Origin of the sequence: Paenibacillus sp. Marseille-P2973 (genome assembly GCF_018101095.1) — a bacterium.
Lineage (GTDB): Bacteria > Bacillota > Bacilli > Paenibacillales > Paenibacillaceae > Fontibacillus > Fontibacillus vini.
Genome location: NZ_JAGQEH010000016.1, coordinates 1 through 83,767 on the forward strand (window position 1 = coordinate 1; position 83,767 = coordinate 83,767).

General features: G+C 49.0%; 80 protein-coding genes, 1 pseudogene, 1 riboswitch and 1 other annotated feature. Of the genes and pseudogenes, 11 read left to right on the plus strand and 70 right to left on the minus strand.

What is annotated here, in order from left to right; translation table 11 throughout:
• Positions 1–150: 150 nt before the first annotated feature.
• On the minus strand, positions 151–1,065 hold the full coding sequence (gene hprK / locus KB559_RS21390; RefSeq protein ID WP_211024925.1) for an HPr(Ser) kinase/phosphatase: 915 nt from the start codon (positions 1,063–1,065) through the stop codon (positions 151–153).
• Between the two features lie 66 nt (positions 1,066–1,131).
• Positions 1,132–1,806 (minus strand): HAD family hydrolase, encoded by a 675-nt coding sequence (locus KB559_RS21395; RefSeq protein ID WP_211024928.1) that lies wholly within the window; start codon positions 1,804–1,806, stop codon positions 1,132–1,134.
• A gap of 241 nt (positions 1,807–2,047) precedes the next feature.
• Between KB559_RS21395 and KB559_RS21400 the strand changes: the two genes are divergently transcribed.
• Genes KB559_RS21400 through KB559_RS21415 form a run of 4 tightly spaced genes read left to right on the plus strand, consistent with a single transcriptional unit; the run spans position 2,048 to position 6,012 of the window.
• Entirely contained in the window at positions 2,048–3,142 is a 1,095-nt protein-coding gene (locus KB559_RS21400; protein ID WP_211024930.1) for an iron-siderophore ABC transporter substrate-binding protein, read from the plus strand.
• Positions 3,135–4,151, plus strand: a complete 1,017-nt coding sequence (locus KB559_RS21405; RefSeq protein ID WP_211024932.1) for a FecCD family ABC transporter permease — start codon at positions 3,135–3,137, stop codon at positions 4,149–4,151. Before KB559_RS21400 ends, KB559_RS21405 begins: the two co-directional genes overlap by 8 nt.
• Complete coding sequence (locus tag KB559_RS21410) at positions 4,148–5,179, plus strand: FecCD family ABC transporter permease (protein ID WP_211024934.1); 1,032 nt, start codon at positions 4,148–4,150, stop codon at positions 5,177–5,179. Before KB559_RS21405 ends, KB559_RS21410 begins: the two co-directional genes overlap by 4 nt.
• The gene (locus tag KB559_RS21415; RefSeq protein ID WP_211024936.1) at positions 5,179–6,012 is read left to right on the plus strand and encodes an ABC transporter ATP-binding protein; all 834 of its coding nucleotides are present in this window, start codon (positions 5,179–5,181) and stop codon (positions 6,010–6,012) included. The genes KB559_RS21410 and KB559_RS21415 overlap by 1 nt, the downstream gene beginning before the upstream one ends.
• A 50-nt stretch (positions 6,013–6,062) precedes the next feature.
• On the opposite strand, the gene KB559_RS21420 is transcribed toward KB559_RS21415, so the two are convergent.
• The gene (locus KB559_RS21420) at positions 6,063–6,212 is read right to left on the minus strand and encodes a hypothetical protein (protein WP_211024938.1); all 150 of its coding nucleotides are present in this window, start codon (positions 6,210–6,212) and stop codon (positions 6,063–6,065) included.
• Positions 6,213–6,310: 98 nt separating this feature from the next.
• Between KB559_RS21420 and KB559_RS21425 the strand changes: the two genes are divergently transcribed.
• From KB559_RS21425 to KB559_RS21435, 3 genes are all read left to right on the plus strand, one after another.
• A complete protein-coding gene (locus tag KB559_RS21425) occupies positions 6,311–8,266 on the plus strand; it encodes a serine hydrolase (protein ID WP_247682020.1) in 1,956 nt (651 codons plus the stop codon).
• An 81-nt stretch (positions 8,267–8,347) separates the two neighbouring features.
• Positions 8,348–10,651, plus strand: coding sequence for an ATP-binding protein (locus KB559_RS21430; protein ID WP_211024943.1), 2,304 nt, complete (start codon positions 8,348–8,350; stop codon positions 10,649–10,651).
• 4 nt (positions 10,652–10,655) lie between these two features.
• Positions 10,656–11,282 carry a response regulator transcription factor gene (locus KB559_RS21435; RefSeq protein ID WP_211024945.1) on the plus strand — a complete coding sequence of 209 codons (627 nt, stop codon included), beginning with the start codon at positions 10,656–10,658 and terminating at the stop codon, positions 11,280–11,282.
• A 24-nt stretch (positions 11,283–11,306) separates the two neighbouring features.
• Here the strand turns inward: KB559_RS21435 and KB559_RS21440 are convergent, their stop codons facing one another.
• The 13 genes from KB559_RS21440 to KB559_RS21500 form a co-directional block, all read right to left on the minus strand.
• Positions 11,307–12,692 (minus strand): MATE family efflux transporter, encoded by a 1,386-nt coding sequence (locus KB559_RS21440; RefSeq protein WP_247682018.1) that lies wholly within the window; start codon positions 12,690–12,692, stop codon positions 11,307–11,309.
• Between the two features lie 149 nt (positions 12,693–12,841).
• The gene (locus KB559_RS21445) at positions 12,842–13,225 is read right to left on the minus strand and encodes a RidA family protein (RefSeq protein WP_211024947.1); all 384 of its coding nucleotides are present in this window, start codon (positions 13,223–13,225) and stop codon (positions 12,842–12,844) included.
• Positions 13,226–13,272: 47 nt separating this feature from the next.
• The gene (nhaC, locus tag KB559_RS21450; protein ID WP_211024949.1) at positions 13,273–14,763 is read right to left on the minus strand and encodes a Na+/H+ antiporter NhaC; all 1,491 of its coding nucleotides are present in this window, start codon (positions 14,761–14,763) and stop codon (positions 13,273–13,275) included.
• 33 nt (positions 14,764–14,796) lie between these two features.
• On the minus strand, positions 14,797–15,975 hold the full coding sequence (locus tag KB559_RS21455; protein WP_211024951.1) for a MalY/PatB family protein: 1,179 nt from the start codon (positions 15,973–15,975) through the stop codon (positions 14,797–14,799).
• A gap of 35 nt (positions 15,976–16,010) precedes the next feature.
• Positions 16,011–16,688, minus strand: a complete 678-nt coding sequence (locus KB559_RS21460) for a helix-turn-helix transcriptional regulator (protein ID WP_211024953.1) — start codon at positions 16,686–16,688, stop codon at positions 16,011–16,013.
• 245 nt (positions 16,689–16,933) lie between these two features.
• Positions 16,934–18,610: a 2-isopropylmalate synthase gene (locus KB559_RS21465; RefSeq protein WP_211024955.1), complete on the minus strand. Its 1,677-nt coding sequence runs from the start codon at positions 18,608–18,610 to the stop codon at positions 16,934–16,936.
• A gap of 64 nt (positions 18,611–18,674) precedes the next feature.
• Positions 18,675–18,940: a binding site (T-box leader), on the minus strand.
• Between the two features lie 290 nt (positions 18,941–19,230).
• Positions 19,231–19,950, minus strand: a complete 720-nt coding sequence (locus KB559_RS21470) for a Crp/Fnr family transcriptional regulator (RefSeq protein ID WP_211024957.1) — start codon at positions 19,948–19,950, stop codon at positions 19,231–19,233.
• A 222-nt stretch (positions 19,951–20,172) separates the two neighbouring features.
• A complete protein-coding gene (rd, locus tag KB559_RS21475; protein WP_211025080.1) occupies positions 20,173–20,340 on the minus strand; it encodes a rubredoxin in 168 nt (55 codons plus the stop codon).
• Positions 20,341–20,372: 32 nt separating this feature from the next.
• Positions 20,373–21,605 carry an NAD(P)/FAD-dependent oxidoreductase gene (locus KB559_RS21480; RefSeq protein WP_211024960.1) on the minus strand — a complete coding sequence of 411 codons (1,233 nt, stop codon included), beginning with the start codon at positions 21,603–21,605 and terminating at the stop codon, positions 20,373–20,375.
• A 16-nt stretch (positions 21,606–21,621) separates the two neighbouring features.
• Positions 21,622–22,854, minus strand: a complete 1,233-nt coding sequence (locus KB559_RS21485; protein WP_211024962.1) for an FprA family A-type flavoprotein — start codon at positions 22,852–22,854, stop codon at positions 21,622–21,624.
• A gap of 190 nt (positions 22,855–23,044) precedes the next feature.
• Positions 23,045–24,424: an amino acid permease gene (locus tag KB559_RS21490; protein ID WP_211024964.1), complete on the minus strand. Its 1,380-nt coding sequence runs from the start codon at positions 24,422–24,424 to the stop codon at positions 23,045–23,047.
• 144 nt (positions 24,425–24,568) lie between these two features.
• Positions 24,569–24,649: riboswitch (glycine riboswitch) on the minus strand.
• Between the two features lie 144 nt (positions 24,650–24,793).
• Positions 24,794–25,291, minus strand: a complete 498-nt coding sequence (locus KB559_RS21495) for a DinB family protein (protein ID WP_211024966.1) — start codon at positions 25,289–25,291, stop codon at positions 24,794–24,796.
• A gap of 82 nt (positions 25,292–25,373) precedes the next feature.
• Positions 25,374–25,928, minus strand: a complete 555-nt coding sequence (locus KB559_RS21500) for a TetR/AcrR family transcriptional regulator (protein ID WP_211024968.1) — start codon at positions 25,926–25,928, stop codon at positions 25,374–25,376.
• Between KB559_RS21500 and KB559_RS21505 the strand changes: the two genes are divergently transcribed.
• Positions 25,856–27,550 (plus strand): DHA2 family efflux MFS transporter permease subunit, encoded by a 1,695-nt coding sequence (locus tag KB559_RS21505; RefSeq protein WP_481856475.1) that lies wholly within the window; start codon positions 25,856–25,858, stop codon positions 27,548–27,550. The genes KB559_RS21500 and KB559_RS21505 overlap by 73 nt on opposite strands.
• 52 nt (positions 27,551–27,602) lie before the next feature.
• On the opposite strand, the gene KB559_RS21510 is transcribed toward KB559_RS21505, so the two are convergent.
• From KB559_RS21510 to KB559_RS21575, 14 genes are all read right to left on the minus strand, one after another.
• On the minus strand, positions 27,603–27,968 hold the full coding sequence (locus tag KB559_RS21510; protein ID WP_211024972.1) for a GntR family transcriptional regulator: 366 nt from the start codon (positions 27,966–27,968) through the stop codon (positions 27,603–27,605).
• 1 nt (position 27,969) lies between these two features.
• Entirely contained in the window at positions 27,970–28,626 is a 657-nt protein-coding gene (locus KB559_RS21515; RefSeq protein ID WP_211024974.1) for an ABC-2 transporter permease, read from the minus strand.
• Positions 28,619–29,473: an ABC transporter ATP-binding protein gene (locus tag KB559_RS21520; protein WP_211024977.1), complete on the minus strand. Its 855-nt coding sequence runs from the start codon at positions 29,471–29,473 to the stop codon at positions 28,619–28,621. Before KB559_RS21520 ends, KB559_RS21515 begins: the two co-directional genes overlap by 8 nt.
• A gap of 167 nt (positions 29,474–29,640) precedes the next feature.
• Positions 29,641–30,573 (minus strand): alpha/beta hydrolase fold domain-containing protein, encoded by a 933-nt coding sequence (locus tag KB559_RS21525; RefSeq protein ID WP_211024978.1) that lies wholly within the window; start codon positions 30,571–30,573, stop codon positions 29,641–29,643.
• 179 nt (positions 30,574–30,752) lie between these two features.
• Entirely contained in the window at positions 30,753–31,718 is a 966-nt protein-coding gene (locus KB559_RS21530; RefSeq protein WP_211024980.1) for a carbohydrate kinase family protein, read from the minus strand.
• 45 nt (positions 31,719–31,763) lie between these two features.
• Positions 31,764–33,251 carry a glycoside hydrolase family 32 protein gene (locus tag KB559_RS21535; protein ID WP_211024982.1) on the minus strand — a complete coding sequence of 496 codons (1,488 nt, stop codon included), beginning with the start codon at positions 33,249–33,251 and terminating at the stop codon, positions 31,764–31,766.
• Between the two features lie 19 nt (positions 33,252–33,270).
• Positions 33,271–34,113 (minus strand): carbohydrate ABC transporter permease, encoded by an 843-nt coding sequence (locus KB559_RS21540; RefSeq protein WP_435530085.1) that lies wholly within the window; start codon positions 34,111–34,113, stop codon positions 33,271–33,273.
• Complete coding sequence (locus KB559_RS21545; protein ID WP_211024984.1) at positions 34,113–34,997, minus strand: carbohydrate ABC transporter permease; 885 nt, start codon at positions 34,995–34,997, stop codon at positions 34,113–34,115. The genes KB559_RS21540 and KB559_RS21545 overlap by 1 nt, the downstream gene beginning before the upstream one ends.
• A 104-nt stretch (positions 34,998–35,101) precedes the next feature.
• Positions 35,102–36,412 carry an ABC transporter substrate-binding protein gene (locus KB559_RS21550; protein ID WP_211024986.1) on the minus strand — a complete coding sequence of 437 codons (1,311 nt, stop codon included), beginning with the start codon at positions 36,410–36,412 and terminating at the stop codon, positions 35,102–35,104.
• A gap of 114 nt (positions 36,413–36,526) precedes the next feature.
• Entirely contained in the window at positions 36,527–37,501 is a 975-nt protein-coding gene (locus KB559_RS21555) for a LacI family DNA-binding transcriptional regulator (RefSeq protein WP_211024988.1), read from the minus strand.
• 175 nt (positions 37,502–37,676) lie between these two features.
• The gene (locus tag KB559_RS21560; RefSeq protein ID WP_211024990.1) at positions 37,677–39,146 is read right to left on the minus strand and encodes an MFS transporter; all 1,470 of its coding nucleotides are present in this window, start codon (positions 39,144–39,146) and stop codon (positions 37,677–37,679) included.
• 144 nt (positions 39,147–39,290) lie between these two features.
• The gene (locus KB559_RS21565; RefSeq protein ID WP_211024992.1) at positions 39,291–39,830 is read right to left on the minus strand and encodes a TetR/AcrR family transcriptional regulator; all 540 of its coding nucleotides are present in this window, start codon (positions 39,828–39,830) and stop codon (positions 39,291–39,293) included.
• Positions 39,831–39,952: 122 nt separating this feature from the next.
• Entirely contained in the window at positions 39,953–40,747 is a 795-nt protein-coding gene (locus KB559_RS21570) for an SDR family NAD(P)-dependent oxidoreductase (RefSeq protein WP_211024994.1), read from the minus strand.
• Between the two features lie 131 nt (positions 40,748–40,878).
• On the minus strand, positions 40,879–41,682 hold the full coding sequence (locus KB559_RS21575) for a hypothetical protein (RefSeq protein ID WP_211024996.1): 804 nt from the start codon (positions 41,680–41,682) through the stop codon (positions 40,879–40,881).
• 275 nt (positions 41,683–41,957) lie between these two features.
• Here KB559_RS21575 and KB559_RS21580 point away from each other — a divergent pair, with 275 nt between their 5' ends.
• On the plus strand, positions 41,958–43,451 hold the full coding sequence (locus KB559_RS21580; protein ID WP_211024998.1) for a peptide MFS transporter: 1,494 nt from the start codon (positions 41,958–41,960) through the stop codon (positions 43,449–43,451).
• A 140-nt stretch (positions 43,452–43,591) separates the two neighbouring features.
• On the opposite strand, the gene KB559_RS21585 is transcribed toward KB559_RS21580, so the two are convergent.
• The gene (locus KB559_RS21585; protein WP_211025000.1) at positions 43,592–44,440 is read right to left on the minus strand and encodes an AraC family transcriptional regulator; all 849 of its coding nucleotides are present in this window, start codon (positions 44,438–44,440) and stop codon (positions 43,592–43,594) included.
• A gap of 97 nt (positions 44,441–44,537) precedes the next feature.
• Positions 44,538–45,224 carry a TetR/AcrR family transcriptional regulator gene (locus tag KB559_RS21590; protein ID WP_211025002.1) on the minus strand — a complete coding sequence of 229 codons (687 nt, stop codon included), beginning with the start codon at positions 45,222–45,224 and terminating at the stop codon, positions 44,538–44,540.
• A 137-nt stretch (positions 45,225–45,361) separates the two neighbouring features.
• Between KB559_RS21590 and KB559_RS21595 the strand changes: the two genes are divergently transcribed.
• Positions 45,362–46,714 carry an MATE family efflux transporter gene (locus KB559_RS21595; protein WP_211025004.1) on the plus strand — a complete coding sequence of 451 codons (1,353 nt, stop codon included), beginning with the start codon at positions 45,362–45,364 and terminating at the stop codon, positions 46,712–46,714.
• Positions 46,715–46,818: 104 nt separating this feature from the next.
• On the opposite strand, the gene trpB is transcribed toward KB559_RS21595, so the two are convergent.
• From trpB to KB559_RS21650, 12 genes are all read right to left on the minus strand, one after another.
• A complete protein-coding gene (gene trpB / locus KB559_RS21600; RefSeq protein ID WP_211025006.1) occupies positions 46,819–47,979 on the minus strand; it encodes a tryptophan synthase subunit beta in 1,161 nt (386 codons plus the stop codon).
• A gap of 188 nt (positions 47,980–48,167) precedes the next feature.
• On the minus strand, positions 48,168–49,082 hold the full coding sequence (gene sigJ, locus KB559_RS21605) for an RNA polymerase sigma factor SigJ (protein ID WP_211025008.1): 915 nt from the start codon (positions 49,080–49,082) through the stop codon (positions 48,168–48,170).
• Positions 49,051–50,400 (minus strand): phytoene desaturase family protein, encoded by a 1,350-nt coding sequence (locus KB559_RS21610; RefSeq protein ID WP_211025010.1) that lies wholly within the window; start codon positions 50,398–50,400, stop codon positions 49,051–49,053. Before KB559_RS21610 ends, sigJ begins: the two co-directional genes overlap by 32 nt.
• A 134-nt stretch (positions 50,401–50,534) precedes the next feature.
• Positions 50,535–50,993: an OsmC family protein gene (locus KB559_RS21615; protein WP_211025012.1), complete on the minus strand. Its 459-nt coding sequence runs from the start codon at positions 50,991–50,993 to the stop codon at positions 50,535–50,537.
• 101 nt (positions 50,994–51,094) lie between these two features.
• Positions 51,095–51,436: an antibiotic biosynthesis monooxygenase family protein gene (locus KB559_RS21620; RefSeq protein WP_211025014.1), complete on the minus strand. Its 342-nt coding sequence runs from the start codon at positions 51,434–51,436 to the stop codon at positions 51,095–51,097.
• Between the two features lie 128 nt (positions 51,437–51,564).
• Positions 51,565–52,059: a DUF3995 domain-containing protein gene (locus tag KB559_RS21625; protein ID WP_211025016.1), complete on the minus strand. Its 495-nt coding sequence runs from the start codon at positions 52,057–52,059 to the stop codon at positions 51,565–51,567.
• A gap of 75 nt (positions 52,060–52,134) precedes the next feature.
• Positions 52,135–53,211 carry an ankyrin repeat domain-containing protein gene (locus KB559_RS21630; RefSeq protein WP_211025019.1) on the minus strand — a complete coding sequence of 359 codons (1,077 nt, stop codon included), beginning with the start codon at positions 53,209–53,211 and terminating at the stop codon, positions 52,135–52,137.
• Between the two features lie 215 nt (positions 53,212–53,426).
• Complete coding sequence (locus KB559_RS21635; RefSeq protein ID WP_211025021.1) at positions 53,427–54,167, minus strand: hypothetical protein; 741 nt, start codon at positions 54,165–54,167, stop codon at positions 53,427–53,429.
• 30 nt (positions 54,168–54,197) lie between these two features.
• Positions 54,198–55,412, minus strand: coding sequence for a hypothetical protein (locus KB559_RS21640; protein ID WP_211025023.1), 1,215 nt, complete (start codon positions 55,410–55,412; stop codon positions 54,198–54,200).
• Positions 55,413–55,440: 28 nt separating this feature from the next.
• Entirely contained in the window at positions 55,441–55,569 is a 129-nt protein-coding gene (locus tag KB559_RS25405; protein ID WP_280520347.1) for a hypothetical protein, read from the minus strand.
• A 231-nt stretch (positions 55,570–55,800) separates the two neighbouring features.
• On the minus strand, positions 55,801–56,244 hold the full coding sequence (locus KB559_RS21645; protein ID WP_211025025.1) for a DoxX family protein: 444 nt from the start codon (positions 56,242–56,244) through the stop codon (positions 55,801–55,803).
• A gap of 17 nt (positions 56,245–56,261) precedes the next feature.
• Entirely contained in the window at positions 56,262–56,747 is a 486-nt protein-coding gene (locus KB559_RS21650; protein ID WP_211025027.1) for a DUF6022 family protein, read from the minus strand.
• 154 nt (positions 56,748–56,901) lie between these two features.
• Between KB559_RS21650 and KB559_RS21655 the strand changes: the two genes are divergently transcribed.
• On the plus strand, positions 56,902–57,606 hold the full coding sequence (locus KB559_RS21655) for a MerR family transcriptional regulator (protein WP_211025029.1): 705 nt from the start codon (positions 56,902–56,904) through the stop codon (positions 57,604–57,606).
• Here KB559_RS21655 and KB559_RS21660 read toward each other — a convergent pair.
• The 26 genes and pseudogenes from KB559_RS21660 to KB559_RS21780 form a co-directional block, all read right to left on the minus strand.
• Entirely contained in the window at positions 57,585–57,920 is a 336-nt protein-coding gene (locus KB559_RS21660) for a thioredoxin family protein (protein WP_211025031.1), read from the minus strand. The genes KB559_RS21655 and KB559_RS21660 overlap by 22 nt on opposite strands.
• A 76-nt stretch (positions 57,921–57,996) precedes the next feature.
• Positions 57,997–58,413, minus strand: coding sequence for a VOC family protein (locus KB559_RS21665; protein WP_211025033.1), 417 nt, complete (start codon positions 58,411–58,413; stop codon positions 57,997–57,999).
• Positions 58,414–58,433: 20 nt separating this feature from the next.
• Positions 58,434–58,859 carry an SRPBCC family protein gene (locus KB559_RS21670; RefSeq protein ID WP_211025035.1) on the minus strand — a complete coding sequence of 142 codons (426 nt, stop codon included), beginning with the start codon at positions 58,857–58,859 and terminating at the stop codon, positions 58,434–58,436.
• A 71-nt stretch (positions 58,860–58,930) separates the two neighbouring features.
• Positions 58,931–59,935 carry a sigma-70 family RNA polymerase sigma factor gene (locus KB559_RS21675; RefSeq protein ID WP_211025036.1) on the minus strand — a complete coding sequence of 335 codons (1,005 nt, stop codon included), beginning with the start codon at positions 59,933–59,935 and terminating at the stop codon, positions 58,931–58,933.
• Positions 59,936–60,003: 68 nt separating this feature from the next.
• Entirely contained in the window at positions 60,004–61,623 is a 1,620-nt protein-coding gene (locus tag KB559_RS21680; protein WP_211025038.1) for a xylulokinase, read from the minus strand.
• A 97-nt stretch (positions 61,624–61,720) separates the two neighbouring features.
• A complete protein-coding gene (locus KB559_RS21685) occupies positions 61,721–62,914 on the minus strand; it encodes a sugar ABC transporter permease (RefSeq protein WP_211025040.1) in 1,194 nt (397 codons plus the stop codon).
• A 1-nt stretch (position 62,915) separates the two neighbouring features.
• Positions 62,916–64,427: a xylose ABC transporter ATP-binding protein gene (locus KB559_RS21690; protein ID WP_282103193.1), complete on the minus strand. Its 1,512-nt coding sequence runs from the start codon at positions 64,425–64,427 to the stop codon at positions 62,916–62,918.
• 71 nt (positions 64,428–64,498) lie between these two features.
• A complete protein-coding gene (gene xylF, locus KB559_RS21695; protein WP_211025044.1) occupies positions 64,499–65,602 on the minus strand; it encodes a D-xylose ABC transporter substrate-binding protein in 1,104 nt (367 codons plus the stop codon).
• 185 nt (positions 65,603–65,787) lie between these two features.
• Positions 65,788–67,368: a response regulator gene (locus KB559_RS21700; protein WP_211025046.1), complete on the minus strand. Its 1,581-nt coding sequence runs from the start codon at positions 67,366–67,368 to the stop codon at positions 65,788–65,790.
• Between the two features lie 19 nt (positions 67,369–67,387).
• On the minus strand, positions 67,388–68,824 hold the full coding sequence (locus KB559_RS21705; protein WP_211025048.1) for a sensor histidine kinase: 1,437 nt from the start codon (positions 68,822–68,824) through the stop codon (positions 67,388–67,390).
• A complete protein-coding gene (locus tag KB559_RS21710; RefSeq protein WP_247682019.1) occupies positions 68,821–69,717 on the minus strand; it encodes a sugar-binding protein in 897 nt (298 codons plus the stop codon). The genes KB559_RS21705 and KB559_RS21710 overlap by 4 nt, the downstream gene beginning before the upstream one ends.
• Positions 69,718–70,202: 485 nt before the next feature.
• Positions 70,203–71,180, minus strand: coding sequence for an NAD(P)H-dependent flavin oxidoreductase (locus tag KB559_RS21715; protein ID WP_211025051.1), 978 nt, complete (start codon positions 71,178–71,180; stop codon positions 70,203–70,205).
• A 31-nt stretch (positions 71,181–71,211) separates the two neighbouring features.
• Positions 71,212–72,012 carry an energy-coupling factor transporter transmembrane component T family protein gene (locus KB559_RS21720; RefSeq protein ID WP_211025053.1) on the minus strand — a complete coding sequence of 267 codons (801 nt, stop codon included), beginning with the start codon at positions 72,010–72,012 and terminating at the stop codon, positions 71,212–71,214.
• Complete coding sequence (locus KB559_RS21725) at positions 72,002–72,862, minus strand: ATP-binding cassette domain-containing protein (protein ID WP_211025055.1); 861 nt, start codon at positions 72,860–72,862, stop codon at positions 72,002–72,004. Before KB559_RS21725 ends, KB559_RS21720 begins: the two co-directional genes overlap by 11 nt.
• On the minus strand, positions 72,847–73,647 hold the full coding sequence (locus KB559_RS21730) for an energy-coupling factor transporter ATPase (protein ID WP_211025057.1): 801 nt from the start codon (positions 73,645–73,647) through the stop codon (positions 72,847–72,849). Before KB559_RS21730 ends, KB559_RS21725 begins: the two co-directional genes overlap by 16 nt.
• Positions 73,648–74,469: an SDR family NAD(P)-dependent oxidoreductase gene (locus tag KB559_RS21735; protein WP_211025059.1), complete on the minus strand. Its 822-nt coding sequence runs from the start codon at positions 74,467–74,469 to the stop codon at positions 73,648–73,650.
• Positions 74,466–74,825 carry a MaoC family dehydratase gene (locus KB559_RS21740; RefSeq protein ID WP_211025061.1) on the minus strand — a complete coding sequence of 120 codons (360 nt, stop codon included), beginning with the start codon at positions 74,823–74,825 and terminating at the stop codon, positions 74,466–74,468. The genes KB559_RS21735 and KB559_RS21740 overlap by 4 nt, the downstream gene beginning before the upstream one ends.
• A complete protein-coding gene (locus tag KB559_RS21745; protein WP_211025063.1) occupies positions 74,822–75,199 on the minus strand; it encodes an FAS1-like dehydratase domain-containing protein in 378 nt (125 codons plus the stop codon). Before KB559_RS21745 ends, KB559_RS21740 begins: the two co-directional genes overlap by 4 nt.
• Positions 75,196–76,347 (minus strand): thiolase family protein, encoded by a 1,152-nt coding sequence (locus KB559_RS21750; protein ID WP_211025065.1) that lies wholly within the window; start codon positions 76,345–76,347, stop codon positions 75,196–75,198. Before KB559_RS21750 ends, KB559_RS21745 begins: the two co-directional genes overlap by 4 nt.
• Entirely contained in the window at positions 76,344–77,834 is a 1,491-nt protein-coding gene (locus KB559_RS21755) for a class I adenylate-forming enzyme family protein (protein WP_211025067.1), read from the minus strand. Before KB559_RS21755 ends, KB559_RS21750 begins: the two co-directional genes overlap by 4 nt.
• A gap of 37 nt (positions 77,835–77,871) precedes the next feature.
• Complete coding sequence (locus tag KB559_RS21760) at positions 77,872–78,420, minus strand: biotin transporter BioY (RefSeq protein WP_211025069.1); 549 nt, start codon at positions 78,418–78,420, stop codon at positions 77,872–77,874.
• Positions 78,421–78,623: 203 nt separating this feature from the next.
• Positions 78,624–81,527, minus strand: a complete 2,904-nt coding sequence (locus KB559_RS21765; RefSeq protein WP_211025071.1) for a glycosyl hydrolase 115 family protein — start codon at positions 81,525–81,527, stop codon at positions 78,624–78,626.
• A gap of 274 nt (positions 81,528–81,801) precedes the next feature.
• The gene (locus KB559_RS21770) at positions 81,802–82,176 is read right to left on the minus strand and encodes a collagen-like protein (protein ID WP_211025073.1); all 375 of its coding nucleotides are present in this window, start codon (positions 82,174–82,176) and stop codon (positions 81,802–81,804) included.
• Positions 82,177–82,341: 165 nt separating this feature from the next.
• Positions 82,342–83,061, minus strand: coding sequence for a hypothetical protein (locus KB559_RS21775; protein WP_211025075.1), 720 nt, complete (start codon positions 83,059–83,061; stop codon positions 82,342–82,344).
• 51 nt (positions 83,062–83,112) lie between these two features.
• A pseudogene (locus KB559_RS25615) lies at positions 83,113–83,292 on the minus strand (SDR family oxidoreductase); the annotation flags it as partial.
• Positions 83,250–83,564 (minus strand): Rossmann-fold NAD(P)-binding domain-containing protein, encoded by a 315-nt coding sequence (locus KB559_RS21780; RefSeq protein ID WP_435530083.1) that lies wholly within the window; start codon positions 83,562–83,564, stop codon positions 83,250–83,252. The pseudogene KB559_RS25615 and the gene KB559_RS21780, both read right to left, overlap by 43 nt.
• Between the last annotated feature and the right edge of the window lie 203 nt (positions 83,565–83,767).

The window sequence follows — 83,767 nt, forward strand, 5'->3', positions numbered from 1 at the left end:
CGGTCCTCTTCGGTAAATCTCTTCTTGCTCATGCAATCCCCCCCCGATGCTTATTCCAGTATACAAAAAGGTACCCACAGCCTGAACACCTTTTTTCAAAGTGTCCAAACTATGGGTACCAGTTTATCCCGCCGGCTCCTTCTTTATTTCCTACTGCATCTCATTCTCGATCCGCTGCATGAACTCTTCGGCCGCGCTGTAACCCAATTGCTTGAGATACCAATTGTTAGCCGCTGCCTCGATCAAACCGGCTACATCGCGTCCAGGCTGAAGCTGGACTTCGATATGCGGGATTTGAACTCCGAGGTATTCGGTGAACTGAGGCACTACCTCCAGCTCGTTATTTAAGGAATTTTCCTGCCACGGAGCAAGCTCAATATCGAGCACGATTCGCGTTTCGTCCTGAAACGCCCTGCGCCCGTATTGGCGTACAACGTTGATCAGCCCAATGCTTCGAAGCGCAAGGAACTCGCGTGTCGTCTCGTTATGCGTGCCCAGAAGTGTCGCCGGGCCGAGCTTTTTGAGCACCACAATATCGTCGGCCACGAACCGGTGGCCTCGGCGGATGAGCGTGTGGGCCGTCTCGCTTTTGCCGATTCCTGACTTGCCTCTGAGCAGAATGCCTATGCCCGATACGTTCACGCATACCCCGTGAATGGATATTTCGGGAGCCATCGCCTTCACCAGATACCTGTCCAGCTTGGCGATAAATTCGGTGGTCGTCTCCGGTGTCCGCAGCAGCGGAATGCCCTCCTGATCGCAGAACAGCTTCAGATAGGGAATCTCCTGCTGTCCCGACGTCACAATAAAGCACGGCGGATGGTATTTGACGATATTCCCGATATGCAGCTTGCGTTCCTCTATACTCAGCGTAAGTAAATAAGTAATTTCCTTGCGGCCGAGCACCTGCACCCGCTCCATAGGAAAGAAATCGAAATACCCGACAAACTCCAGTCCAGGCCTATGCGTCCGCGGACGGGTAATCGTCCGGTCCATTCGGCTGGCCCCCGCAAGCACTTCCAATTGGAACGTTTCCGTAAGACTTTGAACGGTGATCGACTTCATATTGTTCTCCTCCTGCAACTAGGGCGTACCCGGAATGCGCCTGGTCATCTTACATTTATTTCAGTTCTACTCTCTGGAAAGCGAATCCTGCAATCGGGGTAGAATCGTTCTTAATTCTAGCAAATCATCAATGACGATGTCAGCCTGGGAGAGCTCGCTTGCTTGCGCAAAGTCAAAATTACAACCTATGGCTACTAAACCATTATCATTGGCTGCCTTTATATCCGAAAGCCGATCTCCAACTACCGCTGCATTCGTTATACCATATTTTTTTATAATATACCGGACTAAGTCTGACTTATTCAAGGATTCGATATGCTGGATACTGAATGTTTCGGTCACCCAGTGGTCCAAATCGTAATAATTCACAATGGCATTTAAATAGTCCGCCAACCCATTACTGGCTATGTAGATCGAGCAATTATTCTCTTTTGCAAAAGTGAAAACTTCCTTCACGTTAGGATAAAGAGCACCCTTTCCCCTTTTGATATTCTCAATTAACCTCTCCAGAAAATAAGCATCGGTCTTCTTCCGCACTTCATTGGAATGATGAGGTAACAAGGTTTCCCATACCTTCGGAAGGGGTACGCCCATAATTTGACGGTATTGATCGAGCGGGGTTGCCCGATCCCATTTATTTAGCGCACGCAAATGGTTAAACGTATCCTCCAGGGACCATTCCAGGATTTTATCGGTTTGAAATAACGTGCCATCCATATCGAAAATTAGTGATTGCAGCATGGTTCCTCCCTATTCGTAATCTAATCCTTTGGCGATTTGCGCCGTCATTCCAATTATAGTAAACGATAAAATCTCTTTCTATATGAGTAATCAACGATATCAATGCACAATACCAAGAGTTAATGCCGCTTCCAAATTTTCCATTGACAATTAACTCAAGCGATTATATATTTAGTGACATTGATAATCATTATCAAGTGGACAATAGAAACTAAATCTTATATAAGGAAGGGTACAATTCATGAAGCTGAAACAAGGGTTCCCGTTAAAAACATTATTATTTTCGTTTGCGTTTATACTCGTTCTTGCCGGTTGTTCCGGAGAGAAAACAAGCACTAATTCTACACCATCCGCAGCTGCGAACAATTCGGCGAATAGTTCAACAAACACCGAACCGCCGGCCTCTCAAGATGAAGCTTCCGGATATCCGATCGTGATCAAGCACGCTTTTGGCGAAACTGTTATTAAGAGCAAGCCTGAGCGCATCGCCACCATTCAATGGGCGAACCATGATGTCGCCCTTGCCCTTGGAGTTGTACCCGTAGGTTTCTCGGCGGCGAATTACGGCGTCCAGGATGACAGCGGACTTTTGCCATGGACAGCCAAAAAGCTGGAGGAACTTGGCGTAAAGGACCCTAATGTATTTCAAGATACGGACGGCCTTGATTTCGAAGCGATTTCGGACTCAAATCCGGATGTAATTCTTGCAGCTTACTCCGGCATTACGCAGGAAGACTACGATATTCTTACTCAAATTGCCCCGGTGGTGGCCTATCCGACTACGCCTTGGCTGACTACATGGCGTGAGCAGGTCCTGTTGAATGCAACCGGTATGGGTATGAAAGCGGAAGGCGAACAGCTCATTAAAGACACCGAGAACTTAATTAAGGAAAAATCAAGCGCTCATCCTGATATGCAGGGCAAAAAAGTGGTTTGGGTGAACTTCTCGGCTAAGGATATGTCCAAGTTACATATTTATACCCCTGCGGATCCACGCGGCTCATTCCTGCTTGAGTTAGGCATGGTTTACCCTGAAAGTGTTACGAAACAGATTACGGACCCTACCAGCTATTCCATGAATTTAAGCGCTGAAAATGCCGACGTTCTGAACGATGCCGATATCTTGATCGGATATGGCGGCGAGGACTTGTATCAAGCGGTTAAAGCGGATCCTCTGCTTGGCAAAATCCCGGCGATTCAACGCGGTTCCGTAGTGTTCATTGGTGACGGTACCCCTCTGGCGGCTTCCGGGAATCCGAACCCGCTTTCGATTTCTTATACTATCGATGAATATTTAGGTTTAATTGACGGAGCTATAAGCAAGATCCATGAATAGTTCTAACTCTCTTATTCCGCGGAATTTTACGAAGGTGCTTATCATTTGTTTAGTCTTGCTGGGCATATGCGTGCTCGCCTCTCTGGTCCTGGGCTCCCGGCTGGTGAGAATTCCCGAACTGATCGACGGTCTATTTCACCCTGATGTCGACTCCTACGGGGCGAGCGTGGTCCGCAAGAGGATTTCCCGAACGGTATTCAGTTTGTTCTGCGGTGCGGCACTCGGGGTTTCCGGAGCGCTTATGCAGGCGGTAACTCGTAACCCGCTCGCGGACCCGAGTATCCTAGGGGTAAACACGGGCGCTTCATTATTTGTAGTTTGCGGAATTGCATTCTTAAACATAAGTACCGCTAATCAATATATATGGCTGGCTTTAGCCGGGGCTGCGATTACTGCAGTGTTCGTATTCGGAATTGGCTCAATGGGGCGTGGAGGTGCCACGCCCATTAAGCTTATTCTGGCGGGCGCCGCTACAAGCGCTGCCCTTTCTTCCTTGGTTACGGCCATCATGATTCCGCGTTCTTATGTCATGGATCAATTCCGGTTTTGGCAAGTGGGAAGCGTAGGTTCGGCAACCTGGAGCGGGATTGCCACGTTTATCCCGTTTTTGGTCATCGGGGTATTGATCGCGATCCTTACCGCTCCTGCTCTGAATGCACTGGCACTGGGGGATGAGGTGGCGGCCGGACAAGGCGTTCGAACCGGAACGCTGAGACTGGTTGCGGCTCTGGCCGGTGTCCTCTTATGCGGTGCTACCACTGCGCTTGCAGGGCCAATTGGTTTTATCGGGCTTTTATCCACCCATGTCATACGGCTGATTCTTGGCCCCGACCTGCGTTTCGTTATACCCATGTCAGCTATTTCGGGAGCGATCATTTTGACGATATCCGATGTATGCGGCCGGCTCATCGGCAGCCCCGGAGAACTGGAAGTCGGCGTTGTTACGGCGTTTATCGGTGCTCCCATCCTAATCCTATTAGCCATAAAATCGAAAGTGCGTTCATTATGAATAATCAATCCATTCAATTTATTGTTACGGGACGGCGGCAAAGACGCCGCAGATGGATCCTTGTTACCGGCATCCTTGCTATTCTTGCAGTTGGTCTATGCTGCGCCATGCTTTTATTGGGGAACACGATCTATCCGGTTAAAGACGTACTCCGAGCCCTTACGGGAGAGCAGCTTAAAGGCGTGTCTTTTGCGGTGAATACGATTCGTCTGCCGAGAATGCTGGCGGGTCTGTTTGCCGGATTTGCCTTTGGCGTTGCCGGGTACACCTTCCAGACCATGCTGCGTAATCCGCTTGCCAACCCGAATGTCCTCGGGATTACCTCCGGTTCGAGTGCGGCGGCTGTTTTTTGCATCATCATCCTGCATACGAGCGGAGCGGTAGTTTCTGTTGCTTCGGTGATTGCCGGTCTGGCTACGGTGATCGTCATTTATCTATTGTCCAGAGGAACGTCCTTCTCCATCGGGCGATTAATCCTTGTCGGGATCGGTATACAGGCCATGCTTGACGCCTTAATCTCCTATCTGCTGCTGGTTAGTGCGGAACAGGATGTTCCCGCAGCGATCAGATGGCTTTCGGGCAGCCTCAATGGCTCTCAAATGCATCAGTTGCCTCCCCTTGTCATAACGGTTCTTGTTTTGGCCCCTGTCGTGATCCTGCTGGGAAGACATCTCGATATTTTGGAGCTTGGTGAACAATCGGCGTCTTCTCTAGGGGTTGCTACAGACAAGACTAGAATTGTGCTCATTCTGGGTTCCGTCTTCATGATTGCTATGGCTACCGCCACCACGGGTCCCATAGCCTTCGTCTCCTTCCTTTCGGGACCGATCGCGAAAAGACTGGCGGGAGTTGGCTTCTCCAACGTCATTCCGGCAGGTCTTGTAGGCGTTAATTTGGTTTTGGCGGCAGATCTAATCGGACAATTTGCTTTTGAGTACAGATTTCCTGTGGGCATCATTACCGGATTACTCGGAGCACCGTATCTGATTTTCTTGCTGATCCAAATGAATCGAAAGGGAGAGTTATAATGAAGCCGACACATCTTTTTCAAGCCGAACAGCTCGTAGCGGGCTATGAGAATAAAACGGTGATCCAAGACGTAAGCCTGGTCATACCCAGCCATAAAATAAGCGTTATTATCGGGGCCAACGGTTGCGGTAAATCAACGCTTCTCAAAACACTGGCAAGGCTGATAAAGCCCACTTCCGGAGCCATTACGCTCGACGGAAAGCCGCTGGGCAAGCTCCCGTCCAAGCCATTGGCCCGGGTAATAGGCATGCTGCCTCAATCCCCTATCGTGCCGGAAGGAATCTCTGTAGCGGATCTGGTTGGACGGGGAAGGTTTCCGCATCAGTCCTTGTTCGGCGGATGGACTAAAAAGGATAATGAGGCCGTGGCCGAAGCCATGAGAATTATGGATATCATGGAGTTTGCCAACCATCCGATCGACGAGCTGTCCGGCGGGCAGCGCCAGCGCGTCTGGATTGCCATGGCTCTCGCGCAGGAAACCGACATTTTATTTCTCGATGAACCGACGACCTTTTTGGATATCACCTATCAAGTCGAGATTTTGGACCTGCTCACCGATCTGAACCGGAAACACGGAACCACGATTGTCATGGTGCTCCATGACATCAACTTGTCCGCGCGTTATGCCGACCATATTTTTGCGCTTCATCAGGGAAAGCTTGTCGCTGAGGGTGAGCCGTCAGAGGTCATTACAAGCACCTTGGTTAAGGACATTTTCGGACTGGATTGCACCGTGATCGAAGATCCGATTTCGGGCTCTCCATTGGTGGTGCCTAGAGGAAGGTATCATGTGAATCCAGACATTTCTGCCGAGTTTCTTCCGCCCGTATAACTCCTGGTAAAACGTTCATATATAAAAACGAGAAACAGCATCTTCCGCGCTTATCGGATTGGTGCTGTTTCTCGTTTCTTATTGCGGCTTGGATCGCCGGTTTTTCCGTTTACGTCGGTCAAAGACAGGTCGGCTACCGGTTTAGCGCAATAGGCCATATTTAGCATCGGATTGCGGAATCGCGCAAAAATGATTCGCAAACACGTCCTCTCCCGCACTCTTCTACGGATTTCAAGTCGAGACTCGGGTGGTACCATAGGGATACCGAATATGGAAAGGGGAGAGAATCTTGAAGAAAATGATGGGCTTCTTGCTCGCGGCCGTTCTATTACTGCCGTCCTCCGTGATCGCCGCCGCGGAACCGCAACAAAATCCTTCCTCAATAAAATTAGAAAAGAGCGATGTCACTGCCTTCGCGAATGATTTCTTTCGGCAACGGGAAATAAAGGACCAATTGGCGGGCGCCATACTCGTCATCGTCAAAGACGGAGAAATTCTGCTGAACAAAGGGTACGGCTATGCCGATATCGCCGATAAGAAACCCGTCGACCCCGAGCATACCCTGTTCCGCATAGCCTCCGTATCCAAACTGTTTACCGCAGTTGGCATCATGCAATTGAAAGAGGCTGGTAAGGTCGATCTGGATAAAGACATCCAGGCTTATTTGCCAGACTTGCCCATTCCTAATCAAACCGGCTCCCCCCTCACGATAAAACATCTAATGACCCATACCAGCGGCTTTGATCTTACGGACAATACCATCAACCCGGGAACTTCTTACTCCCTGGAACGCTTTGTCAAAGACACGGTCCCGACAGTGGTCCAAAAACCCGGCAAAGTATTCCGCTACGACAATTATGCGTTTTCTTTACAAGGTTATATCATTCAGGAAATATCCGGCCAGCCCTTCCAGGATTACATGTCCCGGAATGTGTTCGAGCCGCTGGCGATGAACAGCAGCACCTTTATGTATGGCGAGAAGGTCAAACTAGCCCTCGCTACGTCATACGACAACACATTTGGCGAGATTGAGCCTTACGGCAATGTTCCCGACAGCGCTCCGGAAGGCGGTATGTTCACCACGGGAGCGGACATGGCCCGTTTTCTTCTGGCTATGACGAGCGGAGGGAAATGGGGCAATGCCCGCATTCTGAACGAATCTTCCATCCAAGAGATGGAGAACAAGAGCGTCGCCATTCACCCGGACATGCCCGGAGTCGGATATGCCTTTGAATTCAATTATCCGCAATTTTATAACGGCCATACGGTCGTAGAAAAAGGCGGCGATCTGGCCGGGTTCCATTCCAATTTGTCGCTTCTCCCCGATCAGAACACCGGAATATTTCTGGCGCTCAATAGTGACAAAGGCAATTTACGGGCTGCCTTTTTGGAGCAGTTCATGGACCGTTACTTCCCTCAAACAGGTAATGACGCGGCTTTCGTTACCCCGGCACCAACCAAAGAGGAACTGAAGCGCTTTGAAGGATTGTACCGTCATTTACGCACACCCGCCTTGCGATCATCCGTCACAGCCATGGACGGAGCTCTAAGGGTAGAGGATACTTACGGCACCCATACGTTACGTCAAACTGGTGACCTGTTATTTCAGGACGAAGCAGGAATGCCTGCGGGATTCCAACTGGATGACAACGGAAACGTGCTCTATTTCTCCTATAATTTTACCGACAGTTGGTCAGAGAAGCTGCAGCCGCCCAAGGAATTTAAAGATGTTCCCGTAGGTCACCCCTATGCCGAGTACATCTATCCGTTAGTTCAAATGGGGGCCATTCCGGAAGGGACGAACTTCGAACCGGACAAACCCGTTACCCGTGCCCAATTCATTGGCTGGCTATTCCCGCTTACCGGGTTCCAACTGTCCGGCCAGCCCGCTTCTTTTACAGATGTGAGGGAAAGCCCCTATGCGGCAGAAATTCAAACGGCCTATGAATTCGGCATTATTCGAGGGTACCCGGACAGAACATTCCATCCCGGCGAGCCTTTAACCCGTGAAGAAGCAGCCTCGATCATTTGGCAGACGGCCAAATTGGGTTTAGGTGCTGCCCCGGTTCAGGCTGACCTGAAGACGCCCGCTTCCTCTTGGGCCTCCGAAGGCGTTCAATATGTGATCGGAAAACAATTGTACGGCCTCGAAGTCCAACCTTCCAACGGACCTGTGGAATACAGGCCCCGTGATAAAATGTTGAATCAAGAAGCGGCGGCCTTGATATACCGGCTCCTGCAAAACCTGCTTTAATAAGCAAAAAAAGCAAGCGTTGACGACAAAACGCTTGCTTTTCTTTATAATAATAAAAAGTTCTTTGGAGGATCATGAACCATGCGGAGCCGCCTCAACCATTCCCGTTGGAATCGCCTTTTCATTTATAGCTGTCTGGTCTTTTTTATAGGGACGGCTTCCTATATTCAATACCGCTCTTTGACGACTCCCTATACCGGAATTAGCTTCAAGCAAAGCGCCCCCTCGGAATGGGTCATTTCCGGTGTCCAGACGAACTCCCTCGCCTCTTCCTCCGGCCTTGTGCCTGGCGATCGCATCCTCTCCTTTGACGAAAAACCGGGTCCCCGCCTCTTCTCCATAGGCGGAAATGACTTGTTGATCCATACCAAGAAAATCGAAATACTCGATAAGACAGGGCACCAGCGGACTATCGAGTTCAACCCGACCCGTACGGATTATATGGAAAACGGCTTTGCCTTCCTGGTCGAAGTGTTCCTCCTGGGGGTGGGATTGTATGCCGTCCGCAAAAGACCGGAGTCTCGCCTTTTTCGACGCTTTTTTCTCATGAATTTGATGATGGCGTTCAGTATCGTATACCTGTTTTCGGATGAGATCCCGCTGAGCAACTATTTATTCCCTTTTGTCGCCGTGTGGCTACTTTATGTTATGCTATCCTTTTATCTGCTGTTTGGTTTTCGAGCCACGTTCTCTAAGTTCAGAACACTTCTTCTCATTTACCGGGTGTATGCCATCCTCTTTTCCCTATTCGTTGCCTTCATTTTTATTCGGAAAACATGGTTTCCCATTTGGGTGACGGATTTGCTCAACTTCTCCCTGATCTTCACCCTCGTCCTTATGGTCGGCATTACGGCCTTTCACTGGACTGGATTTGACAGAATTGAAAAGAACCAGCTGTTTATCTTATTGATCGGCGCATCCCTAAGTCTGATGCCCTACATCCTGCTCTTTGCTCTTCCCTATCTTTTATGGAAATTCAGCTTTGTACCGGAGGAGTATACCTTAGTCGGACTTGTTCCCCTTTCCGGCACTTTTACCTATTTGTTAGTTCGACGTCAGATGCTCGATCTGAAAGGATTTCTCTCCAAGCTTGCGTTGCGGACTCTTTATTGCTGCTTCACGCTCAGCTTGTTGGTGCTGGCGGCCGTTTGGGGCAATCCAGCCTATGCCGTCGGTCTCTGGATCCTATTCACCGTCGCGACGTGGGGTTATCGGCAGCTTTTTCCCTACATAAGGCGCCAAGGGGATCATACACGGAATTGGTTGAAGAATCAAAAGCTTAGCTTGTCACTGCAGCTCCATGAAACGAATCATATCCGTGACATGTTGAAACTCATTGCCGACCTCGTCCACGATCGGATTGAATTGCAAGGTCTCGTCATCGTCTATCAAGGCAACGAGGGGTATCCCCTCATCTACGGCTCCGGCATCTACAAAGACAAGTGGACTTTCGGGGTAGCCGATCAGCCGGATAACGACGATTGGATCCGCAAAGCGAATTTCCACCGGGTAATGGAATTATCCGAGAATCCCGGCAGCCGGAGATTCGGCTATTTATGCCTCGGTCCGAAAGCGGACCAAACGCCATTCTCCTCAAGCGAGCAGGACATCATCGAGAAAATCCGCGGCCAAGCGACCGAGTTGCTGGCAAATATCCAACAAATTATTCAACTTCAACACGAGTACAAGCGGAAAAAGGATGAGGTCGGCCGCGGCGATCGCCGCGACTTACGAACCTACGACCAAGCGGCGATAGAAGCCAGGGAGGCCGAAAAAATCCGGATTTCCTATTTTCTTCACGACGATCTGCTGCAAAACCTGATTTTCCTCTCCCGGGATCTGGAGGAGTTGATTGATACAGGCCGATACGAGGCGGAACGGGCAGCCACCTGGCTAAAATGTTTATACGATTCGCAACGTAGCATTCGGTCACTCAGCGATCTTCTTTATCCGCATATTCTGGACAAGGGAGACCTGCAGGAAGCGCTTCGCTGGCTGCTTCGGGACTTGAACCGCGAGGAAGAAATCGTGGTTTCCCTGCACTATGAGGCTCCCTCGCCAGAACCGTTTCCAGCCTACATTAAAGCCAATCTGTTCCGCGCCGTCCGCGAGCTCATCGTCAACGTATTCAAGCATGCTCAAGCGACGGAAATGCAAGTCCGGCTCTGGATGAGCCGCGAACACGTCTTTTGCAGTGTTACCGATAATGGCATAGGTTTTTTGGACCCTACCTCCCTGGAGAGATCTAAGTCCGGCGACGCCCGCTTCGGATTGCTGTCCGTGTGCGACCAGGTTGAGCAGTTAGGGGGGATTACCGGTATCAATTCCGTCCCCGGCCAAGGGACCTCGATTACTCTGAAGCTACCTCTTTTTAAGGAGACCTGATTTTATGAATACGAGCATTCGCGTATATTTACTGGACGACCATCCCCTCTTGCTTGAAGGGCTCAAAAACCGGCTCGAGGCTGAACCCGGTATTGAAGTGCCGCATGCGTTCACCGATCCTTATGAATTTACCGTCCAAATTGAACGGAGCTGTCCCGATGTCGTGCTGATGGATATCTCGCTGCCCCATACCGACGGATTTCAACTGGCGCTTCAACTGAAGGAGCGCTATGGAAATGCCCTGAAAATCATCTTGCTGTCCGGTTATACCTATGAGGAGTTCTACTTTAAAGCTTTTAAGATCGGCGTTCATGCCTACCTGTCAAAACAAGCATCCTATGCGAAAATCATTAATGCCATCAAGCAAAGCATGCTTGGCCATATTCTCGTTCCTGAAAATATAGGAGCAGCCCATAGTTCAACCGACGCTCTGACTCCAGCCGAACGGGAAGTGCTCCGGATGCTGGCGCAAGAAAAAACGAACAAAGAAATTGCGTCAGAACTGGCGATCAGTCAACGGACCGTTGAATATCACCTTGCTTCGATCAACCAGAAGCTTGGAGCAAAAACCCGAATTGGTGCAGTCGTGAAGGCGTTTGAACTTGGGCTGCTTCATAATTTCCATATTTAACTCGGCAAATGTACCTCTATATCGCTACGCTGCCTCCGAAATGTTTTCCGGCTTAACGAGCGCCTTCTTCTCCCAGGCCCGGCTTCTCCAACGAAGCAGCATGATGAGCCCGCGCAGCCACTCGTCAACCGTAAAGGCGATCCATACGCCAATCAGCCCGAACCCGAGATGTACGCCCAGGAAGTAGGCAAGCGGTACCGAGACTCCCCACATCGAGAGTACGCCCATCATAACGGGAAAACGCGCATCCCCGGCGGCGCGCAAGGAATTGATAATGACGATGTTGAAAGTCCGGCCCGGTTCAATGATGAGGGAGAGCAGGAAAATACTCGCTCCTGCCGCTATAATGGCAGGGTCCTCCGTAAACATCCCAATCAGTCCATGCCGGAAGATGACGGCGACGCCTACGACGGCGAAGGTTAATATGAAGCTGATTCTCACGCTCTTCATCAGTCTCCGGTACGCTTCTTTCATTTCTCCCGCACCGACCATCTGCCCGACGATAATTTCCGTACCCGCCCCGATCGCCAAAGCCAGAGCCATGAAGTAGTTGGATACGTTCATTACATATACATGAGTGTTCAGCGCCGTGATGCCAATCATATTAACAAAGCTCATAATCATCAGGTACTGCGACTGCCAAGCGAGATGCTCGCCCGCAGCAGGCAGGCCCACGCTAAGAACCTGCTTCGCATAGGATCTTTTCCAAGTCACATAATCCTTCAAACGAATCGGCGCGGGAATGCGGCGGTATAAAATCACGAGGAGAACTATGATTCCCAGAAAACGGCTGACGACCGTCGAAATAGCCGCTCCTGTTACGCCCATCTCCGGAAAGCCCAGGTTACCGAAAATCAGTAAATAGTTTCCTGTCACATGCAATAAGTTGACGCCCAGCGTCACATACATCACGCTCTTCGTATGTCCGCTGGCACGGATGACGGAGGAAACCGCATAAGAGAGTGCCTCAATCCAGATAAACCCGCCGATGATCCTTAGATAATGGCTGGCGATTCCGATTTGTTCGGGATCCAGTTTCAACAAGTGCAGAAGGGTCTCTCCGAAAAACAAGAGGGTCATACTGACGAGGATGCCGAAGATCAGGTTCATCGTAATGGCCATCGCCGAGATGCGGCTTGCTTCTTTTTCACGCCCGGCACCGATATACTGGGAGACCGCAACGCTCGTGCCGATACCGACAAACCCGAACATCAAAATGCAGAAGTATATAATTTCATTGGCCAGACCTACCGCACCTGTGGCCTTGTCGGAAATGCGGCTTAACATAAACACGTCAACCGTGCCCAGCATCATCCGCAGTACGGAATCGACGAGGATGGGCCAGGTCACGGCAAAGAGACTTAGTTTTTTCCAAGATGGAATTCGATCGGTTACAGTCACGTTGTACATGCTCCTAATTGTTTTTTTGCTTTCGACTTTCCTAGTTTAGCGTTCATTGCGGAAATCGTCTATGGGTCGCAAAAAAAGTCTTCCATCTCCGTTAGGAGACGAAAGACTTTATCTTATTTGGTACTCAGATTAATGCGCTTAGCATCTGATTATTTTACGGCGATGACTTCGATTTCAACAAGACCGTCCTTCGGCAGCTTGGCTACTTCAACGGCACTGCGTGCAGGGTAAGGTTCGGAGAAAAAGGTAGCATACACCTCGTTCACTGAGGCAAAATCGGTCATATCCTGCAGGTACACGGTCGTTTTGACGATCTGTTCCATACCAAAGCCCGCCGCTTCCAGAATGGCTTTCACATTGCTTAGCGATTGCTTCGCTTGCTCCTCCACCGTCGGCGGAAATTCTCCGGCGGAGTTCATGCCGAGCTGGCCTGAGGTAAATATCATGTTTCCAAATTGAACGGCTTGAGAATAAGGACCGATCGCTCCGGGAGCCTCATTGGTTGCAATTGCTTTTCTTTCGGGTTGTGTCATGAAAGTTCTCTCCTTTGATAGGCGCCAATTAAGGGACGCCATTTTATTTATTTTTCACTTGCCAAAACGGTTTCTCCACTGTACTCCTTCAACATTTCCCGCTGCTGGTCCGGGGTGAGCTTGGTAATCCCAAAGCCGGTAAATCCCCAAATGATTGCAAAGATGATGCCTGTCCAGCATAGCACAGCCCATGGCAAGTAGGACAGCGTGGCTACACCCAGCGTGCCGGCCATATAAGCACCCGCAGCCGTCCATGGCAGAATAGGTTCAATGATTGTCGCCGAATCTTCGACTGTCCGTCCCAGATTCTTCGGATGCAATCCCCGCCGGATATAAGCCTCCCGCAGCATTTCGCCCGGCATTAGAATCGATACCTGACCGTTGCTGGTAACCCCGATCATCGTAAGGCCGGTAGCAATCGTTGCAAGAATAAGGGAGCCCGTGGAGCGCACATGCTTGAGGATCTTGTTTACAATCAATTCAAGCGATTTCGTAAGCGAAATCGTACCGGCGAACGTAATAGCACTGAAACAGATCAACAAGGTGCCCATCATGGAGTTCATACCCCCGCGGTTCAGAAGTCTCGGAATATCCGGGATCACCGCTGCAGCATCAAAGCCTTGAACATGAACCATCGCAATGTCAAAACCGTTCACGACGGAGGTAACGACATCATGCAGGGTAAATCCCTGGAAGATCAGGGCATTCGCCATCGCGACCGCAGAGGAGATCAGCATGACGGGAACCGTGGGTTTCTTCCGGACCGATCCATAGAGAACGATCAGAATCGGAAGCACTAACAACAGATTCCAATGGAATACCGTGCTTAACGTATTCATAATTTCAGTAACCTTTTCAGGAATAGCCGTTCCCGCGCCGTGCGTATTCAAACCGGTGACTACAAATACCACACTGGCCACAATGAAGGAAGGAACCGTAGTGTAAAGCAAATGGCCGATATGCTCATAGAGATTAACTCCGGTAGCCAGCGCCGCCAAATTGGTCGTATCCGACAGAGGCGACAACTTGTCCCCAAAATAAGCTCCGGCAACCACCGCACCGGCCACAGCCGCAAGGTTGGCATCCAGTCCGGCACCTACGCCCATAAAAGCGATCCCGATGGTCCCGGCCGATCCCCAAGAGGTTCCGGTACACAGGGATACCACCGATGTTACAAGAAACGCAGTTATGAGCAAAAACTGAGGATTAATGATTTTAAGTCCATAGAATATCATCATTGGAATCGTGCCTCCGACCATCCAGGCACCGATCATAAACCCGACGGTGATCAAAATCAGAATGGCCGGCATCGTCTTGCCTATTTTTTGAGCAATCGAGCCCATGATATCGTCGTAGCTGTACCCCAATTTAATGGCGATGATCCCGGCTACGATGGTGGATGCAATAATGAGCGGCTCCGGCGGCAACTCAAATAATACATAACCCAATGAGAGCAGTAAAACCATGGTGATGATCGGTACTAAAGCCAAGAACAGAGTAGGCTGCTTAATGACTTTCTCTTTAATCGGCTTGGCCATGATAAGTTCCCCCTTATGATGTAAAAGAATAATTTATTGGTTATGACGTAACGGGTAATGTCTCGACATCCGTTCATACGCTTCCTTAAGAAGAGCCCGGGGCGCTCCGGCATTGAGACGGATATACCCCTCTCCGACCTCCCCGAACGAGGTGCCGAAGCTGACGCTTACCCGGCTTTTTTGCTGGATCCACTCCACTAAATCGCTTTCATTTGTGCTGCATGCCGAGCAATCTACCCACAGCAGATAAGTACCCTCCGGCTTAATAATCTTTAGCTCCGGCATATGCTCCGCAAAATATTTCTCGGTATAAGCGATATTGTCCGCAATATAGGAGCGAAGCTCGTCCAGCCAATCATCGCATTGCGTGTAGGCCGTTTCCAGCGCCGGTACCGCAAAAAAGGTGGGATTATGAATGCCGGCCTGTTTAAGCCCGAGCTGAAATTTTTCTCTTAACTGCTGATTCGGTATGACGATATTGGCGATCTCCAAGCTAGCCAGGTTAAACGTTTTGCCCGGCGAGGTGCAAATAATAGAGCGGTTCGCCACCTCTTCAGACAACTTGGCAATCACCGTATGCTCATGCCCTTCGTGGATAAAATCGGCATGAATATCGTCTGAGACAATCAATGCATCATAACGGCAACATAAGTCGGCCATGCGCTGCAGCTCATTCTCGGTCCATACCCGGCCTGTCGGATTATGGGGCGAGATAAGAAGAACCATCTTCACGCCTTCCTTCATCTGACGCTCCATGTCTTCGAAGTCGATCTCATATCGGCCGTGGATGAGCCGGAGGGGGCTCTCCGCCAATTGTCTTCCATTCAGCTTGACGGCATTGGCGATCGGCTGATATGCCGGCGTATGAATCAAGATCCGCTCACCCTTCTCTGTGAACCGGTCGATAAGAATAGAGACCGCCTGAATGATCCGGGGACTGAACACGATCCATTCCGCGGGGACCTGCCAGTCATAAGCCTTGTCCAGCCAATGACGAACGCTTTCATAATAAGGTGAATAGAGATCCGTATACCCGTATATCCCGTGCCGGGCCGCTTCCGCCACTCTATCAACTACCGCAGGCGGAGCTTGCAGATCCATATCCGCCACGGAGAGAACCAGCATGTCGTCTCCCAACTGCTGAGTGGTTCCGTCCCATTTTGCGCTATTCGTTCCCAGTCTGGAAATGACCTCGTCAAAGTTGTATTTCATGATGTCACCATCCTTAATATGTTGCCACGTAATTGTTATTTAAGCTTCTGTAAGTAACGATATACCGTCGGCTCCGAAATGGATAAGGCAGCCGCAGCCTCGGAAACGCCGCCCTTCAATAAGAAGACGCCAAGATCATTGAGCTCACGAACAATGTCGATCTTCTCCTGGGACGATAGCCGATCCGGCGGTATGGCCAGCTTGCCGATCACCGAACCGATCATATGCTGCAGCAAGTCGTCGGGATTACCTTGGAGGTATTCGGCTGACGGCTTTTCTTGCTGGTGCGGGGGAGCTTCCGGTGAGGCCAGGAAGGACGGCGAGCCGCCCTGTAAAATATGCTGCACCCATTCAGCCGCTACCTCCATGTGAGTTACGTCTATGTTCAAACACATGAGTCCGACCAACTCTTGATCGTCATTTTTGATGAAATAAGTAGAGGATCTGAAGTTCTGTCCAAATTTCCCGGTAGCCTTATAGTTGGCAATAAACGGTTCTTCCCGGTAAGCTTCGGTTTTTAGGATTTTCAATACCAGGTCGGTAGATCCGTCGCCTACTTTCCGACCGCTGATGAATCCGTTTTCAATGAAAATAATCGATCTCTCCGGATCGCTGATATCATGCACCACTACCTCACATTTGGGCCCGACAATCGCGGCGATAAAAGAAGCAACCGGAAAAAACTTCTCCAGATAATAGCGGTTGTTGTTCATTTAATGTTTACACTCTCCTTTCCGAATAACCTTTATCTCTTTTATCGATATAATAATTTATTATCTTGATAAAAATATATTACAACGAGGATGAAACGTTTTCAAGAGTTAATTTTTTGAAAAAAATTCTTTTTTTAAAGTTAGTTACTATGGGGAAATTACAATAAAACAAAAAAGGCGGGGCCTTTGCTTTTATAAGCAAAGCCCCGCCCTTTATGAAATCCTGCAACCGTGCCCTATAGAGATTAATGGTTCCCGTTAATACTCCGGCTCATTTGATTTACCGCACTGAATAAAGCTTTGATCGACGAGGTCATAATATCCACATCTATGCCGCAGCCCCAGTATACCTGGCCATTCGAAGCTTTAATGCCGATGTAAGAGACCGCTTGCGACTTAGAACCGATTTCCAAAGCATGTTCCGTATAAACCAGGTCGCTATATTCCAATCCCAGATAGGTTTGCAGGGCATTGCTGACCGAATCCAGTCTTCCGTTCCCTGCACCTTTAATCTCCTTATCCCCGTCGCCCGTCCGTACAACAACGACTGTCTCAAAGTCTTCATCGCCGTTGATACGATATTTAACCAACTCGATAGGCGCTTTAAGATTTACATATTCCTTTAAGAAAATGTCGTAAATTTCATTCGGCATCAGCTCTTTTTGCTGGTGGTCCGATACGTTCTTAACGCAATATCCGAAGTGCTCGCGCATCTTCTGAGGAAGATCTAGCCCATACTTCTGCTGCAGCACGTAACCGATTCCGCCTTTGCCGGACTGGCTGTTGATCCGGATAATATCTCCCTCGTATTGTCTGCCGATATCCTTCGGATCGATCAACAGATAAGGAACCGACCAATACTGCGGATTCTTTTCTTCGCGCCATTTCATGCCCTTGGCAATCGCATCCTGATGCGAACCGGAGAACGCCGTAAATACGAGCTCGCCGCCGTAAGGATGTCTTTCGCTCACTCTCATCTTGGTCAATCGTTCATAAACGGCAAGAATTTCAGGAAGCGTTTCGAAATTCAGCCTCGGATCAACCCCGTGCGAGTACATGTTCAGAGCCAGCGTCACAATGTCTACGTTTCCTGTACGCTCCCCGTTTCCGAACAGGGTGCCCTCCACGCGCTGAGCTCCAGCCAGCATCGCCAACTCGGCGTCCGCTACCCCCGTTCCACGGTCATTATGCGGATGAACCGACAAAATGACATGTTCCCGATAATTCAAGCGTTCGCCTACATACTCAATCTGGCTGGCGTAAACGTGCGGCATCGACATGGATACCGTTGCGGGCAGGTTAATGATCACCGGATTTTCCGCAGTCGGCTGCCATTCGTCGAGAACTCGATTACAGATCTCCAGAGCAAACTCAATCTCCGTACCCGTGAAGCTTTCCGGCGAATACTGGAATTGGAAGTTCCCCTCCGTTTCCAATGCACATTCCTTCAACAGCTTGGCGCCGCTCACGGCGATGTCGATGATTTCCTCTTTCGATTTGCGGAAGACTTGTTCCCGCTGCGCCAAGGAAGTCGAGTTATACAAATGCACGACGGCCTTTTTCGCGCCCTTCAGCGACTCGAACGTTTTGCGGATAATATGCTCCCTCGATTGGGTAAGCACTTGAATCGTTACATCGTCCGGGATCAGATCCTGCTCGATCAAAGTACGCAAGAAGGTGAATTCCGTTTCCGATGCTGCGGGGAACCCGACTTCGATTTCCTTGAACCCGATCTCCAGCAGCATTTTGAAGTATTCCAGCTTTTCCTCCAAATTCATCGGAACGATCAATGCCTGATTTCCATCGCGCAGGTCAACGCTGCACCAAATCGGGGCTTCCGTAATATATTCTTTGGTAGTCCATTTCAAGCTCGTTACCGGCGGTGCAAAGTATCCTCTAGCGTATTTTTCAACGTTTTTCATGGGTATCCAACCTTCCGTCATTTTTTGATTTAACACAAAAAAGCCTTCCATCTCCATTACAGATAACAGAGACGAAAGACTGTGACATCTTACGCGGTACCACTCCGAATTCACGCCATACACGGCATGCACTCTACGGATACGGTTTCCCGATGAACCGGTCAACTCATATCCTCCTGAAGATAACGGTCAGGACTCCGGCTCCGCCTACTTCACTGGTTCAGCGGGCAACTCCAAGGTGAGTTCAGTAATTCCTCGCGGCTGTTTCACACCAACCAACAGCTCTCTGATCGCTTAGAAAAGCTTACTATTCCTTTTCAACGTATTAGATATTATTGTCATGCTATAACGTCTAAGCCGCTTTGTCAATTGCCTTTTGTAATTTTTTATATATAAGATGAACTACTGAAATTGATGGTAGGGCAAGTACGTAAAATGATCCTGCGATCGCTGTTGTTTCCAGATTTCTTGATTTTGTAGGATCAAATAAGGTAGAAATCCGGAAACAAAGGCGACCACAGCTTATGCTTTCGATGCAGCTTTCTTTCAGAAAGCTTTTAGTTTCTTCGGATTCATTTTACTCCCTTGCCTGCATCATATTCCTTTGTCCATCTTATCTATTACTGAATATATTCGAGCAAAGCTTCTTGGTTCTTAACAAGCAGTTGTTTATTGCCCAGCAAGGATATGAACCCTAATTTCTCGAATTTGCTGAACTTTCGGCTAATCGTCTCCCGAGTAACCCCGACATAACTAGCTACTTCCTCACGCGACAACGGTAACTCAATCAGAACTCCCTCGCTGCGCTTACTGCCGAACTTTCGGCAAAACTCCAGAATCGTATAAGCCACGCGAACTTCCGAATTTTTCGTTGCGAGATTTTGCGCCAGGTTCTCGGTATGAGCCAGTCTTTGGGTCACAGCCGTTAATAGCTTAAGTGAAATTTCGGGGTTATCCGCCATGATCCGGTCCATAGATTCTTTGGTCAACAAGCATATTTCCGTATCTTCAATCGCATAGACACTGAAGTTATGGGTTTCATCCGGGTTAAATAAATGCAGCTCCCCGAAAAATTCCCCGCTAGTCAGCAGGTATAGTATTTGCTCCTTGCCATCCAGCGTAAATTTCGACACCTTAACTTGCCCATAGTTGACGATAAATAATTTATCCGAGTTCTCACCTTCATTTAAAAGCATCTGCCCTTTACTATACCGGATATGTCTGGTCATTTGAGCAATCTTCATGATCTCCTCATCGGACAAAGCTTGAAAGATCGGAACCTTCTTGGGACAAGGCACTTTTCGCCCTTTTGGATCATGGTTACAGGAATGTTCTTTCATAAGTGCATCCACCACCCTAATTCAAATAGTTTACGTTCTATATCTATCTTCATGGTATTTGATGATAATGAGTATCAATGAGAACAGTATACTCTAGGAATTGGGGTAGGCTTGTGCTCTCAAGCACAAACTACGCAGAAGCACCTCCCGGAATTGTTGTCCTACAATTCGATGGGAGGTGTCTGCGTTAAGGGGAATGTGCCCTATCCGGATAGATCCTTCCTATTCTTCGGGAACTTCTTCGAATTTATCTTGGTCTTCCCCGCATACAGGGCAGACCCAATCTTCGGGCAAATCCTCAAACGCAGTGCCCGGCTCAACATCCTCATCCGGATCTCCTACAGCAGGATCATAGATGTATCCGCAGGGGATACAGATGTACTTTTTCATCGATTCCATGTTGATCGTCTCCTTTATATTCGTTACGCAGTTATTGGTGTTGCAAGCCGTTCTTTGATAGCGGTCATAACCTCTTGAATCGACAACGCCTCCAGGTCCAGCCCAGCCAAGGATACTCGGCTCTCAATCGCTGTTTTATACGGCGCAGCCGCAATGACACTTTCAAATGAGATGACACCCACGATAGCTTGATTCGCAATAAACAATCTCGTATATTTTCCGGCAGCATCTTCTTCAACCAAGGTGGTATCACATTGCGACTCATCGACAAGCCCCATAGAGAATAAGGCAAGATCAAAGGCGTTAAATACCGTCATAGGAATCGTCTTCCGATAGACTTCCGTTCCTTGGGAGGCCATATTCTTGCCCGCTACTTTCCCTTGATCCATCGCACGGTCCCATAGACCTTCTACCGCGCCGTTCCACTCGGCAACATCTCCTGCCGCATATACATCAGGAACATTCGTCTCCATATAGTCATTGACGATAATCCCCTGCCGGGTAGTCACGGGCGTGTCCGCCACAAGGTCCAAGTTCGGAATGACGCCGATGGAGTAGATCACACTGTCACAAGGTATGGTTGCATCGTTGACTTGAATCCCTGCTACAGCTTCTTCCCCTGTAACCTGCTGAACTGCAGCCTGCAACCGGACATCAACTCCTGCTGCCTCAATCTTCTGTTGTAGCATGCAGCTTGCTTTTTCATCTAATTGTCTGGCCATCAGGCGCGGAGCGGCTTCCAGGATAGTTACTCTTTTGCCGGCCTTCACGATCGACCATGCGGTCTCCAAACCTTGAATGCCTCCGCCAATATTCACAATGCTTGATTTGTCTTCAATAAATTCCTTGAACGCCTCGGCCTCATGCAGTTCGCGGATCGTATACACCCCGCGCTTGTCAAAACCGGGAAGCGGCAGCTTTCGGTTCTTCGCACCTGTACAAATTAACAATTTATCATAGGAAATACGCTCACCTGAAGAAGTCATTAGTACATGGCTTTCTACATCGATTTGAGCAATAGCCGTGTTTGGAAGCGTCTGAATTTGTTGCTTCTGATACCACGCCTCTTTCTTGATCAGCACCTTCTCACTACGCAAATCGGCGAACAAATCCTTTGACAGCTTAATGCGGTTATAAGGCAACGAATCCTCAGATCCAAACAAGCGGATATTCCCTTCCGGATCTTGATCCCGAATGGCTTTTGCCGCGTTGACCGCAGCGACACCCGTGCCAATGATACAATAGTTCTTCGTCATAATTTCACCTCATCCCTTAGATCGCGCTTTGCAGCAAATCGGCAACAAAAGCGGCGGCGTGCTCAATTTTTTTCGACTGTTCATTTTTAGGGGAAAATCGGATCCGAACCGGAAACTCAACATGCGTCATTCCCGTTGATTTGATGACTTGGGAAGTGGTCTGTACATTCATATTCGTCTGTAAAAGATAGTCCTGGATGACCTCAATCGCTTCCCCGCTCCATCCGTAAGAACCAAATGCGGCGGCAATCTTGCCTTCTAAATTCATTTCCTTCAGATCCGTCAACAACTCTTCCAGGTTCCCGATGATATCCGCGTATTTGGTCGAGCTTCCGATCCATACGGCATCAGCGGCTTGAATGCTGGCGATGATTTCCGCTTTATCTGCTTTATCCGAATTAAATACCGTCGCCTGAATTTGGTTTTCTTCAAAGAATTGCTTGAGTTGCTCGGCTATTTTCTTTGTATTGTTCTTAATGGTTGTATAGACGATCGTTACTCGCTTGTTTTCTACGGCATTGGCGCTTAAAGTGGCATAGATGTCGATGTATTTCTGAATATCCGTGCGCAAAATATAGCCGTGCGAAGGGGCGATCATTTGAACATCCAGATCCTCCAGCGCCTGAATCAAGGTGCGCACGTATCTGCGGTGCGGGTGAATAATGGCATTATAGTAACCGATGAAATCATCCGTAATATCATAGCCGGCTTCATCTGCGAAGAGCGATTCTGTCGCGGCCACATGGGTACTAAAAATATCGCAAGGGAACAAAACCTTATCCTCGATACAATACGTTATCATCGTTTCTTCAGTATGCAGGTAAGGCGTTTCCTTGAATTTCAATGTTTTGCCGCCGATATCCAGCGTGTCGCCATCCTTTACAACCAGGAAGTTTCTCGAATGGAGCTTATACATTTCTTTCAACTCGCCAACCGCTAATTCCGTACACACAATCGTTGCGTTAGGCGCTCTGCCCGCGAGTGCTGCCAAACCGCCGGAATGATCAGGCTCCGTATGATTAATAACGATGTATTGGATGTCATTCGGATCAATAAATTCACTCAAATACTCCACAAACTCACGCCCGAATTCCATATCTACGGTATCGATAACGGTTGGTTTGGCTGTTTTGAGCAAATAAGCATTGTACGTTGTCCCTTTAGCAAGAATCAAACGGTGGAACGGCACCTCACGATCATCAATCTTTCCTACCCAGTATGTGTCCTTGGCTATCTCGATTTTGTTCATCTCTATGTCTCGCCCTCCTATTGGCTCGTTGTGTTTAACTGACTGACCCCATCCTATCCCACTTTCAAAAAATGAATCAGGATTTGAATCACAAAATGAGAAATTTATCACAGACTCATCTAACTGTTAAAAAAAGCAGGATCCCCCTTTCCAAATGGAAAAGAGTATCCTGCTTTAATCTTGCTCGTCCTTACTGCTTATGGATCATGTTCTGATCCTGACTGCTTCTTCCCTTCCTGCTTCCGATCGAATACAAGATGAACAACAGAACAAACCATAGCGGCGTAAACAATAAAGCCGGTCGTGTTTCCGCAGCGATTAGCATAATGATGAGAATTCCGGCGAACAGCGTTAAGACGGCATAGTTCACGGCCGGTGTGAATGGGGCCTTGAACTTCGATTTAGCCTGTAATTCAGGCCGGGTTTTCTTATATTTGATATGACATACGAGCACGACGCCCCACACCCAGATGAAACAAATGGCACTTATGGTCGTCACAATTCCGAATGCCTGCTCCGGAACGAGCTTGCTCAAAAGAGCCCCCGCGGAGATGACCAGCGTAGAAATGAATAGCGAATTCCCCGGCACATGATTTTTATTCAACTTTCCGAAGTGCGGCGACGCCTGCCGGTTCTTGCTCAAATTATAGAGAATCCGGCTTGTCGAGAACATCCCGCTGTTGCAGGCCGAAGCGGCCGAAGTCAATACAACAAAGTTAATAATGCCTGCGGCAAGCGGAATTCCTACCAAACTAAAGGTTTTTACAAAAGGACTTTCCGACGCCGTGAGCTGAGTCCACGGGTTGATGCACAGCAGAACGAAAAGAGCGCCAACGTAGAAGAACAAAATCCGCAGCGGTATTTTATTGATTGCCGATGGGATGTTTTTTTCCGGATTGGACGTTTCGGCTGCCGATACGCCTACCAATTCCACGCCAACATAAGCGAAGACCACCATTTGAAAGGAAAATAAAAAGCCTGTGACACCGTTCGGAAATACTCCTCCATGTTTCCAGAGGTTCGTGATCGTGACCGATCCGGCATCCGTTTTGAATCCCATAATCAGCAAAATGATCCCGATGCCGATCAAAGCGAGAATTGTGATGACCTTGATTAACGCAAACCAAAACTCCAGTTCTCCAAAGTTTTTGACGGTTAACAGATTGAGCCCCAATAAAATGATCAGGCAGATGACGGCCGGTATCCACTGCGGGATATCAAACCAATATTGCACGTATACGCCCACAGCGATAACGTCGGCCATCGCTGTCATGATCCAGCAAAACCAATAAGTCCAGCCAGTGATAAATGCGGCTCGCGGTCCGAGATAATCTTCGGCAATGTCCGTAAACGATTGATAACCCGCTTTGGATAACAGCAGTTCTCCCAGCGCTCTCATTACGAAAAATACGGCGATGCCCACGAGCAGATACGTAATCATGATGGACGGACCCGCCTGTTGAATCGCTTTGCCCGAACCCAAAAACAATCCCGTACCGATGGTGCCGCCAATGGCGATGAGTTGAACATGCCGATTGGCCAGCTCTCTCTTTAATTCCGGTTGTGCCATACCAAGTTCCCCCTTAATGTTTGCATTACTTTGGTAAAAAACAAAAAAGAGATTGGATGTCATCCAATCTCCCGGTTCATAAAGAATATGAAATAGTATCTGCCCTGCTAATAGCATTAGCCATCAGCATGACAAATAAATATTCAGTACTCTTCTGTCCTTTTGCCTGAGATTGTGAACCCTTCGGCGCCGCGGAAATCCCGCAGTCTCTCCAGAAGCTGCTCCTGCTATAGTGTGATCCATAGCAATCATAGCTTGCGAATTATGAAATTAATGAAATTTTGTTGCCGTTCTGATATTTTACCATAATACTTGCGATGTGATGATTTAATCAGTGATAAAAGTCGCTATGCCGGTGAATCACGAGCCTCAACGCGGAGGAGTAATCCCCATGAGAGCCCAACCTTCCTTCGAGGGGCCATATACAGCAGGTATCGGCAATCCCGCTTGGCGCATCAGTACTGTAACTTGACCTCGGTGATGTGCGATATGCTTGATCAATCCCATGAAGATGGTTGCGTTAGACTCTTCTCTTCCGAAGGCATTCTGGGTTTTCTTCAACGTACTATTACTCCACTGCTCTTGAAGCGCGTCCACCACATGGGAGCTAACTGTCTTAAATGTTTCCGCCATCTTCTTTGCATTTGGTACTTCATCCTGATTCGATACTTTCTCAATCGAGACTCCAAACTCCGTTAAATAGTCCGGAATATTCGTAACGAAGTGCCACGCAATCCTCCCTAACGTGCGGCCATCGGAGTACACCGGCTGCGAGAGCGATTCATCGGTCAAGACGTCCAGCACCTTCTGGGTTAATTCCGCTTCGTTCTTCCATTCGACGATAAGGTCTCCAACTGTGCTATACATCATTTCATCTCCTTATTTCGATAAATTCGAGTTTATGTTTCAAATCTATCTTAACCGCTAATAGTGACAGACCTTGTCACTGTTACAAATATCTCCTTTTGTACATCAAGGTAATCTGATCCGCGATGTATTCAGCGCTATATTCAGTATCCTCCTTAATCCACCAAATAATAATCCCCAGCAGCGATGCGGCAACAATATCGACGGAAGCCACCCTCCCCGTGGAACTTATGTTTCTTTCTCCTCTGCGTTTTTCTATGGTGCTTTTCAATAAGTTGGTCAAGTGGGTTTTGAAGCCCGGGTGTTCAACCAATACGGCAAAAATGCTCCGGTATTCATAAAAGTAATTTAAAAATGTAACCAGCTGCTGCTGTTCGTCGTTGCTTGTCACCTGTAACAACGGCTCGACTTTCATGGATAAATCATCAAAGATCTCATGTACAATCTGGCGCAGCAAGTCATTAATATCCTCATAATGCAAATAAAACGTTGCCCGGTTTAGTTCTGCACGGTTGGCAATTTTTTGGACGGTCAATTGGGAAATTTCCATATGTTCGGTCAGTAATGAAAACACGGCATTTTTCAGCATTTTTCTTGAGCGAATGGCCCTGGGGTCGATTCTTTTTTGTTCAGGCATTTCATCCCTCGATTATCGTTTATTTGTCACTTCATCAACCAATCCGCTTCTTCTGTCGATTAGTCGACATTTTCAGGAAAATTGCAAATAGGAATGATTCTAAAATATTGATAAGATATATTTTATTGACACTGTGTCGAAAAAGCAACGAGGAGAGGACAACAACAATGCAAGAAGGCATAAAGAAAATCAACAAAGGAATTTTGCTCACCATTTTAATCTTTGGCTGTTTCTTATCCACACTTAACCAGACATTATTAAATGTCGCCTTAAGTAATCTGATGGATGTATTTGATGTCACGGCAACGACCGTACAATGGATTTCTACGGGATTCATGCTGGTCAACGGAATATTGATTCCGGTTACGGCCTACTTAATGAAACGCTTCTCGACGCGTCAGTTATTTATTAGCGCCATGGCGTTCTTATTAATCGGTTCCATCATTTGTGCGGCTGCGCCAAGCTTTATGGTGCTATTGTTGGGTCGAATGATCCAAGCTGCCGGTGCGGGAATCGTCATGCCGCTCATGATGAGTGTCGTGCTGGCGATTTTCCCCGTTGAAAAAAGAGGCAGCGCTATGGGGCTGCTTGGTCTGGCCATGATTTTCGCACCTGCGATTGGTCCGACTCTCTCAGGATTTATAGTCGAGTATCACTCTTGGCGCTGGTTATTCATCGGTCTCATCCCGCTTGTCCTTATTGTCATAGCGTTAGCCTTCAAGTATTTAGTCAATGTATCCGAAACGTCTAAGTCGAAGCTTGATGTCATAAGCGTTCTTTTATCCACCGTCGGATTCGGTTTGATGTTATACGGATTCAGCAGTGCGGGCAGTAAAGGCTGGGACGATCTAATCGTCATCCTGTCCTTAAGCATCGGCATCGTCATAACCGCCCTATTCTGTATTCGGCAAGTCAAGTCCGGCGATCCACTGCTAAACCTGTCTGTCTTCAAAAATAAAGTCTTCACGGTAACCTCTATCATTAACGTATTAGTTACGATGATGATGTACGCAGACATGATCTTGCTGCCTATTTATCTGCAGAACGGCCGCGGATTCACGGCATTTGACGCAGGGCTGCTCTTATTGCCGGGTGCGCTTGTAAATGCGTTTATGTCCCCTGTCACCGGCCGATTATACGACCGTTACGGCGCGAAGCCGCTGTTCATCATTGGTTTACTGTTCATTATTCCTTCGATGTGGGCGGTGACCGACCTGTCTCAATCCACAACGTATATGTATCTAATGATTCGTACGATTACCCTGCGGATTGGATTAAGCTTCATCACGATGCCGTTGAATACGGCCGGGTTAAATGCACTTCCGAGACAACTCGGTACGCATGGTACGGCAGTGAATAATACCGTTCGCCAGATCGCCGGTGCCATTGGTACGGCTGTCGTGATTACGATTTATACAGCGCAGGCAACAAGCCATGCAGCGACAGTGATGCAGAACAACCCTTCTACCACTACTGAGCTCCTTAAATCCCTTTCGTCCATTTTTGGGGCAAGCGACGCCTATTACTTCATGATGATTCTGGCTGTTGTCGCACTCGTCATAACCCTATTTATGCCGCTGAAAAACAAGATCACGGTCGAAGAAAAAAGCCACCCCGCCTAAGGAGTGGCTTTTCTTAAATTTACGTTCATCCGTTTTCGTCTCAGACAGACTCTTAATAAATTTTCCTCAACAGGTCGACAACCTCGTCTAACGTGAGGCCAAAAGATTTGTAATAGGAGATGTCGTTTACCATTTGCTTCAAGATCATTTCGTTGCGGGTTTGCAGCATCTCTTCGGACGAGAAATCGGCTACAAAACAACCCTTTCCTGTGACGGTATTGATCAATCCGCTTCGTTCAAGTTCTTCCCAAGCCTTCTTTACGGTGATGACGCTAACGCGAAGCTCTTGGGCCGCCTGCCGAATCGGCGGTAAACAATACCCGCTTTCGAGTTCCCCCTTCAGGATTTGGGCGCTGATCTGCTCGAAAAGCTGCTGATAAATCGGTTTTTCCGATGTATTCGAAATCGATACGTTCATTTCATAAAATCTCCACTTTGAGGAATCGCTTAACCGCAATCCGATAGGCGATCATGGTCAATGCAATAAATATCACGATACCTGCAGCCAGAATTAATATTTGAAGCCCGGTGTTTTGGACACCGGAACCTGTGAATAGGTCGGATACAACCGGACTGGCAATTCCAATCCATTGAGCAATCCCGGCAAACAGCATAGCGGCCGCAATGGACACAATTCCCGCACTGCCGAATTTATACGCTGTCTTGTAGTACATAGGAATAAAGACCACGTTGAAGACGGCAAGCATAACAAAGCACAGTCCCCAAAAGCCCAAATGCGGACCGAAGAAAAAAGGAGTCAGGCTCGAATATAACTGAATATTAATCATACCAAAAATCATAGCCATAACAATATGCAATAATTCCATGATGACAATAACGAGCACTCTTGCTTTTACAATATCTTTTTTGGTGACAGGCATCAACGAGGTAAACATCAGATCATTATGTGCTTTGAATTGACCGAACACACCCGGTACCGTGATCCAGCAAAAATAAAGAATGACGATAAAGTACAACCAGCCGGGAATCAGCATTAAGGCGCCTAAAATAACAGGCAAGAGAAAAAACATGGGGTTTACCCCTAATTTCAAGTCTTTCATCACCAAGTTATACATACATAACCTCCTTTCTCGCGAAGTAAATCATGATCTCCTCGAGGCTCGGCGTAGCCGCTCTAATACCGGAGCCGGAATCAAAGTCACTGGAGCGAATCAATCCGGTAAAACCGAAGGAGTTTACTTTGTAGGAAATCATTTTATCTTTGACCTGGTTTAGCTGGCTTTCGCTGCCGTTAAGGAGGCGATAGGACTCCAACAGCTCGTTTTTCTCAGAACTGGCGACGATCTGCCCATTATCGATAAAGGTAATATAATCCGCACACTTCTCCAAATCCGAGGTGATATGAGTAGAAAATAGAATGCTGATTTCGCCATCCACAACAAGCTCCTGAAAAATATCCAACAGATCGTCTCGTGCGGCCGGATCGAGCCCGCTTGTCGGCTCATCAAGAATGAGAAGTTTCGCTCCATGCGATAAGGCTAGGGCCAGATTGTACTTGACTCTCATTCCTGCCGACAATTCGGCTATCTTCTTGTCCTCATCCAATTTGAATCTTCTCAGATATTTGTAATAAGTGTCCTGATCCCAATTCTTGTAGAACTTCTTAATGACCCCGGTCATTACTTTTAATTTGCTGCGAGTGTAGAAATCAACGCCGCCAAAGGCGAGCCCGATTTCCTGCTTCAGCTCGGTTTCATGCTCGGCGATATTCTTGCCCAGAATACGCACTTCGCCGCTATCGATGCGAATCATATTCAACATCGACTTTATGGTGGTCGTCTTTCCCGCACCATTGGCACCGATGAACCCCATAATATAGCCTTTTTCTAATTGAAACGATATATCCCTTAACTCAAAATTCGGGTATTTCTTATTTAAATTTCGAATGTCTAAAGCCAGCATACCGTACCTCCTATTAAATTGTGTATGTTGTGTATGCACAATATATCACGGAGATTAAATTTATGTCAATTGACTCAAAGCCTAATTATGGATTTTTTATTGATGGATAACGTGCAAAGAGTAAGGCTACCCGTCGCATTTCGGACAGATAGCCTTCAACTTTATTTCTATTCTTCTTCGTGTTGTAACGGGGGCTTCTTCAAGAACGGCCGATGTAAACTGGAGGATAGAAATTTCTCCGTAATATCAAGCACCTGAGGATTCCATACGCCTGTTCCGTGGTCCGCGCCTACTACCTTATAGAACAAGACCTTCTGTCCGTGCTCTTTTAGAGCTTTGTACATCTCAATGCTTTGATTCACGTGTACTACATTATCGCTATCTCCATGGATGATGAGAAACGGCGGAAGCGTTTTGTCCAAATTCTGATGCAAGGGGCTTGCCTTTTTCGCAAGGTCCAAATGATCCTTGACCCTTCCTCCAACAAACAAACCTTCCGGGGAATCGGCGGCATCATGATCCAGAATATCATTGTACCTGCCTAAGGTAAGCAAGTCTGAGACCCCGTAATAGTCGATGACTGCACTGACTTCGTCGGACTGTTCACTATATAGGCCGTTATCATATTCGCCCGCCGTTAATCCGGTCATCAAGGAAAGGTGTCCGCCTGACGAATCTCCCCATACCGCTACTCGGGCAGGGTCTAACCCATACTTCTCCGCATGCTTGCGCATAAACCGGATGGCGCATTTTACATCCTCCAAGGCTGCCGGGAAGCGTGCAATATCGGTGTCCCTAATTTCAACGCTGGCTATCACGTAACCCTTAGCGGCAATATGCGAGAGATTAGGGATGGCGGCATACAAATCCTGTTTTCTCCAAGCGGAGCCTTGCACAAAAACGACCAGGGGAAAAGTGTATCCGCTGCGGCTTGGCACAATGATCTGAAGTCTTCTTTCCAGATCGCCGTATTTAGCGTAAACCACGTCCGGATGATATGTACAAGAATAATAGGAACCCCTCTCAGCAAACTCCCCGTAAATCACCTGCGTCCCTTCGGGCATTTCATTGGCTGCAATATTCGCTGCTTTTTTATCCACTCTTAATAACCCCCTAAATATCGCGTAATCGGTCAAACTTAATTAAATTCTACTAAACTTATTGCATGCAGAGAGCCCAACATTTAAAGCTGTTATATTTGAAATTTGATATCCTGAGCAAATGAAAAAGTCCCTTGGATGGTTTCTTCTAATCCAGGGGACTTTCTAAAGCTTTTAAATTAGGTTCCCTTATAAAGTTCCAGTACCGTCTCCAGTGCAGGAAGGGCCGGAATCGCGCCTTTGCGCGTGGTCGTTAAGGCGCCGGTGATGTTCGCGAACCTCAACATATTCCGAAGCTCGTCCAGGGAAAGCTCCGTTTCGGGCTTATTTGCTTCCAGATACGCATGCAGCCATCCGCCTAGAAACGCATCGCCCGCCCCGGTCGTATCCACGGCCTTCACGGTAATCCCCTCTACAAGACAGGTGTCGCCGCCCCGGCGGCAAAAGCTGCCCTCCGCACCGAGCGTGACCAGAACTACGCTGAGGCCGTATTCTTCGGCAAGCTGCCGGCTGCCCTGTTCCAAATTTGAAGTACCCGTTAAGAATTCAAGCTCCTCTACAGAGAGCTTTACTATATCGGCAAACCGCATTCCCTCCAGAATCAGGCGTTTCGCTTCCTCTAAGCCGGGCCATAGAGCTTCCCTTAGATTCGGATCATAGGATACTTTGATGCCATGCCCTCGCGCGCACTTTAAAGCGGCCCAGGTGGCGCTTCGCGCCGGTTCATGGGTCAGCGAAAGCGAACCGAAGTGAAATACGGCGGACTGCCCGATCAACAAGTCGTCAACCTCTCTAATATCCTTTGCGCTCAGCAATTGATCCGCTCCCGGATTTCGCACGAAACTGAAGGAGCGTTCGCCATTCTCCCCCAGATGTACGAAGGCGAGGGTCGTGCTGGCTTCAGGAATCATCATCAAGCCGCTCGCATCGATGCCGTTATCGACAAGGACGCTTCTTAAATAGTGGCCGAATTCGTCCTCACCCACTTTGCCAATCAACGCCGTCTTCCTCCCGAATCGGCTCAGTGCTGCCAGGACATTGGCCGGGGCGCCGCCTGCATTTTGCTCGAACAACCTATTTCCTTGAGGGGAGCTGCCTGCCGGAGAAAAATCTATAAGGATTTCGCCGAGTGCCGTCACATCCATCCTAATCCCTCCAAACGATGATTAACCAGGATCCCAGTTCCTTGCTTATTGCAACGTCCAAAATTGAAGATCATGAATATAAGCCGTCCCGCCTTTTGCGGAAAAACGAATGCCTATGCTTTCCGGATCGGGGAATACCAGTCCCGACATGACCCGGACTCCGTCGTTGATAAAGAGCTCCACCGTGGACCGGTCGAGGAAAATATGAAGCTGAAGCATATCCCCGAGTCCGGCCTCCAGACGGCATTCTTTGATCCCCCCTGGCCCCCGGCCGGAACGGGTTCGGTCAAAGCTAACCTTCCCTTCGGACAGGTTCGCCTGAAGAACGGTACATTCTTGACTGTCCGAAGAGGAGCGAACGTGAACGGCTATTTCGCTGGCGTCCGATCTCTGGAGATTGAATTGAAGTATCATTTCTAAGCAGTCACCCTCTACCTCCGGAAACGAATGAAGCTCTCCCTCCGTGACCGCGTAATCCCTAACTGAACTATGCCGCTTTCGCAGCTGCTTGAGCTCCTCCGCAGGCTGAAACCGTAACCGTCCGTCTCCCTCGTGCAGTAATTCTCTAGGGAGTGTCATGCACCCTGCCCACGTCTTTCCAAGCGAATGGCCGTCCATCGGCATCCAGCCGATCATGAGTCTTCTGCCGTTTGCATCCGTCATGGTTTGCGGGGCATAAAATTCGAATCCCTCATCCAGCTTGGTGAAATCGCCATGTTCATAAGTACCTGCCGAGTAATTTAGAAGGCCTGAATAATACCCCGCAATTTGCCCCTCTCCTTCCATGCCTTCCGGGCAGAGCAGAAGGAAGTCTCTCCCTCCAAGCGCAAACAAATCGGGACATTCATACATATAGCCTTCTGACCCCTGGCTCTCGGTAACTACGCTCTTAAACTCCCAATGAAGCAAATCATCGGATTGATATAGCAATACTTTGCCGAGATGATTGTGCCTCGCTCCTAGAACCATGTACCATTTCCCGCCATGGCTCCATACCTTCGGATCCCTGAAATGGTTGGTCTGACCGATATGTGCCGGAGGGGCGGGGATCACTGGATTCGCGGAATCCTTCCGGAAGTTGACCCCATCTTCGGATACGGCCACACACTGCTGCTGAAGCAGATCGTCCGGGAGCCCGGTCGGCGTGGTGAAGACGTTCCCCGTATAAAATAAATACAGCTTGCCCTCGTGCTCCACCGCACTCCCCGAGAAGCATCCGTCTTTGTCATAGTCCTCGCTAGGCGCAAGGGCAATGGGAAGCTGCTCCCAATGGATCAAGTCCTTGCTCTTGCAATGGGCCCAATGAATATTTCCCCACTGCGGAGAGAACGGATTATATTGATAAAACAGATGGTATTCGCCTTTATAAAAGATCAAACCGTTAGGATCGTTCATCCAATTCACGGACGGGCTTACATGATAAGCCGGACGATGCGGATCGGCCGGGGCTATTTCCAGCGATTTTTCTACGGAATGGACTGCCGCTTCTATAGCCTTGCGATGGCAAAGCTGATTCTGAGCCACTTTCTCCACCTCTATCTCTCTGTACTTTTTACTTCACGGATCCCTGGGTAACGCCTTGGATAATAAATCTCTGCGCAAACAAGTAAATGATCAGGATCGGCAGAATAACCAGCAACACCGCAGGCAGAAATTTCTCATTGTCCGTAGTGTAGGTTCCCTTAAATACCTGAATCGCCAGAGGCAACGTATAGCTCTCCCTCCCTGCGTTCTGCAGGACAAGCAGCGGAAGCAAAAAGTCGTTCCAAATCCACAAAACATTCAGGATACCGATGGTAACGGTAGTCGGCATAAGAATCGGCAAAATGATGCGGAAAAAGGTCTGGCGACGATTACAGCCGTCCATAAAGGCGGCTTCCTCCAGCTCTAGAGGGATGCTCTTAATAAAACCGTGATAGATAAAAACTGCAAGCGGGCTGCCGAATCCCAGATACATAAAGATCAGCGTCGATTTCGGCACAGTCTGGATCCAGCCCAGTTTCGCTCCATACAAAGAGACGAGGGGGATCATAATCGCCTGGAACGGGATGATCATCGAGGCCACCATGGCGAAGAAAAGCAAGTTGTTCGTTTTTGTCTTGTTTCGTACGAAATAATGGGCTGTCATGGCTGCAAAGACGCCAATCAGCAGCACGCTGCCGAAGGTGATCAACAACGAATTGGTGAAGCTATGAAAATAACTCATTTCTTTCATCGAAACGAAGAAGTTATCGAAGTTAAAGGATGTCGGCCAGGATAACGGCGACTCAATAATTTGCGCGTTTGTTTTAAAGGCGTTGATAATGATTAACAGAAACGGAGTAATGAAGGCGATGAGCGAAACAACAAGGATAGCGTAGACGAGAATCTTCATCAAGGACCTTGCGTTGATCACTAGGCTTCAACCTCCATTCTTTTTCCTAAATACACCTGGGTTATCGTAATCAATGCAGCCAACAAGAACAGTACGAAAGCTTGAGCCTGACCGGCCCCGTAATCAAAGCGAATGAACGCTTTGTCGTAAACGAACATGGAAGCCATGACCGTACTTCCGAACGGACCTCCGCCCGTCAAGCCGTAGTTGACGTCATAGACCATGAACCCTCTTTGAAGCGAAAGGAATATCGTCACGATAAAGGAAGGAACCATAAGCGGAAGCACCATGCGGGAAAGCCGTTTCCAGCCGTTGGCGCCATCAATCTTGGCCGCTTCCATCACGTCCTTCGGCAAGCTCATCAAACCGGCAATAAAGATAACCATCATATACCCGGCATACTGCCATACCGTCACAATGACTAATGCCCAGAAAGCCAGATTTTCGTCTCCGAGCCAGGTTTTGCTGAAGAGATCCAAGCCCGTTTTATCACCGATCGCGGTAAAAAGGTTGTTGAACATAAACTGCCAGATGAATCCGAGCACCAGTCCCCCGATCAGGTTCGGCGTAAAATAAGCGGCCCGGAAAAAGTTCTCCCCTTTAATCCCGTTCGTGACGAGATAGGCCAAGAGGAAGGCGACTCCGTTAATTAAAATGACGGTAGCCAGCACATATTTGATCGTAAGCCAGACGGATGCCCAAAACTTGCTGTCCTGAATTACTTCCACGTAGTTGCTGCCGCCTACGAAGGGCATGCTCGAGGATATCCCGTCCCAAGAGAAGAAGGTCAGATAGATGCCGTACAGAAACGGGATGATGATGACAGCCGTAAACACCAAAACAGTCGGTCCTGTGAAAAAAACTTGATTCCCCAAGCGTTTCATCCGATTTTTTTCTGCGATCACAGGAGACGCTCCTTTCCGAAATTGCGAGATTAATCCGCTCTAAATAATGAATGTCGATGGAGCACTTCCTTCTCCACCGACACTCTGCTTCCTGTTCTCGTCTCTTACTTCACGCTAGTCCAATAGCTCTCCACTTCGCTTGCCAGCGCAGGACGATCCACTTTATCCACCAAATATTTCTGCATGGAAGCTCCAAGCACTTTCCAGTGGTCGCCAGGTACGTAGTTGCCTGCGAACGGAATCGATTTGCCTGCATTATTGTAGGCTTTCAGAGATTTGGCCAAAGGATTGGAAAGCTCGGTCGTGTTATTTTTAAAGGCCGGAATGACGTTGAATTTATTTACCATGATTTCTTGGCCCGCCGCATCAAACACTAGCCAGTCCAGGAATTTCTTCGCAGCATCCTGTTGCTCTGGAGTTGCTTTAGTCTTGTCGATAAATACTTGCTTGGTCGCTCCAATCGCGAGCGATTCATTCGCGGCATCACCGGCATTGTTGCTGACCGGCACCGGAAGGAAGCCAAATTCGCCGTCCGGGCTCGTCTTCTGCATTTCGGTAATCAACCAGTTGCCGTTAAAGGTCATGGCCGCTTCGCCCTTCGCTACGTCTGCAGCTGTTTGCTCCAGCACGACCGCTAAGGGGTCTTTGATGCCCTTGTTGTATTTTTTCATAACATCGAACGTATCCAGCAATCCGTTAAATACGGCGTTCTCCGCAAGTTTGGCATCGCCGGATTTGAGCGTCCCTAAGTATTCTTCTACGGGAACAGACTGATTGGCATAAGCAAGCGCGAGGTAGTGATTGCCCAAGGACCAATCCATGCTGCCGATCGTGATCGGCGCAACACCGGAAGCTTCAATCTTCTTGAACAAATCCTCTAACGCGGTAGTGGTATTGATCGTTGCCGGATCAAATGTACCGCCGACCGCCTGATCGAGAATCTTTTGGTTATAAATCAAGCCGTAACCTTCGACCGCGAACGGGAAGGCGATGGTTTTGCCGTCAAGCTCGTTTGGCTGCGCCAGTTCGGCTACCCATTTCTCGCCGGAAAGATCCAGTGCCTTATCGGCAAACTTGGCAATATCTCCGGCATCCAGCATAGCCATCGTTGCAGGTGTACCGGCGGCATAAAGAGAAGAAGCTCTCTCTACAGGAGACTGGCTCTCGCTCGCCGAAATCACGTCGACTTCAATTCCGGGATTGGCCTTTGCAAACTCTGCCGCCGCCTCCGCCATTTGCTGTTGAATTTCAGACTTCGAGTTGAGGAAAGTGATCTTTACTGCTTTTGTGGAGACATTCCCGCTTGACCCCTCATTGGTTGCGTTCTTGTCCGCATTGTTACCGCCGCATGCCGATAGAAGCACTGACAAGGCAAGCAGCAAAAGTAAAGCGCTACCAAAACGAGACACTTTCATGTTCATTCTCCCTCTCTTTTGTAGGAAAGTTTAAATCTCACTTGAAGTATATATGTTAAGCGTTTGACATGTCAACCGGTTGACATACAGTTTATAAAAATTTATTTCTCCGTTTTACGTAGTACTTCTCTCGACTAAAGTAACCGGCAGGACATTATCATGTTGAACCTCTTCCCCGCGAATAAGTCCGTCCAGCAATTGAACCGCCCTCTTTGCTATCTCTTCCAACGGCTGCCTGATCGTCGTTAAAGCAGGGGACACCAAGGAAGCCATCTCAATATCATCGTAGCCGATCAATTTGATGCGACCGGGGATATCGATTCCTTTACTCATGCAAACCTTGATTACATTCATCGCCAAAATATCGCCGCTGGCAAAGATCCCGTCAATATCGGGATACTGTTCCAGAAGTTCCGTGATAACCCGCTCGTAACCCTCGCTGTCAAACACGTCCGGTCCCAATTCGAAAACAATCGGCTCCACACCCCGGCCGCGAAGACTTTCTACAAACCCGTTCGTGCGTTGGTTGCTCAACAGATCGAGTCCCAAATTACCGGTAATATGCGCGATTCTTCTGCATCCCTTCTTCAGCAAGAGTTCCGCGGCATAGATTCCCCCCTGTTCATTCTCCGACGATACGTAAGGGATATCCGCAATTCTTCTGTCAAACGTGATGATCGGCTGCTTCAACTTTTTGTACTCATCTACTTCAAGCGTATGGCTGCTCATGAACATCCCATCCACGCGATTGCTTGTGAGCATATCGATATACTCTTTTTCCTTGCCTTGATCCATCCGTGAATTGCACAGCAGAATCTTGTAACCCAATTTCGAAGCATGCTTCTCAATATAATTAGTCAACTCCGCAAAAAAGGGATGCGCAATCGTCGGGATGATCATGCCCAATATCATCGTTTTCTTCCGGGACAAGGAGCGTGCGATCTCATTAGGCTGATACTGCATCTCCCGCATTACACGGTATACTTTCTCTCTGGTTTCTTCGCTAATGTAGCCGCGGTTATTCAAAACCCGGGACACCGTCGTCACCGTAACGCCGGCCTTCTCCGCTACATCCTTAATCGTTGCCAACTCCCATTCCTCCTTCCATACTACTCCCCTAGCATCATACCAACAAAATCGTTTGTTATCTAGCGCATTAGCTATAACTTTCAAGTTTTATCCAGCTATGATTTGGAAAAAAGAAGCGAGGCGCGCAAAGCGCGATGCCCGCTTCTCTATGAAAGGAATTTAGCGCTTCACTCTGTTAGCCGCGAAGTTCCGCGCCGGAGAGAGTACCCTTTTCAGCGTCGCCTTTGGCTTCAACAGCGGCTGTTTTACTCCGGTCGTTTCGCACAAAGAAGGCGACGGAGAGGAAGCCTAGGGCGATCATCGCGGCAAACACGAAGAGCGCCGGCACAAGATGATCGCCGAAATCGTTCGGCGTTGCGATAGCGCTGCCGCTCGCGAACACCAGGCCGCCGATGGCGATGCCGAACACGCCGCCGAGCTCGCGGGCCGTGTTACTCAGGCCGCTCGCTTCACCGGCGGCTTTCTCCTCCACCGAGCTGAGCAGCCCGTGCGAGAGCGGCGTGAAGCTAAAGCCCATGCCGGCTCCGGCCGCCATCATGAGTGGAACAATGTACCCGAACGGGAAGATCGCCCCTTCCCGGATGATGACCAAGGCAATTCCGATCAAGCCGACAAGCTGCAGGAACAATCCGAACAGCAGCACCCGCTTCGAGCCGAATCTTCCGACGAGCAGACCGGCCAGCGGCGCAGCGACCATCGTGCAGGCGGTCCACACCATCTCCCTTACCCCGGCGCCGAGGGCTGAATAGCCCTGAGCTTGCTGCAGGAACAACGTAAGCAGGAAGATCGCCCCGAAGATGCCGGCGTTTAACCAGAACCCTGCGGACAAATACGCGCTGTAATTCCGTTCCCGGAAATGCTTGAACTGAACGAACGGCTGCTTGCGGGTTCGTTCCCAACCATAGAAGGCAATTAGCAGCAGCACGCCACCTGCGATCGGACCCCAGACGCTAAACGCGCCCCAGCCTTCGTCGTTACCGCGGACCATACCGAAGACCAATCCGAACAAGCCGGCACCGAGCAGCGTAATGCCGAGCGGGTCGATCGGCTTGCGTTCTCCCTTCGACTCCTTCAGCCAGCGCATCCCGAACAGGACCGCCAGCACGCCGATCGGAACGTTGATCCAGAAGATCGCCTGCCAAGGCGCCCCCTCAATAATCGCTCCGCCGACCAGTGGTCCGACGGACAGCCCAAGGCCGGAGACGCCGGACCAAATGCCAATCGCGGCCGCCCTTTTTTCCGGCGGGAACGCGCCGTTCACCAGCGTTAAGCTGATCGGCATAATGGCCGCGGCGCCGACGCCTTGCAGCGCGCGAGACAGCGTCAACAACAGGGAGCTGTCGCTGAGCGCCGATGCGAGCGAGCCCAGCGTGAACAGGACCACGCCGATCAGGAACATGCGCTTGCGCCCGAAGCGCTCCCCGAGCGCGCTGAAAGGAATAAGCAGAACGGCGAACGCCAGCGTGTAAGCGTTCATGAACCACTGCAGGTCTGACATCCCTGCGTTAAAAGAGGTCTGAATGGACGGCAGCGCCACCCCAATGACCAAATTATCCAGCATCGCCATGAACAGCGTAACGCAGGTAACGACTAACAATCGGATTCGATCTCCAGCAGACATCATTTCAAATACACCTCGTCTCAATTTATTTATTGATAAATAAATAATGACCCAAAAAAAAGAGCTCCTCCCTCGCTTGCCGAATCAGATATACCCGCTTACCCCAAGCGGGACCGGCCAGACCAGCCCGTTCGAGCCGATCTGCTGTCGCTCCGCACACAATCTGACTTAACAATGATCCGGTTCCAACTGCCCTAACTGCGGCAATTCAAGCACCTCACCCATCGATTTAGCCATTCCGTAAGCAATGAATAAGGACGCTTGCGGACCGGGATTCGGCAAGCCGGCGTCCGCGAACCGTTTGGTAACAAATTCGTGAATGGACGCAAACTGCTCGCGTACAAAAGCCCGCACTTCCGGTTCCGGCGTGGCGAACGAATGCATGCAAAGCAGCATTTCGTCGCGGTGTGTCTTCATCAGAATGTTGAACTCGTTGCCCATCCGTTCGGCTAAATGCTCGGGCTCCGCTTCGACGGACTGAAACGCCTCGACCAGCCGGCTAACCGCACGCCCCAGCACTGCCAGGTACAATTCCTCTTTAGACTTAAAGAAATGGAACACATAAGGCTGAGTAAGTCCAAGTTCAGCAGCCACCATTGCCGTCGTCGTCTTATAGAAGCCATTGTTCGCAAACAAGGTCGCCGCTGCGTTCAATATCTGATCCTTGCGATTGAGGGAGCCGAGGTCTTGATCTTTATGTCTGGCCATTTTTGCACCTCGTTTATTTATTTATCAATAAATTAATTCATTCCGAGGTCATTGTCAACCCTAAACCGGCCCAACTTGGATGGACAAAATCCCCTTCACGGGGATGCGATACAACTCTTTTCTTAAAACACACTCCGGACTAATCCCCCGTCGATTCGTAACGCAGAGCCATTAATGGCCGAGGAAAGAGGACTGCTTAGGAAGGTGACAAGATGCGCAATTTCTTCCGGCCGGATCAGCCTTTGAATGATGGAGGTTGGCCGGTTTTCTTTCATAAACCGCTTCTCCGCTTCTTCCACTGTTAATTTTTCATCAGGATAAAGGGTGTTTAACATGGTCTCTACGCCTTCCGTTAAAGTGGAACCCGGCATAACCGTATTGACCGTCACATGGGTTCCCTTCGTCAACTCAGCTAAACTGCGGGAGAGCGAGAGCTGCATCGTTTTGGTCGCACTATAATGAGCCATTTCCAGAGAGGGCATAATCGCTGCTTCGCTGGCAATAAAGATAACTCGGCCTTCATTTTTTTGAATCATTTGTTTCAGATACCATCTGGTTAGCCGGACTCCACTCATGATGTTGGTCTCAAACAGCTTAAACCAATCTTCATCCGGAATATCGAAGTATTCTACAGGCTCAAAAATACCCAAGTTGTTAATAAGAATGTCTACTTCGGAATACTTCTCAATAACTTCCCGACAACCTTGTTCTGTCCCTAAATCAGCTACTACCGGCTGAAGGACGGCGTCCGGATACTTTGCATTAATTTCTTGAATCGTTTCCTTCACCTTTTCTTCGCGGCGGCCATTAATCAGCACTGCGGCTCCTTCCGCAGCTAATGACAAGGCGATAGCTTTTCCAATTCCCGACGTGGATCCTGTTACCAGTGCCGTTTTTCCTTTTAGATTTAATTGCATGTTCGTCCCTCCGAGATTCAAGTCTTATTTATTTATCATATACATACACGCCATTAAGAAAAGTACGCACTTTTGAGTAATATAGGTACTTAAAAGTACCCCTGGCCCCCTTTTATGCCAATAAGGTGTATCTACTTGTGATGCGATTCCCCTTGCTGGCTGCGACAAGTCATATCGATCAGTTGCCGGATTTCAGCGCTTAACCTCGGATTGACAGGATACACTTCCTCTATGAAGTTTAAGATGCAAAGGGCGGAATCGGGAACATGATGATATCCCTGAAGCATGCCTCCTAGTCTTTCAGCCAAACGAGGGTATCTTTGTTCCACCCGCCGCTCCAATCCAAAGGGATCCGGGTAGCACTCTACCTCTTCCTCCAATAGGTGCATTACGGAAAGAATCCGGTCCACGGCATAACCTTGAATAAACCTCATCGCCGATAAATGCTCTCCCCGGGCATAGCGACCGAGCCCCACATATAAGTTTGTTAAAGCTTCATTCAAAGGAAAGTCCAGGGAGTTCCTCTTGAGACTGGGGATAGGAATGGAAGACTTTGCGATTTCTATATTCAAGTAGGACGGATCCTTCCAAACAATCCGCCCCTCCGGGTAGGGAGCATCCTCCAGGTCTCGTTCCTCAAATACCGCGTATTCTCCATAAATTCCGTCTTCGAACAAAATTTTATACCCGACATCCGTATTCTTAAAGGAATAGGCTAGCGGATGCACTTCCTCAAGCCAATCCAGGTGATCGATATACCTCGTTTTCTGCCCGTCCTTCACAATGACAAAGAAATCTAAATCCGAATACTCATCCATCCGATCCGTTTCGATACCGACGGAGCCTACTCCCAACAGTAACAGCACTCCTCCTTTGCGTTCGAGTGACTTGCCGATGTCGTCCAGCCGCCGAAGCAGCAATTCAGTTTTCAACATACATATCCTCCTTCGAGTTTTGGAATACAAAAAGGGCTCAACCCACTTCTCAGCGAGGTTGAACCCGAAGGTTGCATTGCCTTTAATTTTCTAGGAAGAAATTAACATGGAATTGGGCTGCTGTCAATTGCGCGGATTGCGGCGAAACTACTGTTATTTTCGTACCTGCTTTGGAGCCTGTTATGAATATGTAAAATTGAAACGACTTATAATGGGCATTCTTACTAAGGGATGATGCTTTTTGCAGAACATTTGTTGCAGGAGGAAGTTACAGCATGGCTGATTTAACCAAGCAGAAAATAGTCAAAAGCGTTCCGCAACGGGGGTTTTTTGGACATCCCAAAGGGTTGTTTACCCTGTTCTTCACGGAGTTTTGGGAGCGTTTCTCTTATTATGGAATGAAAGCGATTCTGGTTTATTATATGTATTACGAATTAAGCAGGGGCGGACTCGGCATGCAGGAGAGCATGGCTCTCGCCATTATGTCCATTTACGGCTCCCTCGTCTATATGTCCGGGATTATTGGCGGCTGGCTGGCGGACCGGATGTTCGGAGCATCCAAAGCCGTATTCTACGGCGGCATATTAATTATGCTGGGGCATATCGCTCTGGCCATCCCTGGAAGCATGTCCTTATTTTTTGTATCCATGGTCCTGATCGTGCTGGGCACGGGCCTGCTGAAACCCAATGTATCCAGTATGGTGGGGGAGCTTTACAGCGAACATGACCGGCGCCGGGATGCAGGATTCAGCATTTTTTACATGGGCATCAACCTGGGGTCGTTCCTCGCTCCGCTGATCGTGGGCACCGTGGGCATGAATTACAACTTCCATCTCGGCTTCGGCATCGCCGCCGTCGGCATGTTTCTGGGACTGGTCATATTCTTGTTTACCAAAAATAAAAACCTCGGCCTTGCGGGCACTTACGTAGCCAGTCCACTTTCACCGGCGGAACGAAAAAAAGTGTTTCGTCGAATCGGGGTCGTTGCCGTCCTTCTCGTGGTGATTGTTGCAATTACCATTCCGTTGGGTCTATTAACGTTCGAATCGCTCATCGTGATCGTAGGCATTCTGGGCATTCTGATTCCAACCTTATATTTTATTTTCATGTACCGCAGTCCGCGAACCACCAGCATTGAACGCTCCAGACTCATCGCTTATATTCCGCTGTTTATCGCGGCGATTATGTTCTGGGCGATTCAGGAACAAGGATCGACCATCCTTGCCAACTATGCGGATAAGCGGACGCAATTGGACTTTGCCGGCATTCATATTTCGCCGGCCTGGTTCCAGTCCTTAAATCCGCTGTTCATCATTATTCTGGCTCCCGTGTTCGCCTGGCTATGGATAAGGCTTGGCAAGCGCCAGCCTACGATCCCGATGAAATTCGCCTTCGGCTTGCTGTTTGCCGGATTATCGTTCCTCGTGATCCTCTTGCCCGCTTACTTTGGCGGCGAGGATGCCCTGGTGAATCCTTTGTGGCTCGTCCTTAGTTATTTCATCGTTGTGCTGGGAGAATTATGTTTATCACCGGTAGGGCTGTCGGCTACGACAAAATTGGCGCCCGGCGCCTTTTCGGCCCAGACCATGAGCTTATGGTTCTTATCCAGTGCGGCCGCCCAGGCAATTAATGCGCAAATCGTCAAATTCTATTCGCCTGCCACCGAGATGGCATACTTCGGCGTCATCGGAGGAGTCGCTCTCCTCCTTAGCATTCTGCTCTTTACGTTCTCCCCGAAGATCCAAGGGTATATGAAAGGGATACAGTAAAAGCAAAAGCAGAGCTTACTACAAAACGAGCCGCAGCTGCTCCAAGACATAATTACCTGAACCTGCCTGCTATAGCCGAACCCGAAAAAAGCCATCCTTTTTGCAGGATGGCTTTTTGTGCTCTTACAATTAAGTGATAATTATTTCTTCTTAACCGGTATCCATATCTCTCCGGCCTCATACCCGGCCATACCATAGTACATTTCGAAGCTAGGGCCTTCTACCTGTTCGTACCCGGATGTCGGAAACCACTCGGAATAGATTCGTTCCCATAGTTTTTGCAAATCACATTGCGGTTCCGGGAAGATAGCCCACGTTAATGCCGGGACAGACAGCTTTGTAAATTTCTCCGGGATTTCAAGCCCCTTGGGCAGATGATAACAAATCATGTATTTGAAAGATTCCCCATTATCATCATATAACGCAGCGTGCAGCAGGGTGTCGCCAAACCGTCCCAGCAATTCGTTCATTAGATCCACACTGCCGTCATCGTCACATTTTTTACGGAACTCCGGAACTTCAGCAAATGCGGTCTGTCTGTTTGAATGAACAAGGCCATAAACTCCAAACATCTCAAAGGGCCCTCTTTGTTCAATGCGATAATTCATTTCGACATCTCCCTTTATTGAAATATGGAAGGACATTCGAGGATAGGCCTTAAGAGAAGCCCCTTTATCGCGCGCAGATATCGGTATGATCCCATGAAGATTTTTAAACGCCCGTGAAAATGCCTCCGGCGAGTCATATCCATATTTCATAGCCACATCAATAACCTTGGTATCTGTTGTCTGCAGTTCAAAAGCTGCCAAAGTCAACCGCCGACGCCGGATATACTCGGATAACGATACCCCCGTAATGAACGGAAACATCCTTTGAAAATGATAAGTTGAGCAACAGGCGATTTGCGCTATTTGATCATATGAGATATGGTCCGCCAGATTTGTTTCGATATATTCCATGGCGTTATTCATCCTGTCTAACCAATCCATCGTGTTCCCTCCCTTCAAATCAACTTTAAGGCAGATAAGAAATGTAAGCCGTGCTTTTTGTGCACGAAAAAGTCAGTAGGTCGTCAACTTCCACATTCTACTTCTCCTGCTCCTGCTCCTTGATCACCTGCTCAATTCCAAGCAAAATCAGCTTCAATCCGAACTCGAACGCTCGGTCTGTCCCCATCAACTCGAACAACCCGTTCGTGAACATCCTCCGGAACAGCCCCGCGTCCGACTCACTCATGGAGTCCAGAAGGCGAACCATCTCGTCGCCCGGAAGATCCTCCAGTTCCTTCAGGGCAACGGTGACATTGCGCTCATGCTGATAATCGTCCAGGACGAAGAAGTAGACATAGTTCACAAGCGTAGTGACCACCTGCATCTTCTGCTCTTGCTCAAGCGGCGTTTCCTCCACGCAGAGAAGCATTCGGTTGGTGTACCGGATGATGTCCGGTTCGTGAGGTAGCGTCATCATCATGAGCTGCGTGGAGCAGGGATACCGGCTGAGCACAGCTCGGATCGTTACCGCAAGGCCCGTCAGCTGCTCCTTCCAATCCCCGTCGGAGTGGAACTCCTCCAGAATCACTTTCGATACCTGGTTGGCCAGACGCTGATAGAGATTCTGCTTGCTCTTGAAATACCAGTACAAAGAGGGTGCCTGGATCCCCAGCCGGTCGGCCAGTCGCCGCATGCTGAGCTTCTCGATCCCTTCCTCGCCAAGAAGCTCCCACGAGGCCTCTAATATTTTATCCTCTGAAATCTGAGGCTGCTGCTTTTTCATCGGTATCCGTCCTTTTATCTAACAGTGTAAGTTTATGCTTTACATGTTCTTAAGGTCATGATATCATCTAACACTGTAAGGCACAACCTAACACTGTTAGATTGAAGCCGAAATAAATGATGAAAGTAGTGATCTTCATGGATTCAGAAAACCTTCATTACTTCGAAAAAGCACCCATCGGAAAAGCCGTGGCCCACTTCGCTGTACCGATGATGCTGGGCACGTCAATGAGTGTCATCTACTCCATCCTGAATGCCTATTTCCTTGGCACCCTGCACAATACGGCCATGCTAACCGCTCTCGCACTAACCTTACCGTTATTCGCAGCCATCATGGCGTTAGGAAATTTGATAGGTATCGGCAGCGGTGCATTTATCTCCCGTTTGCTGGGAGAGAAACGGTATGATGATGTAAAGCATGTGTCATCCTTCGCCTTTTACAGCAGTTTGGTTCTTGGTCTGATTGTAATGGCCGTCAGCCTCCCGTTGATCAATCCCATCGTTCATGGCCTGGGGGCAACACCGGACTCCTTCGGATTCACGAAGGACTATGTCACGGTGATGTTAATCGGTTCACCCATCGTCGTGTTATTCTTCACGCTGGAGAATATCGTACGCTCCGAGGGAGCGGCAATCACCTCGATGATCGGGATGATACTTAGTGTAATCGTAAATATTGTGCTGGATGCGATAGTCATCTTCGTTTTCCATTGGGGCGTGATCGGTGTTGCGTCCGCTACGGTTATTTCTAACTTGGTTGCATGTGTATTCTTCCTCTTCCATATGGGATCTAAGAGCCAATTTTTAACCGCCTCCGTCAAATGGTTCAAGGTATCCAAGGACATCCTGAGCAATGTACTTAAAATCGGAGTTCCCGTCTTTATTATGAGTATCTTCTTAGGCGCCATGTCGCTCATCTTTAACCACTTTCTTGTCGATTATGGAGATCAGGCCGTAGCGGCCTACGGAATTTCATCCCGTTTATTGCAATTTCCCGAATTTATTCTGATGGGCTTATGCGAGGGAGTCGTGCCTTTGATTGCCTTCACTTTTACAGCGAATAAATTACGCATGAAGCATACCATTGGATTCACGATTAAGGCGATTCTGGCGTTAGCCGTCGTGTTCGGCGTCCTCGTCTACTTAATTTCCGACCACTTGATCGGTTTATTTACGAATGACCCGCAATTAATCCAAATGGGCAGCTACATTCTGCATGTGACGTTCTTATCCTTGTTCATTACAGGAATGACCACGTTGTTTACGGGGATCTTCCAGGCAACCGCGCAAGGAACCGCTGCGTTTATCATGTCGGTTATTCAAGGGATTACTCTGATTCCGGTGCTGTTTATCGCCAATCGTATGAGCGGCTTCCACGGGGTAGTCTGGTCGCTTGTCATCGCGGATGCCGCCGCATTCCTTGTCGGTGCCATCATGCTTTATGTCCTGCGGTCGAAATTACAGCCGGATCTGGAAAGCTTAGTACATTAAGAACATATAACCATGGACGGTAAAGGGGCTAATTATCATTCAAAAACGGAAAAAGGGCACCTTTGGGGTGCCCCGTGCTTTCCTTCCGATCATTGATCCGTGTTTTATTTGAGCATTTGATACACTTGTTCTACATCCTTATCCCCGCGGCCAGACAGATTGACGATGATTATTTGATCCTGCCCCATCGTCGAAGCCAGCTTCTTCGCGTATGCAACTGCGTGCGCGCTCTCTAGGGCAGGAATGATTCCCTCCGTGCGGGACAGTTCTTTGAAGGCTTCCAGCACTTCCTCATTGGTGACAGTTACATATTCAGCCCGGCCCGTCACCTTCAAATGGCTATGCTCCGGTCCAATGCCCGGGTAGTCAAGTCCCGCGGCAATCGAATAGGTCTTCCTCGGCTGGCCTTCCTCGTCCAGCAGCACTAAGCACTTGAAGCCGTGAAGGATACTCGGGACACCCTGGGTTAAGGATGGCGCCTGATCGGGCTCAACGCCGATCAAGCGAACGCTTGGCTCGTCGATGTAGTGGGCAAATGCACCAATTGCATTACTTCCGCCACCCGCACAGGCCACTACAGCATCCGGCAATCGACCTTCTTTCTCCATAATCTGTTGCTTCGATTCTTCGCTAATAATAGACTGGAAGTGCTTGACCATTGTCGGAAACGGATGAGGGCCAACCGCGGAACCGAGCAAATAAAACGTATTTTTATAGTTGCGAACTAGATCGTCCAGTGCCTCATCGACCGCGTCCTTCAGTCGTCCCTGGCCTTTTTGGACCGGCACTACAGTTGCGCCGAGCAGTTCCATTCGGAACACGTTTAGCGCCTGACGACGGGTATCTTCAGCTCCCATGTAGATGACGCATTCCATATTAAACATGGCGCAGGCCGTTGCTGTGGCAACACCATGTTGTCCGGCACCGGTCTCGGCGATAATCCGCTTGGCTCCCATCCGCTTAGCGAGCAGAATCTGACCGATAGCGTTGTTGATCTTATGCGCTCCGGTATGATTCAGATCCTCACGCTTCAAGTAAATCTTCGGCCCTCCCCAAGCCTTGGTCAGCCGCTCCGCATACGTCAGCGGATTCTCGCGCCCCACGTATTCTCGGAGATAAAAGCGAAGCTCTTCCTTATAACCCGGGTCGTCTTTAAACTTGTAAAATTGCTCACTCAGATAGTTCAAGACTTCCTGCAATTCCGGCGGAACGAAGCTGCCCCCGAACTCCCCAAAGTATCCTTCTTGCTGAAATTGTTGGTCCATAAGTAAGCGCCTCCATTAATTTAATTGAACTGGCAATCTGCACCTTTCATCTACGCAATTCTGTGGCGCCAGCTATGTATCGGTAGCTCTATTGCTCTATTATAAAACATTACTTTATATAAGGAGCAAGTGAAATCGTGATGCTATACCGGAATTTTTACGCCGCTGATCTTAAAAACAAGCTATTTTTATCCCAGATTCAAATGCTGCATTTTATCGGGATTACGAAGGAAATAAATTTGCTGGATACGATCTTCTTTCACTTCCAGACTGATAAGGGTCGGGAAAGGCTCGGAGGAGCTGCGCAACACAAAACCCAACTGTCCGTTTATCTTGATCAGACGCACGCTGCCTGTTGTATTTTCCTTCGACAAGAGTCCTTGAATAAAGGCAAACACACGCTTGCTCGATGTAACCGGATGAATGGCCGCCATGACTTTGCCTCCGCCATCCGAATAGAGCACAATATCATCGGCGAGCATCGCAAATAACCCTTCCATATCGCCGGTTGTCGTCGCATGGAGAAATTGGAGAATGAGCTGTTCGGAATGAGGGCTGGCGGAAACCTCGGGATAGGGCCCGTCATCCTGGATTTTTCGTTTGAGGCGGCTATAAATTTTACGGCAACCCAGCTCGGTTCTATTTACAAATTCGGCAATATCCCGATACTCGTATTGAAAGGTTTCACGCAAAATGAACACGGCCCGCTCCATGGGGGTCAATCGTTCCAGCATGACAAGCAAGGCATAGGATATGGTATCCTCCAGAACAATTCTTTGGAGCGGGTCCTCACCGGCAGCATAACCATAACCAGGAATGTCCGTATAGTCCTGAACAAGAGGTTCCGGCAGCCAGGGGCCGACGTACACCTCTCTCTTTTTGCTTGCGGATTTCATGTAATCGAGACAGCGGTTGGTTACCATTTTGCATAAGTATGCTTTGAGATTACGGATCCCATCCTCTTCCATATGGATGCCCCGCTGCTGCACGGTTACAAACACATCCTGCACCAAGTCCTCGGCATGGGTGACAGACCCTAAAATTCGATATGCAATGGAAAGCAATAAAGGCCTATATTCCTTGTATACAGAGTCCAGCTCCACGTTGTACCCCTCTCTTAACGTCTTTTATTACTTTTGGGTAATTGGTTATTAATGTTGCCGCTTCTTTTGCGCTCGCCAATGAAGCGTTTAGCAGTAACCCTTCAGATCCAACCCAATCCCCGGAGACATACAGACCCGGCCGCCCTTTGACCTCAGGCCCGGGTCTGTTCGGGAGCCCCCCGTTCGCGGCCATAACCATACTATGCGATACAAGCATAGAAGGCAGAAAGCGCTGCTTAATGACATGCTCACGCCACCCGGGCTGTATGCTGTCGAGAAAGCCTTGAAGTTCACGTTCATCCTGCTTGGGGTCTTTCTTGTTCAAAGCGGGCAGATACTTCATGACATGGATTACCTCTGTTCCGGGCTGATCGGAGAGTGCTGCGACAGCGGAATGATTGGAGTAGTACCACGGAACATCAGCACCAAGTACAAACTTCGTTTTGGGCCTTGGCATCCCGGATACCACAAGATCGAGGCATGCAGCATGCACAGGAATAAGCTGCTGATAAATGGCCGCCTCGTCCGGTGGCAGAGCGGGATTAAGAAGAGACATCGTATCCGCCGGCCCGGCCGTGGATATAATGAAGCTGGACGCTAGCTGTGTCCCATCCTTCAAGACGAGGCTCATCTTCGGGTAGCTGCCTTTAATTTCCAGGACGGGTGAGCTTGGGCGAATCGACACGCCCGCTTTCTTCGCTTGCTCCACCAGCTTGTTCACAAGCGTCTGCCAGCCTCCATCAATATACAAAACCTGGCCATGCTGGAGTTGATGAATAGCAGCCCCGGCGCTCAGTAAATCAGGAGCTTCGCAGTAAGTGGATAAACGAACCAGTGCTTCCAGGACACTGCGCACCCGCGGACTGGAAAGTTGAGATTCCAGATACGCCCGAAGCGGCACATGCTGCAGCGCGGAAGTGTCTGTCTTACGAAGGCTGCTGTAAAAGCGAACCAGCTGAATTTTCTCCTGAAACGACAAGAAGGACCCAAGTAATAATTGCGTAAGCGGCACAGCTCTTTCCTTACCGTCCGCTTCTTTGAACATAAGCAGGCCTGGCGGCTTCGGCGCCGTTCCTTCCACAGTGACGCCTACCTCGTGCAGAATTCGGAAGGCATTTCTAAAGAGGGCATGACCGCCCAAATTCACACGCGCGCCTGCCATCTCCGTAGAAATGGCCCGACCTCCCGGATAGGATCCTTTTTCGAGAAGCAATACATTCTTTCCTGCCTTTGCCAAATAAATAGAGGCTGTTAATCCTGCGGCGCCGGCTCCGATGATGATAACGTCCCATGGGGACCCGTAATTATTTTCTGTCATGTGTACCATTCCTTTCGGGTCTGATACATACAAGACGATGAACGGAAATCTTCTGTGACTTGATCAGCAAAAAGAGCAGCACGCCCGTTTACCGCTGCATGCTGCTCTCTCTTCATCTTCATCAGATTCGGAGCTTATACCTCTACTGACTTTTCAATTATAATGTTCTCCAATTTAAGATTTACCGGATTTGCAATGGTATCGCCAACAGGGCATTTACTCTCCAAAAACTGTACGAATTCTTCCACCTTCTCTTTGGGCGAGTCGGTTTGAATCCGGAACGTATAACGGATATCGGAGTAACCGGGACGAACGGAAGATCTGTCAAAAAAACCGTCGAGATCAATGTCGCCTTCAACCTCCACACGGAAGTCATTCAGCTTTACGCCAAACTTAGGAGCATAAACCCTTGCCACAATAGACTGGCATGCCCCTAACGAGGCAAGAAGCACTTCGACCGGATTCATTCCCGTGTCCGTCCCGCCTAAACTCTTTGGCTCATCGATCGTGATCTCAAAATTTCTGGAGGTGGTTTTGACTTGAACTCCATTTTGCAAGTGTGCGGTTGCTTTGAAAGTATGTACATCAGCCATGTTAAACACTCCTTAAGTTATAGTTAAACAAAAGAGCCATAACCTCAACAAATTAATTCCTAGTATTATACTATGTATTATAGGAATAGTGATCGGAGTTGTCAATATAGCGGTTCCGCATTTTTCTCAAACCCATAATCCCGTTCGACCTTGCAAACTCTCGTTTTATAGGTGAGATACCAATCCGACATCCCCCGCCGCTGGGCAATCAAATGTCGTTCGTTCTGCTTCCAATTCCTAATAGCTTCGAGCGACTCCCAATAGGAAACCGTAATGCCTAAGCCTTCCCGGGCGCTTTCTACACCTAGGAATCCAGGCTGGGAATACGCGAGTTTCTCCATTTCTTCTGCCATTTCTGCATATCCTTGATCCCCATCCGTTCTTTCCGATGTAAAAATAACGGCGTAATAAGGGGGCTCGGGTGTCCGCGCTATTCCGTTCATAAATCATTCCTCCAGAATCCAGTTTTTGAATTAACTTTGATTATAATCATACAGCTAACTAAGCAGAACAAGTTAAATTTGCAAAAAAATAGAGCATCCGTAAGGATACCCTTCGCCAATAACTTTATCTATGCGCGTTGAGCCATGGATTTCTTTGTGAATTTCCCTTCGAAATAGGCAGCACAGCCAAGCGAGATTCCCCAGCCAAGAAACAGTGCATACCATACATATCCCCATGCCGCCATCGGACTGGCATCCTGCTCTACAAAAGCAGGCGCGGACACGACACGTCCGATCGCCATTTGAAATTTCAGAACAAAGAAGCTAAAGCCCCATAAGGATAATCCCATACATCCGATCCATGCGGAAATGAGCTTCAATCGCTTAGGCAGCTTATCTCCCCACCTATAAACGAATGCCAGGCTCAAAAAGGCAGCCAGCACGGCCACTGCTCCCATAAACCAATAACCAATCAGTCGTGATACCAATTCGTCAGGTGCCTTTGCAAAGTCTCCCGGAAAAGCGAACGAAATTCCCAAGCCCCACCAAAAGTGCGGAAGTGCATATAATAGCCCGCAAATACAAGCCATATATCCTGCCCAGTTCCTCTTCTTAACGTTCATTTTCTCACCTCAATAGCATCCTAACATCCTCAGGTTGGCTTTAAGGTGATCTCGAGTTTAAACTTTGTTTAAATTTTAAGCACCCTCAAGAAAATTGATAAGGTGCCTTTCAGGCTGAACGAGGAACTCTCCAAAGCTGCATAAATCCGCATAATTCTGATGCTCCACATCATAACAGCCGATCCGGCCTTTGTTCTTCGGATTCCAAAGAAGCAGCAAATCGGAGTAATTGTCGATATCGGCGGATAAACGCAGGAGCTTTTGCCTGCCGACTTTCATCTCGATCGTATCGGTCAATGCGAAAAAGTCGATATATCCGATTTCATACTCATTTTGCGCCAATTCAAGACGCAGCCTGTCTCCAGTAAGAAAACGGACCAGTTCATCGGTTAATTTATACTTTTTCAGCTCATACTTTTTGTTCTCCAAATTATGAAATTCAGCCGGCTCCAGCGATTTCAAATAGTCCGCCATGACGGTGTCCTTATTGCTCACCGCAATCGTGTACGGCCGATCGCCGTCCTTTTCAGCCAAAGTCACGTCAGCACCGTGTTCAATCAAAAATTTGACCATAGCCATACTCCCCATCCGGGCGGCAACGGTCAATGGGGTTGCCCGATAAGGATACACCATATCCGGTTGATTATAGTTGATGTCCACCCCTTGATCGAGCAGATACGTGAGTGTCTTAAGGTCATGGTCTGACACGGCTTGGCGCAATACGTCACCGCCATGCTCCTTGATATCCAAACCCAGCTCATGGATAAGCGGGATATTCTTCTTGTTGCCGTAGTAGGCCTGTGAATAAGCGCCTGATCCCATTTGATTGACCATATCCAGCTTGGCCCCTTGCGCTGCTATGTAGCGAACGAGGTCCTCCTTGCAATAGCGGACAGCCCGCAAAAAGGCCGGATTCTGTTTCACATTCAGGTTAGCGCCGTGCTCTACCAGCAGCTTTACAACATCGGCTCTCTGCGATACAAGCGCCAGGTCCAACGGACTTAACGTGCTGTACTTGCTGAGTACGATGCCCTCCTCGATATCCCAGCCTGCCGCAAGAGCAGCTTGTAAAGCCGGAATATCCCCTTGGTAAATATGCATTGCGATTTCCGGCAGCTCCTTGAACTTCCCGATATCTTTTAGAACGATCATCCGTTACCACTCCTAGTTCCAGTATAAGTTGAATATTTGAAACGGATGTGGGGCAAGTACGTGAAATGTTCCTACGATCGCTGTTGGTTCCAGATTTCTTGATCTTATAGAATCTGAATCGGTAGAAATCCGGAACCAAAGGCGAACGCTCCGCTTCTTCGGAATCATTTCACTCCCTTGCCTACATCTCATTGTTTTGTTCAACTTATAAAGTCTTATGTTGTTTCGCACCCTTTAGACAATAGCCATTGCTCTAAAACGGCAAACGCCTGTTGTGCGTCCTGTTCATAGAATACGGCCACCTCTTGCCCATAGGCATAATTTAATCGGATATAACCGCCAAGTTTACAATAGAACAGAAAGCAAACAAACGGGTTCTCGATGGTCAAATCCGGTGGAAATTCGGCTCTGCACGCTTCAGCCAGCTCGGGCAGCGAAGGCTGACCTTGGCCAGGCCTCAACCGGAAGAAGAGATGGCTTCGAGTCCCCGTCCAAGGTTCATAGAAAACGGCTTCCTCTTGGCTTATTCCATATACCTGCCGGTATATTTCGTCCAACACCAAGGCGTACATCTCGTCGTCTTCCTGCTTCTGATCTAGCGTCTTCAGCGAGATCGCCATTACCTGCTCCGCATGCCGGGGCAGCCAGAGCAGTCCTCCCGTCCGGGGATGTACCGCCAGAAAATCGCCGTCAACCGTTGTGCCTAACGCGATACACTCGCCGATCTGTTGCTCCGTAATGGGGCTGTCTTCGTCAAACTCCCATAACTCGTACTCGGTAAAAGGCTTCAGCACTTCCGGATCAGGCAATTGGATATTCATCCATCCTCTGTAGGTCCCTTCTCCGAATCGCCGCAAAAATCGGAGATAGCCTGGTGGGAAAACAGAGACCTCTGCCTTTGCAAGCAGTTGATTTTGGCCCTCAGACAGCGGCTTTGGCTGAGATACGATGTACATGAATACCCCCCATTCATAGGCTCGTGCAAATCAGTATTCACGCGCGGCATCAAACCAGCCTTGAGCCATTTCCTCGGTTATAGGCTGATCAATCCGATGCTCGGACTGGCTGAGTTGCCATACCGCTTCGCCAAGGTCTTCCCTTTCGGTCGTTTCAATGCCTTTGAGGGTATTAAAACGCACGGTGAAAGCCGTAATGGCCGCCTCGGCGTCGGCCAAGCTGCGGGCCTGAACCAAAGCTGCCAGTGCAGCGTCGTAAGCCTCGTTAGCTATCTTAGCCAAACGTTTAGGCCAGGACGAAAATGGACGTCCATACTCGGTCATCCACCACTCCGGCTTTCGCAATTGGCTTACTGAAACATAGCCGGCCCACGGGCGGGTCTTGGCGCGTGCCTTCATTTGCTGCCTGAGGCGCTTACCCCCGGCCTCCTCCACATTGTAGGCGATAAATCCATCCAGTAACGGCCACACGTCCAGGGCCGGCAAGTCCTCTAGATCCGGCATGAAGCGAAGCTCCAGATTCGTTAAGCGGGCATGACGAGCCAATGATTCCAGGTCGCAGAAGTTCCCCCACAAACTCAGTGAATCCAGGTTGGGGAACCGATCCAGACACTTTAGCGAGATGGGCTGTCCCAGCGGCGTGTTTTGCAGCGTCAGACTAGACACCTGATGCAACTCTCCCAAATCAGGCAGCACAAAAGAAGGGTCACTCTTACGTCGGCTAGTGCGCGGCGCTACTGCAAGGGAAGACGGTATATCTCCGGTAGCCGAGAATCGGGATAGATCGCCGGAGACGCTCAGGCGGAAGGAACTCTTCGGGAGCTTCAAACTCAGACGAGCCCCGGATTGACCCAACCCGATATGCAAGCTATGTATAATGGACTCGCTGGCATCCACCACGGTATCGGCAGACAGGACCGGAGCCCAGGTCATCTCTTCAATGGGGCGGGTCTGCGCCCAATTGAAGAAACCGGCATCGCTGCCTGTATAGTGCAGAAACCGCGGCCAAGGCGAACCCGCAGGCGTGGCAAAGGGATTGAATACGGTCCAGTCGATGATGGCATCGGGCGGGACGTGAAGATCCGCCTTCTTTCCCAAATCCGACGGTCCGATAGACAGACTGCCTACACCGGGCTGTCGGACAAGGGTGTGACTGCGAGAACCCGTCAGGTCAATGGTATAACGGCCATCTTCTCTAATAGAAGAAGGAGGGCTGGCATGGTTATCATTTGGCACTTCCGTCATCCTTTCTTCTACCTTTGGTTCAGATGCTCTAATTTTGAAAACCCAACTTCAATAATGAATCTTGTATTTCCCGATCCGCTTTACTTTTGAAGGTCATGAATTCCACTTCGGACAGGTTGTTCGATTTCATATGCAAATTTGCGAATGATCTTCCCACAGGATAACCTCCTATTTGCCCTATTCGATATGTATCTTATTTCCATTATAGAGACCGTTTGTCCCAAATCCCACCTACTTATTACCTGAATTCTGGAAATTGCCGCGATTCACTTCCTCAGAGACAAGAGAGTGCAAAAAAAGAGTCGCACCATGATTGGGGCAACTCTTTAAATTTAGTATTGGTTTTACATTCATCGATGTATCGGAAAATCAATTCACGAAAAATTTTTCAACCCATCCAGCCTGCCACAAGAATAGCCCCAATAAAGAAAATCTGAACTACGGTTCGTAGTAGTAATTTAGGTACGGGTCGGCCCCCGATCCTTAATCTCTCCCTGGCTGCTCGCACATTAGCGGGAAACATACATGCCAGAAGTAGGACCAAACCAATGGAGGCAGCCTTTGAGGTGTACGGGAACAAAATACCGATAGCCCCCAAGACTTCCAATACCCCGGTGGCAGTTACGATCAGATCCGGTCTGGGAAATGCCGGAGGAACCATACGGATTAAATCCGGACGTCTGGTCCCCCAATGTGCGGATGCGGCAAGCAGCAGCATGACGGCCACCGCTCCTTGAAGAGAAGTCTGCCAACCCTCGAAATAGGACAAGCCGAGCAGGCCAAGACCCTTGAACAGCAAGAAAGATACGATAAGCGCATAAAAAGGCAGCATATAAACCCTCCCTTTTGTTATTCCTTGATCCGTCGAATTCCTTGGGCGATAGGTTCCCTCTCGTACTCTCTTAGCGAATATAGTACAGGCGCCGCAGGAATGTCGAACTTCAGATGCGAATGAGGAATTTCCATCAGTAAAGTGCCAATCGGTTGTTGACTATTCTTACTGCGGATCACATTCCAGAAAATTCGGGATCTATGATCTTCTGTTCCCCATTTTTCAAGCGAGTTGCGAAATAGCAGACAGTTCCCGATCACGAAATCATCCTCTTTGAGGGGCTCCGTGACTTCGAACCCGGCGTCTTCAAGACCTTCAAACAATGCGGGCATCAACCGGTCCAAATAGCGGCCATAGGCGGCGTCCTCAATTTCTTGAAAAGCGATCGTTAACTCATCGAGCATCGAATCATATAATGCCTTCCATACCAGATCGATATACTGATTTCCTATCTCGCAAATCTCCTCGATGGTCATGTCGTAACGGAATACTGGTTTTGTCATACTTATTCCTCCTTGAAATGGATTATCTCCATCATACGACATGCAAGCCAATTGGAAGGTTTAGGATACACAAGTGAAGGATTTCAATAGGATAACCAGAATAACATTACAAGGGTTTTAATGTTTATGTATTTTATTACGAAGGCGGGATAGCATGGACTTTCAACCAAAAAAACTGGCGGAAAAATACGGATTAAGCGCCAACACCTTGCGGAACTATGAAGCCAAGGGGTTAATTCCTCCTGCGGATCGATCCGCAAATGGATACCGTATATATACGGAACGGCATGAGGCTTATCTGGCATGTATTCAAGCCATGGCTCCCGCATTCGGTATGGAAGTAACGAGCGAGGTGATGCATTGCCTTGGACGAAATGAATTGGACGAAGCATTGTGGATCGTCAGGGATAAGGAGGTCATGCTCCATCGGGACAAAGTAAGCCTGGATCAACTCGTAAAGGAATTGAAATCATATTCAGAAGGCAATCAAGCATTCAACTTTAACCAACAGTTCAGCATCCACGAGGTTTCCAGAAGGACGGGGGCTCCTAAATCGGCAATCCGTTACTGGGAGAAAATCGGCCTGTTCACTGCGGAGCGAGATCCTGATAACGAATACCGTCTTTATAACGAAGCACATCTCTTAAAAATCAGGATGATTCAAGTACTCCAAAGCTCCGTTTATTCCGAGGAAACCGTGAACTTGAAACAATCCATCGCCGTCATGGAACTGAAGAACATTGAGGATGCGATGAGGATTTCTGAACATATCCGTGCTTACCTGCACCAAACGATCCAGCTCCAGATGCGGGCTGTCTATTTTCTTTACCGCCTAATTCATCCCGTCGCTAGATCATAAATTTTGCGGATTTTCTCGTCCAGCAGATCCAGATGCACAATTCTCGCCTCACGGATATATTCTTTACCCTCCACATAAAGCAATAATACGGGCGCAGTGAAAACAGAAAAACTTCCCGCGACCGCCGGAACTTCTTGCGCATTTATCGTCCCGAGTTGAATATCCGGGTATTTCATTAATAATTTCTGTACCTGCGGCTGCAATGCATGACAAACGCTGCAGCCTGTCATCGTAATATAAAGAAACGATAACCGATGGCGCCCTATAAAATCATGTGCCGATTCGACACTCGTTAATATTTCGAATTCTCTCATAGGTCCCTCTCCAATCATCAAACAAGTATAGAAAGAGGCCTCCCCGCTAAGAGGGCGGCCTTCTTCTATATTAACACTAAATTTCCGTATATATTTGAAAGGTAACTCCGAATTTGTCCGTGACATCCCCAAATCCAGGGCTGAAAGCCTCTTCCTGAAACGGCATATTGACTTGGCCGCCTTCCTTCAGCGCCTCAAAGTATCGCTTTGATGTTTCCACGTCGTTCGTTGTAATGCAAATGGTAACCTTTTTACCGCTGGGAATAGGCGAACCAAACGGATTGTCGGAAAACATGAGTTCCGCCTCGCCTACTTGCACCTTTGCGTTAGCCACCAGGTTCTTCAGTTCTTCATTAAAAGTATTGGACATGTCCGGCATATCTCCGTAAGTAATGATGGAAACAACCTTAGCGCCGATCGCCTGTTCATAAAACTGAATAGCTTCCCTGGCTCTTCCCTCTAATGTGATATATGGGGTGAGTTTTACTGTCATCGACTGTACCTCCTTTATACTTAGGATTCTTCCGTGTACTTTTTGAAATTGTTCATAATCGCTTGCCAGCCCGCTTGCTGGACCTCAACCGGATGTGTGCTTTCGGCGTCAAAAGTTTCGACGACCTTGGTTTCACTGCCCTGAGCCGTAAAGGTAATGTCCACCCTTCTCCCGTCTCCCATCGTATATGAAATCAATTCATGTGTTTTCACTTCGTCATATACACCGCCCATATCAAACCCCATGCTGCCATCCTTGGCTTCCATCCGGGTCAAAAACTTGCCGCCGGCCCGCAAATCATTCTCTGCCCTCGGGGCATGCCAGTCTTCGGAAGCCTGGTTCCATTTCGTAATGTGCTCCGGCTCCGTCCAACAGTTCCATACCTTTTCAATAGGCGCCTGAACGACTGCCTCAACAGTTACCTTCGTCGGATTACTTGTTCCCATTTCAAAAACACCTCGCTAATTTTCTCGTTTTTTTAGTTTTCAATAATATAGACGTACTTCATATTCGAATTTCATCGGTCGATTTGCTCCGGAAGTCCAAATCGTGAAAATAATTTGGCGTTAATGAAATTTTGGAGGTGGACGATCTTCCCGTCTTTGACTTCAATGACGTGAATTCCCCAAGGGACCAGGACGGATGCTTCAGGACCCGGCATGTACTGGGCAAAAGCCGGATAGCCGCCGTTTACCGTGACCGGCAAAAAGCGGGAGCCCTCGCAATGCCATCGGGTAAGCGAGAAAAACTTGAACAAATCGTCCTTGCCCTGCACCCACATGGCAAACGGCGGCATGGACATGCAGCCTTCCTCATGGAATAACGCAACCAGGGCATCGATATCGAATTGTTCAAAGGCATCCACATACCGTGACAGCAGCTCATGATCAGGTTCGGCATCCACCGTCCGGCTGAGCTCTTCAGAACGGAGCCGGGTTCGGTTCATCGTCTCCCTGGCTCTTTGCAGGGCACTGTTTACGGCGGCCGGCGACATCCCCAAAGTTTCCGCGATCTCTTTGGAGGACCAGTCGAACACATCCTTCAAAATAAGTACGGCACGTTGGCGCGGAGGCAAGGCTTGCAAGAGCGCGATGAAGGCGAGCTGCAGGGTGTCTTTGCGAATAAGCGCTTCTTCGGGATTCTCCCCCAAATCGGGGGTAAGCCAGATCCAGGAAGAGTCCGGCAATGTTTCACTGGGTGGGATGATGGAGACCGCCGGATCCGACAGATCGACGGGCAGGGTACGGCGTTTGGCTTGTCTTAGTTTGTCCAAACACAAGTTGGAGGCAATCCGATAAATCCACGTTTTGTGTGACGATTCCTGCCTGAATGAATTCCAGCTTTGCCAAACACGGATGTAGGTTTCCTGAACCGCATCGTCTGCGTCTTCGATGGACCCCAACATTCGGTAACAAAATGAGGTTAATTCCGGCTTTAAATGATCCAGTAACTGCAGATCCAGTGCCGCATCGCTCATAGCAGCCTCCTTTTGACGAGGAAATAGATTTGTGCTTTTTGTCATAGTTTACCACAGGAGGGTTCGGAGATCATGATTATCGGTTTACCGTAGGCAGATTCCATGGTGGTTTGTTACTTCTTCCAATTCTCCACAAAGTAATCTACCGCAGCCTGCTCAATTGCTAGACCTTTTGTATAACGCTCCATAAACAAAACAAAACCATTCACGTCCGTGCTGTTAGGGTATACCTCTTGCCCTTCTGTATCCGCATCAATGAATACTTTAGTGGTAAGGTAATCAGCTAAATTCTCGTGCTGCTCCTTATTAACCATATATGAAGCCAAAATGGCCATCCCCCATGCGCCGCCCTCACCAGCGGTAGACATGACAGAAACAGGGACATTCAGTGCCGCAGCACACATTTTTTGGCCAACCAGCGGCGTCTTAAACAACCCGCCATGCGCCAGAATCCGGTCAATCGTTACATTCTCCTTCTGTGTCAAAATATCCATCCCAAGCTTTAGTGCAGCAAACGCGGTGAACAGATGTACTCTTATAAAGTTTGCCAGATTGAAGCGGCTTTCCGGAGAACGAACGAACAACGGACGACCCTTGGCGAGCCCGGTAATGTTCTCGCCGGAATAGTAGCCGAAGCTCAGCAACCCGCCCCCGTCAGCGTCTGCTTCCAGCGCTTTGTTGAACAGGACGCTGAATAGCTGATTCATATCCGTTTTCAGTCCCATTGCTTCACTAAATTCACGGAACAAGCCGACCCATGCATTAATATCGCTCGAACAGTTATTAGCTAGAACCATACCGACAGGGCTGCCATCCGGTGTAGTCACGATATCAATCTCAGGATACACCGCGGATAAGTCTTTCTCTAGGACAAACATGGCAAATATCGACGTGCCTACGGAAATGTTGCCTGTACATTTTTTGATACTGTTCGTAGCGACCATGCCGGTTCCGGCATCGCCCTCTGGAGGACATAGTGGAATACCTGCTTGAAGGTTGCCTGATGGATCTAATAGCCGGGCACCAGCTTCACTGAGAAAGCCAGCGGCTTCACCTGCAGTATATACTTTAGGTAAAATATCCTTTAGATTCCACGGGTAGCCTTTATCGGCGATTAAATCGTCAAACAGCTTGACCATATCTTCATTGTATTGCTGTGCAGATATATCGATCGGGAACATCCCTGAGGCATCCCCCATGCCAAGAGCCTTGGAACCGGTCAACAGCCAATGAATGTAACCCGACAAAGTCGTAATATAATCTATGTTAGGGACATGCTCTTCATCGTTTAAAATCGCTTGATACAAATGTGCGATGCTCCAACGTTGGGGAATTTTAAAATTGAATTTCACAGTTAACTCCGTTGCAGCAATACTCGTTGTGGCATTGCGCCACGTACGGAACGGAACCAGTAGCTCCCCCGCATGATCAAGTGCGATATAGCCCTGCATCATGGCGGAACATCCGATGGATCCGATTTTTTGCAATGTTACACCATAATTATTAGCGACCTTTTGCCTTAGTTGATCATAGGTTTCTTGCAACCCGATAATCACTTCATTAAGATCGTAGGTCCAATAACCGCCGATCAATTGATTTTCCCACTCATAACTGCTGGATCCGATTGTTTTAAAATGGTGATCCATCAGCACAGCCTTGATACGGGTAGATCCAAATTCGATGCCAAGCGAGGTCTCTCCCCTGACTATCGCTTCTTTTATATTTTGGTCCACGGTGACGTTCTCCTCTCTAAAATAAGTATAAGAGGCTAGCCCCCTTGCTTCGGTGATCTAGGGGGCAGCCTCTTCCTATAAGCCATATGAGTGAGTCCTACTTTACTCCCTTTCGGCGGTTAGAGATATCAAGCCAAACGGCGATAACCAGGATGGAGCCCTTAACTACGTACTGCCAGAAGGATTCCAACCCCATGAGTGACATCCCGTTATCGAGGGTGGTCATCACCAATGCGCCTATAATGGCACCTATGACGGTACCGACCCCGCCCATCAGTGAGGTTCCACCGATGACGCAAGCGGCAATAGCGTCCATCTCAGCCATATTGCCGGCAGTGATGGTCGCAGAAGCTAGGCGGGAAGTCAGGACGATGGCCGCAATCGAAGCGAGCAGTCCGTTTAGTACAAAGATCAGCATCGTCTTCCGCTTAATAGGAATACCCGACAAGCGGGCAGCCTCCATATTCCCTCCAATGGCATAAATATGACGTCCAAAGGTGGTCTTAGTTGAAATAAAGTAGAAAATGATCGCCAATACAATAACGAAGATAATAGGAAAAGGAATCCCTTTGTAATTGTTCATGACGAATACGAACGATCCTACCAGGAGCGACAGGAAGAAGACCTTAATGATATCCACGCCAAGCGGCGCAACCTCGAAGCCGTATTTTTGCCGGGAGCTTCGCTTCCTAAAGGTACTCCACAGAAGAAATCCCACGGCCAGCAAACCGATCACGATACCGAACCCTTTAGCAAAATAAGCATTTCCCAGCAATCCAAGCACCGGATCGGATATGGGAATTGTCTTCGACTCGGTGACACCCATTAACACGCCACGGAACACCATCATGCCACCCAAAGTGACGATGAAAGCAGGAATTGCTTTGTAAGCCACGAGCCATCCTTGAAGCAGACCCAGTACCGCTCCGGCAGCCATGGTTGCAAGAATGACGATAATCGCCGGCAGTCCCAGCCAATTACTCAGTATAGCGGCTATGCCTCCGGTCAAACCTACGATCGAACCTACTGAAAGATCGATATGAGCCGCTACAATGACCAGTACCATCCCAATAGCCAATATGGAAGTCACGGACATTTGGGTGAATAGATTAGATAAGTTTCGCGAGGTCAAAAAGGTAGGATTCAGAATACCGAACAGGACCCACAGCAATACCAACGCCCCTACCATGGTATATGCACGTACGTCCATTTCACCAAACAAGCTGCTCCAGAGTGACTTTCGGGTCGCAGGGACATCTCTTCGATCTTGAAGTTCCTTTTGAAGCTGCATATTATTTACCTCCCGCGGCGGCTATCATGATATTCTCTTGGGTAGCCTCACGCCAATGAAATTCCTTCACAAGTTCCCCTTCGCACATCACCATAATCCGGTCGCTCATGCCAAGCACCTCCGGCAACTCCGAGGAAATCATAATAATGGCTACACCCTGATCTACCAGCCGATTCATTAAATTGTAGATTTCGTATTTCGCTCCAACGTCAATCCCCCGGGTAGGTTCGTCCATAATCAGGATTTTCGGATCGGACATCAGCCATTTTCCAAGTACAACCTTCTGCTGATTCCCTCCCGAAAGGGTGCCTACCAACGTTTCCAACGAAGATGTTTTCGTCTTTAACTCCTGCACATACTGGCGTCCCCACTTGATCTCTTCATTCTCGTTAATAACACCAAGCTTCGATACCTTGCCCATCGCAGCCATCGTAGTATTTCGTTTCACATCCATGCCCATCACTAGTCCTTGGCGTTTGCGGTCTTCCGTCACTAGAGCAATCCCTGCTTTGATGGCTTCAGCAACGGATCTGATCCTTACCGCTTTCCCTTCGATTCGTACATCTCCCTCAGCCCTGCCTTCATAAGCCCCAAAAAGGCTGCTCGCCAACTCGGTTCGTCCCGCACCCATCAGTCCGGCGATTCCAAGAATCTCCCCTTTACGCAATGTGAAGTGGATATCCCTAAGCACTCTTTGATTACGCTTTTCAGGATGCCATACGTTATAATGGCTTACCTCAAGCACAGTATTTCCCGGTATATGATCAACTCGCGGATATCTCTCCGTCAGTTCCCGGCCCACCATGAGGGATACAACCTTATCATCATCCGTCTCCTCACGATCCAGAGTCGCTATCGTGCGCCCATCACGGAGTACCGTGATGGAATCTGCAAGAGCAAAGACCTCGGGCATTTTGTGCGAGATATATACACAGGAAACGCCCTCACTGCGCAGCTGATTCAATATCCCCATCAGGATGGAGACTTCACTTTCAGTCAAAGCCGCTGTCGGTTCGTCCAGAATCAGAATTTTCGTATGCTTGGAAAGTGCCTTTGCGATTTCAACGAGTTGCTGCTGTCCGATCCCCAGATGGCCGATTTTGACGTTTGGGGAAATATTCAACCCTACCTTTTTCAACCACACAGAGGCGTTATGGTACAATTCATCCCACTGAATCACCCCGTGCCTGCACGGCTCGGCTCCCAGAAAGATATTCTCGCCTACCGTCATCTCCTTGACGAGGGCAAGCTCCTGATGAATGATGGCGATCCCGGCTTTCTCAGCATCCGATATTTGCTGGAACTGCCTGCTTTGTCCCTCAATAATAATCTCTCCACTATAGGTTCCTGCCGGATAGAGGCCGCTTAACACCTTCATAAGTGTCGACTTCCCGGCCCCATTCTCCCCGCAAAGAGCATGAATCTCTCCCTTCCTGACCTTAAAATTCACACGGTCCAGGGCCTTAACTCCAGGGAATTCCTTGGTGATGTCCGACATTTCTAATACATGCATCATTTCCGCACCCTTTCTGACCAGGAATCAGCAGAGAGCGGAACCCTAAGGTTCCGCACCCTTGCACCTAGTTATTGTTTGGGCCATTGGTCCTTAGGAACGTTCTTGTATACATCCTCCAGCTTGTGGAATCCATCTTCGATAAGGACGTTTAAATTGTCCTTGTTCACCGCAATCGGGTCGAGCAGCACGGAAGGAACATCAATCTTCCCATTGTTTACAGTCTTTTCAGTAGTGATCTTTTCGCCCTTGGCCGCAGCCATTGCCATCTCCGCAGCTTCTGTTGCGATCGCATTAATCGGCTTATACACGGTCATCAGCTGGGTGCCTTCCGCAATCCGTTGTACGGCGGCTAAATCCGCATCCTGGCCGGATACCGGAATTTTGCCGGCCATCCCCTGAGCGGTTAAGGCTTGAATCGAACCCCCTGCAGTTCCATCGTTGGCTGCAACCACGCCTTGAACATCATTGTTGTTCGCAGTCAGCGCATTTTCCATATTTTTAAGGGCCTCTTCCGGTTTCCAGTCCTTGGAGAACTGGTCATAGACAATCTTGATATCCCCTTTCTCTTCAAGAGGCTTCAGAATATTCATGGCCCCTTCCTTGAACATATGGGCATTGTTGTCCGTATCGGCTCCGCCGATATAAACGATGTTGCCTTTCGGTGCCTTTTCGATCACCGCTTTCGCCTGGAATTCCCCTACCCGTACATTGTCAAAAGAAATATAGTAGTCCACATCCGCGTTATTAATCAGACGGTCGTAAGCGATAACCTTGATTCCTTCTTTGTGCGCTTTTTCCACAATCGGCGCTGTGGCTTCAGCATTGTGGGCAATAACGACAAGAACGTTTACTCCCTGAGATATTAATTGCTCCGCCTGGCTCATTTGCGTAGCATCGTCCCCGTTGGCCGCGAGCACCTTAACCTCGCCTCCGAGCTCTTCTACTTTAGCGGTGAAAATATCGCGGTCCTTTTGCCAACGTTCCTCTTTCAAAGTGTCCATCGACATTCCGATAACAATTTTGTCTCCGTCTTTCGCGGCCGTCTTTTCCTTATTTCCGGTATCCCCATTGGAGACCAATCCACAGCCTGCAAGTGATAATGCCAATAATAGAGCTGCCCCTAGACGAAAAACTTGACCGTACTTTCTCACTCTTTCATCTCCCCTTTTCATCAGCTGAAATAATTGGTTGCGCTTACAAAAAAAGCTTAGCACGGGAGTGATTTCGGCGGCGTGTTCATTTCCAGCACTTCTTTCCTCTCCATCTTCATTTCTTTGCTTCCTCCTGGAAAGAAGGCCACTTGCGTTTTTATTTACAGGACAATTTGGTTATAAAGCACAAAAAAGTCCTTGTTGGTTTAACAAGGACTTTTCTTCTCGATTTGCTGCCGATATTCGCTTGGCGTAATTCCTGTCGCTTTCTTGAAGACCCTGCTAAAATAATTAGGGTCCTTATAACCTACCTCGTAGCATATCTCTTTTAAACTGAGACTTTGTTCCACAATCAATTTCTTAGCCTCCTTAATGCGAAGCCCGGTGACATGATCGATAAAAGTCTCTCCTGCATGCTGCTTGAATAATTTACTGAAATAATGAGGGCTAAGATTCACGTATTCCGCAATGTGCTCCATCGAGATGTCTTTCTTATACTTTTGCTCAATATAGAGAAGCGCCCTCCGGAATACATGTGAACGACTCTGCTCCCGCTCTTCCATCAAACCATCGATGAAAGAATCGAGCCAATATAGGGCCGTTTTACGAAGAACTTCGCGATCCTCTACTACACTCAGGGTTCTAATCAGATTAGCACTTTCACCAGATTGAACCGCGCGGCACAGAAACATCAGAAGCCCTATGACCTCTGCGCGCAAGGTAGCCAATGAACCGAAACTTTTCTCTTCCAAGATGGAATATAAAGAGCTAAGTCTCTCTGCGCTTTCCTGTTTATTATGCCGCAGCAAAGCATCCAAGAGCTTCTTCTCGTCATCCAGTGAGATCTTCGTCTGCCCTGAGCTGAGGAGCATATCATCGTAATGCCGTACATTCAGGAGTACGCTATCCTCCGCGCAAACCCGAACGGCTTCCCGGTAGGATCGGCTGATTCCGTCCCAGCCCTCCTGAACCGATCCAATCCCAATGGAAAGAGACAACTGGAATCTCTCCTCGATAATCCCCCTAATACGCTCACCCCATTCCAGGGAAATAATACGCTGGGAATAACCGTGCCTGCCGGGTGGAAGAGGAATGAATAAAGCCATCTGATGTCCAACGATAGGCCCGACAATCGGGGACAAATTGGGCTTCGTGAAATGCTTAACCGCTTCATAGATGTCCCGCTTGAGCAGTTGAAATTCGTCCCACTCCTTTTTGGATTTCCTGAAAAAAGATAATACCATCGCATAGCCCTTATACCACTGTATATCTAACAGACTTGCAAGCTGTTCAAGCTCCACCTCTTGCACCGACTCCAGCATGAGCATAAGAGAGAGCTCGTTCTCGGCTAGCGGAATCAGCTGCGACAGTTTCTCCTGAAGCTCTAATTGCTCATTACGCACACGCTTCTCTTCTTCCTTTTCCGCAACTAACAGCTGTAATACGTGGAGTATTTCCTCCGGCCTTGCCGGCTTAAGCAGATAATCTCTGACTCCTAGAGCCAGGCCCTCTTTCGCGTAAGAGAAGTAATCGTGAGCCGTGATCATCACAATTTTGGTTGAGGGAACTAGGGCAGCAATATGACGTACAGCTTCAAGCCCTTGAATTCCCGGCATCTTAATATCCATAAAGATAAAATCAGGCCGTTCCTCTTCCGTAATCTGAATGGCCTTTCGTCCGTTTTCCGCATGAAGGAAATGAAAGGTGTCCGGCATAAGATGCCTGATCATCAGCTCAAGACCCTCCCGCTCCAGCGCTTCGTCATCTGCAATAAGTAAGCTGAACATGAGCTATCATCCTTTCTTGTCATGTGGTTACCGTACGAAAGGGAATCCTGAAGAATATAGCGGTTCCTTTTCCCTGGGTGCTATCTATTTCGATGCGCTGCTCTCCGTTGAAGAATAAATGCAGTCTTTTGAATACATTGTGTGTCCCTAGTCCAGTAGATTGGCCTCTCCTGCCAAAGCTGGAGGATTCCTCCCGGAAAGATCTGAGAAGCAGTTCTACCGTTTCCTTGCTCATACCCACGCCGTTATCTCGTATCTCAATTCCTACACCTTCATCCTCATATTGAATGGTAAGCCTGAGCTCGCCGCCCTCTTCCATCTGCTCTATCCCATGTAAGAATGCATTCTCCAGAATAGGCTGCAGAGTCAGACATGGAACCATTCCATCCAGCGCTCTCTCATCAATTTCCATGACAAAAGAAATCCGGTCACGAAACCGCGCCCTCTGAATGTTGATATATTCGGTCACATGTTCGACTTCTTCACGTAACGGTACCGCTTGGTCCAGCTTTTGCAGGTTATATCTCAATAGCCGGGATACCGATACCGTAAGATAGCTTGTCTCGGTAGCCCCCTCGATATATGCCAACTTGGTAATCGCATTAAGAGTATTAAACAGAAAATGCGGATTAATTTGGCTCTGAAGCATCTTTAGCTCCAGCTCCTTAACGAGACGGTCCTTCTCCAGACTTTTCATGTTATCAGCCATTAAGCTTTGAATATTATCGATCATGCTATTAAAGGTTCGGCACAAGATGCTAATCTCATCATTGTTAATGCTTTCCGGCGCCTTGGTGTCCATTCGCCCCTTCGATATTAACTTGGCCGTTGCCACCAGCCGCCGAATCGGCCCCGTTATGCTATTCGACAGCCATATGGCCAGAATGATACTAAGGACAGCGACCGTAACAACCAGTTGCGTCCCTAGCGTATTCAATTTGTCCGTGGTAGACATAATCTCCTGATAAATCGGCTTGTACTGATCGAGCTCGATATCGACTAATCCCTGAGCCTCCTCGCGTATAAAGCGTTCGGTCTTCTCCGCTTCGATGTAAGCTCCTGCCATAGTATTCGAATCTTGATCGTCGATCTTGCCAATCATAGTCTCAACTTGCTCCAAAAACGTATCAATAATATTTCGATAATTTACAAGCGGCAGATCGCTGCCGCCAATCGTTTCTAGTCCATCGAGCTCTTGTCTCAACTGCTGAACACTGCTCAGGTGCTGTTCCACTTCAGGAAGGCTATCCGCATCGACTTGCATAATAAAACGGTTCATCGACCGCATAATCTCCCCGACCTCATAGGACACTTCCTTATACAATAAAATACGATTCATCATTAAATGATAGCTCTCCTGCACACTTTTTCCGCTTTGGAACAAGAAAAAGGAAACCGTGCTCATCAAGACTACCAGGAACGGAATACAAACCAACAGCTTTTGGCGGATACTCACAGGCCTTCTCCCTTCTGGGCATTCTGCTTATCTAACACCATTACCTCTGTGTAATATTCAGACAGCAAGGCTTTTCCTTGGAAATGATCGTTAAGCAGCTTGACTGCTGTATCCCCCATTAAAAATGGCTGCTGTGCTATAGTCGCCTTAATTTCACCCCTGAGAATGCCGTCTAGCGTCTCTTCCTGATTATCAAAGCCAATGATCGTAAGAGCATCCCGTTTCAAGCTCTTCGCAGCCTGTAGGACACCCAGGGCATCTGTTGCACTGGTACCCACCATGATCGTAATGTCCGGGTGCATCTCCAGCATGCCCGCCGCTTGCTGAATCGCCTCCATATGTGAAATGTTGGAGCTGCGGACATCCACAATCTCCAGATCCTCGTATTGTTTCACAATGTTTTCTAGCCCTTGCAGCCGCTGCAACTGGTTCTCGGCAAGCTCACTCCCAATAATGACGCCTATTTTTCCAGTTCCGCCTGAAGTTTCTACAACAAGACGCCCCATGCTTTCGCCTGCCGCCTCGTTATCCGTACCTACATAAGCCAGTCTCTTGCTAGCTGGTGCATCCGTATCGATAGTTATAACAGGAATTCCACGCTGTACAGCTTTATCGATGACTGGAGTAAACCTCTCCTCGTTCAGACCTTGGACAATGATTGCATCCACTCGGGCAGCAATCGCTTTTTCAAGCAAGTTAATCTGCTCATCCATATTGTTGCGAACCGGACCGGTAAATTCAATATCTATTCCATACCTTTCTGCGGCCTTCTCTGCACCCTTCTCAACCATTTCCCAATAAGGATGATACCTTTCCTGCTCAATTAGTACGATGTGATAACGGTGTCCCGAATCTCCGGGATGACCATGTAATTCCTGAACAATGCTACCCATCTTTCCGGATTGGCGTGCAAATCCAATAAATTCATACGATAGTAATATTATTAGTATTACAGCCACACAAGATAGCCACTTTTTATTCATACTTATTCACCTCACCCATACCCCAATCAACATTGGCAGCGTTTTCAATCTAAAGTTAGGAAACGAATTGAGCGCATTGATTAGTTGTTTCCCCCGGATTCAGAAATGGCCTAGCATGAGCCGTTGCGCACTCGGTTCGGGTGTATCCAGGTTAATGGAGCAAGAAGTGAGGTGCTGAATTCTAATTATGTATCTTTATAATCCGACGCGGGGTATTTAGAACAAGGCCGGCCATCAGTGAAACAATGCCGGGAGCCTTTTCTAGTTTTGTTCCTCACTCTGAAATTATTATTTTATTGTACTACAAAATGTAAGAAGTTCAATTTGGAGGGATGGGTAAAAGAGTACATTCTCGGGGATGGCTTCCATGGTATTAAATGTACCAAGAAGCCTTTTTATTCATCGGGGGAGTCTCCTGCTGTCCATTTGCGGCGTATTTCTTCCGCCTCTATAACCATTCTCTGAATCAGTTCAGACACTTCCGGAATATCATGGATCAGGCCGACGGCCTGCCCGGCCCAACCGAAGCCTTCTTCCTGAATGCCATCATAAATCCAGCGCCTGTTGACCTCCCCGCTGATATAAGGTTTCAGCGCTTCATAATCTGTATTCTTACGTTCAAGCTCAAGAATCTTATCGGTCACAGGGCTCCGCAGCGCCCGGGCAGGAAACCCGATGGAACGTTTGATAACCACGGTATCCGCCGAGGACGCCTCGACCAAGGCATTCTTGTAAGAAGAGGAGGCGTGCAGGCATTCCCGGGTGCTAATAAACCTCGTTCCCATCACGATTCCCTCCGCTCCCAGAGCAAGAGAAGCCATCCAGCCGCGGCCGTCTCCAATTCCTCCTGAAGCGATCACGGGAATACGGACCGCATCCACGACCTGGGGAACGAGAACCATCGTTCCTACTTCATCACGGCCCAGGTGCCCTCCTCCTTCGTGTCCGACAACGATGACTGCGGAGGCGCCGAGCTGCTCTGCTTTTTGAGCCTGCATCCGGGATGAGACAAGTACCAGGGTCTTTAGATTTGCTGACTGCAATACAGGCAAAAGAGGCGCAGGATTGCCTCCTGTAAGGGTAACTGCTGCAACCTGTTCCTCTATAGCTATCCGCAGTCTCTCCTCGAGGTCGCCCCGGTGCATACCGATGGCAAAGTTGACGCCAATAGGCTTGTCGGTCAGAGTACGAGTACGTCTGATTTCACTCCGCAGGGCTTTGGCATCCGGAAGACTCATCGCTGTAATCTGGCCGAATCCGCCGGCATTGGAGACCGCCGCCGCCAGATCGGAGTAGGCCAAATAAGCAAGCCCTCCTTGAATGATCGGGTACTTGATCTTAAGAAGTTCGGTCAAACGCGTATTCCAATCCATTAGAATCCCTCCGTATCCTGCATCCGCGACATCAGCCGTATATCCGAATGAGGAGCATCATCAACACAAATATAACCGTAAACAAGGCTGCAACCAAGTCGCTCCGCTTAAATTCCAGCTGCCTGTAAGAAGTTCTTCCCTTTCCGGTTCCGAAAGCCCTCGCATCGATCGCATAGGACAGCTGCTCCGCACGTTGGATGGTCGTGGCAAACAGCGGAACAAGAATCGGAATATAGGCAAACACACGTTTAAATCCGGGAATAGACCTGATATCATATCCTCTGGCCTGCTGGGCCAGAATGATGCGGTCCATCTCCTGAATAATAGTAGGTATAAAGCGGATCGCGATTCCTATCATTAAAGAATAGGTTTCCGTCGGGAGGCCTGCTCTAGACAGCGGCTTTAGCAGTTTTTCAAGGCCTTGGGCCAAAACTAACGGTTTGGTAGTTGCCGTAAGGACAGACGCGATCAGAACCAGTAGAATAATCCGCCAGACGGTAATCGTCCCCTTCGTAAGCCCCTCTTCCGTCAGCTTGATGAAGGACCAGGACCATATCACCGTATCTCCTGTAAGCAGAACATGGTACAGAAAAGTAAAGATCAGTACCAACAGTAGCGGCTTCAATCCTCTGGCAAACCAGCCAAGCCGGATTCCGGACATCCGCAGCAACATCCCAACCAAGACGGTTGCTGCCAAATAACTGGCGAAGGATTTGAACAGAAGGAAGCTCAGCATGATAACGAGCAGACTCAGCAATTTAGTCCTCGGGTCCAAGCGGTGAAGCACCGAATCCGTTTCCGTGAATTGACCCATTATGATTTTATTCGTCATGATGAAGACCCCTTGCTTCCCAGACCAAACGTACTTTATCGAAAATATCCCGCTCCCTGCAGCTATCCACTTCAATCGTGCGGCCCGATAATTCCTCTACCAGCCTGAGCAACTGAACAGGCTCGGGCAGAGGTAATCCCGCCCGCCTCAAGATTTCCGTGTTCTTCATAAACAAAGTGCCCGGGTCCGAGTGCCCCAAGAGCTGTCCCTCGTGAAACACCATCACCTCGTCCGAGTACTCGGCAACATCCTCCATTTGATGAGAAATAAACAGAACGGTACGATGGTTCGCTTGCTGCCATTCTCGTAACATCTGCAGCAGAGCTTGTCTGCTTAAGGGGTCAAGTCCGGCTGTCGGTTCATCCAATATTAGAAGCTTTGGATCCGTGATCAACACCGAGGCAATAGCAACGCGCCTTTTCTGTCCCCCGCTTAAAACCAGGGGAGAGGCCGAAAGAATTTCAGCGGGTAAGCCTACCTGTCTTAATACAGGTTCTAAAGCCTCCTCGATTCTGCCCCGGGAATGTCCCAGCATTTTCGGTCCAAAGGTCAACTCCTTATAAACCGTGGCTTCAAATATTTGCTGCTCCGGATACTGAAACACATAGCCGATCTCCCGGACGGCCTTCATGCGTCCTTTGCTGTCTCCGGGCAGCCGCTGCCGGTGAAGGGTATATTCACCTTTATAGGCAGGGATCAGCCCTTTGATCACTTTGGCAAAGGTCGACTTGCCCGCTCCAGTCGGCCCAATGATCGAAATCCATTTTCCTTCCTGCAGTGTGCAGCTTATGTCCCGGAGAACCTCCCGCCCTGCGAGACTCACGCTTACCTGCTTTAACTCGTAGGCCATTGGGTGCGGATCATCTCCTTCCAGTCGGCTTTCAGCCCGGTGTTTAAACCAAGAGCACGTTGCAGCCTTACGGCAAAGGGCTGATCCAATGGATGATCCGCAAGCGTTCCCGTTCGAAACAGCTCGGGCGGAGTTCCGTCAAATGCAATGGCCCCGCCATTCAGAAGCAGGACCCGTTCCGCCTCCAGCACCTCGTCCATATGGTGAGTGATATGGATGATCGTCATGCCTTGCCGATGGAGCTCATGCATCACCGACAGGACCTGACTTCTTCCCTGCGGATCAAGCATAGAAGTAGCTTCATCAAAGACAAGGATACGGGGACGCATGGCCAGAATCGACGCGATAGCGGTACGCTGCTTCTGCCCGCCGGACAGCTCATGCGGCATCGCTTCCGCATAATCCTCCATTTGGACAGCCCGCAATGCCTGTTTTGCACGGACGCTCATTTCTTCTCTGGGGACACGGAGATTCTCTAACCCGAATACCACCTCGTCCAAAACGGAAGTGGTAATAAATTGATCGTCCGGACTTTGAAAGACAAGCCCCACCTGCTCCCGAATCTTGATCAAATCATCGGTATTCCGCGTGCTCAGAGGCCCAAGGCGCACTTCTCCTTCCCTCGGCTGCAGCAATCCATTCATTAACCGGGCCAGCGTGGATTTGCCGCTCCCGTTTCCCCCCACAATAGCTACGAATTCGCCCTCCTGAATCTCGAAGCTCACAGAAGCGAGGAGGGGCTGCCCTTTACGATAATAATAATGAACCTGGTCGAAAATAAGCATCTATTGCTTCTCCTCCCGATGCTTCCATGCTGTAAAGAAATCCTCGGCTCCACCATTCACGGTCAAGACGGGCAGCGGCTTCTGCCAGCGGGTGATTTGGGAGCCATTGACGCCAAATACTTCCCCGGTCAGATCCGGGTCCTGCTGCTCCAGAAGCAAACCCACAAACCGGGCTACATCATCCGCTTCGCCAACCTGCCAGAATGCCGATAAGGGCTCATTCCGTTTTGCGTGCTTGTCCTTTAAATATTCAATAACAGGGCGAGTCATATCGGTCAGAGCGGCAGGAGCAATCGCATTAATCCTGATCCGATCCCGCCGCAATTCGGCTGCGAGCGTCCATACCATCCCGAGTATGCCGGCTTTGGCGGCGCTATAATTGACCTGACCTACAGAGCCCTTTAGTCCCGCCGTTGAAGTCATCAGCAGAATGTTTCCCCCTTGAGGGGCCATAAAAGGAAGAACGCGCTGAATACAGTAAAAAGCCCCGTTCAAGTGAACATCCAGCACCGAATTCCACTCTGGATCCGTCATCTGTCCGCATTTGCGATCCTGTAAATTACCGGCATTGTGAATCAAGACATCAATGGCGCCATATCGCGCCGCAACCATCTCTACCATTGTCGAAACTGCAGAAGGGTCCGCTACATTAGCACAAAAGCCCTCGGCTACGCCTCCCCTTTGGCGAATTTCCTCGACAACGGCGTAGATCCGTTCTTCGTGCAAGCCATTCACCGCAACCCGATAGCCGTTACGCCCGAGTTCCAATGCGATGCTGCGGCCAATCCCTCTGCTTGCTCCGGTAATCAACGCTGTCCTCATAAGGACAATCCCCCCTCTTTCACGGAAAAAACACCCGTGGCGATAACCTCCCCAGCTTCGTCTTCTGCAGTAACTTTAACTTGAATTTCACCGTTACAAGCTTCATAGGAAAAGCACGCCCATGTTCCCTGCACGAGCGGCCTGTGAAACTTCATGCTATAAGACTGAATCCAGTGGGTAGGATGCTCTGCCAAGTAAATCGACTGTGCCAATCCCATAAGATACATCCCATGGGCAATCGGAGCTTGGTACCCGGCTTGTCTTGCAGCTTCGGCCTGAATATGAATCGGGGCTTGATCCCCGGTAATATCGGCATATTCCGTAATTGCCGCTGCAGTAATCAGCTTTCTCATCATTTGTCACCTACCGAGATCAACACCGTTTCCACGGTCACAATGCGTTTACCGGCGCAGGTGCAGATCAGGGAATGCGTATATAGAGTCAAAGCGCCCTGACGACCGGTCTTGTTCTCGACCCGGGTTAAAGATAGATCGCAATCCAGCTCCATACCTGACGTCAGCGGCGCCTCATAGTGGAATTGTTGGATTCCGTGAATCAGCGGCTCCGGCATATGGAGCCAAGGGGCGTCGGCTATTTTCCAGAACGTAATCGGCATGGTTGAAGGTGCGACTAATGCTGCGCCTATTCGCTGCAACGGCGCTTCAATAGAAGCTGCATATTGGACGATTGCCTCCTCGGACAGATGCACCCGAAATCGAAGGTTGTTCATTCAAACGCCTCCACCAAAACGGCAAGTCCCATTCCTCCGCCAATCCCCAATGTGGCTATCCCCCGTTTAAAAGGGTTCTGCAGCATCTCAGCGAATAAACGGGTAATCAGGATGGCGCCCGATGCTCCATAAGGATGACCTAAGGCCAACGCACCGCCTCCGGGATTCACCTTGTCCTGTGGAATTTGCAGCTCTCCCAGCGACGCCAGAACCTGGGAGGCAAAAGCTTCATTGAACTCGATCGCGTCCAAATCGGTTATGCCGAGTTGCCGGCGGCTTAGCAGTCTGTTTACGGCCGGAACAGGACCGATCCCCAAATATTCGGGGTCCACTCCTGCCGCCTGCGCATCCACGAAGCGTAACACTGGCCGCAGATTTAGCTGCTCGCATTTATCGCGCGACATGAGCAGCACCAGAGCCGCCCCGTCATTTACGGGACAGGCATTGCCGGCGGTAACGGTGCCTTGGTCCAAAAAGACCGGCTTCAGCCTTTGCAATTTATCCAGGCTGGTATCCGCCCTTGGACATTCATCCTCGGCGACCCAATGTCCATTCACTTGAAGAGGCACAATCTCCTGCCGAAACCGGCCTGTCTGCTTGGCGCGAACAGCCTTCCGATGGCTGTTCAAGGCGTACAGATCTTGCTCTTCTCTGGAAATCCCATACTTCCGGGCTACATTTTCCGCGGCCAGACCCATATCCGGGTCACCATAAACGCTTGGTGTAAAGGGAGCGCGTGTATACAGCCGGGGTGTGCCTGTAAGTGTCTCGGGCTTAAACATTTTCCAGGGTGCACGGCTAGTGCTCTCGACCCCGCCCGCCAGGTACACCTCTCCCGCTCCACTCTGAATGAGACGGGCAGCCAAATGAATAGCTTCCAGTCCCGACCCGCACTGGCGATCAATCGTCAGACCCGGTACGGTGACGGGAAGTCCGGCTTCCAGGGCGGCAACCCTTGCAATATTCCCCCCGGGTCCTACCACATTGCCGATAATTACATCATCAATCCATTCCGGGGGCACCTGCGACTCCGAGACGATGTGGCGAATTACCGGCGCAAGCAGTTGCTCCGGCTCAAGTGTACTGAATTGACCGCCAATTTTGCCGATGGGCGTCCGTTTTGCCATGACCATTACAACCTCTGTCATTTCGCCACTTCTTTCAAGACATATTCTCTCATCTGCCGACGTGCGATCTTCCCGCTGCTTGTATAAATGAACCGATCTACGCTGATCAGCTGCTTGGGAGCCTTATAACTTGCCAAATAGTTGCGGCAGTGGCCCTTCACTTCATCCAGACTCAAACGTTGATCTCCTTGCCACTGAATAACTGCAGTTATTCTCTCCCCCCAGCGTTCATCCGGCACTCCCAATATCATAACTTCCTGAATAGCGGGAAGCTGCTGCAATACCGTCTCCACTTCTTCGGGGAAAACATTCAAGCCGCCGGTGATCATCCTGTTTTTGGAGCGCCCGGCCAAGTATAAATATCCATCCTGATCGACGGACATATAATCTCCCGTAGTAAGCCACCCATCCTGGAATACCGCAGCCGTCTCCTCGTCTAACCGATAATAGCCCCGGAACACCATACCGCTTCGAACATAGAGCTGCCCCGTCTCTCCAGCGGGAACCTCCTGATCCTGCTCATTACGAATCGATAGTTCTACCCCGGGAAACGGGCGTCCGACCGACCCGGGTCTACTTGTCTCATAAACGTCCATATAACTGATATAACTAGCCTCGGAAGAGCCATAGTATTCATACAGCCTTGATTGTTCGAAAACTTCCCGGCACTTCTGCTTCGACTGCTCCGACCACTTGCCGCCTGAGCTGATCAGAGCTTGAATGGATGCTCTTCCGGGATTAGCCTGTTGCAGTAATGACTCAATCATCGTAGGTACGACAAACAAGATCATATCAGGAACCGCTGTGCATCGCTCCAGCACCTCATCCGCATGAAATTGCTCGACGAGATGGAAGGTGGCGCCAAAGTACAGACTTTGCATCAAGGCAAATAACGATAAGGAGTGAACAAGCGGACCGGGGGCCATACAATGCTGCATATCGAGCCGGAATGCTTCCCTCGTGGCTTCAAAGCTTGTTAGCCAGGACAGCGGAGTGCGCATAAATCCCTTTGGAACACCAGTAGTTCCCGAAGTAAAACCGATGAACAACAACTCATTACCGGCCTCCGGTTCGGCTTCCGGCGCGAAGGAGGCTACCCACGAGTCATAGTCACCCGAGTTTCCCTCAGATAACGTGATGATTTCAACTCGCCCGGCCGGTTCGTAAGACGAACCAATATGCTGGGAATAAGCCTCTTCCGCAAAAATAATCCCCGGTTCACACTGCCGTAACACGGCGTTTATTTCAATTGGGCTCCATTTGGGGTCCATAGGCACAGGGACATAACCTGCGTAGACAGCCCCTAGAAAAATCTCCACAAACTCCACCCGATTGCCGGTCAGTATCGCAACATTTCGGCGGGTATGGCCGCCTTGCTTCAGACCGTTAGCAACTCTCCGGACCCGCTGTGCCAATGCCGAATAAGTAAGGCTGCCCCGGTTATGGGCGATGGCGATCCGATCCGGAATTCGTGAAGAATGACGTATAAGAAAGGTTAATAAATTCATTTAGGTGATCACCTGCTTAAAGAATAATCCTTACGAGCTAGTGCGCCTTCTCTTCAATAGGACTGATCGCTCTCAACTGGAATGCCACCACCGCCGCTATAACCGCTTTAATAATATCGCCCGGCAGATAGACTACCGAACCGATAAGTCCTGCCCAGATAGAGGTATGCGTGATCAGTGCCATAACGGGAGCCCCAATCAAGCTGACCAAGAGAACGCCAAACAGAATATTAATGGTCAGCAGCTTCCACATTCTTAACTTGGGCCAAATCTTCTCCGAAGCGTAACCAATCAGAAAGGCAGCGATCGGCCAGCTGAATATGTACCCTGCAGACGGTCCCACGAGTGGAGCCAACCCCCCGCGGCCGCCCGACAAGATCGGCAAACCTATAGCCACCAGGACGATAAACAAGATTAAGCTCATCGCGGCCGGTTTTTTCCCTAAAAAGCATCCCGCAAGCATAACACCAAGCGTCTGTGCGGTCACAGGGACCGGAATAAAGCCTAATGGAATCGGCGGAATCATTCCAAGTACAGCCATGAATGCGGTAAACAATGCAGCATAAACAATTTCCTTAGTCTTCAATTTGGGCTACCTCCGTTTTGTTAATTGGCTATCAGAATCGGCTGGAATCTAATTACAGCAACGTTGCGCAAATGAATTATAGTCTCTTAAATTCTCTATTGTCAACCATATTAAATTTTTAGGTTTACAATTAAAGCATCCCATTTACCCACAGGAATATTCACTTCGGAATTAGAAAAGGGATGCCTCGGCATCCCTTTCGTCTAACCCTTTTTACCTGTGTAGTAGGTTTCTGTTGGCCCCAGGTAACTGTCCGCAGGCTTCTTTCCTGCCGGATAGATGACCAGCTTTTCCAAGACAAACCCTGGACTTACAGCAAAAATCCTCAAGGTATTCAATCCTGCCGAACAGCTTGCTGTCGTGCTGCGTCTGCGAATGTGATTCAGTACGCCTTGCGCCCAATTCCAGTCATCCACCCGATACCCCTCAGGAAGTGCATTGACGACGTTTATCGCTTCCTCGTTCACTTGAATCCCGTAGCGCAGCGTTCCGTCATTGGTAACCGGATTCGATGGCTGCATGTAGAGCTCCACATCATACAATCCGCCTTCCTCAACGGCAAAACGATACTCCAGATATGGTGCGTCCTTCCCTGCGGTAAAGTATTGCGTGGTTGGATAAGCCTTCACGGCGGATAAGGTTTTGCCATAACCCTCAATCACTTCAAATCTGCTGACGTCCCCATTTTGACGAGGTGCTTCCTGGTTCAGAGCATAATGCTCAGCCTCGATGGAAATGTACCCCTTCGTGTCCACAAAGGTCATATCAGGCAGCTCACTGTAATCATGTTGGGCTGCATTGACGACGATCGTGCAGGAACCCAGCGGCATTTGTATGGAAATATACCCTTCTGTCCCGCCCTTCATCGCACTACGGTCAATACGTACTTGTATAACTTCCGTCGTATTCTCGTTTCCATCCAGGGTGCCGCCTGTCTTCGAGCAGGTTAGCCACGGATCATCACATGTAATCTTATACTCCGCAGGAAGGTCACTGATGCTCGATATAGTGAAAGAGGCTTCCTCCACATCCGGCTGCAAAAAGTCGTCCATCCCTAATTTGTTAATATGCCAGGAGCTTCCTTCACTGCGCTGGGTCGTTCCGTCCACCGTCACCAGCAATCTGGGTTTATTGGCAGGCAGTACATTCATGAGAATCGGATTCTGAGCTTCGTCCTCATTCCATTGCGTGAAGCCGATATGCTCGGAAAGCCCCATGCCATACCACTTGCCGCCATCTATTGCATGAAACTCCGCCACAAGCTCTCTGTCTCTTTTCAAGCACGCTCTTATTTGTTCGGTAAGCTTATTGGCTTCCATCTCTCCAAGCTTTGCTTTGTAATGGTTTTTGCCGGTGAGCAGCCACATCTTCTGTAAATTGAGATTCCCTACAACCGGATAATACACTAACGCATAATAAGCAGATAAATGCACTTCATCTACCCTCTTGTATAGTTCATCCGCCAGTCCCAACAGATCATCGATTCGCTGTAACAATTCATCACATTCTTTGTAATTCACGGGATGGTATACATTTGAATTCATATGTTCCGGCCTGCGAATATGCGCAATCTTGGTATAACCGGTCAAGAGATCAAAGATCTTGCTCCGATCCCGCTCGCTCCACCCGTCGGAAAATTGTCTTTGAATCCATTGCTTCGTATATAAATCTGTCTTGTTGATGGCCCGGGTTCCCCATTTTTCAAAGTCATAGGCCAAATCAAGGAAATAAGATAGCGGAAACTCCTGCGTGCCAATATCGCCCACATTGACGATCCAAAGATCGCGGATTCCAAAATCGTAAGCCATCGTCATCTGCTCCCAAATTTTCGGGAGGTAGGAACTGTTAATCCATTCGTAAGAGATCGGACCGCCATGGTAATCAAAATGATAATACATGCCGTAACCGCCTTTATGGCTGCGCATCTCTTCCGTCGGCAAGGTCCGGAGATTCCCATGATTATCATCGCAGAGCATTAAAATGACGTCCTCCAGCTCCTCGGAGTTGATCAGCCCCGGCGTGTCCTTATCACCATAGAAGAAAGGCTCTACCTCTTTATATAAAGCCAGCATTCTTGGAACTTCCGAAAGGTTTGAATACACATTTTCCCGGATCAGCCGGTTTTGCGTCTGCAGCACCTCTCGCAGCAGCTGGATATTGTCCGCAAGTGTAGCTCCTTTTCCCATGATAGCCGTATCCGCCTCGCCGCGCATGCCGACCGTAATCACACTCTCAAATTTGCCGCTCCGTTTCAGGCCGTCTTCCCAGAATCTCGTAATCCCTTCTCTGTTCTTGATGAAATTCCAGGCATCGCCATAGATCGAATCCTTCCCGCGGAGATACTTATACTCCTCCCCATAACGCAAACAGGGCTCATGATGGGACGCTCCCATGACGACTCCATACTCATCCGCCAATTCCGCATTGGCCAAGCCCGGTCCGTCATCATAAAAACGGGCAGACCACATCGCAGGCCAGAGATAGTTTCCTTTCAACCTCAGCAGCAGTTCAAACACTTGCTCATACATTTTTGCATTAAAACCGCCGAAATGGGTCGTGGTCCAATTGCCAAAGGCCGGCCATTCATCATTGATAAAAAAGCCGCGGTATCGCACGGACGGTTCCTTTGAGATATATTTCAAATCCTCACTTAGAGAGAAGGATTCCTTCCGCTCCGGCTTCACGTTCGCCCAATTTACCAATGGGGAAACCCCAAGCCGCTCGGACAGATGAAAAAGACCGTAAATTGTGCCGCGTTTATCGCTTCCCGCGATCACCAACGCCTTCTCAACGCCGTCAAAGGGACGATCAATGACCTGGAATAAAAAAACCTCCCGCTTCCCTTTGATTTCGGACAAATCAATCAACCTGTTCTCTTCGAGCTCAAGCAGCATAGGACTGTGGCCCACTGTTCCGTACAGAACCACATTGGTTCCCAGCTGATTTCTGTCTGTAGTTGCTTGCGGGGCATATCCAAAGACCTGCTCCATATCCTGCATAACCTTCTGGGCTATCTTATTCACACCGCTAAACGCTTCCTCTTCCCGGTAAAATAAAGCATCCGATACGGATGGGCTCTGATTTGTAGCGCTTTCATTTTTTGGCATCCGCCAAGTAATAGTAAATTCCATAAGACTTCCTTTCTGCTGTTATTCATGCAGCGTATGCTTCTAGAATTTTTATTACAGCAAGTATACAAAGATCCGATATTAAAAGATATGTATCTATGCAAGATGGATTCTTGTAAATTTCACATGTTTTTATACGAATCCCTACGATCCATTGCAAGCTTAAACCCGTTGACCTTGGATGACAGCGGAAAACTTGAACAGCCGCACAACAAAGAGAACAGCCTGCAGGCTGTTCTCTTTGTTGTCTGCCTTAGAAGCAGGTGAACGAGCTGATCCGTTTCAGGTCAATACCGAAGTATCCCCAGAAGAAACCGAACCATCTGAATCCTGCAATAGAATTACGTCCGACGAATACCGGGAAGAACCAGAATTGTTCGCCGTTGTTCAGCCAAATGTATGTGTTGCGGAACAGGCACCGTCTGATCCCTCCGGGGTCAACGGCATACGCGGTGGCCGACATTTGCGGTACGAATTGCGGTGGAGGAGACGTAGGCGGTTGAATGCCTCCCGGAGCACCCGGAGTCCCGGGAAATCCACCTGCTCCCCCCGGTCCTCCCGGCACGCCTGGTCCGCCCGGGAATCCCGGATATCCTCCGCCGGGTCCCGGCGATGGAAAAAATCCCATATGTGATCACTCCTTTTCGACTAGTAGGCATAATCATCATATGCATTCGCGGATAAGGCGTTTGGGCGGATGCCAATAAAAAAATCCCCGCCCGGCCGAAGCCGAACGGGTTGGTTGATCTCGACCCGAGAATTGCGGATTCGCTTGCGCAATCCAATGTTTCCTCTACTCTACAATTTCGTAGTGATCTTTTTGCTTCGCCTGCTCGATCCATCCCTCAATCCGATGCTTGGGCAGCAGAATATTGCCTCCGAAAGCATCGTTCTTGTGAAAGTTCCAGTCCCCATATACTAGCATATGGTACTGATTATCCCTTTGCTTTACGAGTCCCCATACGCCGAGGTCTCCTTGTGCGCCAGCACATATATATAACCAATCCCGGTATTGGAATATATAAGGATCCCCGAATATCTCAAAACTCTCCAAGTACCCGTTACCCCCATCTCTTTCCGGGAAACGCCTGTCGTAATCCTTAATCGCCCATACCTCCAAGACCTTAACCCGCAACCACGCTTTAAAATCATTCCGCTCAAGTACACGTTCGATGGAGCATTGAACAAAAGAAGACTGCTCAATCTCCTCGGGATGGGAGTCCCAGCCATTAAGGCTGGAGGATACCGGAGTGTACAATATCCAAAAGGGCTCTCCTGTCTTCATATAGAAAGGATGATGGACTTTCACTGTTCTAATCTGACCCTGCACAGGAGGGTGATCTGACCGCATCCAACGGGGTTCATCTAGCGGAGGAACTTTATTTTCGAAATCCGACCATTCCATAACCTCATTTTCGAAGCCAACGAGATTAAATAGCTCACTCTCCGTCTTCATGCGCTCCGATAAACTTTTACAGGTGCCGCACACCAATGCTACTACCTCTTGGTCCATCTGTTTCAACTCCATTCTATAAACCTGTTTGCCCGTCTCTTCTATATAGGTTTAGAAACCGCCTCTAGAATGAATGATTTCGCCAGTAACCCATTGGGAATCGTCGCTTGCCAGAAAAGCGATCAGACGGGCCGCATCTTCGGGAAGACCGATCCGGCCCATCGGGAATCGCGGCAGCAGTGCATTCTTCACTTCTTCGGACATCCAGCCGGAATCGGTAGGACCGGGACTTCATCCAACAAATTGGATGCGGAGCCCGATACAGTGAGGTCCATTTTCATGTGTGCGACTTGTACGCCCAATTGTCGCAGTTCTCTTGCGAATAAATCAGGCCAATTCTCATCCGTACCACCGTTTAGATTCATTTCTTTATCGTAGTCGTACAGGTGTGTAAAGAACAGGCTAGCGCCTTCGTTAGCCAATGCCCGACAAATCGCGGCTCCAATTCCGCCTGAACGGCTTACACCCGTGACTATAGCAATTTTACCTTGTAATCTGGTCAATTTAGATATACCTCCCGTTAAGAGGAGACGAGAGAGCCGTTCTTTGTATGGAGATGGATTAATCCTGCCGCTAAATAATCATAACCACCCGTCCAACGGGTGGTTTGCTCTTGGGGTATAACCCCCTGTTGCCAAACTGCGCCTAAAGACGCTAGCCTGACAATAAAATTGTTCAGGCTCAGTGTTTTTGTCACTTTCACTTA

What these genes read in the sequence shown, in the direction of transcription:
- hprK (WP_211024925.1), bottom strand. Translation starts at nt 1,065, where the DNA reads ATGAAGTCGATCACCGTTCAAAGTCTTACGGAAACGTTCCAATTGGAA.
- KB559_RS21395 (WP_211024928.1), bottom strand. Translation starts at nt 1,806, where the DNA reads ATGCTGCAATCACTAATTTTCGATATGGATGGCACGTTATTTCAAACC.
- KB559_RS21400 (WP_211024930.1), top strand. Translation starts at nt 2,048, where the DNA reads ATGAAGCTGAAACAAGGGTTCCCGTTAAAAACATTATTATTTTCGTTT.
- KB559_RS21405 (WP_211024932.1), top strand. Translation starts at nt 3,135, where the DNA reads ATGAATAGTTCTAACTCTCTTATTCCGCGGAATTTTACGAAGGTGCTT.
- KB559_RS21410 (WP_211024934.1), top strand. Translation starts at nt 4,148, where the DNA reads ATGAATAATCAATCCATTCAATTTATTGTTACGGGACGGCGGCAAAGA.
- KB559_RS21415 (WP_211024936.1), top strand. Translation starts at nt 5,179, where the DNA reads ATGAAGCCGACACATCTTTTTCAAGCCGAACAGCTCGTAGCGGGCTAT.
- KB559_RS21425 (WP_247682020.1), top strand. Translation starts at nt 6,311, where the DNA reads ATGATGGGCTTCTTGCTCGCGGCCGTTCTATTACTGCCGTCCTCCGTG.
- KB559_RS21430 (WP_211024943.1), top strand. Translation starts at nt 8,348, where the DNA reads ATGCGGAGCCGCCTCAACCATTCCCGTTGGAATCGCCTTTTCATTTAT.
- KB559_RS21435 (WP_211024945.1), top strand. Translation starts at nt 10,656, where the DNA reads ATGAATACGAGCATTCGCGTATATTTACTGGACGACCATCCCCTCTTG.
- KB559_RS21440 (WP_247682018.1), bottom strand. Translation starts at nt 12,692, where the DNA reads ATGTACAACGTGACTGTAACCGATCGAATTCCATCTTGGAAAAAACTA.
- KB559_RS21445 (WP_211024947.1), bottom strand. Translation starts at nt 13,225, where the DNA reads ATGACACAACCCGAAAGAAAAGCAATTGCAACCAATGAGGCTCCCGGA.
- nhaC (WP_211024949.1), bottom strand. Translation starts at nt 14,763, where the DNA reads ATGGCCAAGCCGATTAAAGAGAAAGTCATTAAGCAGCCTACTCTGTTC.
- KB559_RS21455 (WP_211024951.1), bottom strand. Translation starts at nt 15,975, where the DNA reads ATGAAATACAACTTTGACGAGGTCATTTCCAGACTGGGAACGAATAGC.
- KB559_RS21460 (WP_211024953.1), bottom strand. Translation starts at nt 16,688, where the DNA reads ATGAACAACAACCGCTATTATCTGGAGAAGTTTTTTCCGGTTGCTTCT.
- KB559_RS21465 (WP_211024955.1), bottom strand. Translation starts at nt 18,610, where the DNA reads ATGAAAAACGTTGAAAAATACGCTAGAGGATACTTTGCACCGCCGGTA.
- KB559_RS21470 (WP_211024957.1), bottom strand. Translation starts at nt 19,950, where the DNA reads ATGAAAGAACATTCCTGTAACCATGATCCAAAAGGGCGAAAAGTGCCT.
- rd (WP_211025080.1), bottom strand. Translation starts at nt 20,340, where the DNA reads ATGAAAAAGTACATCTGTATCCCCTGCGGATACATCTATGATCCTGCT.
- KB559_RS21480 (WP_211024960.1), bottom strand. Translation starts at nt 21,605, where the DNA reads ATGACGAAGAACTATTGTATCATTGGCACGGGTGTCGCTGCGGTCAAC.
- KB559_RS21485 (WP_211024962.1), bottom strand. Translation starts at nt 22,854, where the DNA reads ATGAACAAAATCGAGATAGCCAAGGACACATACTGGGTAGGAAAGATT.
- KB559_RS21490 (WP_211024964.1), bottom strand. Translation starts at nt 24,424, where the DNA reads ATGGCACAACCGGAATTAAAGAGAGAGCTGGCCAATCGGCATGTTCAA.
- KB559_RS21495 (WP_211024966.1), bottom strand. Translation starts at nt 25,291, where the DNA reads ATGTATAGCACAGTTGGAGACCTTATCGTCGAATGGAAGAACGAAGCG.
- KB559_RS21505 (WP_481856475.1), top strand. Translation starts at nt 25,856, where the DNA reads ATGAAAACACGGCATTTTTCAGCATTTTTCTTGAGCGAATGGCCCTGG.
- KB559_RS21500 (WP_211024968.1), bottom strand. Translation starts at nt 25,928, where the DNA reads ATGCCTGAACAAAAAAGAATCGACCCCAGGGCCATTCGCTCAAGAAAA.
- KB559_RS21510 (WP_211024972.1), bottom strand. Translation starts at nt 27,968, where the DNA reads ATGAACGTATCGATTTCGAATACATCGGAAAAACCGATTTATCAGCAG.
- KB559_RS21515 (WP_211024974.1), bottom strand. Translation starts at nt 28,626, where the DNA reads ATGTATAACTTGGTGATGAAAGACTTGAAATTAGGGGTAAACCCCATG.
- KB559_RS21520 (WP_211024977.1), bottom strand. Translation starts at nt 29,473, where the DNA reads ATGCTGGCTTTAGACATTCGAAATTTAAATAAGAAATACCCGAATTTT.
- KB559_RS21530 (WP_211024980.1), bottom strand. Translation starts at nt 31,718, where the DNA reads ATGGATGTGACGGCACTCGGCGAAATCCTTATAGATTTTTCTCCGGCA.
- KB559_RS21550 (WP_211024986.1), bottom strand. Translation starts at nt 36,412, where the DNA reads ATGAAAGTGTCTCGTTTTGGTAGCGCTTTACTTTTGCTGCTTGCCTTG.
- KB559_RS21565 (WP_211024992.1), bottom strand. Translation starts at nt 39,830, where the DNA reads ATGGCCAGACATAAAGATCAAGACCTCGGCTCCCTCAATCGCAAGGAT.
- KB559_RS21570 (WP_211024994.1), bottom strand. Translation starts at nt 40,747, where the DNA reads ATGCAATTAAATCTAAAAGGAAAAACGGCACTGGTAACAGGATCCACG.
- KB559_RS21575 (WP_211024996.1), bottom strand. Translation starts at nt 41,682, where the DNA reads ATGTTGAAAACTGAATTGCTGCTTCGGCGGCTGGACGACATCGGCAAG.
- KB559_RS21580 (WP_211024998.1), top strand. Translation starts at nt 41,958, where the DNA reads ATGGCTGATTTAACCAAGCAGAAAATAGTCAAAAGCGTTCCGCAACGG.
- KB559_RS21585 (WP_211025000.1), bottom strand. Translation starts at nt 44,440, where the DNA reads ATGGATTGGTTAGACAGGATGAATAACGCCATGGAATATATCGAAACA.
- KB559_RS21590 (WP_211025002.1), bottom strand. Translation starts at nt 45,224, where the DNA reads ATGAAAAAGCAGCAGCCTCAGATTTCAGAGGATAAAATATTAGAGGCC.
- KB559_RS21595 (WP_211025004.1), top strand. Translation starts at nt 45,362, where the DNA reads ATGGATTCAGAAAACCTTCATTACTTCGAAAAAGCACCCATCGGAAAA.
- trpB (WP_211025006.1), bottom strand. Translation starts at nt 47,979, where the DNA reads ATGGACCAACAATTTCAGCAAGAAGGATACTTTGGGGAGTTCGGGGGC.
- KB559_RS21610 (WP_211025010.1), bottom strand. Translation starts at nt 50,400, where the DNA reads ATGACAGAAAATAATTACGGGTCCCCATGGGACGTTATCATCATCGGA.
- KB559_RS21615 (WP_211025012.1), bottom strand. Translation starts at nt 50,993, where the DNA reads ATGGCTGATGTACATACTTTCAAAGCAACCGCACACTTGCAAAATGGA.
- KB559_RS21620 (WP_211025014.1), bottom strand. Translation starts at nt 51,436, where the DNA reads ATGAACGGAATAGCGCGGACACCCGAGCCCCCTTATTACGCCGTTATT.
- KB559_RS21625 (WP_211025016.1), bottom strand. Translation starts at nt 52,059, where the DNA reads ATGAACGTTAAGAAGAGGAACTGGGCAGGATATATGGCTTGTATTTGC.
- KB559_RS21630 (WP_211025019.1), bottom strand. Translation starts at nt 53,211, where the DNA reads ATGATCGTTCTAAAAGATATCGGGAAGTTCAAGGAGCTGCCGGAAATC.
- KB559_RS21635 (WP_211025021.1), bottom strand. Translation starts at nt 54,167, where the DNA reads ATGTACATCGTATCTCAGCCAAAGCCGCTGTCTGAGGGCCAAAATCAA.
- KB559_RS21640 (WP_211025023.1), bottom strand. Translation starts at nt 55,412, where the DNA reads ATGACGGAAGTGCCAAATGATAACCATGCCAGCCCTCCTTCTTCTATT.
- KB559_RS21645 (WP_211025025.1), bottom strand. Translation starts at nt 56,244, where the DNA reads ATGCTGCCTTTTTATGCGCTTATCGTATCTTTCTTGCTGTTCAAGGGT.
- KB559_RS21650 (WP_211025027.1), bottom strand. Translation starts at nt 56,747, where the DNA reads ATGACAAAACCAGTATTCCGTTACGACATGACCATCGAGGAGATTTGC.
- KB559_RS21655 (WP_211025029.1), top strand. Translation starts at nt 56,902, where the DNA reads ATGGACTTTCAACCAAAAAAACTGGCGGAAAAATACGGATTAAGCGCC.
- KB559_RS21660 (WP_211025031.1), bottom strand. Translation starts at nt 57,920, where the DNA reads ATGAGAGAATTCGAAATATTAACGAGTGTCGAATCGGCACATGATTTT.
- KB559_RS21665 (WP_211025033.1), bottom strand. Translation starts at nt 58,413, where the DNA reads ATGACAGTAAAACTCACCCCATATATCACATTAGAGGGAAGAGCCAGG.
- KB559_RS21670 (WP_211025035.1), bottom strand. Translation starts at nt 58,859, where the DNA reads ATGGGAACAAGTAATCCGACGAAGGTAACTGTTGAGGCAGTCGTTCAG.
- KB559_RS21675 (WP_211025036.1), bottom strand. Translation starts at nt 59,935, where the DNA reads ATGACAAAAAGCACAAATCTATTTCCTCGTCAAAAGGAGGCTGCTATG.
- KB559_RS21685 (WP_211025040.1), bottom strand. Translation starts at nt 62,914, where the DNA reads ATGCAGCTTCAAAAGGAACTTCAAGATCGAAGAGATGTCCCTGCGACC.
- KB559_RS21690 (WP_282103193.1), bottom strand. Translation starts at nt 64,427, where the DNA reads ATGCATGTATTAGAAATGTCGGACATCACCAAGGAATTCCCTGGAGTT.
- xylF (WP_211025044.1), bottom strand. Translation starts at nt 65,602, where the DNA reads ATGAAAAGGGGAGATGAAAGAGTGAGAAAGTACGGTCAAGTTTTTCGT.
- KB559_RS21700 (WP_211025046.1), bottom strand. Translation starts at nt 67,368, where the DNA reads ATGTTCAGCTTACTTATTGCAGATGACGAAGCGCTGGAGCGGGAGGGT.
- KB559_RS21710 (WP_247682019.1), bottom strand. Translation starts at nt 69,717, where the DNA reads ATGGGTAGCATTGTTCAGGAATTACATGGTCATCCCGGAGATTCGGGA.
- KB559_RS21715 (WP_211025051.1), bottom strand. Translation starts at nt 71,180, where the DNA reads ATGGATTGGAATACGCGTTTGACCGAACTTCTTAAGATCAAGTACCCG.
- KB559_RS21720 (WP_211025053.1), bottom strand. Translation starts at nt 72,012, where the DNA reads ATGACGAATAAAATCATAATGGGTCAATTCACGGAAACGGATTCGGTG.
- KB559_RS21725 (WP_211025055.1), bottom strand. Translation starts at nt 72,862, where the DNA reads ATGGCCTACGAGTTAAAGCAGGTAAGCGTGAGTCTCGCAGGGCGGGAG.
- KB559_RS21730 (WP_211025057.1), bottom strand. Translation starts at nt 73,647, where the DNA reads ATGCTTATTTTCGACCAGGTTCATTATTATTATCGTAAAGGGCAGCCC.
- KB559_RS21735 (WP_211025059.1), bottom strand. Translation starts at nt 74,469, where the DNA reads ATGAGGACAGCGTTGATTACCGGAGCAAGCAGAGGGATTGGCCGCAGC.
- KB559_RS21740 (WP_211025061.1), bottom strand. Translation starts at nt 74,825, where the DNA reads ATGATGAGAAAGCTGATTACTGCAGCGGCAATTACGGAATATGCCGAT.
- KB559_RS21745 (WP_211025063.1), bottom strand. Translation starts at nt 75,199, where the DNA reads ATGAACAACCTTCGATTTCGGGTGCATCTGTCCGAGGAGGCAATCGTC.
- KB559_RS21750 (WP_211025065.1), bottom strand. Translation starts at nt 76,347, where the DNA reads ATGACAGAGGTTGTAATGGTCATGGCAAAACGGACGCCCATCGGCAAA.
- KB559_RS21755 (WP_211025067.1), bottom strand. Translation starts at nt 77,834, where the DNA reads ATGAATTTATTAACCTTTCTTATACGTCATTCTTCACGAATTCCGGAT.
- KB559_RS21765 (WP_211025071.1), bottom strand. Translation starts at nt 81,527, where the DNA reads ATGCCAAAAAATGAAAGCGCTACAAATCAGAGCCCATCCGTATCGGAT.
- KB559_RS21770 (WP_211025073.1), bottom strand. Translation starts at nt 82,176, where the DNA reads ATGGGATTTTTTCCATCGCCGGGACCCGGCGGAGGATATCCGGGATTC.
- KB559_RS21775 (WP_211025075.1), bottom strand. Translation starts at nt 83,061, where the DNA reads ATGGACCAAGAGGTAGTAGCATTGGTGTGCGGCACCTGTAAAAGTTTA.